Annotated in this window: 109 protein-coding genes and 1 riboswitch (2 of these 110 running past the window's edge); of the genes, 45 read left to right on the forward strand and 64 right to left on the reverse strand. The window is 65.5% G+C overall.

What is annotated here, in order from left to right:
- Both Q9316_RS17440 and Q9316_RS17445 read right to left on the reverse strand, forming a co-directional pair.
- Positions 1-2,088, reverse strand: the 5' portion of a protein-coding gene (locus Q9316_RS17440) for a primosomal protein N' (protein ID WP_306032828.1). 117 nt of this gene lie to the left of the window's left edge; the window shows 2,088 of its 2,205 coding nt (coding positions 1-2,088); its start codon is at positions 2,086-2,088; its stop codon lies beyond the left edge, outside the window.
- A 58-nt stretch (positions 2,089-2,146) separates the two neighbouring features.
- Entirely contained in the window at positions 2,147-3,283 is a 1,137-nt protein-coding gene (locus Q9316_RS17445) for an AAA family ATPase (protein ID WP_306032829.1), read from the reverse strand.
- A 120-nt stretch (positions 3,284-3,403) separates the two neighbouring features.
- On the opposite strand from Q9316_RS17445, the gene Q9316_RS17450 reads away from it, so the two are divergent.
- Both Q9316_RS17450 and Q9316_RS17455 read left to right on the forward strand, forming a co-directional pair.
- The gene (locus Q9316_RS17450; RefSeq protein WP_306032830.1) at positions 3,404-4,339 is read left to right on the forward strand and encodes a tyrosine recombinase XerC; all 936 of its coding nucleotides are present in this window, start codon (positions 3,404-3,406) and stop codon (positions 4,337-4,339) included.
- An 88-nt stretch (positions 4,340-4,427) separates the two neighbouring features.
- Entirely contained in the window at positions 4,428-5,510 is a 1,083-nt protein-coding gene (locus tag Q9316_RS17455) for a TraB/GumN family protein (protein WP_306032831.1), read from the forward strand.
- Here the strand turns inward: Q9316_RS17455 and Q9316_RS17460 are convergent.
- The 18 genes from Q9316_RS17460 to sdhC form a co-directional block, all read right to left on the reverse strand.
- Positions 5,494-5,988 carry a DUF2867 domain-containing protein gene (locus Q9316_RS17460; protein ID WP_306032832.1) on the reverse strand — a complete coding sequence of 165 codons (495 nt, stop codon included), beginning with the start codon at positions 5,986-5,988 and terminating at the stop codon, positions 5,494-5,496. The genes Q9316_RS17455 and Q9316_RS17460 overlap by 17 nt on opposite strands.
- Positions 5,989-6,070: 82 nt before the next feature.
- The gene (gene lpdA / locus Q9316_RS17465; RefSeq protein WP_306032833.1) at positions 6,071-7,477 is read right to left on the reverse strand and encodes a dihydrolipoyl dehydrogenase; all 1,407 of its coding nucleotides are present in this window, start codon (positions 7,475-7,477) and stop codon (positions 6,071-6,073) included.
- A 23-nt stretch (positions 7,478-7,500) separates the two neighbouring features.
- Positions 7,501-8,253 (reverse strand): SDR family oxidoreductase, encoded by a 753-nt coding sequence (locus Q9316_RS17470; protein ID WP_306032834.1) that lies wholly within the window; start codon positions 8,251-8,253, stop codon positions 7,501-7,503.
- Positions 8,250-8,735, reverse strand: a complete 486-nt coding sequence (locus tag Q9316_RS17475; protein ID WP_306032835.1) for a hypothetical protein — start codon at positions 8,733-8,735, stop codon at positions 8,250-8,252. The genes Q9316_RS17470 and Q9316_RS17475 overlap by 4 nt, the downstream gene beginning before the upstream one ends.
- 3 nt (positions 8,736-8,738) lie before the next feature.
- Positions 8,739-9,383, reverse strand: a complete 645-nt coding sequence (locus Q9316_RS17480) for a LysE family translocator (RefSeq protein ID WP_306032836.1) — start codon at positions 9,381-9,383, stop codon at positions 8,739-8,741.
- On the reverse strand, positions 9,380-9,802 hold the full coding sequence (locus tag Q9316_RS17485) for a VOC family protein (protein ID WP_306032837.1): 423 nt from the start codon (positions 9,800-9,802) through the stop codon (positions 9,380-9,382). Before Q9316_RS17485 ends, Q9316_RS17480 begins: the two co-directional genes overlap by 4 nt.
- 9 nt (positions 9,803-9,811) lie before the next feature.
- The gene (locus Q9316_RS17490; RefSeq protein WP_306032838.1) at positions 9,812-10,225 is read right to left on the reverse strand and encodes an MAPEG family protein; all 414 of its coding nucleotides are present in this window, start codon (positions 10,223-10,225) and stop codon (positions 9,812-9,814) included.
- An 11-nt stretch (positions 10,226-10,236) separates the two neighbouring features.
- A complete protein-coding gene (odhB, locus tag Q9316_RS17495) occupies positions 10,237-11,475 on the reverse strand; it encodes a 2-oxoglutarate dehydrogenase complex dihydrolipoyllysine-residue succinyltransferase (RefSeq protein ID WP_306032839.1) in 1,239 nt (412 codons plus the stop codon).
- 54 nt (positions 11,476-11,529) lie between these two features.
- The gene (locus tag Q9316_RS17500; RefSeq protein WP_306032840.1) at positions 11,530-14,526 is read right to left on the reverse strand and encodes a 2-oxoglutarate dehydrogenase E1 component; all 2,997 of its coding nucleotides are present in this window, start codon (positions 14,524-14,526) and stop codon (positions 11,530-11,532) included.
- A 120-nt stretch (positions 14,527-14,646) separates the two neighbouring features.
- Positions 14,647-15,549: a succinate--CoA ligase subunit alpha gene (sucD, locus tag Q9316_RS17505; RefSeq protein ID WP_306032841.1), complete on the reverse strand. Its 903-nt coding sequence runs from the start codon at positions 15,547-15,549 to the stop codon at positions 14,647-14,649.
- 17 nt (positions 15,550-15,566) lie between these two features.
- Positions 15,567-16,760: an ADP-forming succinate--CoA ligase subunit beta gene (gene sucC, locus Q9316_RS17510; RefSeq protein ID WP_306032842.1), complete on the reverse strand. Its 1,194-nt coding sequence runs from the start codon at positions 16,758-16,760 to the stop codon at positions 15,567-15,569.
- Positions 16,761-16,787: 27 nt separating this feature from the next.
- Positions 16,788-17,750, reverse strand: coding sequence for a malate dehydrogenase (gene mdh / locus Q9316_RS17515; RefSeq protein WP_306032843.1), 963 nt, complete (start codon positions 17,748-17,750; stop codon positions 16,788-16,790).
- A gap of 177 nt (positions 17,751-17,927) precedes the next feature.
- The gene (gene zapE, locus Q9316_RS17520; RefSeq protein WP_306032844.1) at positions 17,928-19,109 is read right to left on the reverse strand and encodes a cell division protein ZapE; all 1,182 of its coding nucleotides are present in this window, start codon (positions 19,107-19,109) and stop codon (positions 17,928-17,930) included.
- Between the two features lie 37 nt (positions 19,110-19,146).
- Entirely contained in the window at positions 19,147-19,689 is a 543-nt protein-coding gene (locus Q9316_RS17525; protein WP_306032845.1) for a protease inhibitor Inh/omp19 family protein, read from the reverse strand.
- Between the two features lie 144 nt (positions 19,690-19,833).
- Positions 19,834-20,613, reverse strand: coding sequence for a succinate dehydrogenase iron-sulfur subunit (locus Q9316_RS17530; protein ID WP_306032847.1), 780 nt, complete (start codon positions 20,611-20,613; stop codon positions 19,834-19,836).
- 18 nt (positions 20,614-20,631) lie between these two features.
- Positions 20,632-22,473, reverse strand: a complete 1,842-nt coding sequence (gene sdhA, locus Q9316_RS17535) for a succinate dehydrogenase flavoprotein subunit (protein WP_306032848.1) — start codon at positions 22,471-22,473, stop codon at positions 20,632-20,634.
- A 6-nt stretch (positions 22,474-22,479) separates the two neighbouring features.
- A complete protein-coding gene (gene sdhD / locus Q9316_RS17540; RefSeq protein WP_306032849.1) occupies positions 22,480-22,860 on the reverse strand; it encodes a succinate dehydrogenase, hydrophobic membrane anchor protein in 381 nt (126 codons plus the stop codon).
- A 10-nt stretch (positions 22,861-22,870) separates the two neighbouring features.
- On the reverse strand, positions 22,871-23,263 hold the full coding sequence (sdhC, locus tag Q9316_RS17545; RefSeq protein WP_306032850.1) for a succinate dehydrogenase, cytochrome b556 subunit: 393 nt from the start codon (positions 23,261-23,263) through the stop codon (positions 22,871-22,873).
- A gap of 300 nt (positions 23,264-23,563) precedes the next feature.
- Between sdhC and Q9316_RS17550 the strand changes: the two genes are divergently transcribed.
- On the forward strand, positions 23,564-23,998 hold the full coding sequence (locus Q9316_RS17550; RefSeq protein ID WP_306032851.1) for a hypothetical protein: 435 nt from the start codon (positions 23,564-23,566) through the stop codon (positions 23,996-23,998).
- Between the two features lie 15 nt (positions 23,999-24,013).
- Here the strand turns inward: Q9316_RS17550 and Q9316_RS17555 are convergent, their stop codons facing one another.
- The 5 genes from Q9316_RS17555 to tsaD are packed head-to-tail and all read right to left on the reverse strand — an operon-like array spanning position 24,014 to position 27,555.
- Positions 24,014-24,667: a class I SAM-dependent methyltransferase gene (locus tag Q9316_RS17555; RefSeq protein WP_306032852.1), complete on the reverse strand. Its 654-nt coding sequence runs from the start codon at positions 24,665-24,667 to the stop codon at positions 24,014-24,016.
- 40 nt (positions 24,668-24,707) lie between these two features.
- Positions 24,708-25,139 (reverse strand): EVE domain-containing protein, encoded by a 432-nt coding sequence (locus tag Q9316_RS17560; protein WP_306032853.1) that lies wholly within the window; start codon positions 25,137-25,139, stop codon positions 24,708-24,710.
- A gap of 6 nt (positions 25,140-25,145) precedes the next feature.
- A complete protein-coding gene (locus tag Q9316_RS17565; RefSeq protein WP_306032854.1) occupies positions 25,146-25,439 on the reverse strand; it encodes a YciI-like protein in 294 nt (97 codons plus the stop codon).
- Between the two features lie 38 nt (positions 25,440-25,477).
- Complete coding sequence (locus Q9316_RS17570) at positions 25,478-26,458, reverse strand: NAD(P)H-dependent glycerol-3-phosphate dehydrogenase (RefSeq protein ID WP_306035347.1); 981 nt, start codon at positions 26,456-26,458, stop codon at positions 25,478-25,480.
- 2 nt (positions 26,459-26,460) lie between these two features.
- A complete protein-coding gene (tsaD, locus tag Q9316_RS17575) occupies positions 26,461-27,555 on the reverse strand; it encodes a tRNA (adenosine(37)-N6)-threonylcarbamoyltransferase complex transferase subunit TsaD (RefSeq protein WP_306032855.1) in 1,095 nt (364 codons plus the stop codon).
- Between the two features lie 73 nt (positions 27,556-27,628).
- Here tsaD and hemC point away from each other — a divergent pair, with 73 nt between their 5' ends.
- The 7 genes from hemC to Q9316_RS17610 all read left to right on the forward strand — a co-directional run bounded on the left by hemC (position 27,629) and on the right by Q9316_RS17610 (position 33,889).
- A complete protein-coding gene (hemC, locus tag Q9316_RS17580) occupies positions 27,629-28,558 on the forward strand; it encodes a hydroxymethylbilane synthase (protein ID WP_306032856.1) in 930 nt (309 codons plus the stop codon).
- Between the two features lie 3 nt (positions 28,559-28,561).
- Complete coding sequence (locus Q9316_RS17585; RefSeq protein WP_306032857.1) at positions 28,562-29,287, forward strand: uroporphyrinogen-III synthase; 726 nt, start codon at positions 28,562-28,564, stop codon at positions 29,285-29,287.
- A gap of 98 nt (positions 29,288-29,385) precedes the next feature.
- Entirely contained in the window at positions 29,386-30,639 is a 1,254-nt protein-coding gene (locus Q9316_RS17590) for a COG4223 family protein (protein WP_306032858.1), read from the forward strand.
- A gap of 13 nt (positions 30,640-30,652) precedes the next feature.
- Positions 30,653-32,260 carry a heme biosynthesis protein HemY gene (locus Q9316_RS17595; protein WP_306032859.1) on the forward strand — a complete coding sequence of 536 codons (1,608 nt, stop codon included), beginning with the start codon at positions 30,653-30,655 and terminating at the stop codon, positions 32,258-32,260.
- 26 nt (positions 32,261-32,286) lie between these two features.
- Positions 32,287-32,772, forward strand: coding sequence for a tellurite resistance TerB family protein (locus tag Q9316_RS17600; protein WP_306032860.1), 486 nt, complete (start codon positions 32,287-32,289; stop codon positions 32,770-32,772).
- A gap of 3 nt (positions 32,773-32,775) precedes the next feature.
- Positions 32,776-33,492: a glutamine amidotransferase gene (locus tag Q9316_RS17605; RefSeq protein WP_306032861.1), complete on the forward strand. Its 717-nt coding sequence runs from the start codon at positions 32,776-32,778 to the stop codon at positions 33,490-33,492.
- A gap of 100 nt (positions 33,493-33,592) precedes the next feature.
- Entirely contained in the window at positions 33,593-33,889 is a 297-nt protein-coding gene (locus Q9316_RS17610) for a YggT family protein (protein WP_133034532.1), read from the forward strand.
- Between the two features lie 106 nt (positions 33,890-33,995).
- Here Q9316_RS17610 and ppa read toward each other — a convergent pair whose 3' ends face one another.
- Positions 33,996-34,529, reverse strand: a complete 534-nt coding sequence (gene ppa, locus Q9316_RS17615) for an inorganic diphosphatase (protein ID WP_306032862.1) — start codon at positions 34,527-34,529, stop codon at positions 33,996-33,998.
- A gap of 135 nt (positions 34,530-34,664) precedes the next feature.
- Here ppa and Q9316_RS17620 point away from each other — a divergent pair, with 135 nt between their 5' ends.
- The gene (locus tag Q9316_RS17620; protein ID WP_306032863.1) at positions 34,665-35,279 is read left to right on the forward strand and encodes a hypothetical protein; all 615 of its coding nucleotides are present in this window, start codon (positions 34,665-34,667) and stop codon (positions 35,277-35,279) included.
- A gap of 55 nt (positions 35,280-35,334) precedes the next feature.
- Here the strand turns inward: Q9316_RS17620 and Q9316_RS17625 are convergent, their stop codons facing one another.
- From Q9316_RS17625 to Q9316_RS17640, 4 genes are all read right to left on the reverse strand, one after another.
- Positions 35,335-35,841 (reverse strand): GNAT family N-acetyltransferase, encoded by a 507-nt coding sequence (locus Q9316_RS17625; protein WP_306032864.1) that lies wholly within the window; start codon positions 35,839-35,841, stop codon positions 35,335-35,337.
- A 204-nt stretch (positions 35,842-36,045) separates the two neighbouring features.
- Complete coding sequence (gene typA / locus Q9316_RS17630; RefSeq protein WP_306032865.1) at positions 36,046-37,875, reverse strand: translational GTPase TypA; 1,830 nt, start codon at positions 37,873-37,875, stop codon at positions 36,046-36,048.
- A 136-nt stretch (positions 37,876-38,011) separates the two neighbouring features.
- Complete coding sequence (locus Q9316_RS17635; protein ID WP_306032866.1) at positions 38,012-39,574, reverse strand: alkaline phosphatase D family protein; 1,563 nt, start codon at positions 39,572-39,574, stop codon at positions 38,012-38,014.
- Between the two features lie 149 nt (positions 39,575-39,723).
- The gene (locus Q9316_RS17640; RefSeq protein ID WP_306032867.1) at positions 39,724-41,784 is read right to left on the reverse strand and encodes a M3 family metallopeptidase; all 2,061 of its coding nucleotides are present in this window, start codon (positions 41,782-41,784) and stop codon (positions 39,724-39,726) included.
- Between the two features lie 386 nt (positions 41,785-42,170).
- Here Q9316_RS17640 and Q9316_RS17645 point away from each other — a divergent pair, with 386 nt between their 5' ends.
- Positions 42,171-43,289, forward strand: coding sequence for a DUF475 domain-containing protein (locus tag Q9316_RS17645; protein ID WP_306032868.1), 1,119 nt, complete (start codon positions 42,171-42,173; stop codon positions 43,287-43,289).
- Positions 43,290-43,406: 117 nt separating this feature from the next.
- On the opposite strand, the gene Q9316_RS17650 is transcribed toward Q9316_RS17645, so the two are convergent.
- The 5 genes from Q9316_RS17650 to Q9316_RS17670 all read right to left on the reverse strand — a co-directional run bounded on the left by Q9316_RS17650 (position 43,407) and on the right by Q9316_RS17670 (position 47,974).
- Positions 43,407-43,571, reverse strand: coding sequence for a hypothetical protein (locus Q9316_RS17650; protein WP_171902425.1), 165 nt, complete (start codon positions 43,569-43,571; stop codon positions 43,407-43,409).
- A 150-nt stretch (positions 43,572-43,721) separates the two neighbouring features.
- A complete protein-coding gene (locus Q9316_RS17655) occupies positions 43,722-45,239 on the reverse strand; it encodes a tripartite tricarboxylate transporter permease (protein ID WP_306032869.1) in 1,518 nt (505 codons plus the stop codon).
- A gap of 11 nt (positions 45,240-45,250) precedes the next feature.
- The gene (locus tag Q9316_RS17660) at positions 45,251-45,739 is read right to left on the reverse strand and encodes a tripartite tricarboxylate transporter TctB family protein (protein WP_306032870.1); all 489 of its coding nucleotides are present in this window, start codon (positions 45,737-45,739) and stop codon (positions 45,251-45,253) included.
- Positions 45,736-46,680, reverse strand: a complete 945-nt coding sequence (locus tag Q9316_RS17665; RefSeq protein ID WP_306032871.1) for a Bug family tripartite tricarboxylate transporter substrate binding protein — start codon at positions 46,678-46,680, stop codon at positions 45,736-45,738. Before Q9316_RS17665 ends, Q9316_RS17660 begins: the two co-directional genes overlap by 4 nt.
- 226 nt (positions 46,681-46,906) lie before the next feature.
- Positions 46,907-47,974 carry an ABC transporter substrate-binding protein gene (locus Q9316_RS17670; RefSeq protein ID WP_306035348.1) on the reverse strand — a complete coding sequence of 356 codons (1,068 nt, stop codon included), beginning with the start codon at positions 47,972-47,974 and terminating at the stop codon, positions 46,907-46,909.
- Positions 47,975-48,053: 79 nt separating this feature from the next.
- Here Q9316_RS17670 and Q9316_RS17675 point away from each other — a divergent pair, with 79 nt between their 5' ends.
- Together Q9316_RS17675 and Q9316_RS17680 are read left to right on the forward strand one after the other, a co-directional pair.
- The gene (locus Q9316_RS17675) at positions 48,054-48,728 is read left to right on the forward strand and encodes a response regulator (protein WP_306032872.1); all 675 of its coding nucleotides are present in this window, start codon (positions 48,054-48,056) and stop codon (positions 48,726-48,728) included.
- Positions 48,725-50,110: a sensor histidine kinase gene (locus tag Q9316_RS17680; RefSeq protein ID WP_306032873.1), complete on the forward strand. Its 1,386-nt coding sequence runs from the start codon at positions 48,725-48,727 to the stop codon at positions 50,108-50,110. Before Q9316_RS17675 ends, Q9316_RS17680 begins: the two co-directional genes overlap by 4 nt.
- On the opposite strand, the gene Q9316_RS17685 is transcribed toward Q9316_RS17680, so the two are convergent.
- Entirely contained in the window at positions 50,107-50,748 is a 642-nt protein-coding gene (locus Q9316_RS17685; RefSeq protein ID WP_306032874.1) for a LysE family translocator, read from the reverse strand. The genes Q9316_RS17680 and Q9316_RS17685 overlap by 4 nt on opposite strands.
- Before the next feature lie 174 nt (positions 50,749-50,922).
- Between Q9316_RS17685 and Q9316_RS17690 the strand changes: the two genes are divergently transcribed.
- Positions 50,923-51,408, forward strand: a complete 486-nt coding sequence (locus tag Q9316_RS17690; RefSeq protein WP_306032875.1) for a MarR family winged helix-turn-helix transcriptional regulator — start codon at positions 50,923-50,925, stop codon at positions 51,406-51,408.
- Positions 51,405-52,622 carry a multidrug effflux MFS transporter gene (locus Q9316_RS17695; RefSeq protein ID WP_306032876.1) on the forward strand — a complete coding sequence of 406 codons (1,218 nt, stop codon included), beginning with the start codon at positions 51,405-51,407 and terminating at the stop codon, positions 52,620-52,622. The genes Q9316_RS17690 and Q9316_RS17695 overlap by 4 nt, the downstream gene beginning before the upstream one ends.
- Positions 52,623-52,679: 57 nt before the next feature.
- Here Q9316_RS17695 and Q9316_RS17700 read toward each other — a convergent pair whose 3' ends face one another.
- Positions 52,680-53,903 carry an argininosuccinate synthase gene (locus Q9316_RS17700; protein ID WP_306032877.1) on the reverse strand — a complete coding sequence of 408 codons (1,224 nt, stop codon included), beginning with the start codon at positions 53,901-53,903 and terminating at the stop codon, positions 52,680-52,682.
- Positions 53,904-54,086: 183 nt separating this feature from the next.
- Here Q9316_RS17700 and Q9316_RS17705 point away from each other — a divergent pair, with 183 nt between their 5' ends.
- Both Q9316_RS17705 and Q9316_RS17710 read left to right on the forward strand, forming a co-directional pair.
- Positions 54,087-54,938 carry an SDR family NAD(P)-dependent oxidoreductase gene (locus Q9316_RS17705; RefSeq protein ID WP_306032878.1) on the forward strand — a complete coding sequence of 284 codons (852 nt, stop codon included), beginning with the start codon at positions 54,087-54,089 and terminating at the stop codon, positions 54,936-54,938.
- A gap of 85 nt (positions 54,939-55,023) precedes the next feature.
- Positions 55,024-55,665 carry a LysE family translocator gene (locus tag Q9316_RS17710; RefSeq protein WP_306032879.1) on the forward strand — a complete coding sequence of 214 codons (642 nt, stop codon included), beginning with the start codon at positions 55,024-55,026 and terminating at the stop codon, positions 55,663-55,665.
- 5 nt (positions 55,666-55,670) lie between these two features.
- Here the strand turns inward: Q9316_RS17710 and Q9316_RS17715 are convergent, their stop codons facing one another.
- From Q9316_RS17715 to Q9316_RS17740, 6 genes are all read right to left on the reverse strand, one after another.
- Positions 55,671-56,174 (reverse strand): DUF1287 domain-containing protein, encoded by a 504-nt coding sequence (locus Q9316_RS17715; RefSeq protein WP_306032880.1) that lies wholly within the window; start codon positions 56,172-56,174, stop codon positions 55,671-55,673.
- Positions 56,175-56,295: 121 nt separating this feature from the next.
- Positions 56,296-57,090, reverse strand: a complete 795-nt coding sequence (locus tag Q9316_RS17720) for an ABC transporter ATP-binding protein (protein ID WP_306032881.1) — start codon at positions 57,088-57,090, stop codon at positions 56,296-56,298.
- Positions 57,090-57,968 (reverse strand): ABC transporter permease, encoded by an 879-nt coding sequence (locus tag Q9316_RS17725; RefSeq protein WP_306032882.1) that lies wholly within the window; start codon positions 57,966-57,968, stop codon positions 57,090-57,092. Before Q9316_RS17725 ends, Q9316_RS17720 begins: the two co-directional genes overlap by 1 nt.
- A 129-nt stretch (positions 57,969-58,097) precedes the next feature.
- On the reverse strand, positions 58,098-59,051 hold the full coding sequence (locus Q9316_RS17730; RefSeq protein WP_306032883.1) for an ABC transporter substrate-binding protein: 954 nt from the start codon (positions 59,049-59,051) through the stop codon (positions 58,098-58,100).
- A gap of 121 nt (positions 59,052-59,172) precedes the next feature.
- On the reverse strand, positions 59,173-60,402 hold the full coding sequence (rlmN, locus tag Q9316_RS17735; RefSeq protein WP_371878012.1) for a 23S rRNA (adenine(2503)-C(2))-methyltransferase RlmN: 1,230 nt from the start codon (positions 60,400-60,402) through the stop codon (positions 59,173-59,175).
- A 137-nt stretch (positions 60,403-60,539) separates the two neighbouring features.
- A complete protein-coding gene (locus tag Q9316_RS17740) occupies positions 60,540-61,460 on the reverse strand; it encodes a LysR family transcriptional regulator (RefSeq protein ID WP_306032885.1) in 921 nt (306 codons plus the stop codon).
- A gap of 130 nt (positions 61,461-61,590) precedes the next feature.
- Between Q9316_RS17740 and Q9316_RS17745 the strand changes: the two genes are divergently transcribed.
- On the forward strand, positions 61,591-62,991 hold the full coding sequence (locus Q9316_RS17745; protein ID WP_306032886.1) for an MFS transporter: 1,401 nt from the start codon (positions 61,591-61,593) through the stop codon (positions 62,989-62,991).
- Between the two features lie 140 nt (positions 62,992-63,131).
- On the opposite strand, the gene Q9316_RS17750 is transcribed toward Q9316_RS17745, so the two are convergent.
- Positions 63,132-64,232 (reverse strand): saccharopine dehydrogenase family protein, encoded by a 1,101-nt coding sequence (locus Q9316_RS17750; RefSeq protein ID WP_306032887.1) that lies wholly within the window; start codon positions 64,230-64,232, stop codon positions 63,132-63,134.
- Positions 64,233-64,344: 112 nt separating this feature from the next.
- Between Q9316_RS17750 and Q9316_RS17755 the strand changes: the two genes are divergently transcribed.
- The gene (locus Q9316_RS17755; protein WP_306032888.1) at positions 64,345-64,785 is read left to right on the forward strand and encodes an Lrp/AsnC family transcriptional regulator; all 441 of its coding nucleotides are present in this window, start codon (positions 64,345-64,347) and stop codon (positions 64,783-64,785) included.
- Here Q9316_RS17755 and Q9316_RS17760 read toward each other — a convergent pair.
- Both Q9316_RS17760 and Q9316_RS17765 read right to left on the reverse strand, forming a co-directional pair.
- Positions 64,775-66,028: an NAD(P)/FAD-dependent oxidoreductase gene (locus Q9316_RS17760; protein WP_306032889.1), complete on the reverse strand. Its 1,254-nt coding sequence runs from the start codon at positions 66,026-66,028 to the stop codon at positions 64,775-64,777. The two genes, Q9316_RS17755 and Q9316_RS17760, sit on opposite strands and share 11 nt — an antisense overlap.
- A gap of 87 nt (positions 66,029-66,115) precedes the next feature.
- Positions 66,116-66,811 carry a GntR family transcriptional regulator gene (locus Q9316_RS17765; RefSeq protein WP_371877934.1) on the reverse strand — a complete coding sequence of 232 codons (696 nt, stop codon included), beginning with the start codon at positions 66,809-66,811 and terminating at the stop codon, positions 66,116-66,118.
- Between the two features lie 142 nt (positions 66,812-66,953).
- Between Q9316_RS17765 and Q9316_RS17770 the strand changes: the two genes are divergently transcribed.
- Together Q9316_RS17770 and Q9316_RS17775 are read left to right on the forward strand one after the other, a co-directional pair.
- Positions 66,954-68,297 (forward strand): glutamine synthetase family protein, encoded by a 1,344-nt coding sequence (locus tag Q9316_RS17770; RefSeq protein ID WP_306032890.1) that lies wholly within the window; start codon positions 66,954-66,956, stop codon positions 68,295-68,297.
- Positions 68,297-69,601, forward strand: a complete 1,305-nt coding sequence (locus tag Q9316_RS17775) for an NAD(P)/FAD-dependent oxidoreductase (RefSeq protein ID WP_306032891.1) — start codon at positions 68,297-68,299, stop codon at positions 69,599-69,601. The genes Q9316_RS17770 and Q9316_RS17775 overlap by 1 nt, the downstream gene beginning before the upstream one ends.
- A 77-nt stretch (positions 69,602-69,678) precedes the next feature.
- On the opposite strand, the gene Q9316_RS17780 is transcribed toward Q9316_RS17775, so the two are convergent.
- Entirely contained in the window at positions 69,679-69,855 is a 177-nt protein-coding gene (locus Q9316_RS17780) for a hypothetical protein (RefSeq protein ID WP_306032892.1), read from the reverse strand.
- A 132-nt stretch (positions 69,856-69,987) separates the two neighbouring features.
- A riboswitch (TPP riboswitch) is annotated at positions 69,988-70,101 on the forward strand.
- A 39-nt stretch (positions 70,102-70,140) separates the two neighbouring features.
- Here Q9316_RS17780 and thiB point away from each other — a divergent pair.
- The 4 genes from thiB to Q9316_RS17800 all read left to right on the forward strand — a co-directional run bounded on the left by thiB (position 70,141) and on the right by Q9316_RS17800 (position 75,168).
- Complete coding sequence (gene thiB, locus Q9316_RS17785; protein ID WP_306032893.1) at positions 70,141-71,148, forward strand: thiamine ABC transporter substrate binding subunit; 1,008 nt, start codon at positions 70,141-70,143, stop codon at positions 71,146-71,148.
- A 16-nt stretch (positions 71,149-71,164) separates the two neighbouring features.
- A complete protein-coding gene (thiP, locus tag Q9316_RS17790) occupies positions 71,165-72,787 on the forward strand; it encodes a thiamine/thiamine pyrophosphate ABC transporter permease (RefSeq protein WP_371878014.1) in 1,623 nt (540 codons plus the stop codon).
- Positions 72,780-73,499, forward strand: a complete 720-nt coding sequence (thiQ, locus tag Q9316_RS17795) for a thiamine ABC transporter ATP-binding protein (protein WP_306032895.1) — start codon at positions 72,780-72,782, stop codon at positions 73,497-73,499. Before thiP ends, thiQ begins: the two co-directional genes overlap by 8 nt.
- A gap of 232 nt (positions 73,500-73,731) precedes the next feature.
- Positions 73,732-75,168, forward strand: a complete 1,437-nt coding sequence (locus tag Q9316_RS17800) for a M48 family metalloprotease (RefSeq protein ID WP_306035350.1) — start codon at positions 73,732-73,734, stop codon at positions 75,166-75,168.
- 59 nt (positions 75,169-75,227) lie between these two features.
- On the opposite strand, the gene Q9316_RS17805 is transcribed toward Q9316_RS17800, so the two are convergent.
- The 5 genes from Q9316_RS17805 to Q9316_RS17825 all read right to left on the reverse strand — a co-directional run bounded on the left by Q9316_RS17805 (position 75,228) and on the right by Q9316_RS17825 (position 81,304).
- Positions 75,228-76,088 carry an RNA polymerase factor sigma-32 gene (locus tag Q9316_RS17805; RefSeq protein ID WP_306032896.1) on the reverse strand — a complete coding sequence of 287 codons (861 nt, stop codon included), beginning with the start codon at positions 76,086-76,088 and terminating at the stop codon, positions 75,228-75,230.
- Positions 76,089-76,339: 251 nt separating this feature from the next.
- Positions 76,340-76,909, reverse strand: coding sequence for a CarD family transcriptional regulator (locus Q9316_RS17810; RefSeq protein WP_306032897.1), 570 nt, complete (start codon positions 76,907-76,909; stop codon positions 76,340-76,342).
- Between the two features lie 366 nt (positions 76,910-77,275).
- Positions 77,276-77,614 (reverse strand): ferredoxin FdxA, encoded by a 339-nt coding sequence (gene fdxA / locus Q9316_RS17815; RefSeq protein WP_306032898.1) that lies wholly within the window; start codon positions 77,612-77,614, stop codon positions 77,276-77,278.
- A 194-nt stretch (positions 77,615-77,808) separates the two neighbouring features.
- Entirely contained in the window at positions 77,809-78,228 is a 420-nt protein-coding gene (locus tag Q9316_RS17820; RefSeq protein WP_306032899.1) for an RNA-binding S4 domain-containing protein, read from the reverse strand.
- A 4-nt stretch (positions 78,229-78,232) separates the two neighbouring features.
- Positions 78,233-81,304, reverse strand: coding sequence for a helicase-related protein (locus Q9316_RS17825; protein WP_306032900.1), 3,072 nt, complete (start codon positions 81,302-81,304; stop codon positions 78,233-78,235).
- Between the two features lie 483 nt (positions 81,305-81,787).
- Here Q9316_RS17825 and Q9316_RS17830 point away from each other — a divergent pair, with 483 nt between their 5' ends.
- The gene (locus Q9316_RS17830) at positions 81,788-82,513 is read left to right on the forward strand and encodes a glyoxalase superfamily protein (protein ID WP_306032901.1); all 726 of its coding nucleotides are present in this window, start codon (positions 81,788-81,790) and stop codon (positions 82,511-82,513) included.
- 83 nt (positions 82,514-82,596) lie between these two features.
- On the opposite strand, the gene thpR is transcribed toward Q9316_RS17830, so the two are convergent.
- Both thpR and Q9316_RS17840 read right to left on the reverse strand, forming a co-directional pair.
- Positions 82,597-83,178 carry an RNA 2',3'-cyclic phosphodiesterase gene (thpR, locus tag Q9316_RS17835; protein ID WP_306032902.1) on the reverse strand — a complete coding sequence of 194 codons (582 nt, stop codon included), beginning with the start codon at positions 83,176-83,178 and terminating at the stop codon, positions 82,597-82,599.
- Positions 83,179-83,260: 82 nt separating this feature from the next.
- Positions 83,261-83,905 carry an arylesterase gene (locus Q9316_RS17840; protein WP_306032903.1) on the reverse strand — a complete coding sequence of 215 codons (645 nt, stop codon included), beginning with the start codon at positions 83,903-83,905 and terminating at the stop codon, positions 83,261-83,263.
- A gap of 59 nt (positions 83,906-83,964) precedes the next feature.
- Between Q9316_RS17840 and Q9316_RS17845 the strand changes: the two genes are divergently transcribed.
- The 6 genes from Q9316_RS17845 to ispG all read left to right on the forward strand — a co-directional run bounded on the left by Q9316_RS17845 (position 83,965) and on the right by ispG (position 91,711).
- Positions 83,965-84,678 carry an ABC transporter ATP-binding protein gene (locus Q9316_RS17845; RefSeq protein WP_306032904.1) on the forward strand — a complete coding sequence of 238 codons (714 nt, stop codon included), beginning with the start codon at positions 83,965-83,967 and terminating at the stop codon, positions 84,676-84,678.
- Entirely contained in the window at positions 84,675-87,227 is a 2,553-nt protein-coding gene (locus Q9316_RS17850) for an ABC transporter permease (RefSeq protein ID WP_306032905.1), read from the forward strand. The genes Q9316_RS17845 and Q9316_RS17850 overlap by 4 nt, the downstream gene beginning before the upstream one ends.
- Before the next feature lie 188 nt (positions 87,228-87,415).
- On the forward strand, positions 87,416-88,159 hold the full coding sequence (locus tag Q9316_RS17855; protein ID WP_306032906.1) for a Bax inhibitor-1/YccA family protein: 744 nt from the start codon (positions 87,416-87,418) through the stop codon (positions 88,157-88,159).
- A gap of 161 nt (positions 88,160-88,320) precedes the next feature.
- Complete coding sequence (locus tag Q9316_RS17860) at positions 88,321-89,088, forward strand: DeoR/GlpR family DNA-binding transcription regulator (protein WP_371878015.1); 768 nt, start codon at positions 88,321-88,323, stop codon at positions 89,086-89,088.
- A gap of 36 nt (positions 89,089-89,124) precedes the next feature.
- Positions 89,125-90,318 (forward strand): MFS transporter, encoded by a 1,194-nt coding sequence (locus Q9316_RS17865; protein WP_306032908.1) that lies wholly within the window; start codon positions 89,125-89,127, stop codon positions 90,316-90,318.
- Positions 90,319-90,457: 139 nt separating this feature from the next.
- On the forward strand, positions 90,458-91,711 hold the full coding sequence (ispG, locus tag Q9316_RS17870) for a flavodoxin-dependent (E)-4-hydroxy-3-methylbut-2-enyl-diphosphate synthase (RefSeq protein WP_306032909.1): 1,254 nt from the start codon (positions 90,458-90,460) through the stop codon (positions 91,709-91,711).
- On the opposite strand, the gene Q9316_RS17875 is transcribed toward ispG, so the two are convergent.
- The 3 genes from Q9316_RS17875 to Q9316_RS17885 form a co-directional block, all read right to left on the reverse strand.
- Complete coding sequence (locus tag Q9316_RS17875; RefSeq protein ID WP_306032910.1) at positions 91,712-92,356, reverse strand: LysE family translocator; 645 nt, start codon at positions 92,354-92,356, stop codon at positions 91,712-91,714.
- 134 nt (positions 92,357-92,490) lie between these two features.
- On the reverse strand, positions 92,491-93,546 hold the full coding sequence (gene hisC, locus Q9316_RS17880; protein ID WP_306032911.1) for a histidinol-phosphate transaminase: 1,056 nt from the start codon (positions 93,544-93,546) through the stop codon (positions 92,491-92,493).
- Between the two features lie 4 nt (positions 93,547-93,550).
- Positions 93,551-94,468 (reverse strand): polyprenyl synthetase family protein, encoded by a 918-nt coding sequence (locus tag Q9316_RS17885; protein WP_306032912.1) that lies wholly within the window; start codon positions 94,466-94,468, stop codon positions 93,551-93,553.
- A gap of 166 nt (positions 94,469-94,634) precedes the next feature.
- Between Q9316_RS17885 and mtgA the strand changes: the two genes are divergently transcribed.
- The 4 genes from mtgA to Q9316_RS17905 all read left to right on the forward strand — a co-directional run bounded on the left by mtgA (position 94,635) and on the right by Q9316_RS17905 (position 96,969).
- Entirely contained in the window at positions 94,635-95,351 is a 717-nt protein-coding gene (gene mtgA, locus Q9316_RS17890) for a monofunctional biosynthetic peptidoglycan transglycosylase (RefSeq protein WP_306032913.1), read from the forward strand.
- Positions 95,352-95,419: 68 nt separating this feature from the next.
- Positions 95,420-96,067 (forward strand): glutathione S-transferase family protein, encoded by a 648-nt coding sequence (locus Q9316_RS17895; protein ID WP_306032914.1) that lies wholly within the window; start codon positions 95,420-95,422, stop codon positions 96,065-96,067.
- Between the two features lie 147 nt (positions 96,068-96,214).
- Entirely contained in the window at positions 96,215-96,400 is a 186-nt protein-coding gene (gene rpmF, locus Q9316_RS17900; RefSeq protein ID WP_069060722.1) for a 50S ribosomal protein L32, read from the forward strand.
- Between the two features lie 161 nt (positions 96,401-96,561).
- On the forward strand, positions 96,562-96,969 hold the full coding sequence (locus tag Q9316_RS17905; RefSeq protein WP_306032915.1) for a hypothetical protein: 408 nt from the start codon (positions 96,562-96,564) through the stop codon (positions 96,967-96,969).
- A gap of 32 nt (positions 96,970-97,001) precedes the next feature.
- On the opposite strand, the gene phaR is transcribed toward Q9316_RS17905, so the two are convergent.
- Complete coding sequence (gene phaR, locus Q9316_RS17910; RefSeq protein WP_306032916.1) at positions 97,002-97,580, reverse strand: polyhydroxyalkanoate synthesis repressor PhaR; 579 nt, start codon at positions 97,578-97,580, stop codon at positions 97,002-97,004.
- 292 nt (positions 97,581-97,872) lie between these two features.
- Between phaR and Q9316_RS17915 the strand changes: the two genes are divergently transcribed.
- The 5 genes from Q9316_RS17915 to Q9316_RS17935 all read left to right on the forward strand — a co-directional run bounded on the left by Q9316_RS17915 (position 97,873) and on the right by Q9316_RS17935 (position 101,537).
- Positions 97,873-99,054 carry an acetyl-CoA C-acetyltransferase gene (locus tag Q9316_RS17915; RefSeq protein WP_306032917.1) on the forward strand — a complete coding sequence of 394 codons (1,182 nt, stop codon included), beginning with the start codon at positions 97,873-97,875 and terminating at the stop codon, positions 99,052-99,054.
- Positions 99,055-99,138: 84 nt separating this feature from the next.
- Positions 99,139-99,864 carry a beta-ketoacyl-ACP reductase gene (locus Q9316_RS17920; protein ID WP_306032918.1) on the forward strand — a complete coding sequence of 242 codons (726 nt, stop codon included), beginning with the start codon at positions 99,139-99,141 and terminating at the stop codon, positions 99,862-99,864.
- Between the two features lie 79 nt (positions 99,865-99,943).
- The gene (locus Q9316_RS17925) at positions 99,944-100,252 is read left to right on the forward strand and encodes a 4a-hydroxytetrahydrobiopterin dehydratase (protein ID WP_306032919.1); all 309 of its coding nucleotides are present in this window, start codon (positions 99,944-99,946) and stop codon (positions 100,250-100,252) included.
- Positions 100,253-100,325: 73 nt separating this feature from the next.
- The gene (locus Q9316_RS17930) at positions 100,326-100,715 is read left to right on the forward strand and encodes a YkvA family protein (RefSeq protein WP_306032920.1); all 390 of its coding nucleotides are present in this window, start codon (positions 100,326-100,328) and stop codon (positions 100,713-100,715) included.
- Between the two features lie 318 nt (positions 100,716-101,033).
- Positions 101,034-101,537 (forward strand): invasion associated locus B family protein, encoded by a 504-nt coding sequence (locus Q9316_RS17935; RefSeq protein WP_306032921.1) that lies wholly within the window; start codon positions 101,034-101,036, stop codon positions 101,535-101,537.
- Positions 101,538-101,589: 52 nt separating this feature from the next.
- Here Q9316_RS17935 and Q9316_RS17940 read toward each other — a convergent pair whose 3' ends face one another.
- The 5 genes from Q9316_RS17940 to hglS all read right to left on the reverse strand — a co-directional run bounded on the left by Q9316_RS17940 (position 101,590) and on the right by hglS (position 108,287).
- Positions 101,590-102,558 (reverse strand): MerR family transcriptional regulator, encoded by a 969-nt coding sequence (locus Q9316_RS17940; RefSeq protein WP_306032922.1) that lies wholly within the window; start codon positions 102,556-102,558, stop codon positions 101,590-101,592.
- A gap of 118 nt (positions 102,559-102,676) precedes the next feature.
- Entirely contained in the window at positions 102,677-103,909 is a 1,233-nt protein-coding gene (locus Q9316_RS17945; RefSeq protein ID WP_306032923.1) for a pyridoxal phosphate-dependent aminotransferase, read from the reverse strand.
- A 6-nt stretch (positions 103,910-103,915) separates the two neighbouring features.
- Positions 103,916-105,439 (reverse strand): L-piperidine-6-carboxylate dehydrogenase, encoded by a 1,524-nt coding sequence (amaB, locus tag Q9316_RS17950; RefSeq protein WP_306032924.1) that lies wholly within the window; start codon positions 105,437-105,439, stop codon positions 103,916-103,918.
- A 21-nt stretch (positions 105,440-105,460) separates the two neighbouring features.
- A complete protein-coding gene (locus Q9316_RS17955; protein WP_306032925.1) occupies positions 105,461-106,879 on the reverse strand; it encodes an FAD-binding oxidoreductase in 1,419 nt (472 codons plus the stop codon).
- A 10-nt stretch (positions 106,880-106,889) separates the two neighbouring features.
- On the reverse strand, positions 106,890-108,287 hold the full coding sequence (hglS, locus tag Q9316_RS17960) for a 2-oxoadipate dioxygenase/decarboxylase HglS (protein WP_306032926.1): 1,398 nt from the start codon (positions 108,285-108,287) through the stop codon (positions 106,890-106,892).
- A gap of 115 nt (positions 108,288-108,402) precedes the next feature.
- Between hglS and Q9316_RS17965 the strand changes: the two genes are divergently transcribed.
- Positions 108,403-109,296 carry a LysR family transcriptional regulator gene (locus tag Q9316_RS17965; protein WP_306032927.1) on the forward strand — a complete coding sequence of 298 codons (894 nt, stop codon included), beginning with the start codon at positions 108,403-108,405 and terminating at the stop codon, positions 109,294-109,296.
- A 121-nt stretch (positions 109,297-109,417) separates the two neighbouring features.
- Positions 109,418-110,701: an NAD(P)/FAD-dependent oxidoreductase gene (locus Q9316_RS17970; RefSeq protein ID WP_306032928.1), complete on the forward strand. Its 1,284-nt coding sequence runs from the start codon at positions 109,418-109,420 to the stop codon at positions 110,699-110,701.
- A gap of 47 nt (positions 110,702-110,748) precedes the next feature.
- Here Q9316_RS17970 and Q9316_RS17975 read toward each other — a convergent pair whose 3' ends face one another.
- Positions 110,749-111,948, reverse strand: coding sequence for an MFS transporter (locus Q9316_RS17975; protein WP_306032929.1), 1,200 nt, complete (start codon positions 111,946-111,948; stop codon positions 110,749-110,751).
- 110 nt (positions 111,949-112,058) lie between these two features.
- Between Q9316_RS17975 and Q9316_RS17980 the strand changes: the two genes are divergently transcribed.
- Positions 112,059-112,401 carry the 5' portion of an AraC family transcriptional regulator gene (locus tag Q9316_RS17980; RefSeq protein WP_306032930.1) on the forward strand. The gene runs 479 nt beyond the window's last position, so only the first 343 of its 822 coding nucleotides appear in the window; its start codon is at positions 112,059-112,061; the stop codon falls past the right edge of the window.

A 112,401-nucleotide genomic window follows, 5' to 3' on the forward strand; every position in this document is an offset into this window, starting at 1 on the left:
CACCAGCAGGCGAAAACGATGGCGGCCGCGCACGAGCGCCAGCGGTGCCTCGGCGGGGCCGAGGATCGAGATGCCGTCGACATGCGGCGCCGCCTGGCGCAGGCCCCGCGCATGCGCCTCCGCCTCGCCGCGGCTGTCGGCCGAGACGATGACCGAGGCGAGCCGGCCGAACGGCGGCAGCAGCGCCTTCTCGCGCTCGCCGATCTCGCGGTCGTAGAAGGCCTCCGCATCGCCGGACACGATGGCCTGCATGACGGGATGGGTCGGCTGGTAGGTCTGGATGAGGCCGTGGCTCTTGAGGCCGGAGCGCCCGGCGCGGCCCGTCACCTGGGAGAGAAGCTGGAAGGTCCGCTCGGCCGCGCGCGGATCGCCGTTGGAAAGGCCGAGATCGGCATCCACCACGCCGACCAGCGACATCAGCGGGAAATTGTGCCCCTTGGCGACGAGCTGCGTGCCGATGACGATATCCGCCTCGCCGCGCGCGATGGCCTCCAGCTCCAGGCGCAGGCGCTTCACGCCCATGAGGTCGGAGGAAAGCACGATGGTCCGCGCCTCCGGGAAATGCCGCTCCACCTCCTCCGCGATGCGCTCGACGCCGGGGCCGCAGGCGGCGAGATGATCGAACGTGCCGCATTCCGGGCAGGCCTCCGGCGTGCGCTCGGCATAGCCGCAATGATGGCACTGGATCTGCCCGCGGAACCGGTGCTCGACCAGCCAGCTCGAACATTGCGGGCACTGGAAGCGATGGCCGCAGACCCGGCACAGCGTCAGCGGCGCATAGCCGCGGCGGTTGAGGAAGAGCAGCGCCTGCTCCTCCTTCTCGATGGTGCGGGCGATGCCGCGTAGGAGGATTGGTGAAAGGAAGCCGCCGCGCGCCGGCGGATGCCGCCGCATGTCGACGAGGTGCAGGTCCGGCAGCGCCGCATCGCCATAGCGCGTCGGCAGATGCAGCTTGCGGTAGCGCCCGACATCGCTGTTGACCCGGCTTTCGACCGAGGGCGTCGCCGAGACGAGCACGGCCGGAAAATCGCCGATGCGCGCGCGCACCACCGCCATGTCGCGCGCATTGTAGAAGACGCGGTCCTCCTGCTTGTAGGCCGGGTCGTGCTCCTCGTCGACGATGACGAGGCCTAGATTCTCGAAGGGCAGGAACAGCGCCGAGCGCGCGCCGGCGACCACCCGCACATCCCCCGTCGTCACCTGCCGCCAGACCTTTTCGCGGGTGCGCGGTGCTAGATCGGAATGCCATTCGGCCGGCTTGGCGCCGAAGCGGTCGTGGAAGCGCTCCAAAAAACTCGCTGTCAGCGCGATCTCCGGCAGCAGGATGAGCACCTGCTTGCCCTGCCGCAGCGTTTCGGCGATCGCCTCGAAATAGACCTCCGTCTTGCCGGAGCCGGTGATGCCGTCGATCAGCGAGACGGAAAAGGCTCCCTTCCTCACGCTCTCGACCAGTTCTGCCGCACTCTCCGTCTGCGGTCCTTCCAGCCTTGGCGCGACATAGTCGGGATCGGGCGCGGCGACGACGGGCGGCGGCGGCAGGAAGACCGTCTCGAAACTGCCCTGCTTCACCAATCCGTCGACGACGCTCGTCGAGGTGCCCGAGGCATGGGCAAGGCCGGAGCGCGTCCAGGGAATGCCGTCCTCGACCAGTTCCAGCACCCGCTCGCGTGCGCTCGTCAGCCGCTCAGGCCGGTGGCCGGTGAAGCGCAGGCCCTCGATCATCGGTTCGGGATCGAAGGCTGCCGGCGCGCGCAGCGCCATGCGGGCGACGAGCCCCGGCGGCGTCACGGTATAGGCCGAGACCCAGTCGAGGAAATCGCGCATCTCCTTGGAAAGCGGCGGGCAGTCGAAGACCTTCTCGATGGGGCGCAGCTTCTTCGGATCGACCCTGCCGTCATCGCCGCCATCCCAGACCACGCCGGGGACCAGCCGGGGGCCAAGCGGTACCTGCACGATGGAGCCCGGCTGGACCGCCATGTCCCCCGGCACGGTATAGGAATAGGGCACGGGCGTCGGCACCGGCACCAGCACGGGCACGGTGCGCGGAAAGAGTTTCTCCCCGAAAAGGTTGGTCGAATCGCTGCTCATCGCCCGCGAAGATGCCCCCGCGACCGCGGGAAGAAAACCGCAAAGATCGCCGGCCCCTTCATTCGTCGTCGTCTTCCATCGCGCCGGTCAGCCGCATACCGTCGATCCACGTCGCGCCGTCATTGCGGATCACCCGTTTCGCCCGCACGCCGCAGCGCGTCTCGACCTCCTGCGCCAGCCGCTCGGAATGGGTCACGATCCAGAGCTGGCTCGATTGCGCGGCCCGCGCGATCATCTCGGCCAGCGGCGGCAGCATGTCCGGGTGGAGGCTCGCCTCCGGCTCGTTGAGCGCGATCAGCGGCGGCGTGCGATAGGAGAGCAGCGCGGCAGCAAGCGCCAGAAAGCGGATCTGCCCATCGGAAAGCTCGCGCGGCTGGAAGACGCGCTGCGGAAACTGCGGAAAGATGAGGCCATAGGAGGCGAATTCCTCCGGCTCCGGCACGAACAGTCTTGCGCCGCCGAAGGCGTCCGCCACGGCGCGGTCGAGATCGAGTGTATCCTCCCGCGTCCAGGTCAACGTGGCGAACACCGCCGCCATGTTGGCGCCGTCCTGGTCGAGCAGCGGCGCGGTCACCGCAAGGCAGGGCTGGCGGAGCGCCGAATCGCGATCCGAGCGGAAGCCGTGGAAGAAGCGCCATTGCGAGACCGCCCGGCGGAAGGTGCCGATTTCCGGATAGTGGCCGGCATCGCCGAGAAGCGCGATAGATGTTTCCGAGGTCAGCGCCTGTTCGGGATATTCCACCATGCGGCCGGTCTCGTCGCGCACCATGATACCCGGCCCGGCGCGCTTCATCACGGTCACCGGCCGGCGTCCGGTCTCGATGGAAAGCTCCTCTGCCTTGACCTGCGGCTCGAAGGCGAAGCCCGCCGCCGCCTTCGGCGGCCTCAGCCCCGCCTCGACGCGGTAGCGGAAGGTGATCGCGCGTTCCTCGTCCAGAAGCTCGGTTTCGAGCCGGATGCGCACCGGTTCGTTCGCCCGCCGCTTGCCCGTCCACAGCGCCGAGGCCATGCCGCCCTCCGCCGCGATCTCGTGGGCGAAGCTGCCGCGCACCGCCGCCTGCACAAGCTGCAGCGAGCGATAGAGGTTCGACTTGCCCGCCCCGTTCTCGCCGACGAACAGGTTCACCCGCCCGAGATCCATGCGGATCGAGCGCAGCGAGCGGTAGTTTTCGGCGGACATGGAACGCAGCAGCATGAACGGATCCGGATTCGATCGGAGCCCGTTATAGCCGGCCGCCACGCGGAGCGTTAGCGAATCCCTAACGCAATTCACCGATCCTGCCACGAACGACAAGGCTACCGCCAAGAGCAGGACATGACCGAACTTCTCATCATCGCCGATCCGGCGCTCATGGCCGAGCGGCAGGGCTGGCTTGCGGCCCTTGCCGAGGAGCGCCGCCTCTCGGACAACACGCTGGAAGCCTATGAGCGCGACACGCGCCAGTTCCTCGCGTTCCTCACCGGGCATCTCGCAGCCCCGGCCCGCCTCAAGGACATCGGCGACCTGCGCCCGGCGGACCTGCGCGGCTTCCTGGCCGCACGGCGCCGCGACGGCGCGGGCGCCCGCACGCTCGGCCGCGGCCTTGCGGGCCTTCGCTCGTTCCTGCGCCACCTGGAGCGCAAGGGCCTTGCCAATGCGGCGGGCGCGGCGGCCGTACGCTCGCCGAAACAGCCCAAATCCCTGCCGAAGCCACTCTCCGACCGGCAGGCCATCGCCGTCGTCGATGCGCACGAACAGTTGGCCGAGGAACCTTGGATCCGCGCGCGCAACGCCGCGGTCCTCACGCTTCTCTACGGCTGCGGCCTGCGCATTTCCGAAGCGCTGTCGCTGACACCGGCCGATTTCGCCGGCAGCCCCACCTCGCTGCGCATCAACGGTAAGGGCGGCAAGACGCGCATCGTGCCGCTGATCGCGCCGGCCCGCTCGGGCGTCGAGGATTACATCAAGCTCTGCCCAATTCCGCTTGCCGATGACAAGCCGCTCTTTCGCGGTGCGCGCGGCGGGCCGCTGCAGCCGGCCATCATCCAGCGTGAAATGCAGAAGCTGCGCGGCGCGCTCGGCCTGCCGGACAGCGCAACGCCCCATGCGCTGCGCCATTCCTTCGCCACCCATCTTCTGGCCGGCGGCGGGGACCTGCGCACCATCCAGGAACTTCTCGGCCATGCCAGCCTTTCCACCACGCAGGTCTATACCGGCGTCGATTCGGCCCGGCTGCTGGAAATCTACGACCGCGCCCATCCCCGCGCCTGACCGTATTAGGGCCTGCGTTAAGGGCCCGTGTTAATGGATTATGAGGGAGAGAAGGCTAGGGTCCGCCCAAAATGCAGGGAGTTCGACCATGATAGTCCTTCTTCAGAAGAGCCGCCTGGCGCTTGCCGACCGGCTGGCCGATGCCGGCCTCTGGCTCCTGGCCGCCATCCATGTGCTCGTCGCCCTCTCCTTCCTCGCCGTACTCGCGACGCTTTCGCCCGCCCATGCCCAGGAGCCGCCGGTCTGCGGCGGCGAAGACCTCCTTGCGAAATACGAGAAGGACGATCCGGCGGGCTTTGCCAGACTGCGCGCCGAGGCGGATGCCGTGCCGAACGGCAAGGGCATCTTCTGGAAGATCGAGAAGGACGGCCAGCCGGCTTCCTGGCTGCTCGGCACCATGCACGTGACCGACCCGCGCGTGCTCGCCATGCCGGAAGCCGCCCGCACGGCCTATGCCGGGGCTGCGACGGTCATCGTCGAATCCGACGAGATCGCCGACGAGAAGAAGGCCGGCGCCGCGATCATGGCCCGCCCGGACCTCACCATGTTCACCGACGGCAAGTCCATCACCGACTTCCTCGACAAGGAAGACACCGAGAAGCTGACGGAAGGCCTGAAGAGCCGGGGCCTGTCGCTCGCAGCGGTGGGGCGCATGAAGCCGTGGATGATCGCCAGCTTCGTGGCGCTTCCCGCCTGCGAGATCGCCCGCAAGGCCGCTGGCGCCGCCTTTCTCGACCAGCGCCTCGCCAGGGACGCGCTTGCCGGCGGCAAGACGCTGAAGGGTCTCGAAACGCTTATCGAGCAGATTTCCGCCCTCGATTCCCTTCCCGTGGAGCCGCAGATCCAGGGACTGGTGCAGACCGTGGAGCTCGGCGATACGCTGAAGGACGTCATCGAAACGATGAGCCTGCTCTACCTCTCGGGCGAAACCGGCATGATCATGCCGATGATGCGCGCGGCAGCGCCGGAGACGGACGAGGACGCCGCGGCCTATGCCGATTTCGAGCAACGCATCATCGTCGATCGCAACCACATCATGGCGGAGCGCGCCGCGCCGATCCTTGCGGGCGGCAATGTCTTCATGGCGGTCGGCGCGCTGCACCTGCCCGGCCCGGAAGGCGTCGTCGAACTCCTGCGCAAGCAGGGCTTTACGGTCACGGCCGCGAATTGACGACCCGTTCGCCGATGCCCGACAGCATCGTACGCACGATCAGCTTGTGGAACGGCATGACGGCGGCAAGATAGAGCCGTCCCAGCAGGTTGTTGCGGTGGACGAGCGTCATCACGCTCAGGGTCTGGCCGCTTGGCCGGTCCTGCCGCACGTCGATGACGATGCGGAAATCGAGATGCCGGTCGTTGAAGCCGAGCACCACGCGGTCGTCGCTGACGCTCACCACCGGAAAGCCGCCGATCTCGGTATCCGACGTCCTCACCTCCGCCGCCGCCCCCTTGAGGCCGAACGGCGCGACCAGCGCGTTGCGCAGCACCATGAGCCTGCGCACCCAGCCCGGCGGATGTTCGAGCGCCAGCCGCGCCGCCTCCCGCGCCGTCAGGTTGTCGACAGGCAGGCCGAGCGTGAAACGGTCCGCCCAGTCGGCAGCGGGGAGAAGCGGGTGGGGAAGCGAAACGGGTCTCGACACGGGCGACATGAAGGCCTCCTTGCAGGCCTCCATACTGCCCTTCATCGCAGGCGGAAGACAGGCGGCCGGTTGTCGCGGCCGCCTGACCAGATCACATATGGATCGGCTTGGCGAAAGTCGCGAGCGCGGCTTCCTTGACGGCTTCCGACATCGTGGGATGCGCGTGGCAGGTGCGGCCGAGGTCTTCGGAGGAGCCGCCGAATTCCATCAGCACGGCGGCCTCGTGGATCATCTCGCCGGCGCCGAAGCCGACGATGTGAACGCCGAGCACGCGGTCGGTCTCCTTGTCGGCGAGCACCTTCACGAAGCCGTCCGTCGCCAGCATGGCGCGGGCGCGGCCGTTAGCGGTGAAGGGGAACTTGCCGGCCTTGTAAGCGATGCCCGCGGCCTTCAGTTCCTCCTCCGTCTTGCCGACGGAGGCGACTTCCGGCTGGGTGTAGACGACGCCGGGGATGACGTCATAGTTCACGTGGCCGGCCTGACCGGCGAGGATCTCGGCGACGGCGACGCCCTCGTCTTCCGCCTTGTGGGCGAGCATCGGGCCGCGCACCACGTCGCCAATGGCGTAGATGCCGGGAACGTTGGTCTGGAAATGCTTGTCGATCTCGACGCGGCCGCGGTTGTCGAGGGCGACGCCGGCTTCTGCAAGGCCGAGGCCTTCGGTATAGGGCTTGCGGCCCGTCGCGATGAGCACGACGTCGGCGTCGATCGTGGTGGCCTCGCCGCCCTTGACGGGCTCGAAGGTCACCTTGGCGCCGGAACCGGCCTTCTCGACGCCCGTCACCTTGGCGCCGAGCTTGAAGTCCATGCCCTGCTTGGCGAGCATGCGCTGGAACTGCTTGGAAACGTCGCCATCCATGCCGCCGAGGATCGTATCGAGATATTCGACGACCGTGACCGTGGCGCCGAGGCGTGCCCAGACGGAGCCGAGCTCGAGGCCGATCACACCGCCGCCGACGACGATGAGATGGCCCGGCACCTTGTCGAGCGCGATGCCGCCCGTCGAGGAGACGATGACCTTCTCGTCGATATCGACCGGAACGCCCGGAATGCCGGCGACGTCGGAACCCGTGGCGATCACGATGTTCTTCGTCTCCAGCACCTGCTCCTCGCCCTTGTCGCCGGTGACGGAGACCTTGCCGGCGCCCAGCACCTTGCCGGTGCCCTGGATGCCGTCGATCTTGTTCTTCTTGAAGAGGAAGGCGACGCCGTCGACATTCGACTTCACCGTCGCATCCTTGTGCGCCATCATCTTCGACAGGTTGAGCGTCGGCTTGACGCCCTCGATGCCGAGCGCGTCCATGCCGTGGGCGGCGTGGCTATAGGTCTCGGAGGCGTGCAGCAGCGCCTTGGACGGGATGCAGCCGACATTGAGGCAGGTGCCGCCATAGGTCGCGCGCTTCTCGACGACCGCGACCTTCAGGCCGAGCTGGGCCGCCTTGATGGCGCAGACATAGCCGCCGGGACCGGAACCGATAACGATGAGATCATATGCCATGACAAGTCCTTCCTGCGCGGGGCCTAGCGGCCGCCGCTGACGTTGAGGGCGGCACCCGTCACATAGGATGCCGCGTCGGAGAGAAGATAGAGAATGGAATGGGCGACTTCGTCGGCCGTGCCCGGCCGCTGCATCGGGATAAGCGATGCCATGTCGCGCGCACGATCCGGCAGCCCGCCGGACGCGTGGATTTCGGTGTCGATGATGCCGGGGCGCACGAGGTTTACCCGCACGCCCTCCGCCGCCACCTCGCGGGCAAGGCCGATGGTGAAGCTTTCGATCGCGCCCTTGCTGGCGGCGTAGTCGACATATTGCCCGGCCGCGCCGAGCTGCGCCGCGACGGAGGAGAGGTTGACGATCGAGCCGCCCTTCCCGCCATGGCGCGTCGACATGCGGCGCACGGCCTCCTGGGCTGAGCGTATCGAGCCCATGACATTGACGGCGAACATGCGCTCCAGCCGCTCGGCGGACATCTCGTCGACGCGCTGCGGCAAGGCGACGATGCCGGCATTGTTGACCAGCCCGTCGAGCCGGCCGAAGGTGCCGTCGATGGTCGAGAAGATCGAGGCGAGGCCAAGCTCGCTGCCGACGTCGCCCTGAACCGGGATCGCCGAACCGCCGGCATCGCGGATATCGGCCACCACGGCCTCGGCCGCTTCGAGATTGGAGACATAGTTCACCGCGACCTGCCAGCCGGCCGCACCCGCCAGGCGGCAGACGCTCGCGCCGATGCCGCGGCTGCCGCCGGTGACGAGAAGAACGGGAGCCTCGCTCATGCGGCGCATCCCTTTTTCTTCAGGACGTCCCACGGCACGACGCTCGCCTTGCCTTCCTCCCACAGGGTGGAATAGCGCAGCGACGCACCGAAACCCGCGAGAAGCAGGCTTTTCGCCGCCTTGCCGCCCTCGTCGGGCAGGAGCGCCGCATCGCCGCCGTCGAGTGCGTAGATCACGCCTTCCCAGACGGTGCAGGCGGCGATCTCCTCGCCCGTCACGTCTCCCTCGCGGCAATTGTGCATGACCATGCCGTTGGAGCGCTCGGGATCGCCCGGCATGACGATGCCGTCGAGCACCAGGCCGCTGGCCAGTATCTTCAGCTTGAAATGATGGCTCGTCGCGGCGGCCTTCGATCCGACCGGCTCGAAGGTCAGCTCATAGCCCCCGTCGCGATCCGCATAGATCGCGCGGTCCTGCCGGCACTCCGCCGCAGGGGCGGCGGTTGCGGCGAGCAATCCGGCAAGGACGAGGACGGCGCGCATCGCTCAGTGCGCCTTTTCCGTGGCGAGCTTGATGCCGAGCGCGATGAAGACGAGGCCGCTCGCCCGGTCGATCCACTGGCTCATGCGGCCGAAGGCGGCGCGCATCTTCGGCGTCGTCATGAACAGCGAGACACCGACGAACCAGGCGATGAGGCAGGACGCCATGACGAGGCCGTAGCCGAACTTGACGGCGATGGGCGTATGGGCGCTGACGACCGTCGAGAAAATCGACAGGAAAAAGAAGACGGGCTTCGGGTTCAACGCATTGGCGAGGAAGCCGAGACCGAAGGCGCGAAGCATCGACTGGCCGCCTTTGCCCTCTTCGCCACTCTTCACCGCCTCGACGGAAAGATCGGCCTTGCCGGCACGCAGCGCCTTTATGCCGATATAGACGAGGTAGGCGACGCCGCACCACTTCACGATGTTGAAGAGATAGATGGACTGGGAAATGATGAGACCGAGGCCGAGGATCGTATAGGTGACGTGGAACATCAGCGACGTGCCGATGCCGAAGGACGTGACGATCGCCGCGCGCCGTCCATGCACGATCGACTGGCGCATGACCATGGCAAGGTCTGCGCCGGGGGAAACGATGGCGAAGGCGAAGATCGCCATCAGCGAGGCGAGTTCCAGAAGGTAGGTACTCATTTCTGCTCCAGCGGCGCGTTGAAGGCCCAGACATGGCCGAAGGGATCGGTGATGCGGGCATAGCGCGCGCCCCAGAACACGTCCGCGGGCGGCATCAGGCCATGCGCGCCGGCCTCCACCGCCTTGGCATAGGCGGCATCGACGGCCCCCGAATCCGACAGGTTGATGCTGATGGCGACCGACGCGCCGCCGAGTGTCGTCGGCGCGCTGACGGACATGTCAAATTCCGGGAACTCGTCATGCAGCATCACCTCGCCGCCATAAATGGCGAGATTGGCATGCATGACGCGCCGGCCGTCCTCGGCAAGCTGGTGGAACGTATTTTCAGCGCCGAGCGCCCGTTCATAGAAGGCGATCGCCTCCTGGCCACCCTTCACGCAGATATGCGGCTGGAGCGGGGGAACATTGGTGAATGCCATGCCTGCCTCCTAGACGATGAGAACGCCCGCCATCACCGCAAGCCCCGCCAGCGCGACGAGCCAGACGAGCGAGCGGATATAGGGAACGCCTGCCAGATAGAGCGGGATATAGACGAGGCGGGCGACAAACCACCACCACGCGCCGATCAGCCCCCAGCCCGTCGGATCGCCCGCGACGGCGAGCGCCAGCGCGAGGGCGACGAAGGCGGGATAGGTTTCCCGGTAGTTTGCGGACGCGCGGGCGGCGCGTCCGGCAAGTTTGCCCGCCGGCTCCCGCGCATCGTCGCGCGGACCCGCGTTCCAGGCGGAGCCAAGCTCCCGCGTGGCGAGCATGCCCTGGAGCCCGATATGGAAGACGAGCAGCGCCACGCTCAGTGCCACAAGCACGAGGATGGGCGAAGACGCCGCTGCTGCCGCCTCCATCGGAACCTCCCTTAGAGATCGAGAACGAGACGTTCCGGATTTTCCAGGCTGTCCTTGACGCGCACGAGGAAGGTCACGGCCTCCTTGCCGTCGACCATGCGGTGGTCATAGGACAGCGCCAGATACATCATCGGACGGATGACAATCTGGCCCCCGACGACGACCGGACGCTCCTGGATCTTGTGCATGCCGAGGATGCCGGACTGCGGGGCGTTGAGGATCGGCGAGGACATCAGCGAGCCGTAGACGCCGCCGTTCGAGATGGTGAACGTGCCGCCCTGCATGTCGGCCATGGAGAGCGCGCCGTCACGGGCGAGCTTGCCGAGGCGGCCGATATCCTTTTCGATTTCGGCGATCGACATCTGGTCGGCATCGCGCACGACCGGGACCACGAGGCCCTTGTCCGTGCCGACGGCGACGCCGATGTGGCAGTAGTTCTTGTAGATGATGTCGGTGCCGTCGATCTCGGCATTGACGGCCGGCAGTTCCTTCAGCGCGTGCGTGACGGCCTTGGTGAAGAAGCCCATGAAGCCGAGCTTCACGCCGTGCTTCTTCTCGAAGAGGTCCTTGTAGCGGTTGCGCAGGTCCATGACGGCCGACATGTCCACCTCGTTGTAGGTGGTCAGCATGGCCGCCGTGTTCTGCGCATCCTTGAGGCGCTTGGCGATGGTCTGGCGCAGGCGCGTCATCTTCACGCGCTCTTCGCGCGGCGCATCGGCTTCGGAGGACGGCGCGCGGGCGGCGACCTTGACCGGCTCGGCGGCAGCAGCCGGCGTTGCCGTGATGCCCTTGGCGACGGCGGCGATGACATCGCCCTTCAGCACCTGGCCGCGCTTGCCGGAACCGTCGACCTGATCGGCCGAGAGGTTGTTCTCGGCGAGCAGCTTGGCCGCGGACGGTGCGGCCGGCATGGCGGAGGAGGCGGCAGCCGGCTTGGCTTCGGCGGCCGGCGCTGCGGCTGCAACCTTTTCGACCTTCTCGGCAGCGGCCGGGGCGGCCGCACCGGCGGAAGCGCCTTCCGAGATCTGGCCGAGCAGGCCGCCCGGCTCCACAGTGTCGCCGGCATTGGCGGTGATTTCGGAGAGAACGCCGGAGGCCGGTGCCGGCACTTCGATCGTCACCTTGTCGGTTTCCAGCTCACAGAGCGGCTCGTCCGCCTTCACGGTGTCGCCGACCTTCTTGAACCAGGTGCCGACGGTCGCTTCGCTGACGGATTCGCCCAAAGTCGGGACGCGGATTTCGGTAGCCATGAGTAAAGTTCCGTTCGTTTTGTCTTTGTCGCGGTTACGGGAAAACTGGGCGGATCAACCGCCCAGCGCGTCCTCGAGGAAGGCAGCGAGCTGCGCGAGATGCTTGGACATCAGACCCGTCGCCGGCGAGGCCGCGGCCGGGCGGCCGGTATAGCGCACGCGCTGGTACTTGGCGTCGATATGGGCAAGAACCCATTCGAGGTAGGGGTCGATGAAGGCCCAGCCGCCCATGTTCTTGGGCTCTTCCTGGCACCAGACCATCTCGGCATTGCGGAAGCGGCTGAGCTCGTTGATCAGCGCCTTGGCCGGGAACGGGTAGAGCTGTTCCAGGCGCAAGAGGTAGACGTCGTCGATGCCGCGCTTCTCGCGCTCTTCCAGAAGGTCGTAATAGACCTTGCCCGAGCACATCACGACGCGGCGGATCTTGGCGTCCTTCTGAAGCTTGATCGGGCCGTCCTTGATGACCTCGGCGTCGTCCCACAGCAGGCGGTGGAACGAGCTTTCGCCCGCCATCTCCGACAGCGAGGAGACCGCGCGCTTGTGGCGCAGCAGGGACTTCGGCGTCATCATGATCAGCGGCTTGCGGAAGTCGCGCTTCACCTGGCGGCGCAGGATGTGGAAGTAGTTCGCCGGCGTCGTGACGTTGGCGACCTGCATGTTGTCCTCGGCGCACATCTGCAGCCAGCGTTCGAGGCGGGCGGAGGAGTGCTCCGGACCCTGGCCCTCATAGCCGTGCGGCAGCAGGCAGACGAGGCCGGACATGCGCAGCCACTTGCGTTCGCCCGACGAGATGAACTGGTCGAAGACGACCTGCGCGCCGTTTGCGAAGTCGCCGAACTGGGCTTCCCACAGCGTCAGCGCGTTCGGGCGGGCGAGCGAATAGCCGTATTCGAAGCCGAGAACCGCTTCTTCCGAGAGCATCGAGTTGATGACCTCGTAGCGGGCCTGCGTCGGCGAAAGGTTGGCGAGCGGGATGTAGCGGTCTTCGGTCTCCTGATCGTAGAGGACCGTGTGGCGCTGCGAGAAGGTGCCGCGCTCGCAATCCTGGCCGGACAGGCGGATCTTCGTGCCCTCGACGCAGAGCGTGCCGAAGGCAAGCGCTTCCGCCATCGCCCAGTCGATGCCCTCGCCCGTCTCGATCATCTGCGCGCGGTTGTCCATGAAGCGCTGAATGGTCTTGTGGGCCTTGAAGCCTTCCGGAATGGTCGAGATCTTGCGGCCGATTTCCTTCAGCTGCTTCATCGGCACGGAGGTCTTGCCGCGGCGCTGTTCGTCCTGGTTGTCGGCCGAGCGCAGGCCCGACCAGGCGCCGTCCAGCCAGTCGGCCTTGTTCGGCTTGTAGGACTGGCCGGCCTCGAATTCCTGCTCGAGATTGGCGCGCCAATCGGCCTTCATCTTCTCGAATTCGCCCTCGCTGATCACGCCCTCGGCAATGAGGCGCGAACCGTAGAGGTTGACGACCGTCTTGTGGGCGCGGATCGCCTTGTACATCTTCGGCTGCGTGAACGCGGGCTCGTCGCCTTCGTTATGGCCGAAGCGGCGATAGCAGAACATGTCCAGCACGACCGGCTTGTGGAACTTCATGCGGAATTCGGTCGCGATCTTGGCGGCATAGGTCACCGCTTCCGGATCGTCGCCGTTCACATGGAAGATCGGCGCCTCGATCATCTTCGCGACATCCGACGGATAGGGCGAGGAGCGCGAGAAGGCCGGGTTCGTGGTGAAACCGATCTGGTTGTTGATGATGACGTGGACCGTGCCGGCGACGCGATGGCCGCGCAGGCCCGACAAGCCGAGGATTTCGGCCGTCACGCCCTGGCCGGCAAAGGCCGCGTCGCCATGCAGAAGCAGCGGCATGACCTGTGCCCGCTCGAACAGCGGAATGATGTCGCCCTCGAAGACCTTCGCCATCTGGTCCTGCTTGGCGCGGGCCTTGCCCATGACGACAGGGTTGACGATTTCGAGGTGCGAAGGGTTGGCGGTCAGCGACAGGTGCACCTTGTTGCCGTCGAACTCGCGGTCCGAGGAAGCGCCGAGGTGGTACTTCACGTCGCCCGAACCTTCCACCTCGTCCGGCGCGTAGGAGCCGCCCTTGAACTCGTGGAAGACGGCACGGTGAGGCTTGGCCATCACGTTGGTCAGAACGTTGAGACGGCCGCGATGGGCCATGCCGAGCACGATTTCCTTGAGGCCGAGCTGGCCGCCGCGCTTGATGATCTGCTCCAGCGCCGGGATCAGCGATTCGCCGCCGTCGAGGCCGAAGCGCTTGGTGCCCTTGTACTTGACGTCGATGAACTGCTCGAAGCCTTCCGCCTCGATCAGCTTCTGCAGGATCGCCTTTTTGCCCTCGGGCGTGAAGTCGACGCCCTTGTCCGGGCCTTCGATGCGCTCCTGGATCCAGCCCTTCTCTTCCGGGTTGGAGATATGCATGAACTCGACGCCGATCGTCGAGCAGTAGGTGCGCTCGAGGATTTCGACCATCTCGCGCACGGTCGCGTATTCGAGGCCGAGCACGTTGTCGATGAAGATCTTGCGGTCGAGATCCTTGTCCTCGAAACCGTAGTTCGAGGGCGAAAGCTCATGGTAGTCCTCGACCGGGGCGGCGATGCCCAGCGGGTCGAGCTTGGCGTGCAGGTGGCCGCGGGCGCGGTAGGCGCGGATCATCATGATGGCGCGCACGCTGTCGCGCGTCGCCTGGTTGACGTCGGCCTGGTTGACGGGCGCGCCGGTCTGGGCGGCGACGGCCTCGGCCTTCGCCTGTACCTTCTTCTCGAGAACCTTCTCGACGACGCCCCAGTTGCCGTCGAGCGCCGAGACGAGTTCGCCATTGGCGACGATCGGCCAGTTCGCGCGCTTCCAGGAGGCGCCCTTGGCCGCCTTCACGATGTCGGAGGGCTGGTCTTCGAGGGCCCTGAAGAAGGCCTGCCATTCCTCGCCGACAGAGGCGGGGTCCGCCTCGTACCGGGCATAGAGCTGTTCGATATAGGCTGCGTTCGCCCCGTCGAGGAAGGACGTGGCCAGAAATTGTTCGTTGGCGTCTTGCCGTGCCATGGTGTTTTTGCGGGCGTGCGGCCCGCCTCCCGAACGATCGTGTTGTTGCCACCCGGCGAGCCTCACCGGGAAGAGACGGTCCGGCCGGCAATTTTCAGCCGGCCGGACCTCTTTTGTTTCTCAGCCCTTGAGGACTTCGACCAGGGTCTTGCCGAGACGTGCCGGCGAGGGCGAGACGCGGATGCCTGCGGCTTCCATCGCCGCGATCTTGGATTCAGCATCGCCCTTGCCGCCGGAAACGACCGCGCCGGCATGGCCCATGGTGCGGCCCTTCGGCGCGGTGCGGCCCGCGATGAAGCCGGCCATCGGCTTCTTGCGGCCCTTCTTGGCCTCGTCGATGAGGAACTGCGCCGCATCTTCTTCCGCCGAGCCGCCGATTTCGCCGATCATGATGATCGAGGTCGTGGCGTCGTCGGCAAGGAACATCTCAAGCACGTCGATGAACTCGGTGCCCTTGACCGGGTCGCCGCCGATGCCGACGGCCGTCGTCTGGCCGAGGCCCTCGTTGGAGGTCTGGAAAACGGCTTCATAGGTCAGCGTGCCGGAGCGCGAGACGATGCCGACCGAACCCTTGCGGAAGATCGAGCCCGGCATGATGCCGATCTTGCATTCTTCCGGCGTCAGGATGCCGGGGCAGTTGGGCCCAAGCAGGCGCGAGGAGGAGCGGTCGAGGCGGGCCTTGACGCGCACCATGTCGGCCACCGGGATGCCTTCGGTGATGCAGGTGATGAACGGGATCTCGGCGTCGATCGCCTCGATGATCGCGTCCGCGGCGCCGGCCGGCGGAACGTAGATCACGGATGCGTCGGCACCGGTCTTTTCGCGGCCTTCGGCGACGGAGGCGAAGATCGGCAGGCTTTCGCCCTTCGAGCCGGTCCAGGTTTCGCCGCCCTTCTTCGGGTGGATGCCGCCGACCATCTGCGTGCCGTAATAGGCGAGCGCCTGTTCGGTATGGAAGGTGCCGGTCTTGCCGGTCAGGCCCTGAACGAGGACCTTGGTGTTCTTGTTGACGAGAATCGACATTAGGTCAGGTCCTTCAGTTAGCCGTTGATCGCGGCGACGATCTTCTTGGCGGCGTCGTCCAGATCATCGGCGGCGGTGATCGCCAGGCCCGATTCGTTCAGGATCTTCTTGCCAAGCTCGACATTCGTGCCTTCGAGGCGAACGACCAGCGGAACCTTGAGGCCGACTTCCTGCACGGCTGCGACCACGCCTTCGGCGATGACGTCGCACTTCATGATGCCGCCGAAGATGTTGACGAGGATGCCCTCGACCTTCGGGTCGGCCGTGATGATCTTGAAGGCCGCCGCGACCTTCTCCTTGCCGGCACCGCCGCCGACGTCGCAGAAGTTCGCCGGCTCCTTGCCGTAGAGCTTGATGATGTCCATCGTCGCCATGGCAAGGCCCGCGCCGTTGACCATGCAGCCGATATTGCCGTCGAGCGCCACGTAGGCGAGATCCCACTTGGAGGCCTCGATTTCCTTGGCGTCCTCTTCGGTCTCGTCGCGCAGCGCCTTGATGTCGTCGTGGCGGAACAGCGCGTTGCCGTCGAACGAGACCTTGGCGTCGAGAACGCGCATGCGGCCGTCCTTCATGACGATCAGCGGGTTGATCTCGAGCAGGCTCATGTCCTTCTCGACGAAGGCCTTGTAGAGGATCGGGAAGAGTTTTTCCGCGTCCGCCTTGGCTTCGCCGTCGAGCTTCAGGGCCGAGGTGAGTTCGGCGAGATCGGCCGCGGTGACGCCGGCTTCCGGGTTGATCGCGACGTTGACGATCTTTTCCGGCGTGTCATGCGCGACGGCCTCGATGTCCATGCCGCCTTCCGTCGAGACGACGAAGGCAACCTGGCCGACCGAGCGGTCGACGAGCAGCGAGAGGTAGAGTTCGCGGTCGATGTCCGCGCCGTCCTCGATATAGAGGCGGTTCACCTGCTTGCCGGCGGGGCCGGTCTGCGCGGTGACGAGCGTGTTGCCGAGCATTTCCTTGGCATGGGCCTTGGCTTCATCGATCGAGAAGGCGAGGCGAACGCCGCCCTTGGCGTCGGGCGAGAGTTCCTTGAACTTGCCCTTGCCGCGGCCGCCGGCATGGATCTGGCTCTTGACCACGTAGAGCGGGCCGGGGAGCGACTTCGCAGCCGCTTCAGCCTCGTCGGCGGAGAAGATAGCGACGCCCTCGGCGACCGGCGCGCCGAAGCTCTTGAGCAGAGCCTTGGCCTGATATTCATGAATGTTCATGGGGATGATCCTGTCTGGATTCCGGGATTACTTCAGCGCGGGCGCGATGTTGATGCAGGCTTCGCAGAGGCCGGCGACTGCACCGACCGACTTGTCGAACGCTTCCTGCTCGGCCTTGTTGAGGTCGATCTCGACGATGCGCTCGACGCCGCCGGCGCCGATGACGGTGGGCACGCCGACATACATGTCCTTCACGCCGTACTGGCCGGAGAGGTAGGCCGCGCAGGGCAGGACGCGCTTCTTGTCTTTGAGGTAGGATTCGGCCATCTCGATGGCGGAGGCGGCCGGGGCGTAGTAGGCCGAGCCGGTCTTCAGCAGGCCGACGATCTCGGCACCGCCGTCACGGGTGCGCTGGATGATTTCTTCCAGGCGCTCCTTGGTGACCCAGCCCATCTTGATGAGGTCGGTCAGCGGAATGCCGGCAACGGTCGAGTAACGGGCGAGCGGCACCATCGTGTCGCCATGGCCGCCGAGAACGAAGGCGGTGACGTCCTGGACGGAGACCTTGAATTCTTCGGAGAGGAAGAGGCGGAAGCGGGCCGAGTCCAGCACGCCGGCCATGCCGACGACCATGTTCTTCGGCAGGCCGGAGAACTTCTGCAGCGCCCAGACCATCGCGTCGAGCGGGTTGGTGATGCAGATGACGAAGGCGTTCGGGGCATATTTCTTGATGCCGGCGCCGACCTGTTCCATGACCTTGAGGTTGATGCCGAGCAGGTCGTCGCGGCTCATGCCCGGCTTGCGGGCGACGCCGGCGGTGACGATGCAGACATCGGCGCCTTCGATGGCGGCGTAGTCGCTGGCACCCGTCAGCGAGGCATTGAAGCCCTCGACCGGCGAGGACTGGGCAATATCGAGGCCCTTGCCCTGCGGAATGCCATCGGCGATGTCGAAGAGGACGATGTCGCCCAGCTCCTTCAGGCCGGCCAGATGCGCCAGCGTGCCACCGATCATTCCAGAACCAATAAGTGCGATCTTCTTGCGGGCCATGAAAGCTTCCTCTTGCTCCGATCAACAGGCCCCGAATGTCGCAATTGCAGGACCTTTCGGCGCAAGGGCTTACGCTTCCTGGGTTAAAAATTCAACACATACTTTTGGACTGAAATATTTCAATCGGTTAGATGACAAAATTCTTACGTAAACGTAAGTATTTCCGTCACGCTTCCGTCACGTTTCACCATACCGTGCCTCGTGGTCGTCGAGATACTCCGTGCTGCGGATCTCGATGAGGCGCGAAACCGTGCGGTCGAACTCGAAGCCTTCCGTGCCCTTGCGGGTGACGAGCAGGTTCTCCGGCGCCGCGGCTGCGGAGGCGAAAAGGCGCGCCCGGTGGTCATAGATCGTATCGACGAGATTGATGAAACGCTTGGTCTCGTTGCGCTTTTCCGCACCGAGAAGGGGCACGTGGTCTATGAAGAGCGTGTCGTAATGCGCGAGGATTTCGAGATAGTCGGCAGCGCCCAGCGGCCGCTCGCAAAGGTCGGCAAAGGAAAAGCGCGCTACGCGCCCCGCCGCCCGCGGCACCGCGATCCTGCGCCCGCGGAAGGAGATCGTCTGCGCGGTCACGGCCTTGCCCGCCGTCTCGCGCCGCCAGGCCGCATCCATCGCCATGTCGGCTTCATCGCCGAGCGGATGGCGGAAGACCGGCAGGCCGCTGTCCTTCTCCAGGCGATAGTCCGTCAGGGAATCGAGCGGCATGATCTCGACATGCTGCTTCAGCAGATCGACGAAGGGCAGGAAGAGGCCGCGATTGAGGCCGTCCTTGTAGAGATTATCCGGCTCGACGTTCGACGTCGCCACGAGAATGCAGCCGCGCTGGAACAGCTCACCGAAAAGCCGCGACAGGATCATCGCATCGGCAATGTCCGTCACGGAAAACTCGTCGAAGCAGAGAAGCCGCGCCTCTTCGATCAGGCTTGCCGCCACCGGCGGCACGGGATCGGCCTGCTTCGTCTCCCCCGCCTTCAGCTTCTGCCGGTGCTTGTGGATGCGGTCATGCACATCCGCCATGAATTCATGGAAATGCGCCCGGCGCTTGCGCTTGATGGGCGAAAGCTCGAAGAACATGTCCATGAGCATGGTCTTGCCGCGCCCGACGCCGCCATGGATGTAGAGGCCCTTCGGAGCACCTGCGGTCTCGGGCTTGCGGGAAGCGAAGAGCCAGCCGAGCGCGCTGGACTTGCGCGCCGGCCGCTGGGCATGGACCGCGCCGAGCAGCCGGTCGAACCGCGCCGCCATCGCCTTCTGGGCCGGGTCGGGTTGTAGCGCGCCGCTGGCGACGAGGTCCGCCAGCCTATCCGAAACGCCACGGTCCGGATGTGTCGAGACCCTGTCCCAGTCCTTGGCCATGGGAGGAAATTATCCGTGTCTTTTCAGGAAGGCGGGATCAGCGCGAGAGGCTGACGGGCTGGCCGGAATTGGTCGAGCCGTCGAAGCGGGAATCGGCCGTCTTGTAGAGGCGCGCGATCGGATTGCCGCCACGGTCCTTCAGCACGACCTGCTTGCCGGCGACTTCCCAGGAGCCCATCGCGGTCAGTTCGCCCGCGCAGCCACGCGTGCCGCCGCGCGAACCGCTGCCGAGATTGGTGAGCGTCAGGAACATGTCGCAGGAGGATGGGCCGCTCGCCACGCGCCAGTTGCCGACCATGGCTTCCTTCTTGACGTCGAGCGCGCTTGCCGCCGCAGCCGTGTCCGTTCCAGTGCCGGTTCCCGTCGCCATCGCCGTGTCGGTCGCCGGCTTTTCCGGGAACTGGCCGCTGGTATCGGTCGTCGGGTCGGGAAGCTGGCTCGAGGAGACAGTACCGATCGGCTGGGCTTCGAGCGGCGTGATGTTCTGCTGCGTATTGACGCTGCCCATCGACCCGGTCCGCTGGCAACCGGCCAGAGCAAGCGCCATCATCAGTCCGCCCGCTACCTGTACAATCCGCATGTCGATACTCCCGATATCTGCCCAGACACTGCTGCCGTGCAGCAATTCACGCCGAATTAACGTGAATCGCCCGCGCGAATCAAGATGAAACGGCCCGATTGTCCAGACCACTTCCTCACGTTTCGTAAACGCCGCTTATCTAGGTCAGAGACGGCGCTCGACCATCATCTTCTTGATTTCGCCGATCGCCTTGGCCGGGTTGAGGCCCTTCGGGCAGGCCTGGGCGCAGTTCATGATCGTGTGGCAGCGATAGAGGCGGAAGGGATCTTCCAGATTGTCGAGGCGTTCCCCGGTCGCTTCGTCACGGCTGTCGATGAGCCAGCGGTAGGCCTGGAGCAGGACGGCGGGACCGAGGTACCGATCGCCGTTCCACCAGTAGCTCGGACAGGAGGTCGAGCAGCAGGCGCACAGGATGCACTCGTAGAGGCCGTCGAGCTTCAGGCGGTCCTCGTGGCTCTGCTTCCATTCCTTGGCCGGCGTCGGCGACACGGTTTTCAGCCACGGCTCGATGGAGCGGTGCTGGGCGTAGAAGTTGGTCAGATCCGGAACGAGGTCCTTCACGACGGGCATATGCGGCAGCGGGTAGACCTTCACGGTGCCATTCACCTCGTCCAGGCCCTTGGTGCAGGCGAGCGTGTTGGTGCCGTCGATGTTCATGGCGCAGGAGCCGCAGATGCCTTCGCGGCAGGAGCGGCGCAGCGTCAGCGTCGGGTCGATGTTGTTCTTGATGTAGAGGAGCGCGTCCAGAACCATCGGGCCGCAATCGTCGACGTCGATGTAGAACGTGTCGATCGACGGGTTCTTCCCGTCGTCGGGATTCCAGCGGTAGATGCGCAGCTCGCGGGTGTTGGTGGCCCCGGCCGGCTTCGGCCAGACCTTGCCCTCGGTCATCTGCGAGTTCTTCGGGAGAGCGAGTTCAACCATGTCCTGTTCTCCTCGGGATCAGTAGACGCGAGCCTTGGGCTCGATCTTCTTGGGATCGATCCCGTCAGCGATGAGGTCGGTGTGCACCGGGCGATAGTCGAGCTTCACGTCGCCCGCCTCGTTCACCCAGGCCAGTGTGTGCTTGCGCCAGTTGACGTCGTCGCGGCCGGCAAAGGGGCCGTCGACATAGTCTTCGCGGGCATGCGAGCCGCGGCTTTCCTTGCGAGCCTCGGCGCCGTAGACCGTGGTGATGGCGTTGGCCATCAGGTTTTCCAGCTCCAGCGTCTCGACGAGGTCGGAGTTCCAGATCATCGAGCGGTCGGTGACCTTGATGTCGGGCATTTCCTGCCAGATGGCGGTCATGCGCCTGCAGCCGCTTTCCAGCGATTCCTGCGTGCGGAACACCGCCGCGTCTTCCTGCATGGTGCGCTGCATCTTGTCGCGCAGGATCGCCGTCGGCGTGCCGCCGTTGGCGTTCCGGAGGCGATCGAAGCGGTCCATGATCTTGTCGCAGGCGGCGATGTCGAGCGCCGGGATCGGGCCGGCGCGGTCGATCACCTGGCCGGCGCGGATCGCGGCCGCGCGACCGAAGACAACGAGGTCGATCAGCGAGTTGGAGCCGAGGCGGTTCGCGCCGTGCACCGAGGCGCAGCCGGCTTCGCCGACCGCCATCAGGCCGGGCGCGATGCGCTCCGGGTTCTGGCTGTCGGCGTTCAGCACCTCGCCCCAGTAGTTCGTGGGAACGCCGCCCATATTGTAGTGAACGGTCGGCAGGACCGGGATCGGCTCGCGCGTCACGTCGACGCCGGCGAAGATCTTCGCGCTCTCGGAAATGCCCGGCAGGCGCTCGTGCAGGACGCCCGGATCGAGATGGTCGAGGTGCAGGAAGATGTGGTCCTTGTTCTTGCCGACGCCGCGGCCTTCGCGGATTTCCATCGTCATGCAGCGCGAGACGACGTCGCGCGAAGCAAGGTCCTTGGCCGACGGCGCATAGCGCTCCATGAAGCGCTCGCCTTCGGAGTTGACGAGATAGCCGCCTTCGCCGCGTGCGCCTTCGGTGATGAGGCAGCCGGCGCCGTAGATGCCGGTCGGGTGGAACTGCACGAATTCCATGTCCTGCAGCGGCAGGCCGGCGCGGGCGATCATGCCGCCGCCGTCACCCGTGCAGGTATGCGCCGAGGTGGCGGAGAAATAGGCGCGGCCGTAGCCGCCGGTCGCCAGCACCACCATCTTGGCGGCGAAGCGATGAATCGTGCCGTCGTCGAGGTTCCAGGCGACGACGCCGGTGCATCGGCCGTCGGCCGACATGATCAGGTCGAGCGCGAAATATTCGATGAAGAATTCCGCATTGTTGCGCAGCGACTGGCCGTAGAGCGTATGCAGGATGGCGTGGCCGGTACGGTCGGCCGCAGCGCAGGTCCGTTGCACCGGCGGGCCTTCGCCGTAGTTCTGCATGTGGCCGCCGAACGGGCGCTGGTAGATCTTGCCTTCCTCGTTGCGCGAGAAGGGCACGCCGTAGTGCTCGAGTTCATAGACCGCCTTCGGCGCTTCCATGGCGAGATACTGCATGGCGTCGACGTCGCCGAGCCAGTCGGAACCCTTGACGGTGTCGTAGAGGTGCCACTGCCAACTGTCCGGCGTCATGTTCTGCAGCGAGGCCGCGATGCCGCCCTGGGCGGCGACGGTGTGCGAACGCGTCGGGAAGACCTTCGTGATGCAGGCCGTCTTGAGGCCCTGCTCGGCCATGCCGAGCGTGGCGCGCAGGCCCGCGCCGCCGGCGCCGACGACGATCACGTCGAAGGAATGGTCCACATAGGTATAGGCCTTGCCGTTGGCCGCCGGGGAGGAGATCGCTGCCATGATGGATTATCCTGCGAAAGCGATTTTGAGGACGGCGAAAAGACAGAGCCCGCCGACCAGGATCGCGAAGAAGGTGTTGAGCATGAGGAGGCCGATCTTCACGCCTTCCGCGTGCACGTAGTCCTCGATGATGACCTGCATGCCGAGCTTCATGTGGATGAGGCCGGACACGACGACGAGGCCCATGAGGACGGCGACGATCGGGTTCGACAGGGCGGCCGTCACTTCCGCGAAGGAAGCGCCATTGTAGCAGATGAGGAAGCCGACGAAGAAGATGAGGAGCGGCACGTTGGCGACGGCCGTCAGGCGCTGGCGCCAGAAATGCTCCGTGCCGTCTTTTGCCGAGCCGAGACCACGAACCTTGCCGAGGGGAGTGCGCATGTCCATGGGGCTCTCCTCAGCGGGCCAGGTAGCCGGCAACCCAGACCAGCACCGTCAGGGCGACGGCGACGACCGGAGTTGCGAGCGCGAGTTTGGTGGAAAAGTGCTTCTCGTAGCCGTGGCCCATGTCCCACATGAAATGGCGAAGGCCCCCGAGCATGTGCTGCATCAGCGCCCAGGTATAGCCGAACAGCACGAGACGACCGATCAGCGTGCCGAAGAACCAGTTGACCCAGTCGAAATAGGCCTCGCCGGACGCAGCTGCGATCAGCCACCAGGCGACCAGGATGGTGCCGAAGTAGAGCGCTGCGCCGGTGATGCGGTGTACGATGGACATGACCATCGTCGGGATCGGTTTGTAGACCTGGAGATGCGGCGAGAGCGGCCGGCTTCGAGTGACATTCGCCATCTGAACCTCACGGAACCCCGGAGAGCCAAAACTGGACAAATTTTCTCCGGAATTGCAGTATGTTGTGCACAATGCAGTGATTGCGACGTTTAATCACCGGAAAGCGGAACCACAAGCCTCATTGCAGTGCAAAATGAATTTAATCGATTAGACGGCGTGCCCTGATCTGCACCGTTCCGGCACGCTCCGCCGGCGTTAACCACAGTCTCGAATTTCATAAGCAAATCCGTGACTTTCGCTGCAGCCTGCCCCATCTTGCCGTTAAGGATTTGTTAAGCGTAATCCGGAAGGCAGGACAGAATGACTCTGTTATCAGCGCTGCGTGCGACCAAAGTCTTAGGGCTCTCGGTCGTGCTTGTCGCAGGCGGCATGACGGCCGCCGACGCCCGTGACGGCTGGCACCCCCGCCATCATCACGGCCACCATTCCCGGTTCAAGAAGCTCCCGACGCTTGAGCAGGACAGCCACGGCGGCCAATTGGGTACCGAGCTTCGATACGACCGAAGCGACCGGCAGTTCGGGCATAGGACCCGCGATTTCTACAGCGGCGCGATCTCCGCCTATCGCGACTACGGCAACGGCACCTATTTCTATGTCGACAACGGCAGCGTGATCGAGTGGAACGGCCGACCGGAAAAGCGCCATAGGAGCCGGTCGAAGGTCATCGCCGTGACGCCGGGCCTGAGCGGTTGCTCATGGGAAGCCGGCGTCTGCGTGATCCGCCCCGGCCTCTAACGCCGAAGCAGCGCCTTACGGGATTGTCTTGAACCGCCAGACCGTCGTCTTCTTGACTTCGCTGTCCTCAAGCGCGCGCGTCACCGGCACCGCGTAGGTGGCGAGCGCTTCCATGCGCCCGCGCGGGCAATAGGCCCGGCCGGGATCGCCGACCAGCACGGTCGCGCCGCGCGCGGCCAGCGTCGAGAACCAGGGAATGAGGACATCGGCGAAGGCACGATCGTAGAAGACGTCGCCGGCCAGCACCACGTCCCAGCCCGCATCGCGCCCGACAAGGTTGTCGGCGGTGTAGCCGAGCACCACATCATTGAGCGCGGCATTCAGCCTTATCGCGGTTTCGCTCCAGGGATCGATATCGGCCGCCAGCACCGCGGCTGCGCCGGCCTTGTGCGCAGCAATACCGACGAGGCCGGAGCCGCTGGCGAAATCCAGCACCGATTTTCCGGCGACCAGACCCGGATGGTCGAGCACATGGCGGGCAAGCCCCTGCCCGCCCGCCCAGGCGAAGGCCCAGAAGGGCGGCGGAAGGCCGATCTCCTCCAGCTCCTCCTCGGTCTTCAACCAAAGGTCATGCGCCTCGGTGGCCAGCCGCAGCCTCACCTCCGGCACATGCGGCGGCGCCAGCACGTCCGTGTTGTCGCGGATGAAGATCTCGGGATCCGTCTTCACGGCAGCGCCGCTGCGCAAGCGATGCGGAGGAGCAAAGCCATCAGCGCGGCGGGTCGTCGAGGCCGCCCATGCGGCAAACCTCGATCCACTCTTCCTCCGTCACCGGCTGCACCGAGAGGCGCATGGAGGTGACGAGCGACATGTTGGCGAGCTTCGGATTGGCCTTGATGTCCTTCAGCGACACGGGCTTCGGCATGTCGCGCACGGCGCGGATGTCGACGCAGTCCCAGCGCGGGTCCTCGCCGGCCGTCGAATCGGGATGCGACAGCGCGCAGACCTCCGTGATGCCGACAACCTCCAGCCCCTCGTTGGAGTGGTAGAAGAAGCCCTTGTCGCCGATCTTCATGGCCCGCATGTTGTTGCGCGCCTGGTAGTTGCGCACGCCGGTCCATTCCTCGCCGGCCTTGCCGACATCCTTCTGCATCTGCCAGGACCATTTGAAGGGTTCGGACTTGTAGAGCCAGTATGCCATTGGGTCTTACGCCTCCGGATTGTTGAAGACCCAGTTCCAGGCCTTCACCTCGACCTCGGCGAAGAGCCCGGCCTTGGCGTAGGGATCGTTGTCGGCGATCTGCCGCGCCTCTTCGATCGTCTCGGCCTTGACCACGACGAGGCTGCCGGTCGGCTTGCCGTCATCACCGAGGAAGGGACCGGCGAAACCGAGCTTGCCGTCCGCTTTCAGCGCGTTGAGGTAGGCAAGGTGATCCGGGCGCGTGTCGAGGCGGATCTGAAGTGCGCCGGGCTTGTCCTTGCAGAGGAATGCAAAATGCATGAAGCGGTCCTTCCGTTGAGTGCCTTTTGGGCCTTCCATTATTCCTGGGTGATCGGGCGCGTCATGAGCTGCCCGATGGCGGTCTTCACGTCGAGCGTGCCGTCGATGATGCGCGCGACCGCGTCGGTGATCGGCATGTCGATGCCCTTGTCGGCAGCGACCCCCGAGGCAACCGAGGCGGCAAAGGCGCCCTCCACGAGGTCGCCCGACCAGCCGCTCGCATTGCCGTGCCGGCCGAGCGCGATGCCGAAGCGCAGGTTGCGCGACTGATGGCTGGTGCCCGTCAGCACAAGATCGCCGAGACCCGACAGCCCCGTCACAGTAATGCCTTCCCCGCCATGCGCCTCGACGAAACGCGAGAGTTCCGCGAGCCCGCGCGAGATCAGCGCCGCCCGGGCCGAATCGCCGAGCTGGGCGCCCTCGATGATGCCGCAGGCAATGGCCAGCACATTCTTCAAGGCGCCGCCGAGTTGCACGCCGATGCGGTCGGTGGAGGGATAGAGCCGGAAGGTGGGGCCGGAAAGCGCCTGCGCCAATGCCGCGCCGATGTCGCCGGTCCGTGCTGCGACCACCATCGCCGTCGGCAGACCCTTCGCTATATCGGCGGCAAAGCCGGGGCCGGACAGCACGGCGATCTCGCGGCCAGGCAGTTCCTCCTCCAGCACGTCCGTCAGGAGCCGGCCGGTGCCCTTTTCCATGCCCTTGGCGCAGATGACGACCGCCGTGCCCGGCGCCAGCAGCGGCGCGAGGGATCGCGCCGCCTCGCGCTGCGCCTGCGATGGCATCGCGAAAAGCACGATGCCGGCCCCGCGCACCGCTTCCGCATCGGCGCTGTAGGCGAGCGCCGCCGGCAGGTCGATGCCCGGCAGCGCCTTTTCGTTGCGGCGCGAGGCACGCATCGTGTCGACGGAAACGGTATCGCGGCCGATCAGCGTGACGTCGCCGCCGCTTGCCGCGGCCACGCTCGCCAGCGCCGTTCCGAAGGCGCCCGCGCCGACGACGGCGATCCTCGAGGAAATCGTCATGCCTTGGCTCCCCGCTTGCCGGATCCGAGAACCGTCGCCGCCGCCCGGTCGAGCGGCCAGCGCGAACGCGGCGCGACCGCAAGATCGTCCGGCGCAAAGCCCGCCGCCATGCGCTCCAGCCCCGCCCAGGCGATCATCGAGGCATTGTCGGTGCAAAGCGCCAGCGGCGGCGCGATGAAGCGGAACCGGTTCTTGTCGCACAGCGCCTGCAATGTCGAGCGCAGCTCCGCATTCGCCGCCACGCCGCCGGCAACGACGAGCGCCGGGGCCTCGGTATCCGGATAGAGCGTGCGGAACCGTTCTAGGCCGCGGCCGATGCGATCCTGCAGGGTGCGCGAGACGGCGCGCTGGAAGGAGGCACAGATATCGGCGATGTCCTGGTCCGTCACCGGCTCGATCGACTGGGCCGCCTGGCGCACGGCCGTCTTGAGGCCGGAGAAGGAAAAATCGAGCCGCGCCTCGCCGACGAGCGGGCGCGGGAAGGTGAAGCGCTTCGCATCGCCGTTCTTCGCCACGCGCTCCACCGCCGGCCCGCCGGGATAGGGCAGGCCGAGTAGCTTGGCCGTCTTGTCGAAGGCCTCGCCGAGCGCGTCGTCGATGGTGGTACCCCAGCGCTCGTAATCGTCGACGCCACGTACCAGCACGAGCTGGGTATGACCGCCGGAGACGAGCAGCATGAGATAGGGGAAGGAGAGCCCGTCCGTCAGCCGCGCCGTCAGCGCGTGGCCTTCCAGATGGTTGACCGCATAGAGCGGCTTGCCGGTCGCCCGCGCGATCGCCTTGCCGGTCATCAGCCCGACGATGAGACCGCCAATCAGCCCCGGCCCGCTGGTCGCAGCAATGGCATCGACATCCTCAAGGGAACGGTTCGCGCGCAAAAGTGCCTCGGAAATCAGGCTGTCCAGCGCCTCGACATGGGCGCGCGCCGCGATCTCCGGCACCACGCCGCCATAGGCGCTGTGCTCTTCGAGCTGGCTCAGCACGACCTCGCCGAGGATCTCGCCCCTGCCATGCGCATCGCGCGCGACGACCGCCGCGGCGGTCTCGTCGCAGCTCGTTTCGATGCCGAGAATGGTGAGAATGGACGACATGTAGCACTAGGATTGATTGCGAGAGGCCGGAAAGCCGGTTACGAGACATCCCGGTAACAATGGATCAGGACGGATGCAAACAAAACCTTTCAGGATCGGCACCCGTGGCAGCCCGCTGGCGCTCGCCCAGGCCCACGAGACCCGCACGCGCCTGATGGTGGCGCACGGCCTGCCGGAAGCGATGTTCGAGATCGTCGTGCTCTCGACGAAGGGCGACCGCATCACCGACCGCTCGCTGGCGTTGATCGGCGGCAAGGGGCTGTTCACGGAAGAGATCGAGGCGCAGCTCTCCTCCGGCGAACTCGATTTCGCCGTGCACTCCTCCAAGGACATGCCGACCAAGCTGCCGGAGGGCCTGCACCTCTCCGCCTTCCTGCCGCGCGAGGATATCCGCGATGCCTTCATCGGCCGCACCGCAAAGCGCCTCCTCGACCTGCCGCAGGGCGCGACGGTCGGCTCCGCGTCGCTGCGCCGCCAGGCGCTGATCCGCCGCCTTCGCCCCGACCTCGACGTCATCGTCTTCCGCGGCCAGGTCGATACCCGTCTCGGCAAGCTGGCCAGCGGCGAGGCCGATGCGACGCTGCTCGCCTATGCCGGTCTGAAGCGCCTCGGCAAGCTCGACGTGGCGACGGAGATCCTCGATCCCGTCTCCTTCCCCCCGGCCCCGGCACAGGGCGCGATCTGCATCGAGAGCCGTATCGGTGATGAACGCATCGACGGCCTGCTCTCCGCCATCGACGACCGGCCGACCCGCGCCGCCGTTTCCTGCGAGCGCGGCTTCCTCGCCACGCTTGACGGCTCCTGTCGCACGCCGATCGCCGGTTATGCCGAGGTGGACGGCGAACACCTGCGGTTCCGCGGCATGATCCTGACGCCTGACGGCAGCCAATTCCACGAAATCGAAACGAGCGGCGCCATTTCAAACGCCGGCCGGCTCGGCGAGGAGGCCGGCGAAACGATCCGCGCCAGGGCGGGAGCCGATTTCTTCGCAAGCTGGGGCTGATCCATGCGCGTCCTCGTCCTTCGCCCGGAGCCCGCGGCATCCCGCACCGCCGGCAGGCTCGCGGCGCTCGGACATGAGGCGGTGCTGTTGCCGCTGACGAAGGCCGAGCACGATGTCGATGCGGTGAGGACGGCGCTTGCGGCAGCCCATTCGTGCATCGCCGTCACGAGCGCGGAAGTGGCGCGCCTTCTGGGAAAACTTCGCGAAGACCTCGCCCCTCACCGCTCAACGACCGTCTTCGCCGTCGGGCAAGCGTCCGCAGACGCGATGCGGGATATCGGCTTTTCCTCCGTCTTCAGCGCGAACGGTTATGGCGAAGACCTCGCAAGACTGATCGCCGCACACACGCGGGATAGCGGCGATGCAGCCGGCTCCATCCTCTATCTCGCCGGCAATCCGCGCGCACCCGGCTTCGAGAATAGGCTTCAGGAAGCCGGCATTGCGTTCCGCACGGTCGAGAGCTACCGCATGGTACCGCTCGCCCTGTCGCAGGCCGAGACGGCGGCAGCCCTCCTGCAGCCGGTCCCGGATGCCGTGCTGCTCTATTCGCGGGAAAGCGCCCGGGCCTTTTTCGGTCTCGCGCCGCTCGCCGAAACGCCGGAGCAGTTCAATGACCTGCGTATCCTCTGCATGAGCACCAATGTCGCGGCCGCCGTGCCGGCGAATTTTGCCGCACAAGCCCTGATTGCAGGCGCGCCCAACGAGGAAAGCCTGCTCGCGCTCCTCTGAACGCAACCGACAGCAGACGAAATTGCCGCAAGGGTCTTTCCCTGCCCGCCATCCCTGTCTACGTTTAGTGCAATGCACATGAACGCGTGGAGGTCGCCATGGAACCGGAAACCCCGTCCCGTCGAAAGAAGGCCGGCGAAGAGCCCGTGACGATCGATCTCGAAGCGGCTCCCGCCGCCAGCGACGAGACCAGCCCGGCCGGGGAAACGGCCGAGGCCGAGGCGACAACAGCGGAAGCGGCGGTCTCGGAAAACGCCGCGGCGGAGACACCCGGCGAAACTGTCGAGGAAAAACAAGAACCGATCGAACCTGCGCGCGCGACTTACGAGGAGCCCGCGAAGGAACCCTTGCGCGCCGAAACGCCCCCGCCGCCGCAGCGTGGCAATGCCGGCCCGCTTGCCGCCGGCATCCTCGGCGGCCTCATCGCGCTTATCGGCGCCGGCAGCCTGCAATATGGCGGCTACCTGCCGACCCTCGGACCGGACCGGACGGGCGACACCGGCGCCGTCGCGAACCTTTCCAACGAGGTCGAGGCGCTCAAGGCCCGCCTTTCGGAAACTCCAGCTGCAAGCGCGGTCGATCTCCAGCCGATCGAGACGCGCCTTTCTGCGCTCGAGACATCGGCGGGCGAGAATACGGGCGCGGCAGGCGCCAATCCTGAGAGCGTGACCAAGCTGGAAGGCGACGTCACGCGGCTGACGACGGAACTGGCAACGCTGCGCGATGCCATCGCCCGCACCACCGAGGCGGTCCGCACCACGGAAGGCCAGCTGGTGGAACGCATCGCCGCCGCCGAGCAGAAGCTCGACGAGCCGCGCAACGACATCGAGATGGCCCGGGCGGTCGCCGCAAGCGCGCTGAAGACCGCGATCGACCGCGGCGGCTCCTACCTCGCCGAGCTTGAGGCCTTCGCCAGCGTCGCGCCGGACGATCCGTCCGTGGCGGGCCTGCGCGAACGTGCCGCCGTCGGTGTGGCGTCCCGCGCCGATCTCGTGCGCGACTTCCAGCCGACGGCCGACGCCATTCTCGACGCGATACACCAGCCGGAAGGCGACCAGGGCATCTTCAATCGCCTGATGTCGAGCGCCGCCTCGGCGATCCGCGTGCGTCCGGTTGGTAGCGTCGAAGGCGACAGCCCGGAAGCCATCGTCGCCCGCATCGAGACCAAGCTGCAGAACGGCGACTTCAAGGGCGCCCAGATCGAATGGCAGACCCTGCCGGAAAAGGGCCAGGCCGCGGCGGCGGACTACAAGCGCAAGCTCGACGAGCGCGTCGCCGTCGAAGAGCTGATCGGCACCGTCGTCTCCGGCGCCCTGAACGGCCCGGCAACCGGCACCGCCAACCAGGGCTGAGGAGAACGGCTTCATGATTCGCATTCTGGTCTTCGCCCTCTTCGTCCTCGCGCTTGCCGCCGGTTTTGCCTGGCTTGCCGACCGTCCCGGCGAACTCTCCATCATCTGGCAGGGCCAGCGCGCCGACATGAGCCTTATGGTCGCTGCAACGCTCGTCGTCTCGCTGGTCGCCGCCATCATGTTCTGTTGGTGGCTGGTGCGTGTGGTCTGGACGTCGCCGCACTCGATTCAGCGCTATTTCCGCGCTCGCAAGCGCGATCGCGGCTACCAGGCGCTCTCGACCGGCCTGATCGCGGCCGGGGCCGGCGATGCCGCGAACGCGCGCAAGATGCTGACCCGCACCAAAGGCCTCATCAGCGCCGACCAGGAACCGCTCGTCCACCTGCTCGAAGCACAGGCCGCGATGATCGAGGGCCGCTACGACGACGCGCGGAAAAAGTTCGAGCTGATGGCGGACGATCCGGAAACCCGCGAGCTCGGCTTGCGCGGCCTCTATCTCGAAGCTCGCCGCCTCGGCGCCAACGAGGCCGCCCGGCAATATGCCGAGCGCGCCGCCGAAAAGGCGCCGCAGCTTCCCTGGGCGACGGAGGCGGCGCTGGAATACCGCTCGCAGGCCGGCGACTGGGACGAGGCGCTGAAATTGCTCGGCGACGGCCGCTCCGGCTCGCCCGAGGACAAGAAGGCCTATGCCCGCCGCAAGGCCGTGCTGCTGACGGCCCGCGCATCCGCAAAACTCGATGCCGATCCGAGAGGCGCGCGCGAGGATGCGCACCAGGCCCTGAAGCTCGACGAGAATTTCGTGCCGGCCGGCCTCGTCGAGGCGAGGGCGTATCTGCGTGAAGACAATCTGCGCAAGGCCGCCTCGATCCTCGAAAAACTCTGGAAGGCGACGGCGCATGGCGATGTCGCAAAACTCTATGTCCGTGCCCGCAGCGGCGATTCCGCCGCCGACCGGCTGAAACGGGCGGAAAAGCTGGAAGCTATACGGCCGAACAATGCCGAAGCGCTCTTTGCCGTCGCCGAAGCGGCGCTCGAGGCGCGCGACTTCGCCCTTGCCCGCACCAAGGCCGAAGCCGCTGCCCGCCTTTCGCCGCGCGAAAGCGCCTTCCTGCTGCTCGCCGATATCGAGGATGCCGAAACCGGCGACCAGGGCCGCATCCGCCATTGGATGAACCAGGCGCTGAAGGCCCCGCGCGATCCGGCCTGGACGGCCGACGGCATCACCGCGCCCGAATGGCGTGCCGTCTCGCCCGTCACCGGCCGCCTCGACGCCTTCGAATGGAAGACGCCGGTCAGCCCGCTGGAAGGCCCGATCGAGGAAGGCTCGCCCGATGCCGTCGACGAGGCCATCCGCACCCTGCCCCCGCTTGCCATCGAGGAGAAGCCGGCCGTGAAGATCGCGGAGGTGGTGGAGATCGAGAAGGCGGAAACGGAAAAGCCTGTCATCGTGGCCGCGGTCGTCGACCCCGTTCCGGTGAAGACCGTCACGCCGGAAAAGGCGCCGGTGGAGGCCGTGGAAGAGAAAGAGGAACGCCCGTTCTACGGCCTGCCGGATGATCCCGGCGTCAAGGAAGGCGCCGCCGCCAAACGCGACGGCACGAGCGGTTTCCGGTTGTTCTGAGTTTGAGGGTACGGGGCCAGACATCGATGTTCGAACGCTTGCAGCACTTTCTCGCGAGCCTTTCCGGCGGCGACAAGCCGGTCTTTGCCGCCGATGACCCGCGGGTCGCCGTCATGGCGCTCTGCATCCAGGTGATGGAGGCGGATGGAAAGGTGCTGGAGGTCGAGAAGAAGGCGCTGCGCGCCCGCTTCAAGGATTTCTACGGGGTGGACGAGGCCGAGCTCGACGCCCTCGTCGCCGCCGGCACGGATGCCGAAAGCGAGGCGATCGATTTCTTCCGCTTCACCTCCGAGCTGAAACGCCAGTTGTCGGAGGAGCAGCGCGTCGCGCTGATCGGCCTTCTCTGGGAGGTCGTCTATGCGGACGGCGAGCGCAGCGAGATGGAGGACCACGCCATCTGGCGCATCGCCGACCTGATGGGCGTTTCGGGCCGCGAGCGCATCATGAAGCGCCAGGAAGTGGCCGGAAGGGTCGGCGCCGCGGTGGGCGAGGAGGAGGCGGACGAAGGCTGAGCCATGCTGGATTTTCCCCGCAAAGCCCGCGCCAGGCGCCCCGTCCTCATCGTCCTGCACCAGGAGACCTCCAGCCCCGGCCGCGTCGGCCAGATCCTGCATCAGATGGGCCATGCGCTCGACATCCGACGCCCGGTGCTGGGCGATCCGCTGCCGACGACACTCGATCGCCATGCCGGCGCCGTCGTCTTCGGCGGGCCGATGAGCGCCAATGACGACGAACCCTATCTGCGTGACGAGATCGACTGGCTTTCGGTGCCGCTTGCGGAGAACCGGCCGTTCCTCGGCATCTGCCTCGGCGCGCAGATGCTGGTGAAGAACCTTGGCGGCACGGTTTTCGGCCATGCGGAGGGCTGGGCGGAGATCGGCTGGTATCCCCTGCAGGCGACCGAGGCCGGCACCGCGCTCATGCCCTGGCCGGACATGGTCTACCAGTTCCACCGCGAAGGTTTCGACCTGCCGGCCGGCGCGACGCTGCTCGCCACCGGCCACCATTACGAGAACCAGGCCTTCCGCTATGGCGACAATGCCTGGGGCATCCAGTTCCATGGCGAGCTGACGCTTGCCATGATGCACCGTTGGGTCGTACGCGGCGCGCACCGCTTCGAATTGCCCGGCGCGCAGGTCGGCCGCGCCCATCTCGACGGCCGGCTGCTGCACGATGCCGCCCTGCGCCTCTGGATGACGTCCTTCCTCGACCGCATCTTCCACGAGGGTTGAGCGGCCCGCATTAAACATGTTGCCGCACCGCGCAGGGGCTGGCCTTGCTGGCAGGGCCCGCAATGGCTACATGTCAGCACGAAACCAATTGGAGACGTCAATGATAGCGGTCATCAATACCCTATTGTTCATCATCAGCATCGCCTGGTTCCTGGTGATCGCCTCGGCGATCTTTTCCTGGCTCTACGCGTTCAATGTCATCAACGCGAACAATCAGGTGATCGCGACCATCGGCCGCTCGCTCTACCAGCTGACCGAACCGATCTACCGCCCGATCCGCCGCGTCCTGCCGAATTTCGGCGGCGTCGATCTTTCGCCGCTCGTCGTGCTCGTCATCCTGTTCTTCCTGGAACAGGTGATCCGCAGCGTCCTCGCGCCTGCGCTACTGGCTCCGTGACACCGGCGCTGTAGCGGCGGTACCCAGAGAAAGAAAATCCTCCGGATCGATGGCGACCCGGAGGATGCAACGTCAAGGCTCGAAAGCGCCGTAGCGTGCCGAGCGCTTACTTCTGCGCGTTGTAGCGGTCGACCGCTTCCAGGATCATCTTCTTGGCGGTGCCGACATCCTGCCAGCCGGCGATCTTCACCCACTTGCCGGGCTCCAGGTCCTTGTAGTGCGTGAAGAAGTGCTCGATCTGCTTCAGCGTGATTTCCGGCAGGTCCGTGTAGTTCTCGACCTTGTCGTAGCGGCGCGTCAGCTTCGGCACCGGCACGGCGATGATCTTTTCGTCCTTGCCGCCGTCGTCTTCCATGACCAGCACGCCGATCGGGCGCACATTGATGACGCAGCCGGGAACGAGCGGGCGCGTGTTGGCGATCAGAACGTCGATCGGGTCGCCGTCTTCCGACAGCGTGTGCGGCACGAAGCCGTAATTGCCCGGATAGGTCATCGGCGTGTAGAGGAAGCGATCGACGATGAGCGCGCCGGCTTCCTTGTCCATCTCGTACTTGATCGGGTGGCCGCCGACCGGCACCTCGACAATAACGTTCACGTCGTCCGGCGGGTTCTTGCCAACGGAAATCGCATCGATGCGCATGGAGGGGCTCCCTGATTGCTGCGGATGATGGCCGGCTTCCTAATGCGAATCCCGTTGCAGCGCAACATGACTTTCGCCGAAGCCGAATAGACCGCCCGCATGCGCCGTCTCCCTGAAGACCGGAGGAATGACCCCATGCGCCCGATTCCCATCCTTCTCGCCGCCGCCGTTGCGGCCTGTTCGGCCGCAGCCGCAAAGGCCAACGAGAGCGTTTACACGGAACGCAATCTCGATGCCTGCAAGACGCTGTCCCAGCAGGACGAAGGTCCGAGCGTCACCCTGCAATGCGACGGCTACAAGGATTTCGCGGTCTATTTCAAGGAAGGCGACCTGCGGCAGAGCCAGGCCTACGGCCCGGTCAGCAAGGCCTATATCGACGAGGCCTTCGAGAGCTTCGGGCCGTTCAACCACAGCAATGCCCGCATCGAATGGCGCCTCGACGCGGACAAGAGGCCGGTCGCGACGATCCTGCGCTGGTTCGTCTCCGATCCGGAAACGACCAGCGACACCGAGACGCGCTACGGCCAGGTCCTCGTCGTCGCGACGGTCGCCACCCCGGACGATCCGACGAGCTGCGTCGTCGGCTATGTCGATGCGCTGGAAAACGAGGATGCCAACACGCTTGCCCGCAAGATCGCGGACGAGGAAGCGCCCGGCTTCACCTGCGGCACATCCGAGCCGCAATGGCATGGGCAAAGGGGCAAACTGGCAGGCGAGCCGATGCGCTACCTGCCGGAGAAGGCTGAATAGAGTATTTCCACGAAGTTTGAGGGTTCTCAGCCCGGAAGCGGAAAGGCTCCAGGCGTCAGGACCAGACGAAGCCGATCTTCTTCAATTCCTTGTCGCCGAAATTCTCCATGCCCTCGGCAATGTCGCTGCCGCCGGCGGACCGGAAGAAATTGTGGGCGTGATCGCTGTCCTCCAGGCACCAGACGATCAGCCCTTTGCAGCCGAGCGACTTCAAAAGCCGCCGCGCCTCTCCGAAGAGAAGCCGGCCAAGGCCGATGCCCTGGTATTCCGGGCGCAGGTAGATTTCGTAGATCTCGCCTTCCTGCGGCAGCGCCCGGGCGCGGTTGAGGCCGAGCGTGGCATAGCCCGCCACCGTGCCGGCAACGTCCAGTACCAGGAGCGTGGCCGGACCGCGTGTCGCCTTGCGCCACCAGGCCTCGTCCCGCCGGTCGACCATCTGGTTGAGCGGCTTGTGCGGAATGAGGCCGCCATAGGCCTGCAGCCACGATATCCGATGCGTCTCGGATATCGCGCGCGCGTCCAGCGGCTCGGCGCGCCGTACATCGATCGACAGTGTTTTCATAACACGACTCTTATTCCCGCACCGATGCTGCCGGAATCCCGCACCAGACGGAGATTCTTCTTGCCCACAGGCGAGTTGGCGGCGGCAACGCGAAAAGTTAACGCTTTTTTAACAAACGTCACAAGTCGTAAAAAGATGGCACACACATGAAAAACCCCGGCGCGGGGGCCGGGGTCGTTCTTGTCCCGTTTTGGGAGTGTCCGATTATGCGGCGCCGGCCGAACGCTGCTTTTCGAATCGCTTGCGGTCGTTCGGGTCGAGGTGGAGCTTGCGCAGGCGAATGGACTTCGGCGTCACCTCGACGAGTTCGTCGTCCTGGATCCAGGAAAGCGCACGCTCCAGCGTCATCTTGATCGGCGGCGTCAGGCGGACGGCCTCGTCCTTGCCGGCGGCGCGGATGTTGGTGAGCTTCTTGCCCTTGAGCACGTTGACCTCGAGGTCGTTGTCGCGCGTGTGGATGCCGACGATCATGCCCATATAGACCTTCTCGCCCGCATCGATGACCATCGGGCCGCGGTCTTCGAGGTTGAAGAGCGCGTAGGCGACAGCTTCGCCGGATTCGTTGGACAGCAGCACGCCGTTGACGCGCCCGCCGATCTCGCCCTTGTAGGGCTGGTAGTCGTGGAACAGGCGGTTCATGATCGCCGTGCCGCGCGTGTCGGTCAGAAGTTCCGACTGGTAGCCGATGAGGCCGCGGGTCGGCGCGAAGAAGACCAGGCGGACACGGTTGCCGCCCGACGGACGCAGTTCGACCATCTCGGCCTTGCGCTCGGACATCTTCTGCACCACGACGCCGGAATGCTCCTCGTCGACGTCGATGACGACTTCCTCGATCGGCTCGAGCATCTGGCCGGTCGCCTCGTCCTTGTGCATGACGACGCGCGGACGCGACACGGCAAGCTCGAAGCCTTCGCGGCGCATGGTCTCGATGAGGACGGCGAGCTGGAGTTCGCCGCGGCCCGAAACGAAGAACGAATCCTTGTCGCCGGACTCTTCGATCTTGAGCGCGACGTTGCCTTCGGCCTCCTTGAACAGGCGGTCACGGATGACGCGGCTCGTGACCTTGTCGCCCTCGGTGCCGGCGAGCGGCGAGTCGTTGACGATGAAGGACATGGTGACGGTCGGCGGGTCGATCGGCTGGGCCTTCATGGCTTCGGTGACCGAGGGATCGCAGAACGTGTCGGCGACGGTGCCCTTGGTCAGGCCCGCGATGGCGACGATGTCGCCGGCATGGGCTTCCTCGATCGCCGTGCGCTCGATGCCGCGGAAGGCGAGGATCTTCGAGATACGGCCGTTTTCGATGAGCTTGCCGTCCTGGCCGAGCACCTTGACCGTCTGGTTCGGCTTGATCGAGCCGGAATGGATGCGGCCGGTGATGATGCGGCCGAGGAAGGGATTGGCTTCGAGGATCGTGCCGATCATGCGGAACGGGCCTTCGGCGACCTTCGGCTCCGGCACGTGCTTGAGCACGAGGTCGAGCAGCGGCGCCATGCCTTCGTCCTTCGGACCTTCCGGGTTGACGTTCATCCAGCCGTTGCGGCCCGAACCGTAGAGGATCGGGAAGTCGAGCTGCTCGTCGGTGGCGTCGAGATTGGCGAACAGGTCGAAGACCTCGTTCAGCACTTCCTCGTGACGGCCGTCCGGACGGTCGATCTTGTTGATCGCGACGATCGGCTTGAGACCAACTTTGAGCGCCTTGCCGACGACGAACTTGGTCTGCGGCATGGGGCCTTCGGAACTGTCGACGAGAACGATCGCGCCGTCCACCATCGAGAGGATGCGCTCCACTTCGCCGCCGAAGTCGGCGTGGCCGGGCGTATCGACGATGTTGATGCGCGTGCCCTTCCATTCGACCGAGGTTGCCTTGGCGAGAATGGTGATGCCGCGTTCCTTTTCGATGTCGTTCGAGTCCATCACGCGTTCGGCGACGCGCTGGTTTTCACGGAACGAGCCGGACTGCTTCAGAAGTTCGTCGACGAGCGTGGTCTTGCCATGGTCGACGTGCGCGATGATCGCGATATTGCGGATGGACATAGGTCGTAATCTCTGAGGTTCGGGGCGCGCGAAACGAAAGGGCGCCGTCTTCAATGGCCGGGCTCTTACATGTTTTTCCGCAAATGCGAAAGAGGCGGGCCGCAACTCTGTTGCCCGCCGGGCGCGCGGCTCCGTTTCACGACGAGCGCACCGGCGGCAGGGTGATACGCCAGAGTTCCTGGTCTTCCCGATCCATCAGGCGCACCGTCATCTCCTCGCTCGCGCCGTGGATATCGACAAGGCCGAAGAACTGCAGACCGGCGGAGGGCGGCAGGTTGCTGTCGATGCCGCCCTTGGACGACTTGATGAAACGCACCTCCGGCCCGAAGGTCATGTCGAGCGGTTTCGGCCCGTAGGTGCCGGAATGCAGCGGCCCCGAGACGAATTCCCAGAATGGGTTGAATTCCTGGAACTTCGCCCGCGACGGATCGTAATGGTGAGCGGCGGTGTAATGCACGTCCGCCGTCAGCCAGACGACATTGTGGATGGCATTGTCGCGCATGAAGGCGAGGAGGTCGGCGATCTCGCGCTCGCGCGCCGCCGGCGGACCGTTGAGGCCATCCGCCACGCCCTCGTAGCCGAGGCTGTTGGCGTGATCGTCCCAGATGACGAGGCCGAGCGGCATGTCGCAGGCGATCACCTTCCAGACGGCGCGCGAGGCGGCAAGCTCCCGGCGCAGCCAGTCCGCCTGCCGCCAGCCGAACAGGCCGTTTTCCGTGCCGCCCCGGTTGGGGCTGCGATAGGAGCGCAGATCGACGAAGAACACGTCGAGCAGCGGCCCGTAGGCGACCTTGCGGAAGATGCGGCCGGGCTCGGTGGGAAAATAGCGGATCGGCGTCATCTCGTGGAAGGCGCGCCGCGCGCGAGCCTCGTAGACGCCGATATCCTTGTCCGGATAGCGCCGGTCGCCGGTCAGGTCGCTCGATTCCGACCAGTTGTTCAGCACCTCATGGTCGTCCCACTGGAAGAAAGTGGGGCACTGGCTGTTGAAGGAAAGCAAGTGATCGTCGAGCAGATTGTATTTCCACTGGCCTCGGAATTCGGTGAGCGTGCGCGCCACGCTGCGCTTCTCGTCGGTGACGATGCGGTTCTTCCAGACCCCGCCGTCACGCAGCTTGATCTCGTCCGGGATCGGCCCGTCCGCATAGACCGTGTCGCCCGAATGGATGAAGAAATCCGGCTCGTGGCGCAGCATGGTCGAATAGGTCTTCATGCCGACATCGTCGATGCCCCAGCCCTGCCCCGCCGTATCGCCCGACCAGACGAAACGCACCGAGCGGTTGCGCATCGGCGCGGTACGGAAGCGGCCGACGACAGGCTCGGAAACGAGATGGCTCGAATAGGGATCGCTTGCCGTGAACCGGTAGAAGATGTCCTGATCCGGCAGGAGACCCTGCAGCATCGCCTTGACCGTATTGTCCGAGCCGCTGATCGCCTTCTGCAACGGCAGGCGCACGGCATCGACGAAACTCTCGGTGGTCGAGTAGTCCAGCGTCACCTCCGCCGGCCTGTCGACGCGCGCCCAGACCATGCCGGAGGAGCAATCGACGTCGCCGGATTGCACGCCATGGGAAAAGACCGGACTGCCGTGACGCCGCGCATAGTAGGGCACCGCCAGCGCCGAGGACGTGGCAAGGGCACCCGCCCCCGCCGTCAGAAGGAACGAGCGCCGCGTCAGCGTCTCGGGAACGATAACCATGCCACCTCCGGCCCAGCCCGCGAATCGACGGGCCGACCATCGGTCTGCGGCATGTCAGTCCGGTAACGGGACGATGACGGTTCACCCAAGGTTTGATGACGGGAGGATGACGGCCGGACGACCGTCATCGGTTCTGCGGGAGAGCTGGCCTAAGCCGCCAGCCCCTTCTTCTCCAGCATCGCTTCCGGGCTCGGCAGCTTGCCGCGGAAAGCCTTGTAGGCGTCTTCCGGATCGACCGAGCCGCCGACGGCGTAGATATAGGACTTCAGCCGCGCGGCCATGGCCGGGTTGAAGGCGTCGCCCGTTTCCGTGAAGGCGGCGAAGGCGTCGGCATCCAGCACTTCCGACCACATGTAGGAATAGTAGCCGGCCGAATAGCCGTCGCCGGCAAAGACGTGCTGGAAGTGCGGCGTCGCGTGGCGCATGACGATGGAGGCCGGCAGGCCGATCTTCTGCAGCACCTCCGCCTGCACCGCCATCGGATCCTCGACCGCGCCGCGCGTATGAAACGCCATGTCGACCAGCGCGGAAGAGGTGAATTCCACCGTCGCGAAGCCCGAATTGAAGGTGCGGGCGGCGAGCACCTTGTCGAGCAGCGCCTGCGGCATCACTTCGCCCGTCCGGTAATGCACCGCATAGCGCGTCAGCACTTCCGGCACCGTCAGCCAGTGCTCGTAGAGCTGCGAGGGCAGCTCGACGAAGTCGCGCGACACGCCCGTGCCCGAGACGGACGGATAGGTGACGTCGGACAGCATGCCGTGCAGCGCATGGCCGAATTCGTGGAAGAGCGTGCGGGCGTCATCCAGCGACAGCAGTGCCGGCTTGCCTTCCGCCGGCTTGGCGAAGTTGCAGACATTGTAGATGATCGGCAGCTCCCCGACCTGACCGTTCTTCAGCGGCAGGCGGTGCTGGCTCTGGTAGGAGCTCATCCACGCGCCGGAGCGCTTCGACGAGCGCGCGAAATAATCGCCGATGAACATCGCGACGAGCTTGTCGTCACGGTCGCGGATCTCGAAGACCCGCACGTCCGGGTGATAGACCGGCACGTCCTTCTTCTCGACTGCGTGGACATCGAAGAGCCGTTCGGCGACGTCGAAGCAGGCATCGATGATCTTTTCGAGCTGGAAATAGGGCTTCAGCTCGGCCTCGGAGAAGTTGAACTTCTTCGACCGCAGCTTTTCGGCGTAGTAGCGCCAGTCCCAGGGCATGACCTCGTGGTTGCGGCCCTCTTCGGCAACGAGCGCGGCAAGCTCCGCCTCCTCCTCGCGCGCCCGCGCCACGGCCTTTTCCCATACCTGCATCAGGAGATCGTTCACCGCCTCCGGCGTCTTCGCCATGGTGTTATCGAGCTTCAGCGCGGCGAAGCTGTCATAACCGAGCAGCCCGGCCTTTTCCGCGCGCAGCGCCAGCGTGTCCCGGACAATGCCGCGATTGTCCGTGTCACCCGCATTCTCGCCGCGCGCCGCCCAGGCACGGAAAGCCTGTTCGCGCAGGTCCCGGCGGGCGGAGAAGGTCAGGAACGGCTCGATGATCGAGCGCGACAGGGTGACAGCATAGCGTCCGTCATGTCCGCGCTCGCGCGCGGCGGCCGCCATCGCGTCCTTCAGGAAGTCCGGCAGTCCGTCGAGCGCATCGCCTTCGTCGAGATAGAGCACCCAGTTCTTCTCGTCGGCGAGCACGTTCTGGCCGAATTTCGCGCCGAGCCCGGCCAGCGTCTCGTTGATCGCCGAAAGCCGGTCCTGCTCGGGTTTTTCGAGCTTTGCGCCCGACTTGACGAACCCCTTCCAGTGCCGCTCCAACACACGCGTCTGTTCCAGCGAAAGGTTCAGCGCCTCGCGGCCCTCCCAAAGCGTATCGATGCGCTGGAAGAGCGCGGCATTCGTGCCGATCTTCGAATAATGCCGCGACATTTTCGGTGCGACGTCGCGCTCCAGCGCCTGGATCGTGTCGTTCGTGTTGGCGCCGGCACGGCTCCAGAACAGCGCCGAGACGCGCGAAAGCTCGTCGCCCGCGATTTCCAGCGCGACGATCGTGTTCTCGAAGGTCGCGGGCTCGGGATTGTTCGCGATCGCGTCGATCTCCGCCTCGTGCGCCGCCAGCGCCGCATCGAAGCTCGCCGCAAAGGCCTCGTCCTTCACCAGATCGAACCGCGGCAGGCCGTTGAGGCCGGTCCATTCGATGAGGGCGGGATCGATGCGCGTTTCCGTCATGGGGTCTTCCTCTCTGGCAAATCACCGTGCGGCGAATATAGGAACGGTCGGGGTGTCTGGTACAGGCCATCGGCAGAAAATACGGGAACCGACGCCGCGCCGCCACGTTAGAGGCGTGCGGCACCTTGCCTCTTGACGCGGACGCAAACTTCGGTGAAAACACCGATGATCCGCGGCCTTTGACATCGGTTGCCGCGGTGAACCCTGGTGCCGGGCCCCTCTGGCGAGAGTTTTTACGGCGCTCTCGTGATGTCGGTACCGCCAGCAATTAGCCGGCGGATTCAAACGCACATGAACATCCTGACCATGCCTTACCCGCATGCCCGTCGTGGTATGCGCATTCTCAATTCCCGTATCTCCATGGCTTCCCGCATGGAGGCGCTGTCATGATCGGCAACGGCGAAGGCAAATCCACCCTCTCCTATCTAAAATGGGCCTTCATCTCCACCGCCATCGGCCTTGCGCTCGGCGCCTGGCTGGGCTGGCAGACGGAAGGCACGCTTGCCGGCATGGCGACCGTCTTCTTCATCTGCGCCGTGCTCGCGGTGCTGGAGATTTCGCTCTCCTTCGACAACGCCATCGTGAATGCCAACAAGCTCAAGGACATGACGCCTGTCTGGCAACACCGGTTCCTGACCTGGGGCATCGTGATCGCCGTCTTCGGCATGCGCATCGTCTTCCCGCTGCTGATCGTCGTGATCGCCGCCGGCATTGGGCCCATCGAGGCGCTCGTCCTCGCAGCGCGCGAGCCGCAGGAATATGCCCGCATCATGAACGAGGCGCACCTGCCCATCGCCGCTTTCGGCGGCACCTTCCTGATGATGGTCGGCCTCACCTACTTCTTCAACCATGAGAAGGACGTGCACTGGATCGGCTTCATCGAGAAGCACATGGCCCGTTCGGCGACCGTCAAGGGCATCGAGATCGCCTTCGTTCTCGCGCTGATCCTCGTCTTCTCGAACCTTCTCGAGGGCGAGGCCGCCAACACCTTCGTGCACGCCGCGATCTACGGCCTCCTCACCTTCCTTGCGGTGGAGGTGGTCGGTGGCCTGCTCGACGCTTCGCAGAAGGCGATGTCGGAAGCGGCCAAGGGTGGCCTCGGCGCCTTCATCTACCTCGAAGTGCTCGACGCCAGCTTCTCCTTCGACGGCGTCATCGGCGCCTTCGCGCTGACGCAGAACCTCTTCGTCATCGCCATCGGCCTCGGCATCGGCGCCATGTATGTGCGCTCGATGACGATCATGCTGGTGGAGAAGGGCACGCTGGCCGAATACCGCTACCTGGAGCACGGCGCGTTCTACGCGATCCTCATCCTCTCGGTGGTCATGTATTGCCAGACGCTGGTGCACATCCCCGAGGTCATCACCGGCCTTGGCGGCGCGGCGCTGATCGGCATCTCGCTCTGGTCCTCGATCCGCTACAACAGGCGCGAACGGGAACTCGAGCACCACGAGGTGCCGCATGGCTCCGACCGCGTGGCGGCTCAGCTCGGCAAGAACGCCTGAGGCTATGGCCGGCCGTTTCGACGGCCGGCTTTTCCTGCACGGAACCTAAAAATACAGAAGGCCCGCTGGTCTTGCGACCAGCGGGCCTTTTCCATTCAGGGAATTCTCTATGCCGCGTTAGACGCGCGGGAAGTCGGCGGGGTTGATGCCGAGCGTCTTCAGGTCGCGCTCCTTCGGGCGGCGGTGCCCTTCGACAGCCGCGGCGGCCGCGTTGGCAGCGCTCAGTACGGCGAAGGCCCGGCCGAAGAAGCCCTGGGCGAAGGAATTGCGGAGGGTGGTCATTGGATTGCTCGCTTTCTGTTTTAGCTTACGAGCAGAAGATGATGCTTCGGGCGCCGAAGTACAAGCAACGGAATCTCAGCCCAGCCATGCAACGAATGCAGGCCGGAAACGGGTTTCCGGCCTGCATTGTTTTCAATCGTCAAGGAAACGTCAGTCTTCGTTCGCGGCGAACTGCGAGAGGACTTCGCCCTTGCCGCGCGCACGCAGGATGAGCGGCACGACGACAGCGAGGAAGGCAAGGCCGAACAGCACCGCCGCAATCGGCGACATGAACAGCGATGTCACGTCGCCCTGGCTGATGGCGAGCGCCCGGCGCAGCTGCTGCTCTGCCATCGGCCCGAGGATGAGGCCGACGACAACAGGCGCGATCGGATAGCCGAAGAGGCGCATGGCAAAGCCGAGCAGGCCGAAGGTGAGCAGCATGCCGAGTTCGAAGACCGACGGATTGGCCCCGATGGTGCCAAGCGTCGCGAACAGCAGGATGCCGGCATAGAGCCAGGGCTTGGGGATCGTCAGCAGCTTCACCCAGAGGCCGATCAGCGGCAGGTTCAGCACCAGCAGCATGAAGTTGGCGATGAGGAGGCTGGCGATCAGGCCCCAGACGAGCTGCGGATTGGTCGCAAACAGCAGCGGCCCCGGCTGGAGGCCGTATTGCTGGAAGCCGGCGAGCATGATCGCGGCGGTCGCCGTCGTCGGCAGGCCGAGCGAGAGCAGCGGTACCAGCGTGCCGGCGGCCGACGCGTTGTTCGCCGCTTCGGGACCGGCGACACCCTCGATGGCGCCCTTGCCGAACTCCTCCTTATGCCTGGAGAACTGCTTTTCCGTCGAATAGGACAGGAAGCTTGCGATATCCGCACCACCGGCCGGCATGGCGCCGATCGGGAAACCGATGAACGTGCCGCGCAGCCAGGGCTTCCACGAACGCGCCCAATCCTGCCTGCTCATCCAGACCGAGCCCTTGACCGCCTCCACCTTGTCGGGGATGCGGTCGCCCTGACAGGCGACGTAGAGCGTCTCGCCGATGGCGAACATGGCGACGGCAAGCGTCGTCACCTCGATGCCGTCGAGCAGGTCCGGAATGCCGAAGGAAAGCCGCGCCTGGCCGGTCTGCTGGTCGATGCCGATGATGGCAAGGCCGAGGCCGACGAAGAGGGCGGTGAGACCGCGCAGCGTCGAATCGCCGAAGGCGGCCGAGACCGTCACGAAGGCGAGCACCATCAGCGCGAAATATTCGCGCGGGCCGAAGGAAAGCGCGAACTTCACGACGAAGGGTGCGATGAAGGCAAGGCCGATCGTGGCGATGAGCCCGGCGACGAAGGAGCCGATCGCCGCGGTCGCGAGCGCAGGCCCGCCACGCCCGGCGCGGGCCATCTTGTTGCCTTCGAGGGCAGTGACCACAGAGGCGCTCTCGCCCGGCGTGTTGAGCAGGATCGAGGTCGTCGAGCCGCCATACATGCCGCCATAGTAGATGCCGGCGAACATGATCAGCGAACCGGCGGGATCGAGCTTGTAGGTAACGGGCAGCAGCAGCGCCACGGTGAGCGCCGGGCCGATGCCGGGCAGCACGCCGACGGCGGTGCCGAGCGTCACGCCGATCAGCGCATAGAGCAGGTTCATCGGCTGGGCGGCAATGGCGATGCCCTGCAACAGGAATTCGAAAGTACCCATCGGTCAGGCCCTCAGAAGAACAGGTGCTCGAGCGGCCCGGCGGGCAGCGAGAGTTGCAGGAAGCGGCCGAAGATGATGAAGACGACGAAGCTGAGCGCGATGCCGATCGGCAGCGAGATCCAGAGCTTGCGCCGGCCGAAGCCGAAGGCCGTCAGCGCGAAGAGCACGCCCGTCGCGATCGAGAAGCCCGCGGTCTTGAGCAGCAGCATCTGCCCGGCAAGGCCGGCGACGATGAAGACGATCGGCTGCATCTCGATTGGCTCACGCTCGGGAAAATCGCCGCGCCATGCCTCGAAGCCCGTCCAGACGGCGAGCAATGCCAGGCCGATGGCGACGACATGCGGCACGGTGGCGGGGCCGATGCGGGAATAGTTGCTCATTTCGGCAAGGCGGCCGGCATCCCACCAGATCACGGCCGCAAGGACGAAGAGAACCGGTGCGATGACCAGCGCCGCCCTGTCGGGGCGGCGCTTTTCGTGAGAGGACGGAACCTCGCTCATTTGACGAGCCCGATATCCTTGAGGATGCTTTCGGTCGCCGCGATATCCTTGTCGAGCTGTTCCTTGAAGGCGTCACCGGCGAGGTAGGTGTTCTGCCAGCCCTTGGTCTTCAGGATACCCTTCCAGGCTTCGGAGTTCACGGCCTTCTCGATGTCGGCATTGATCGCACTGACCTGCTCGGCCGAAAGGCCGGGCGCCGCAGCGACCATGCGCCAGTTTTCGACGACGACGTCGAGCCCGCCTTCCTTGATGGTCGGGGCGTCGATGCCCTCGATACGCTCGGCGCTGGAGATGGCGATCAAACGCAGCGCGCCGGCCTTCACCTGGGCTTCGAATTCGCCGTAGCCGGAAATGCCGGCGGTTACCTGGTTGCCGAGGATCGCGGCCAGCGCCTCGCCGCCGCCCGCATAGGCGACATAGTTGATCTTGGTCGGATCGACGCCGGCCGCCTTGGCGATCAGGCCGACCGCGATGTGGTCGGTGCCGCCGGCCGAGCCGCCAGCCCAGGAAACCGCACCCGGATCCGCCTTCAGCGCCTTGACGAGATCATCCATGTTCTGGATCGGCGAAGCGGCCGGAACAACGATCGCTTCATATTCGCCAGTCAGGCGCGCGATCGGCGTCACGTCCTTGAGCGTCACCGGCGACTGGTTGGTGAGGATCGCGCCGACCATGACGTAGCCGCCGACGATGAGTGCGTTCGGGTTGCCGGAATTCTGGCTGGCGAACTGGGCAAGGCCGATCGTGCCGCCGGCGCCCGGAACGTTCACCACCTGCACGCTGCCCGAAATCTTCTCATCCTGCAGGACGGTCTGCAGCGAACGGGCGGTCTGGTCCCAGCCGCCGCCCGGGCCGGCCGGGGCGATGATCGAATAATCCGCGGCAAAGGCCGGAAGCGCCATGGCGCCGGCGATGAGGGATGCCAGGAAGAAATGTTTCAAGAGTGTATCCTCCGTCAGGCGCGGTTTTCGCGCGTTGTTGATTGTGACGAGAGGATAGGCGGCCGTGGCGGCGCGAACGACGGTTCGCGGGCGCGGTTTCGGCAGAAGTCTCCTCCCGGTCTTCCGTCCGCCTCCACGGACTATGAAGACCCCTAAGCCAGCACAAGAAGCTGACATCTACCTGACATGGTAGCGCACCTGCCCCCGTTGTCGAGCGCAGAACGCGCTACTGGGTGCGCAGGACCTCGTTCCAGCGGGCGATCAGCCGGGCGCGCTTGACCTGGTCGAGATAGACCATCAGGCCGGGACTGACCGGCACCGGTTTCAACTGCGCGCCCAGCAGCGCGTTCATCGTGCGCGCCGTGTTCGAGCCGGACACATCGGGGCTGACGGCGGCGATCTGCAATTCGCGCGACAGAATCTCCTGCCCTTCCTTCGACATGAAGAAGGCGAGGTAGCGCCGGCCGAGATCCGGCGAGGCCGCCGCCTGCGGCACGAGCCCGATGCGCGACATGACGACCGTATAATCCTTCGGCAGCACGATGCCGACATCGGGATGGCGCGAGGCCCAGTCTGCCGCATAGGAGCCGAGAATGTTGTAGCCGAGCACGAAACGCCCGTCCGCCACGCGCTCGAGGATCGCCGAACTCGTCGAATAGAGTTTTACGCCGGCCGCGCCCATCGCCTGGATCACCGTCCAGATATCGCCGAACTGCTCCTGGTCGCGCGCCATGAAGAGGAAGCCGACGCCCGAACGCTCGATGTCGTAAGTGCCGATACGGCCGTAGACCTTCTCGCCCTGCCGCTTGAGGTAATCGACGAATTCGGCGCGGGAGGCCGGCGGTTTCCCGTCCTTGAAGCTCGGCTTGTGATAGACGAAGACGGCGGGCTCGAAGGTCAGCGCATAGGCCGTGTTGCGCCAGTTGGCCCAGCTCGGCCAGCGCTCGCTCATCGGCAGGTCGCTGCGCTGGGCGTAGCCGTCGTTGCTGAGCTTGACCTGCAGGTCCATCGCAGAAGAAAAGGCGAAGTCGGCGGTCTTCTGGCCGGCATCGGTCTCGCGCACGATTCGGTCGTGCACCTCGCCCGTCAGCATCTCGTCATAGCGCACCGCGACATCGGGATTGGCCGCCTGGAACCCCTTGATCATCGGCCGGGCGAGCGGCTCGTCGAGCGAGGAATAGACGACGAGCACCGGCGCATCGGCATTGCCGTCGCGCGCCGGAAAGAAGGTCGGCTCGGCAAGTGCGGAAAGCGGCGCGCAAAGAAGCGTAAGAAGGCTGAGGACAAGACGCATGGCGCGACCTTGCCAAAGCGCGAGGCCGTTCACAAGTGCGCCGCCCATCGCTAAGCTCCTTGTGGGAGGACGAAACGACGTGCGCATTCTACTGGTCGAGGACAACGAAGCCCTGGCGGACGGCCTGTCCGCCATTCTCAAGGGCACCGGCCATGCGGTGGACCTGGTGCGCGACGGCGCCTCCGCCGATGCCGCCATCGCATCGGAGAACTTCGACCTCGTCATCCTCGACCTCACCCTGCCGGAAATGGACGGGCTCGACGTGCTGCGCGCCATGCGGGCCCGCAAGAGCAAGGCGGCCGTCCTGATCCTGACGGCCCGCGGCGCACCGGAGGAGCGGGTGCGCGGCCTCGATCTCGGGGCCGACGATTACATGATAAAACCCTTCGACATCTCCGAATTCGAGGCGCGCGTGCGCATGCTGCTGCGTCGGCAGGCGGGCCTGCGCTCGTCCGCCGTCACCTTCGGCGGTGTCGCGCTCGATCTCAATTCGCGCACCTTTTCCGCCGAGGGCGCGCCGCTCGACATCCCTGCCCGCGAACTCGGCCTCCTCGAAATCCTCTTCATGCGCGCCGGCAAGGTGGTCGCCAAGGAGGCGATCATGCAATCGCTCGCCGCCTTCGACGACGACCTCTCGGCCAACGCCATCGAACAATATGTAAGCCGGCTAAGGAAACGGCTGGCGCCGCACGGCCTGACGGTCCGCACCGCCCGCGGCATCGGCTATTACCTCGACAAGGCGAGCGCCGCTTGACCCTCCTTCCGGCCTCCTCGCTCCGCCGGCGCCTCCTCCTCTGGCTGCTCGTCTCGACGGCGGTAATCGGCATCGTCGCCCTTGTCGACACCTATAACGAAGCCGTGAAGACCGCCAACAACGTCTCCGACCGAGTGCTCGCCGGCTCGGCGCTCGCCATCGCAGAACGCGTCGTGGTGACGGAGAACGGCCTGCTCGAGGTCGACATCCCCTATGTCGCGCTGGAAATGCTGACCTCGGCCGCGCAGGACCGGGTCTTCTACCGGGTAGACGGGCCGCCCGGCCAGTTCATCACCGGCTACCAGACCCTACCCACCATTGCGGATGGGGGTGGCCAGCCCATCGGCTTTGCGGACGCCACCTTCCGCGGCGAGCCGATTCGCATCGCCGTGCTGCAGCGCTCGGCCTCCACCGGCATCAATTCCGTGCCCTTCGCCGTGACCGTCGCCGAGACCACCATCGCCCGTCGCCAGTTGACGCAGACGATCCTGCTGCGCTCGGCACTGCGCCTTGCCATGATGATCGCCGGCGCCGCCATCATCGTCTGGATCGCCGTCACCGTGTCGCTCCGTCCGCTCTACCGGCTCAGCGACGCCATTGCCGAGCGCAACCCGAGCGACCTGCACCCGATCGAGCAGCGCGTGCCCAGCGAAGTGCAGGGCCTCGTCGACACCGTCAACTCCTTCATGGTGCGCCTGCAATCGGCGCTCGATGCGCTGCGCCACTTTTCCGGCAATGCCAGCCACCAGCTACGCACGCCGCTCGCCATCATCCGCACGCAGCTCGCGCTCGCCAGCCGCGCGGGCACGCTGGCGGAGGCCCAGGAGGCCGCCCGCAAGGGCGATGCCGCCGTCGCCCATGCCGAGCGCATCCTCGCCCAGCTTCTCCTGATGGCGAAGATCGACGCCGCCGGCTCCAACGAGCCGCAGAAACCGGCGCCGGTCGACATCGCCGCGCTCGCCCAGCAGCTTACCGCCGACCGCGTGCCCGCCGCCGCCGAGGCCGGCATCGACCTCGGCTACGAGGGCGAAGGTCCGGCGCTCGCCCGCGCAGAGCCGCTGCTCTTCGGCGAACTCCTGCGCAACCTCGTGGAAAATGCCCTCGCCTATGCCGGAAACGGCGCGGAAGTGACCGTGCGGGTGCAGGAGCTTGCCGCTGCCGTGCTGCTCACCGTCGAGGACAACGGCCCCGGCATTCCTCCCGAGCGCCGCGGCCTCGTGCGCCAGCGCTTTTCGCGCGGCGAACATCGCGACGCACCGGGCATGGGCCTCGGCCTGCCGATCGTCGAGGAGATCGCCGCCCTGTTCGACGCGACGATGGTGCTGGAGAGCGGTGCGGACGGACGCGGCCTGCGCGTCACGATCCGCTTTCCCGCAGTCTAGGCTTTGCGCCAGCCGAGCAGGCCGGGCGCGGCATGCCAGACCGCCTGCACGGCAAAGCCCATGAAGAGCAGGCCCGACATGCGCACGATCGCCAGTTCATGGCGGCGATAGAACCGGCGCACCAGACCAGCGCCGATAATCGTCACCAGAACGACGTCCGCCACCAGGAAGCCAAGGAGGGAAACACCGAGCAGCGTCGGCAGCGCCTGGAAGTCCAGCGCGTTCGACGAACTGGCGAGCAGCGCCGTGAAGGTTGCGAGCGCCACCGGATAGCCCTTCGGATTGGTGAGGCCGAAGACCAGGCCGCGGCGCAGAGGGCGCTCGACCGCCATCATCGCGCTGCCATCCACGCGCTTCTTCGCCCGAAGCGCCGACCAGCCGATCCATGCAAGGTAGAAGCCGCAGAAAAGGCCGAGCACATCGAAGACCATCGTGCCGATCGTCTTGGCCCCGACGATCGCGACGAGCGCAAGCGTCGACCAGACGAGGTCGCCGGCAAGGTGCCCGCCGAGGAAAAGCGCACCCGCCTTGCGCCCCTGCCCGGCCCCGATGCCGAGCAAAGCGAGGAAGGCCGGGCCCGGGATAAGCACGTAGAGCAGGGCAGCCATGAAAGCGCCGAATAGCATCGAACCGGTCATCGAGAATCCCCTTGAATCTCAAGGCATTCCAGTCCGCGGCGCGGGTTTCGTCAAGGTGGATCCACGGGCATTTTTGCGTTTCGCAGGGCAGCCATGCATTGCCGCCGCAGCTTGACGGTTGTCCATTCCGGCGGCGCATAGTAAGCTACGCTTACCATAACCCAGAAAGCCATCATGCCCCTTCGCCCCGATCCCGACGCCCTCGGTTTCGTCCTTATCGACGTTGCCCGCATGCTGCGTAGCGCCTTCGAGCGCCGCATCGCCACCGCCGGCCTAGGCCTTACGCCGGGGGAGGCGCGCACGCTCGTGCGCATCGCCACGCTGGAAGGCAGCCGCCAGCTCGAAATCGCCCAGCGCATGGGCATCGAGCCGATGACGCTCTCCACCTATCTAGACCGCCTCCAGAGCCTCGGCTTCATCGAGCGCCGTCCCGACCCGGCCGATCGGCGCGCCAAGCTGATCTACACGACACCGTCTGCCGGCGAGCTGATCGCCAACATCCGCACCGAGCAGATCGAACTGATGCAGCATGTGACGAGCGGCATCGGCGAGGCGGAGCTGGACCTGATTCGCAGCCAGATGAAACGGCTGCGCGCCAATCTCTGCGCCATCGAGGAGGACGGCTCCGCCCTTTCGCTCGTCCAGGAGGTCGGCCGATGACGCGGGCGCGCATGAGCGAGCGCCGCACCAGCATCATCAGCGCTTTCCTCGTCGCGCTCGGCCCGGTCTCCATGGCGCTCTATACGCCCGCCATGCCCGAGCTGGTGCATGCCTTCGGTTCCACGGAATCGGCGATCAAGCTGACACTCTCGCTTTATTTCGCGGGCTTTGCCCTCGCCCAGCTCGTTTCCGGCACCATGTCGGACGTGCTCGGCCGCCGCAAGACGACGCTGATCTTCATGGCGGTCTATCTCGCCGGCAGCCTGATGGCGGCCTTCGCGCCCACGGTCGGCGTGCTGCTTGCCGGCCGCCTGGTGCAGGGCATCGGCGCCTCCGTCGGCATGACCGTCTCGCGCGCCATCGTCCGCGATCAGTTCATCGGCACCGAGGCGGCCCGCATCATGAACATGGTCGGCATGATGCTCGCCATCGGCCCGGCCGTCTCGCCGACGCTCGGCGGCTTCGCGCTCGGCCTGTTCGGCTGGCAATCGATCTTCTTCCTGATGGTCGGCTTCGCGCTTGCGGCCTGCGGCGCGGTCTATTTCTGCATGGCGGAAACCACCACGCCGGATCGGACCAAGGGCCATATCGGCCCGATCCTTCGCGGCTACGGCGAGCTTGCCACCAGCAGCCGCTTCGTCTCCGCCACGCTCGTCATGGCGGGCGCCGTCGGCGCGCTCTACGGTCAGGCGACCATGCTGCCCTTCGTGCTGATCGACCGGGTCGGCCTGACGCCCACCCAGTTCGGCGTCGGCATGCTCATGCAGTCCGGCTTCTTCTTCGCCGGAACCGTCGTCGTGCGGCTCCTGATGCGCAAGATGACGCCGGCCCGCATCGTCTTTCCCGGCCTGTGCTTCATCGGCATCGGCAGCATCCTGATCGCGCTCGCTTCGCACATGATGGAGCCGACCTTCCTCAGCGTCATGGGCCCGGTCGGCATCTACGCCTTCGGCATCGCCTTCGTCATGCCCTACATGATGACGGCCGCCATGGAGCCCTTCCCGCACATTGCGGGCTCCGCTTCCGCCGCCATGGGCTTCATCCAGATGGGGTCCGGCTTTATCGCCGGCCTTATCGCCGCCGCCATCGGCCTGCCCCTCTTCGCCTTCGGCACCATCATCCCTGCGATGGGCCTGATGGCGATCCTCTCCTATGCCTGGTATCGCGCGATCTGCACGCGCGACGCGCAACTGGCGACGGAGCCGGCCGAATAAAAAACCCGCCGCCGTTTCCGGCAGCGGGCTTTTCCATTTCATGTCACGTCGGGCCGGTCAGCCGCGCTTGTTGCGGGCGGCGAGCGTGCGCAGCCGCAGGGCATTCAGCTTGATGAAGCCGGCAGCGTCCTTCTGGTCGTAGGCGCCCTGGTCGTCCTCGAAGGTGACGAGCTTGTCGGAATAGAGCGACTTCGGCGATTCCCGGCCGGTGACCATGACATTGCCCTTGTAGAGCTTCAGCGTCACTTCGCCCTCGACATGTTCCTGGCTGCGGTCGATCGCCGCCTGCAGCATCTCGCGCTCCGGCGAGAACCAGAAGCCGTAATAGATGAGCTCGGCATAGCGCGGCATCAGCTCATCCTTGAGATGGGCCGCGCCGCGATCGAGCGTGATGCTCTCGATGGCACGGTGCGCGGCGAGCAGGATCGTGCCGCCGGGCGTCTCATAGACGCCGCGCGACTTCATGCCGACGAAACGGTTTTCCACGAGGTCGAGGCGGCCGATGCCGTTGTCGCGGCCGTAATTGTTGAGTGTCGCCAGCAGCGTCGCGGGCGACATGCGCACGCCGTTGATCGACACCGCATCGCCGCGCTCGAAGCCGACCTTGATGACGGTCGCCTTGTCGGGCGCGCTCTCCGGCGAGATGGTGCGCATGTGCACGTATTCCGGAGCCTCGACGGCCGGGTCTTCCAGCACCTTGCCCTCGGAGGAGGAGTGCAGCAGGTTCGCGTCGACCGAGAACGGCGCTTCGCCCTTTTTGTCCTTGGCGACCGGGATCTGGTGCTGCTCGGCGAATTCGAGCAGGTGTGTGCGGCTCTTGAACGACCAGTCGCGCCATGGCGCGATGATCTTGATATCGGGGTTCAGCGCATAGGCGGAAAGCTCGAAGCGGACCTGGTCGTTGCCCTTGCCCGTCGCGCCGTGCGCGATGGCGTCGGCGCCGGTCTTGGCGGCGATCTCGATCAGGTGCTTGGAGATCAGCGGGCGGGCGATCGACGTGCCGAGCAGGTAGACGCCTTCATAGACCGCGTTGGCGCGGAACATCGGGAAGACGAAATCGCGCACGAATTCCTCGCGCACGTCCTCGATGAAGATCTCCTTGATGCCGAGCATCTCGGCCTTCTTGCGCGCCGGCTCCAGCTCCTCGCCCTGGCCTAGATCGGCCGTGAAGGTTACGACCTCAGCGCCGAGTTCGGTCTGGAGCCATTTCAGGATGATCGAGGTGTCGAGGCCGCCGGAATAGGCGAGAACGACTTTCTTCACGTCTTTATGTGATGCCATGATGATGAGGTCCGTTGCATGAAGGGACGCGGCAAGCCCGCGAAAGCCCGGTGTCGCGGCACTTTTAGCGAGATTGGCGCGTGACGCAAGGGCGAGGCTCAACGCGTCGTGACACAAGCCGGGTTTGACGGGAAGGGATGACACCCCATATTCGGCTGAGTGGACCATTGAAGAGGTGATCCCATGATCAGCATCAAGGACATCATCAAGCCGGACAATGTCGCCGTCGTCACCGGCGGCGCCTCCGGCATCGGCCTTGCCGCCGCAAGACGCTTCGCCGAGGCCGGCATGTGCGTCGCCATCGCCGACCGCAACGCCGACCAGCTCGGCGAGGCGCGCGCCGAACTCGAGGCGATCGCCGGCGAGGCGAATGTCATGGCCATGGAGACGGACGTCGCCCACCGGCACGAGATGGAAGCGCTGGAACGCGCCGTTCTCCAGCGTTTCGGCCGGGTACATTTGCTGATGAACAATGCGGGCATCCAGCCGGATACCTCCATCTTCAGCGCCGAGGCCAATTGGGATCATATCCTCGCCGTCAACCTGATGGGCGTCATCCACGGCACCCAGGTCTTCGGACCGAACATGCTGGCGCATGGCGAGCCCGGCCTCATCGTCAATACCGGCTCCAAGCAGGGCATCACCACGCCGCCCGGCAACCCGGCCTACAATGTCTCCAAGGCCGGCGTGAAAGTCTTCACCGAGGCGCTCCAGCACGAGCTGCGCAACACCGCGGGCGCGAGGCTCTCCGCGCATCTCCTCATTCCCGGCTTCGTTTTCACGGCACTGACGAAGGGCGAGCGCACCGAAAAGCCCGATGCCGCCTGGACGGCGGCCCAGACCGTCGATTTAATGCTCGAAAGCCTGGAACGCGGCGATTTCTACATCCTCTGCCCGGACAACGACGTCCCCCGCGCGCTCGACGAACGGCGCATGGCCTGGGCGATCGGCGATGTCATCGAGAACCGCCCGCCGCTCTCGCGCTGGCACAAGGACTATGCCGAAAAATTCCGGGCATTCGTGGAGGAGACGTAACAGCCGATCATAGACTTTGATTGGCAGTTCCCGGAAAGCCCGGTAAGAGTGCCCTTATCTTCCCCGGCTTTCGAGACCCATCGCCATGGACTTCCTGCCCGCGCTCCCGACGCTTCTTGCCTTCACCGCCGCGAGCCTGCTTCTCGCAATGACACCCGGCCCGGACATGACCCTCTCGATCAGCCGCGCGCTCTCGCAGGGACGCGGCTCGGCGCTCCAGGTGGTCATAGGCACCAGCCTCGGCATCGTCGTGCACACGCTGCTCGTCGCCTTCGGCATCTCGGCGCTCATCACCGCCTCGCCGATGGCCTTCACGGTGCTGAAGACCGGCGGCGCGGCCTACCTGCTCTGGCTTGCCGTCCAGGCGATCCGCTACGGCTCGAACATCTCCGTCAAGGCCGCAACCGGCCCGCGCGGCACGGCGCTGGCAAACATTTCGACCGGTTTCTGGGTGAACCTGCTCAACCCCAAGGTCATCATCTTCTTCATGACCTTCCTGCCGCAATTCATCAGCGCGGGCGATCCCGACGTCACCGGCAAGCTGATCTTCCTCGGCATCTTCTTCATCGTCGTCGGCATACCGGTGAACATCGTCGTGATCCTTGCGGCCGACAGGCTTTCCGGCTGGCTCCAGCGCAACCCGAAGGTTCTGCGCGGCATCGACTATACATTTGCCGGCGTGTTCTCCCTTTTCGCGATGAAGATCTTCTTCACGCAGGCGCGTTAAGGCGATCACACCCGATAGCGGTAGTGGCCGGTGATCGAGTAGGCAAAGAGCACGTCCTCAAGCCGCGCGCCGGCCCCGATATTGTGCACCACGAGCGGCCTTGCGCCGTCGGCGCTGCGCTCATCCGCAACGATGCCGATATGCGGCAGGTTGCCGGGCAGCATCTGCGAGACGATGTCGCCGGGCCGGTAGTCTCCACCGTTGTCGCTGATCGCCAGCGCGGCACCGGCACGCTTGAAGAAAGCCTGCAGGTTCGGCACCCGACGATGATCGATGTTCCGATCGGTCTTGTTGAGCCCCCAGAGCGGGGGATAGGCCGAAAAGGCGCGCCGCATGTCCTCGTGCACCAGCACCTGCAGGTCGAGGTTCAGCCCGTCGCGGTAGGCCCGCACGATGACATCGGTGCAGACGCCGCGCTCGCGCGGCACGTCGCCGCCGGGATAGTCTAGCCGGGAGTAGGCGGCATCATAGGTCAGCGTGACGCCGACCTGCCGGCGGGCGGCGGCCACGAGCTTTTGCGCGGCACCCTCACCTTGCTCCGCCCGCAAGAAAACCGCGACGCAACAGCATGCGCACCCCCAATATCCGATCGCGAGAAGCTGCGGGCGGATTCGGGCGCTTTGTTGGCCGTCAGCCGATCAGGAGGGCATCGTCGTCCAGCGTCTGGCCGCGCATCTTGCGGAACATGGCGATGAGGTCCTCGACTTCCAGAGTCTTGCGGCTGTCGCCGGCCACATCGAGCACGATCTCCCCGCCATGCAGCATCACCGTTCGGTGGCCGTAATCGAGCGCCTGTCGCATCGAATGCGTCACCATCAGCGTCGTCAGCTTGCGCTCGGAGACGATCTTCTGGGTGAGGGTCATGATGAATTCCGCCATACCCGGATCGAGCGCCGCCGTATGTTCGTCGAGCAGCAGCACGTCGGAACCGGCGAGCGTCGCCATGACGAGCGAGACGGCCTGCCGCTGACCGCCGGAGAGGAGGTCCATGCGGTCGCGCATGCGGTTCTCGAGGCCGAGATTGAGCTCGGCGATGCGCTCGCGGAAATGCGCGCGGCGCTGCGGCCCGAGGGCCGAGGCGAGGCCGCGCCGTTCGCCGCGGCGGGCGGCGAGCGCCAGGTTCTCCTCGATGGAGAGCGCGCCGCAGCTGCCCGTCAGCGGATCCTGGAAGACGCGCGCGACGCGGCCTGCCCGCGCGGCCGTGCCCTGGCGCGTCACGTCCGTCGTGCCGATCTTCACCTGACCCTCGGTTGCGATCACGTCGCCGGCGAGAACACCGAGCAGCGTCGACTTGCCGGCGCCGTTCGAGCCGATGACCGTGACGAACTGGCCTTCCTCGATTGTGAGGCTGACGCCGTTCAGCGCCTGCTTCTGCAACGGCGTGCCCTTGCCGAAGGTGACCTTGATATCGGAAACGGAGATCATCAGGCGGCTCCCCCGCGGCGAAGGCGCGGCAGAACGAGCGCCACGGTGACAAGCAGCGCCGTCACGAAATTGAGATCGGAAGCCTGGAGGCCGAGCACATCGGAAGACAAGGCAAGCTGGATGGCGATGCGGTAGAGAATCGAGCCGAGCACGCAACCAATCAACGCCATGAGGATGCCGCGGGCGCCGAACAGCGTCTCGCCGATGATGACGGCGGCAAGGCCGACGACAATGGTGCCGACGCCAGAGGTGACGTCGGCAAAGCCGTTCGTCTGGGCAAAGAGCGCGCCGCCGAGGGCGACCAGCGCGTTGGAGAGCGCGATGCCGAGATAGATCTGGCGGTTGGTGTCGACGCCCTGCGCGCGGGCCATGCGGGCATTCGCCCCGGTCGCGCGCATCGAAAGGCCGGCGTCGCTTTCCAGGAACCGCCAGACGACGATGACGGCGACGACCACCAGGATACCGACGAAGAGCGGGCGGACGTAGAAGTCGCGCAGGCCGAGGCCGAAAAACGGGCTGATCATCGTCTCGGCATTGATCAGCGCGACGTTCGGCTTGCCCATGACGCGCAGGTTCACCGAGAAGAGCGCGATCATCGTCAGGATCGAGGCGAGCAGGTTGAGGATGCGGAAGCGCACGTTCAGCGTCGCCGTGACAAGGCCCGCGATGGCGCCGGCCACCATGGCGGCGGCCGCGGCGAGCCAGGGGTTCACGCCCGCGATGATCAGCACGGCCGCAACGGCCGCGCCGAGCGGAAAGGACCCGTCCACGGTCAGGTCCGGAAAGTCCAGCACGCGGAAGGAAAGATAAACGCCGATCGCGACGAAGGCAAAGACCAGCCCCAGTTCGACGGCACCCCAGAAGGCAATCAGGCTCACGGCTCTTACGCTTTCTCTTGTTCACCCGTTCCGCGGCGCTCGCGGGAGGGGCCTTTCTAACAGATCAACCGCTGCCGGGCGATCCGGCAGCGGTTGATTCCGATTTCACTTGTCCAGCGGTACGGCTGGTTATTCGATGACGCGGGTCGCGCGGCCGACGACGGCTTCCGGCAGGGTGACGCCCATCTTGGCGGCCGCACCCTTGTTGACGACCAGGTCCGTGCCGGCGGCAACCTTCACGGCGATGTCGCCCGGGTTTTCACCCTTGAGGATGCGCACGACGATCTCGCCCGTCTGCTTGCCGACGTCCTTGTAGTTGAAGCCGAGGGCCGCGATGGCGCCGCGCGAGACGGAATCCGTGTCGGCGGTGAAGAGCGGGAGCTTGGCTTCCTCGGCAACGGCGACCGCGCCTTCGAGCGCGGAGATGATCGTGTTGTCCGTCGGAATATAGATCGCATCGGCGCGGCCGACCAGCGCACGGGCGGCGCCCTGTACTTCAGCGGACTTCGTGGCAGCGGATTCGACGACAGTCAGGCCGGCCTTTTCCGCTTCGGCCTTCAGCACGGCGAGCAGCGAGACGGAGTTCGCCTCGCCGGAATTGTAGAGGTAGCCGATGGTTTTGGCTTCGGGCAGGATTTCCTTGATCAGCGCCAGATGCTCGGCGACCGGCGACAGGTCGGAAAGGCCGGTGACATTGCCGCCGGGCTTGTCCATGTCGGTCACGAGCTGCGCGCCGAGCGGATCGGACACGGCCGTGAAGACGATCGGAATATCCTTCGTCGCGGAGACGACGGCCTGCGCCGACGGCGTGGAGATCGGCACGATGACATCGGGGCCTTCGCCGGCGAACTGGCGGGCGATCTGCGCGGCCGTCGCGGGGTTGCCCTGCGCGGATTCGTAGAGGAACTTGAGGTTCTCGCCTTCCTTGTAGCCGGCCGCCGCCAGCGCTTCCTTGACGCCGTCGCGGGCGGCGTCGAGCGCCGGGTGTTCGACGATGGCGGTCACGGCAACCGTGACGTCCTCGGCCTTTGCAGGCATCGAAATCGCGAGCGTGGCCGCGACGGCAAGCAGAAGATGGCGCATGGATGGGTCTCCCTAGAATGATTTTAGGCCGGTTCTAGGCAAAACCGCCGTTCAAATCAATTCTCGCAAACCGCTGTTCCAATCACAATTTCTGATAGGAGGGGTGCGGCAGAACGCCCCCTCAGTCGTCCTCGCCGTGTCCGACGATCATCATGGCCTCGAAAGCCATGCGATCGACCTTGCGCATGCGTTCGGATTCCGACTTGAGCTGGCCGCAGGCGGCAAGGATGTCGCGGCCGCGCGGGGTGCGGATCGGCGAGGCGTAGCCGGCCTGGTTGATGAAATCGGCGAAGCGCTCGATCTGCTCCCAGTCCGAACACTGGTAGTTGGTGCCCGGCCAGGGATTGAAGGGGATGAGATTGATCTTCGCCGGAATGCCCTTCAAGAGTTGCACGAGCAGCTTGGCATCCTCCAGCGTATCGTTGACGTCCTTCAGCATCACATATTCGAAGGTGATGCGGCGGGCGTTCGACAGGCTCGGATAGGCGCGGCAGGCGTCGAGCAGTTCCTTCAGCGGATATTTCTTGTTGATCGGCACCAGCATGTCGCGCAGGTCGTCGCGCACCGCATGCAGCGAGATCGCCAGCATGACGCCGATCTCCGAACCGGTGCGGTAGATTTCCGGCACGATGCCCGAGGTCGACAGCGTCACGCGGCGCTTGGAGAGCGACAGGCCGTCGCCGTCGGTGGCAATCAGGAGTGCGGTCTTCACGCTCTCGAAATTGTAGAGCGGTTCGCCCATGCCCATCATGACGATGTTGGAGACCTTGCGGCCGTCGGCGGGCACGATGGCGCCGGCCGGCGTGTCGCGGTCCGGGAAGTCGCCGAGGCGGTCGCGCGCAAGCAGCAGCTGCGCAAGGATTTCCTCGGCCGTCAGGTTGCGCACCAGCTTCTGCGTGCCGGTGTGACAGAAGGAGCAGGTCAGCGTGCAGCCGACCTGGCTGGAAATGCACAGCGTGCCGCGGCCTTCTTCGGGGATGTAGACGGTCTCGATCTCGACCGGCCGGCCGGCGCCGCGCGGCGGGAAACGCAAGAGCCACTTGCGCGTGCCGTCGCTGGACACCTGCTCCTCGACGATCTCCGGACGGGCGATGGCGAAATGCGTCTTCAGCATCTCGCGCATGTCCTTGGAGACATTCGTCATGTCGTCGAAATCGGAGACGCCGCGCACGTAGAGCCAGTGCCAGAGCTGGCTGACGCGCATCTTCACCTGCCGTTCCGCCACGCCCTTTTCAACGAGCGCACGGCCCATGTCCTCGCGGGAAAGGCCGATCAGCGACGGCTTCTCGGCGGCCGGAATGTTGCGGACGACCGGTGCCTTGACCGGCTCGGCCGTGTTGAGAAAATCCATGCTTGCCATCGGGTCATCCTCAAGAACAGGAAGCGCCTGCGCAGGCTCGTGCGCCGCTAGCGGTCCTTGCTCGACTGAAGTTCATCGCGGGCCTGTCACTGCCGACAGATGCGGCTTACGGCCCAGTTGCCGGCCCTTTAGCATTGTTTCGGCGCAAAGTCACCTGCCTTGCCGGTACAGACCTCACGCAGGCACGTCCTCAGCCAGCGATGCGCCGGATCGGCATCCATGCGCGGATGCCAGAGCATGGAGATGGTGAAGGCGGGCAGCGCGAGCGGGAGAGCGAAACTCGCCACGCCGTCGCGAAGCGATATGGTCGAAACATCAGATACGTCGGCGATTAGGTCGGAATTGCGGGCCAGCGTCACCGCCTTGGAAAAACTGGCGACGGTGACGGCTATTGTGCGCTTCAACCCCATCTGCGCCAGCGCCTCGTCGATCGGCCCACGCGCGCGTCTTCCCCGGGAAACGAAGATATGCTTGCCCTCTGCGTAGCGCTCGGCGGTGATGGGCCCGTCCAGCAGCGGATGGCCCTTGCGGACGATGCCGATGAAGCGGTCGCGAAACAACGCCTGCGCCCGCACTTCCGGCCCTGTCGTATCGCCGATCACGCCCGTTTCGAGATCGACCGCCCCGTCGCGCAGCGGCACGCTCTCCTTGTCCGGCTTCGGCACGAAGCTGATCCTGATGCGCGGCGCCTCCTGCGCGATGCGCGCCAGCAGCGCCGGCCCGAACGTATCGACGAAGCCCTCACGGTTGCGCAGGGTGAATGTCCGCTCCAGCGCCCCGAGGTCGAGGAGCTTGGCCGGCCGCAGAAGCGCTTCCGCCTCCTCGACGACGCGGCCGACGTCCTGCCGCAGTTCCAGCGCCCGCGGAGTGGGAACGAGCCCTCGCCCGGCGCGCACCAGCAGCGGATCGCCGGTCACCTGCCTGAGGCGGGCGAGCGCGCGGCTCATCGCCGAGGGACTGAGCCGCAGCCGCTGAGCGGCACGCGCGACATTGCCCTCGGCAAGCAGCACGTCGAGCGTAACGAGGAGATTGAGATCGGGTCTGGCCATGCACGATCCTAGCATGCCTACCGGAAGATGACATGGCGTTTGATGCATGTATTGAATGCAAATGATGCGTCTTCCGCCATGTCATCCTGCGGCGCATATCTGCTCCGAAGAGGCCGCGAAGGAGCATGCCATGGATCAAGCACAAACCATTGAAACGAAAGCAGGGAGGGCGGGAGCGCTTGCCGGCCTCTCGCTCTCCATCCTGCTTTCCTCGCTCGGCACCAGCATCGCCAATGTCGCCCTGCCGACCCTCGGCGAGGCCTTTTCGGCCACGTTCCAGCAGGTCCAGTGGGTGGTGCTTGCCTATCTTCTGGCGAGCACCGTGCTGATCGCCGGCATCGGGCGGCTTGGAGATCTCTTCGGCCGCCGCCGACTGCTTCTGGCGGGGCTCGCGCTCTTCTCGCTCGCCTCGCTGCTTTGCGGCCTGTCATCGTCACTGCCGGTGCTCATTGCCGCCCGTGCCGTCCAGGGGGCGGGGGCGGCCGCCATGATGGCGCTCGCCATGGCCTTCGTCAGTGAAACCGTTCCGAAGGAGCGGATCGGCAGCGTCATGGGCCTCTTCGGCACGACTTCCGCGGTGGGCACCGCCCTCGGACCCTCGCTGGGCGGGCTGCTGATCACCGGCTTCGGCTGGCCGGCGGTCTTCCTCGTCGCCGTCCCGTTCGGCCTTCTGACCTTCGCACTCGTCTGGCGCTCCCTGCCCGCAGACCGCACTCCTGCGACACAAGCCCGCTTCGATCTTGCCGGAGCAGGCCTGCTCGCCGCAGCGCTGACAGCCTATGCGCTGGCAATGACGATCGGCAAGGGCCGGCTTGGCCTTTTGAACGTGACCCTCATCGCGCTGTCGCTTGCCGGCGCCGCGCTCTTCGTCCTGCGGCAGAAGACGGCCGCCTCCCCGCTGATCCGGCCCGCCGCCTTCCGCCGCCAAAGCTTTCCCGCCAGCCTTGCGGCCAACCTGCTCGTGGCGACGGTGATCATGGTGACGCTGGTCGTCGGGCCGTTCTATCTGTCGCGCACGCTCGGCCTCGGCCCCGCCGCAGTCGGCTTCGTGCTGGCGACAGGCCCCCTCGTCTCCGTTTTCAGCGGCGTCCTCGCCGGCCGGCTGGTAGATCGCTTCGGGGCCGCGCCGATGGTGCTTGCTGGGCTTGCGACGATGGCGGCGGGCGCGGCGGGGCTGCCGGTATTCTCGGCCCTCTTCGGCCTCCCCGGCTATATCGCGGCGATCGCCGTCCTGACGCCGGGCTACCAATTGTTCCAGGCCGCCAACAATGCCGGCGTCATGATGGGCGTTCCACCGGATGAAAGAGGCATCACTTCGGGCCTGCTCAACCTGTCGCGCAATCTCGGCCTGATCACCGGCGCCTCGCTGATGGGCGCGGTCTTCACCGCGGCCGTCGGAACGGCGGATGTGGCGAGCGCGAACGGCACAGCCGTCGCCTCGGGCATGCATGTCACCTTCACGGTTGCCGCCCTGCTGATCCTGTCGGCCCTCGCTCTGATGACCGCCGGTTCGAGACGCCGAGCCGCGTGAAAACCACGCAAAGAAAAGGGCCCCGGAGAGGCCCTATTTTTATTGGTTCGCGCCTTTGTGGCGTTCTTTTCTTCCCCGCGGCTGGGCCACGATGCGAAAACGCCCCGGAGCTGGCCGGGGCGTTGAAGGGTTGACGAAAATCAGGCGGCGCGGGCGCCGTGGTTTTCCTGGGCGTAGTAGTGGCCGAAGCGGTTGGCGAGGAAGGCGTCGAGGGCGATTTCTTCCTGGCGGACGAAGCCTTCCGCACGCAGCGAACCGTCGGCGAGCATGTCGAGCACGGCGCAGATCGAGCCGGCCGTCGTGATCTGGATGGCGGAATGCAGGGCGCCGGCGACCGGGGCGCTGTAGACCTTGTTGGCGTAGGTTTCCTGGATAAGGCGGCCGCCCTTGCGGCCCGAGACGGTCACGAAGATGATGACGACGTCCTGCGTGGTGGTCGGCAGGGCGTTTTCGAAGATGTCCTTCAGCACTTCGCGGCGATGACGCAGGCCGAGATCGTTGAGCAGCGCCTTCATGATGGCGGCGTGGCCCGGATAGCGGATCGTGCGGTAGTTCAGCGTGCGCACCTTGCCCTTCAGCGTCTCGCAGAGCGTGCCGAGGCCGCCGGACGTGTTGAAGGCCTCATAGGTGACGCCGTCGAGCGAGAATTCCTCGCGCTCTTCCAGCGCCGGGACCTCGATCAGCGCGCCTTCGACGATGGCTTCGCAGGGCTCGATATATTCGTTGATGACGCCGTCGGTGCTCCAGGTGAGGTTGTAGTTGAGCGCGTTGGACGGGTACTGCGGCAGGGCGCCGACGCGCATGCGCACGCTTTCGAGCGAATCGAAGCGGCTGGCGAGGTCGTTGGCGACGATGGAGATGAAGCCAGGTGCGAGACCGCACTGCGGAATGAACGCCGTCTTGGCATTCTCGGCGATGCGCTTGACCTGGCGGGTGGATTCGACGTCTTCCGTGAGGTCGAGATAGTGCACGCCGGCAGCAGCGGCGGCTTCCGCGATGGCGACCGTCAGGTGGTAGGGCGCGGCGGAGAGAACGGCGAACTTGCCGGTGAGGAGCGCCTTCATGGCCGCAGCGTCGGCGATATCGACGACCGCGGTCGAAACGGCATCGTGGCGCTCGATAGCGGCGAGCTGCTCGTCCGAACGGTCGGCGACGGTGACGCGGTAGTCCCCGCTGTGAGCCAGCATGCGGGCGATGGTCGAGCCGATCTTGCCTGCGCCGATGACGACGATGTCTTTCATGTGATTTCCCTCCGGCATGAATTGATGCTCTTATTTTGAGGGCAGGAGGTGTCGATTTAAAGCGCCGTATCTGACATAATGCGCAATCAGTATCGGCAGAACGACGGTAAAAATGAGCATTTCGACGCTAGGCGCCAAAGACCGCGAACTCCTCTCCATTCTCAGCGAGAACGCCCGCGAGCAGACGGCGACCATTGCCCGCAGGCTCGGGCTTTCGCGCACCACCGTGCAGGCGAAGATCGACCGGCTGGAGCGCGACGGGGTGATCGCCGGCTATGGCGTCAAGCTGTCCGACGCCTATGAGAGCGGCATGGTGAAGGCGCATGTGCTGATCACCATCGCGCCGAAGACGCTGGCGCGCATCACGACGGACCTGCATGCCATCTCGGCGGTACGCACGCTGCATTCGGTGAGCGGCAGCTTCGACCTCATCGCCATCGTAGAGGCAACGTCGATCGCCGAACTCGACCACCTGATCGACCGGATCGGCGCGATCGACGGCGTGGAGCGCACGCTGTCGTCGATCATCCTGTCGACGCGGATCAGGCGATAAACCGCTCGGGCCGGTACGGCCCGATGTTGATCACGGTGCGTTCGCCCAGCATCTTCTCCGCCAGCACGCGGCCGGTGATGGGGCCGAGCGTCATGCCGTGGTGCGCGTGGCCGAAGGCGAACCAGAGGCCGGCATGGCGCGGCGCCTTGCCGATGACCGGCATCATGTCCGGCGTGCAGGGGCGCGCGCCCATCCACGGCTCCTCGTCGCGGCGCTCGGCGAGCGGAAAGAATTCACGCGCCACCTTTTCGGCGCGGCGCAGCTGGACGGGTGTCTTGCGCGTATCGCGCCGGGCGAATTCGGCGCCGGTGGTCAGACGTATGCCGCGCAGCATCGGCGCGAGGAAATAGCCGCGCTCGGCGTCGAGCACCCAGTTGTTGAGCGTCGCGCCTTCCTCGGCCCCGTAATGCATGTGGTAGCCGCGCTTGACGGCGAGCGGGAAGCGGTAGCCGAGCCGGCGCGTCACCGTATCGGCCCAGGGGCCGAGCGCCACGACGACGTCCTTCGCTTCCAGCGGCCCCTCGGGTGTGGCGATGCGCCAGCCCTCACCTTCCAGCACATGCTCGATGGTGGCGGCATCGCCCGATTTCAGCTCGCCGCCGAGCGACTGGAGATAGGCGAGGTAGCGCTTCAGCAGGCTCTGCGGATCGCGGATCGACCAGGGATCGGTCCAGCGCAGGCCGCCCGTCAGCTCGGCGCGGATATGCGGCTCGGCCGCGGCCACTTCGGCCGTCGTCAGCTTCTGGTGGTTGACGCCGAAATTCGCCGAGAGCTTTTCGGCCTCCGCATAGGCCGCATCGCGCGCCTTTTCCGAACGGAACACCTTCATCCAGCCGTCCTTGCGGATGAGGTCATCCGCACCGGAAGCGGCGATCAGGTCGGCATGCTCGCTGATCGAATGCTCGATGAGCGGGGCATAGAGATGGGCGATGCTCTGGTGCTGGCGGAAGCCCGAATGCCACCAGTAGCGCGCAAGGAAGGGAATGATGCCGGGGATCGCCGAGGGGTGGTAATGCGCGTCGATCGTGTTGTTCAGCGCATAGCGGAACAGCGCGCCGAAATCGTGCGGGAAACCATAGGGGAAGACGCCTTCGCGCTGGATGAGGCCGGCATTGCCGTAGGAAGTTTCCTCCGCCGCGCCGCGCCGGTCGACGAGCACCACCGACTTGCCGCGCCGCGCAAGATGGATCGCCGCCGAAATGCCGACCACGCCCGCGCCGAGAACAATGACATCCGTCTTCATCTGCCTGCCCCAAAGGAAAATCCCATTGGCGCATCAATGCATGGGCGCTCTCGGCAAGGCAACACCGGCCGGCACGCGCCGGTGGCCTTATTGCCCCGCAAGCCGCAGAAGATTCTCGATCGCCGATCGCTCGAAACCGCCGATGCCCTCGGAAATATCGGCCTTGATCGCAGCCGCCACCGCGTTCTCGTCGCGCTTGCGCAATGCCTCGATCGCCTCCTGATGGCGATCGACGAAATAGAGCTGGGCGACATGCTCCATGGCGATGCCGAGGAAGGGGCCGAGCTGGAGCCAGACGCTTTCCACCATCGGCATGATCACCTGCTCGGGATTGGCGGTATAGAGCGTGCGATGGAATTCCTGGTTCAGCAGCAGTGCGGTCGCGTTGTCCTTGCGTAAGATCGCCTCGTCCTGCGCCCTGTCGATTTCCTCGAGCCTGTCGATGCGGCGCTCGGTGATGTGGGGCACGGCGCGGCGGGCGGCGTGCTGCTCCAGCACGGAGCGCAGCGAGACGAGTTCGCTGAAGCGGTCCGCCGTCATGCGCGGCACCATGATCCGCCTGTTGTCGAGCACGCGCAGCGCACCCTCGGAGGATAGCCGCCGCAGCGCCTCGCGCACCGGCGTCGGGCTGCTCTCCATCGCTTCGGCGATGCCGCGGATGGTCAGCGATTCGCCGGGGCGGATCGATCCCACCATGATCGCCTGGCGCAGGCGCCGATGCGCATATTCATGCGTCGTCATGCCTTCCGGCCGGTCCAGCGGTTCCAGCGCCAAATTGCCCAATGCATCTCTCCTGTGCGAGGCTGCCGGGTGCTACCCTATCCTCTGGAACAGGTTCTAGCAGCTTGACCCACGACAAGAAAGTGTGCATATCTTGAAAATGTGATCACAAAAAGAATTATGTGATACGGAAGGGGACCATGCGGTGAACGACGATTCCAACTGGCTGATCAATGCGGATGGCGTGGAGAGCATCCAGGCCGTCGTCTGCGACCTGAACGGCATCCTGCGCGGCAAGCGCGTGCCCGTCGGGCAGGCGGAAAAGGTTTTGAAGGGCGGCATCCGCATGCCGCTTTCCATCGTCGGCGTCGACGTCTGGGGAGAGGACATCGTCGGCTCCAGCCACGTCTTCGCCAGCGGCGATACGGACGGCATCTGCGCGGCCACCGGCCGCGGCGCGCTGCCCGTGAGCTGGACGCTGAAGCCCTCCGCCGTCGTGCCGCTCTGGCTGTTCAAGGAGAGCGGCGAGCCCTTCCTGGCCGATCCGCGCCAGGCGCTCGCCAATATCGTGCGGCAGTATCATGAACTCGGCCTGCGCCCGGTCGTCGCCTCCGAGATGGAATTCTACCTGATCGATGCCGAGCCCGACCATGCCGAGCCGCCGATCTCGCCCTATACCGGCAAGCGCCTGGATTCTGACGCCATCCTCTCCATCGACGAACTCGACGATTTCGGCCAGTTCTTCTCCGACGTCTATGCGGAATGCGAGCGGCAGAACGTGCCCGCCGATTCCGCCGTCGCGGAAAACGGCATCGGCCAGTTCGAGATCAACCTGATCCATTCCGACGATCCGTTGAAGGCCGCCGACGACGCGCTGTTCTTCAAGCGCATCATCAAGGGCATCGCGCGCAAGCACGGCTTTGCCGCCACCTTCATGGCCAAGCCCTACGGCATGCGCTCGGGCAGCGGCATGCACATGCATTTCAGCGTGATCGACGAGGACGGCAACAATGTCTTCGACGACGGCACTGCCGAGGGGTCGGCCATCATGAAGCATGCCGTCGCCGGCCTGACACGCGGCATGGCGGAATCGACCCTTCTTTTCGCCCCGCACTACAATTCCTATCGCCGCCTTCGCCCCGATACGCACGCGCCGACCTCGATTTCCTGGGGCTACGAGAACCGCACCGCCGCCATCCGCATTCCCGGCGGCAACCACAAGGCACGACGCATCGAGCATCGCGTTGCCGGCGCCGACGCCAATCCGTACCTCGTCATGGCCGGCATCCTGGGCGCCGCCCTCGTCGGCATCCGCAACAAGTGGGAGCCGCCGGCGCCGGTCTCGGGCCGCGCCTACCTCTCGCAACTGCCGCGCATCCCCTCGGAATGGGGCTCGGCCGTCACCGCCTTCGAGAACGGCTCGATCGTCTCGGAAATCTTCGATGCGGATCTCCGCTCCATGCTGATCGCCTGCAAGCGGCAGGAAATCGCCGGTTTCGCCGAACAGGTGACCGACTTCGAGTTCAGCGCCTACCTGGAAATCGTCTGATGGCCAACAACCAGTCCTATGCCGGCAACGGCGCCTATCCCGACAGCTACTACGCCGCCTCCCGCAACATCATCCGCACGCCGAAGGTGCTGGAAGGCGCGGTCACGGCCGATATCGCCGTGCTCGGCGCCGGCTATTCGGGCCTTTCGACCGCCATCCACCTTGCCGAGAAGGGCTACAAGGTGGTGATGGTCGAAGGCGCCGGCATCGGCTGGGGCGCGTCCGGTCGCAACGGTGGCCAGGTCGTCAACGGCCTCAATGCCAGCCTCGACACGATCAAGCGCCGCTACGGCGATCAGGCCGGCGCTTTCGTCGGCGGCCTCGTGCAGGAAGGCGGCAAGATCATCCGCCGCCTCGTCTCCCAGTACCAGATCGACTGCGACCTGAAGGACGGCAACATCTACGCCGCCTATACGCCGGCCCACATGAAGGAGCTGGAGCACAAGAAGGCGCTGTGGAAGAGCTACGGTATGGACGACCACCAGATGCTGGACAAGGCGGCGATCCAGAAGCTGGTGAAGACCGACGCCTATATCGGCGGCATGCTGGACACGACCGGCGGCCACATGCACCCGCTCAACCTTACCCTCGGCGAGGCCAAAGCGCTGGAATCGCTCGGCGGCGTGATCTACGAGCAGTCGCCCGTCCTCCGCGTCGAGCACGAGGCGGAAAAGCCCGTCATCCATACGGCGAAGGGCAGCGTGACCGCGAACACCGCCGTGCTCTGCGGCAATGCCTATCTCGGCCATGTCGTGCCGAAGCTCGTCTCGCGCGTCATGCCCGTCTCGACCCAGATGGTGGCCACCGAGCCGCTCGGCGAGCGCGCCGATGCGCTCATCCCGAGCGACATGTGCGTGGAGGACGTGCGCTACATCCTCGACTATTTCCGCCTGTCGGCCGACAAGCGCATGATCTTCGGCGGCGGCACCGTCTATGGCGGCACCGACCCGGCGGATGTCAGGGCAAAGATCCGCCCGAACCTCGAAAAGGTCTTCCCGTCGCTGAAGGGCGTGAAGATCGACTATGCCTGGAGCGGCAATTTCGCGCTTTCCTTCTCGCGCGTGCCGCAGATGGGCAAGATCGGCAGGAACACCTATTTCGCCCACGGCTACAGCGGCCACGGCGTCACCGGCTCGCATCTCTTCGGCAAGATCCTGAGCGAGGCGATCCACGGCGACCTGTCGCGCTTCAGCCAGTTCGAGAAGCTGCCCTGGATCCCCTTCCCGGGCGGGCGCATGTTCCGCGCGCAATACTCCACCATCGGTTCCTGGTGGTACCAGTTCAAGGACGCCTTCGGCCTCTGAGACCGGCCGGACCGTCGCACACCAAAAAGCCCGGATGTGAAGAACATCCGGGCTTTTTCGGGTCGGTCATTCAATGCTTAGCGGCAGACCTTGATGCGCTTGACGAAGACATTGCCGTAATAGTCGTAGGACTTGATCTTCTTGACGAAGCAGTGCGGCTGGTAGCCGTAGCTGTAGTAACCGGCCTGCGAGGGGGCGGCGAAGGAAACGGCGGCGACGATGGCGACGGTGGCGGAAACGATGAACTTGCGCATGGGGTCTCTCCTGATCTCTTGAAGGACGAGCCTCTCTCGTCCGGTGATCAGAAGGTCTCACATCGCCCGTCTGCCCGCTGTCTCGCGGGGAACAGCCCCTTGCGCGCCGCGCAAAGCGGCATTATGCCTTGTCCTGCTCTAACGGGGTGCTCCGCGGGTTCCGATCCGCAGGCTGAGAGGCTTTTCTGCCAACCCGAAGAACCTGATCCGGTTAGCACCGGCGGAGGGATTAGACGGCACATTCCAGCGCCCTATTCCCGTTTGTGACCAGACAAGGAGGCGCTGATGCGCACGGCATTTCTTTCTTCCATCGCGGCGCTCGCCGTATCCTTCGCCCTTCCCGCCCTCGCGCAGGAAAAGACGCTGACCGTCTACACCTATGAAAGCTTCGTCGCCGAATGGGGCCCGGGGCCGAAGGTCAAGGAAGAATTCGAGAAGACCTGCGGCTGCAAGGTCGAATGGGTCGGCGTCGCCGACGGCGTCGAGCTTCTGACGCGCCTCAAGCTCGAAGGCGAAGGCACCAAGGCCGACCTGGTGCTCGGCCTCGACACCAACCTCATCACCGAAGCCAAGGCGACCGGCCTCTTCGAGCCCCACGGCCTCTCGCCGGAAGGCCTGACGGTGCCGGGCGGTTTTTCCGACGACACGTTCCTGCCCTATGACTACGGCCATTTCGCCGTCGTCTATGACAGCGAGACGCTGAAGACCCCACCGGCGAGCCTCAAGGAACTGGTCGAGGGCGATGCATCCCAGAAGATCGTCATCGAGGACCCGCGCACCTCGACGCCGGGCCTCGGCCTGCTGCTCTGGGTCAAGTCGGTCTATGGCGACAAGTCCGCGGAAGCATGGGAAAAGCTCAAGGATCGCGTACTGACCGTCACCCCCGGCTGGTCGGAAGCCTACGGCCTCTTCACCAAGGGTGAGGCGCCGATGGTGCTCTCCTACACCACCTCGCCGGCCTATCACGTCATCGCGGAGAAATCCGAGCGCTACAAGGCGGCGGCCTTCTCCGAGGGACACTATATCCAGATCGAGGTCGCCGGCCTGACGCGCACCTCCGACGACAAGGATCTCGCCCGCCAGTTCCTCACCTTCATGACGGGGCCGGATTTCCAGTCGATCATCCCGGAAACCAACTGGATGATGCCGGCCGCCAAGACCCGCGATCCGTTGCCCGCCGCCTTCGGCGCGCTGGTGAAGCCGGAAAAGACCTTCCTGATGTCGTCGGACGAGGTCGCGGCGAACCGCAAGGCCTGGATCGACGAATGGCTCGGCGCGATGAGCGCCAAGTAACAGGGCAGGCAAGGTGATCTTCGCCCGCGCCGAACGACGGACGCTGCGCATCGCCGGGGGCCTTGCCCTCGGCGGCGTGCTCGCCTTCGTCGGCGCGGCGACCATCGTCCTGCTCGGCCATGCGGGCGGCGGCAGCGGCGCACCGCTGTTCGACACCTATATCGGGCGCGTCGCGCAATTCACGCTGATGCAGGCGGCACTTTCGACGCTCCTCTCCATCGTGCTTGCCATTCCCGTCGCGCGGGCACTCGCCCGCCAGCGCAGCTTCCGGGGCCGCGTCTGGATCATCCGGCTTTCCGTCGTGCCGCTCGGCCTGCCGGCGCTGGTGGCGGCGCTCGGCGTCATCGAGATCTGGGGGCGGCAGGGCGTCGTCAACGATCTCCTGCGCCTCGCCGGACTGCAGAATCCGGTCAGCGTCTATGGTCTCGCCGGCATCCTGATCGCCCACGTCTTCTTCAACCTGCCGCTCGCCGCGCGCTTCCTGCTCGCCGCGCTCGACCGCATCCCGCCGGAATACTGGCTCTCCTCCGCCAATCTCGGCATGCGGAGCGGGGCGGTCTTCCGGCTCATCGAGTGGCCGGTCATCCGCCGCGTCCTGCCCGGCATCGCCGGCCTCGTCTTCATGCTCTGCGTGACGAGCTTCACCATCGCCCTGACGCTCGGCGGCGGGCCGGCGGCAAGCACCATCGAGGTCGCCATCTACCAGGCGCTGCGCTTCGATTTCGATCCCGCGCGCGCCGTGCTGCTCGCCTTCCTGCAGATCGCCGTCACGGCGATCCTGCTCTGGCTGATCTCGCTGCTTGCCCATCCGCCGGAAGAGGGCATGACGGCCGGCCGTGCCATCCGCCGCTTCGACGGCCGCCGCCACCGCCTTGCCGACGGGCTCGTCCTCGTCGCCTTCACCCTGTTCACCGCCGCGCCGCTCGCCGCGACCCTCGCCTCGGGCCTTGCCGCCGATTTCGGCCGGCTGGCGCTCGACCCGCTGCTGCACCGGGCGCTTCTCACCAGCCTAGCCATTTCACTTGCCTCGGCGGGACTCAGCCTCGCCATCGCGCTGCCGGTCGTGCTGGTGCCACGGGTTGCCGAGGCGGGCGCTGCCGGCCTTGCGACCCGGCTGATGGGCCGTGCGCTGCCGGCGGTCGGCTCGCTGATCCTGCTGGTACCGCCTGTCGTCGTGGCGACCGGCTGGTTCCTGATGCTGCGCATCTTCGGCGAGACGGGCCGGTTCGCGCCTGCCGTCGTCACCGTGCTCAACGCGCTGATGGCGCTGCCCTTCGTCGTGCGCGTGCTGGAGCCCGCCTACCGCACCCACCTTTCCCGCACCGCGCGCCTCGCGCTTAGCCTCGGCGTCACCGGCTGGCAGCGCTTTTCCTGGATCGACTGGCCGGCGCTGAAAAAGCCTTTCCTCACCGCCTTCGCCTTCGCCATGGCGCTGTCGCTCGGCGATCTCGGCGCCGTCGCCATCTTCGGCGCGGAAGGCTTCGTCACCCTGCCCTGGCTGCTGTTTTCCCGCATGGCGAGCTACCGGACCGCGGATGCCGCCGGCATCGCGCTGATCCTCGGCGTGCTATGCCTGCTGCTCACGCTGCCGTCGACGACGTCGGAGCGCCCAACCGAAAGACCCGGCTCCGATGCCTGACATTGCCGTTCGCCTTGCCGACGTCACCGTGCGCTTTTCGCAAAAGCAGCTTTCCTTCGACTGTGCCATCCCGACCGGCGCGGCCGTCGCCGTCGCCGGCCCCTCGGGCGCGGGCAAGTCCACGCTCTTCAACGTCATCACCGGTTTCGAGAAGCCGGCAAGCGGCAGCGTCACCCTGCTCGGGCAGGACATGGCCGGTCGCGATCCGGCGGAACGGCCGGTCTCGATCGTCTTCCAGGACAACAACCTTTTCGCCCACCTTTCCATCGCCGACAATGTCGGCCTCGGCATCGATCCCGGGCTGAAGCTCGATTCCGCCGCGCGTCAGAGCGTTTTCGCCGCGCTGGCGCGGGTCGGCCTCGGCGGCTACGAGCGGCGCCTGCCGGGCTCGCTTTCCGGCGGCGAGCGGCAGCGGGTGGCGCTCGCCCGCGCGCTGGTGCGCCGCCGGCCGATCCTGCTTCTGGACGAGCCCTTCGCCGCGCTCGATCCGGCCATGCGGGCGGAAATGGCAAGCCTGTTGCACGAGCTTCACGCCGAGACGAAAAGCACCATGCTCTTCATCACCCACCAGCCGGAAGATATCCGGCGGCTTGCCGAGCGGGTACTGTTCCTCGAGGCCGGCGCGATCGTCGCCGACGATCCGATAGCGGCTTTCCTGGCGCGCCGGGATCCACCGGCCGTTGCAAAATTCCTCGGCCATACCGCGCCTTAGCCGAAGACGGGGCGGTTTGGCCGGCCGCCGCGCCACAATTTGGACGCCCCCCTGTGTCACCGGAGCCACATGGGAGCCGTTTGTCGAATCGGGAGTTGCCGGCCGGGTATGGCGCGTCTATCTCATCGGTTCGAGAACCCGGTCAGGGCTATGGGCAAGAGAGATGGCGAAAGAAACGCAGGTAGCTGCAACAGTATCCGGACGTGGGGTCTTGAGGCCCGTCGCGGCCTTGATGCTTGCCGGCACGCTGCTGGCCGGCTGCCAGTCGATCATCGAGCAGACCTATGAGCCGACGATCTCGCCCTCGTCCAATCCGCAGATCGTCGACGAGGTGCAGAAGAACGACCCGCGCGCCCAGATGGGCGCCCGCGAGCATCCGCGCATCGTGGCGAGCTACGGCGGCGAATACAAGGACGCCAAGACCGAACGGCTCGTCGCGCGCATCACCGGCGCGCTGACGGCGGTGTCGGAAAACCCGAACCAGTCCTACCGCATCACCATCCTCAATTCGCCCGCCATCAACGCCTTCGCGCTGCCGGGCGGCTATCTCTACGTCACGCGCGGCCTGCTGGCGCTTGCCAACGACGCCTCGGAAGTCGCGGCCGTGCTGTCGCACGAAATGGCGCACGTCACCGCCAACCACGGCATCGAGCGGCAGAAGAAGGAAGAGGCGGAAGTCATCGCGAGCCGCGTGGTGGCCGAAGTGCTTTCCAGCAACATCGCCGGCAAGCAGGCGCTGGCGCGCGGCAAGCTGCGCCTCGCCGCCTTCTCGCGCAACCAGGAACTCCAGGCCGACGTTATCGGCGTGCGCATGCTGGGCGAAGCGGGCTACGACCCCTACGCCGCCGCGCGCTTCCTGGATTCCATGGCCGCCTACGCCCGCTTCACCGCGGTCGATCCCGATTCCGACCAGAGCCTGGACTTCCTGTCGAGCCATCCGAACGCGCCGCAGCGCGTGGAACTGGCGCGCCTGCATGCCCGCGCCTTCGGCGCGGAGGGCACGATCGGGGAAAGCGGCCGCGACTACTATCTTGCCGGCATCGACGGCCTGCTCTACGGCGACGCGCCGGAAGAGGGCTATGTGCGCGGCCAGACCTTCCTGCACGGCAAGCTCGGCATCCGCTTCGACGTACCGGCCGGCTTCCAGATCGACAACAAGGCCGAGGCGGTGCTGGCGACGGGCCCCGGCGATGTGGCGATCCGCTTCGACGGCGTTGCCGACAGCCGCGGCCAGGACCTCGTCAACTACATTTCGAGCGGCTGGGTGACGGGTCTGCGGCCCGAGACGATCCGGCCGGTCACGATCAACGGCCTGCCCGCGGCAACCGCCAAGGCCGCCGCCGACCGTTGGGAATTCGACGTCACGGTCGTGCGCATCGACAACCAGATTTACCGCTTCCTGACGGCCGTTCCGGCCGGCTCGAAGGCGCTGGAGCCGACGGCGGCGATCCTTCGAAGCTCGTTCCGCAAGCTGACGACAGCGGAGGTCGCCTCGCTGAAGCCGCTGCGGGTGCGCGTCATCACCGCGCGCGCCGGAGATACCGTCGCCTCGCTCGCCGGGCGCATGATGGGCACGGACCGCAAGCTGGATCTGTTCCGCCTGATCAACGCCATGACCGCGACGAGCACGGTGCGGCCGGGCGGGAAATTCAAAATCATCAGCGAGTAAACGAAAGCCGGCACACGTCGGGATGTGCGCCGGCTAATGACATGCTCTATCGCATTGTCTCAGGCGTAGGCGAAATCCGTCGTCTTGCTGATCAGCACGGCCTTCAGCTTTTCCAGCGCCCGGTTCTCGATCTGGCGGACGCGTTCCTTGGAGATGCCGAGCACGGCGCCGAGCTCTTCGAGCGTTGCGCCGTCCTCCGCCAGCCGCCGGGCGCGGATGATCTTCATCTCGCGCTCGTTGAGCTGGCCGAGAGCGGACTGCAGCCAGGAACGGCGGCGTTCGCCATCGATGCTGCCCTCCGCCTGCTCGTCAGGTAGAGGCTCGTCGCTAGTGAGAAAATCGAGACGGTTCGAGCCTTCGCCTTCGCCAGCCGAGATCGGCGCCTGTAACGAGACGTCGGAGGCGGAGAGACGGGCATCCATCGTGCGCACATCCGCGGTCGAAACGCCGATCGCGGCGGCGATCTCCTGATGCATGGCCTCGCTGGTCAGATAGGTGTCGCCGCGAGCGAGCCGGGCACGCAGGCGCCTGAGATTGAAGAACAGCGCCTTCTGGGCGGAACTGGTGCCGCCGCGCACGATCGACCAGTTGCGCAGAACGTAATCCTGGATCGAGGCACGGATCCACCAGCTGGCATAGGTGGAGAAGCGCACCTGCCGCTCCGGCTCGAAGCGGGCGGCCGCCTCCAGGAGGCCGATGTAGCCTTCCTGAACGAGATCGCTCAGCGGCAGGCCGAAGTTGCGGAACTTGCCGGCCATCGAAACGACGAGGCGCATATGGGCCATGGCTATGCGGTTGCGGGCTTCCTGATCCTTGTCGTCCTTCCAGGCGTGGGCCAGCGCCTGCTCCTCGGCGCGCTCAAGATAGGGGGCGGACATTGCGAGCTTGATCATGCGGCGGTCTGCGGTCGTCGTAGCCATGGCGGGTCTCTCCACGTGAACCGAACCGGGGCAAGGAAATGAGCCTTGCGCCCTGCTTGATGATGACGTTTCAAAGCGGCCGATGGTTCGTTCGAAAGCGGTTTTTCGAAACGATGAAGTGGTTGCGCCACGCCCTCGGCCGCCCGAAGCCGGTCGTCCTCGGGCTCAACAACGGTTGCAGCGCAAAAATGTTCCAATAAAAAACCCGGCTGTCGCCAGCCGGGCTTTAAATTCCGAAGAGGTGCCCTAGATCAGGCCGCTTCGTCCTGCGAGTCGTCCTCGTCGATGGTCTTGCCGCGCTTGGGACCCTTGGCAAGGTTGGTCTCGACGAGACGGACAGCCTCGGTTTCCGACATCTTGTTGACGGCGGCGATTTCGCGCGCCATGCGGTCGAGAGCGGCCTCATAGAGCTGACGCTCGGAATAGGACTGCTCCGGCTGGTTCTCGGCGCGGAAGAGGTCGCGGACCACTTCGGCGATCGAGATCAGGTCGCCCGAATTGATCTTGGCATCGTATTCCTGCGCGCGGCGCGACCACATCGTGCGCTTCACGCGGGCCTTGCCCTGGACAACCTTCAGCGCGCGGTCGACGAAATCGGTCTCCGACAGTTTGCGCATGCCGATGGAAACGGCCTTGGCAACCGGCACCTTGAGACGCATCTTGTCCTTTTCGAAATCGATGACAAAAAGCTCGAGCTTCATGCCGGCGACTTCCTGCTCCTCGATGGCCACGATCTGGCCGACACCGTGAGCGGGATAGACGATCGACTCGCCGGTCTTGAAGCCCTGGCGCGTGGAAGATTTCTTCTGCTGGGTCGTCATTCTGTTCAAATACTCCCTGTTACGCTCCGGCCGGGGCCGGTGGGTCGGGGACCCGGGAAAGACGGGGGCACCTTGCGGTGTCACCACTCTGGTCCGTCCGCGATGCGCAAAAAGGTCCGCTCCGACGCGTTCACATTTGAGCAACCGGAGTTGCCTATGGGAGGTGAGCGACGTTGAGGGATCGTTTGCTTTCGTGGTGGTGTTCGGGCATGCGAAAATGCCGCGATTTGGATCAGTATCGTGACCCTATCACAAAAAAGTGCCGAAATCAATAATTTGCTTCGCATGGGTCATCAAGCCTGCCCTATCGCCTTTCGGCGCAAGCAAGCCTTTTTCCCCAGGATCGGTCGCCGCCCCGTGGCGGGATCAGTCGCCCTGGCCGGGATTGGGCGAGAAGTACTGTTCGTACTTGCCTTCCACGCCGTCCATTTCCTTGGCCTCCGGCATCGCGTCACGCTTGACCGTGATGTTGGGCCAGATCGAGGCGAATTCCGAATTCACCTTCAGCCACTTGTCGAGGCCCGGTTCGGTGTCCGGCTTGATCGCCTCGGCGGGACATTCCGGTTCGCACACGCCACAGTCGATGCATTCGTCGGGGTGGATGACCAGGAAGTTCTCGCCCTCGTAGAAGCAGTCGACGGGGCATACTTCCACACAATCCGTGTACTTGCAGCGGATGCAGTTGTCGGTCACGACATACGTCATGAGTCACTCCAGAATCGTCACGAAGCGGCTGGAAAGCGGGCCATCCATCACCGCAAGTCCCGTCACGCGATCGGCTTGCCGGGGAGGAAAAGAGCCACGTTCGCGCGGGGCTGTCAGGTGGCTGAGGTAAAGGCTTTGCGGACGCTTTGCAAGCGCAATACATGCGTGTTCAGGCGCAGGCGAGGTATAGAATTCTAATCGTCGCCATCGCCGGGAAAACCGTGCAGCCGGTCTGTTTCCCGGCGCTCGCGTTTTGTCGGCCGGCCGGTGCCCCGTTCGCGCGTTGCCTGCTCGAAGAGCGAACGCTCCTCGCGCGGCGGCGGGGGCGGCGTCATGTCGCTGTAGAGAAGCCGGGCTTCCTCGTAGGGACCGCGGCGCTCGCCGGGTTGGAGGACCTTGACGGTCATGTCGTGCCGGTCGAGCGAGAGCACGACGACATCGCCGGGGCGCACGCCGTGCGAAGGCTGGCGGATAGGCACGCCGTTGATCCGGACGTCACCCGCCTCGACGGATTTTGCCGCCAGCGAGCGGGATTTGCGCAACCGCGCGAAGAACAGCCACTTGTCGATGCGCTGTCGCGCCTGACCTGCCGGCTGTTCCTCGTCGCGTGCCATGGGCTTACTTCTTCATCTGCTCCTTGAGCGCTGCGAGCTTGGCGAAGGGCGAATCCGGGTCGATCGGCTTTTCCTTGCGGGGCGGCCTTGCCTCGAATTTCGCCTGCTGCGGTTTTCCGCCGCGCTCGTTGCGCTCGCCGCGGTCCGGGCGATTGCCACCCTGCGGCTTTCCGTCGCGGCCCTTGCCCTGGTGAGGGCCCTGGTTGGGGCGGCCGCCCTCGCGGCGCTCGCCGCGTTCACCGGCCGGCTGGCCACGCTGGCGGTCACCGCCGCGACGCTCGCCCTGACCCTGACGATCGCCCTGGCGGTCGCCACTGCGCTCGCCGCCATGACGGTGGCCCTGGCGCTGGTTGTCGTGGCGCGAACCCGGACGCCAGAGCAGGACGGGCTTGGCCTCGACCGGCTCGCCATCGGCTGCAGCTTCCGCAGCAGCCGGCGCTTCGGCCTCTGCGACCGGGGCCTCGACCGCGGCGGGAGCCTCGGCGGTTTCCGTGACCGGAGCCTGTTCGGCGGCTGCGACCGGCGTTTCGCTTTCGGCATCCGCCGCGTCGGCGTCGTGCTCGTCGGCGGTTTCCGCATTGGCTTCCGCCGGAGCGGCAGCGGCGGCATCGGCGGGCGCCTGGGCGGCGAGGAAGGCTGCGGCCTCTTCCGCCTTCACGCTGTCGGCGCGGTAACCAAGGCCCTTGAGGATCTCTTCCATGTCGTCGGGCGTCGCGCCGAGGATGGAGAGCATGGCGGTCGTCGCGACGAAACGGCGGCCGTCATAGGCGCCGTCCGGGCGCGGCGTGCCGGGCTTCCACTGGAGCAGCGGGCGAATGAGATCGGCCAGGCGTTCCAGGATATCGATGCGCACGGCGCGCTTGCCGAGGAAACGGAAGCCGGCGAGCTTGTAGAAGGCGCGCTCATAGCTCGGATCGGTGACGACCGACGTGCGGCCAGCGGCGAGCACCGGAATGAGGTCGCCGTAGCCCGGCTTGTCGAGGCCGTCGTTCTTCAGCGCCCAGAGCAGGGTGATGAGCTCGGCCGGGGCCGGCTTCAGGAGCGCCGGCATGAAGATGTGGTAGGCGCCGAAGCGGATGCCGTGCTTGCGCATCGAAGCGCGCGCGTCCTGGTCGAGCGCCTTCACGTCGTCGGCGACGTCGCGGCGGAACAGCACGCCGAGATTTTCGACGAGCTGGAAGGCGAGGCCCTTGGCAAGGCCCTGCAGGTCTTCGGCGCGCGAAAGGTCGTCGAGCGGCTTCAGCACAGTGGCGATATGGTGGTTCACGAAACGCTCGATGCGGGCGGCGACGTGGTCGCGCGCATTGCCGGTCAGCTGCTCGTCGGAGAGCAGGATGACGCGCGGGCGCATGACGTGCTCGCTGGCGGTCAGGCGCGCGACGGGATCGCCGAGCCAGCGCACCGTACCGTCGGAGCTCAGGGCGAGATCGGCGTTGCCGGCGGCATGCAGGCGTGCGGCGCGGGCCTCGAATTCCAGCGCTAGCGCCTTCTGCGCAGCCGCCTGCACGGCCTTCGCATCCGGGCCTTCCGTTCCGGGCACGAGCGTGAACCGGAAACCGGCCAACTGCCCGACATGATGTCCTTCCACGAAGACATCACCATTCACACTGATTTCAGCTTCCAGCATCGCATTCTCTCTCAGGCGCTTCATGAGCACAGATGTCCTGCGATCAACAAAGCGTTTCGTCAACCGTTCATGTAGCGCATCGGACAATCGGTCTTCGATTTCCCGCGTCTTTTCCTGCCAGTGTGTCGGATCGGCAAGCCATCCGGGCCGATTCGACACATAGGTCCAAGTCCTTATCTGCGCGATTCGTGCCGAAAGCGTGTCGATTTCGCCATCGGTCCGATCGGCGCGGCGCACCTGGTCCGCCATGAAGTCTTCGTTAACCGTGCCGCGTTTTACGCGATCGGCATAGAGCGTCGAAATGAGGTCGGCGTGCTGGGCGGGCGTGATGCGGCGGTAGTCGGGCAGCGCGCAGACTTCCCAGAGCTTTTCGACGCGTTCCGGCGTGGTCGCGAGATCGCGGACGTCGGGGTAGCGCGAGAGATGTTCGAGCGCCTGCTGGTCGACGGCCGGCAGCGCGCGCGTCAGGCCGTTGATCGGCGGCGGGGCGTCGAGCGACTTGCGCAGGTTTGCAAGCGAGGAATAGTCGAAGCGCGGAGTGCGCCATTGCAGCACGCGGACGGGATCGAACTGATGGGTCTCGATGCGCTTGACCAGCTCGTCGTCGAACGGATCGACGCGGCCCGTCACGCCGAAGGTGCCGTCGCGCAGGTGCCGGCCGGCGCGGCCGGCGATCTGGGCAAGTTCGGCGGGGTTCAGGTTGCGGAACTGGTAGCCGTCGAACTTGCGGTCCTGCGCGAAGGCGACATGGTCGACGTCGAGGTTGAGGCCCATGCCGATCGCGTCGGTGGCGACGAGATATTCGACGTCACCCTCCTGGTAGAGCGCGACCTGGGCGTTGCGGGTGCGCGGCGAGAGCGCGCCGAGCACGACCGCCGCCCCGCCGCGCTGGCGGCGGATCAGCTCGGCGATGGCGTAGACCTCGTCGGCCGAGAAGGCGACGATGGCAGTGCGCTGCGGCAGGCGGGTGATCTTCTTGGAGCCGGCATAGAAGAGCTGGGAAAGGCGCGGCCGCTCGATGACATGGATGCCGGGCAAAAGCTGTTCGAGGATCGGCTTCATGGTGGCCGCGCCGAGCAGCAGCGTCTCGTCCCGGCCCCTCAGATGCAGCACCCGGTCGGTGAAGATGTGGCCGCGCTCGAGGTCGCCGGCGAGCTGCACCTCGTCGATGGCGACGAAGGCGGCGCGCGTCTCGCGCGGCATCGCCTCGACGGTGCAGACCGAATAGCGCGCCATATGCGGCGTGATCTTCTCCTCGCCGGTGACGAGCGCGACATTGTGCTGGCCGACCTTCTCGACAAGACGCGCATAGACCTCGCGCGCAAGCAGGCGCAGAGGCAGGCCGATAACGCCCGTCTCATGTGCCACCATGCGTTCGATTGCGTAGTGGGTCTTGCCCGTATTGGTCGGGCCGAGCACCGCGGTGACCCCGCGGCCGCTCAAGATCATGGGTGCTTGCGACAAGTCACGCCCCGGCAGGTTTCAATTTCGGCCGGAAGCACTTCCGGCAGGCCACAGATGCCCATCAGGGCGCCCGATGGCAAGGGGGGAGGCGAAATGGGCTGCTTTTCCCGGGTCTTTCGCCGGCTCAGGGAACAGGAACGGAACGAAACGGCGACGAATCGCTGACTCGCGGCGATTCAGGGTTTGTTCACTGCAAGGGGTTGAAGGAATTTTCGCCGGTGCCACGAAATGTTGAATCCTATTAAGGACTAAGCTTCGCCGACAATGGAAACCCGCCATGCTGCTTCAAGTTGCCTTGACGCATCGATTGAGGCTGCTACGCTTCGAATCAGGCTTATGCGGCCTGCCGCTCGCTCCCGTCGTGGAATGGTGAACGCATAACCGAAATCATGGTTTGACCCGCCCTGGCGATTCATCAGCAATGCGAGCACTGACCTCTTTCCGAGTCGCCCGGGTAGGGATGAACCGATGAAAAGCTTTCTGGAATCGAAAGCCATGGCAAAAGCGCTGCGCCAGTCTCTGGCGGAGCGGAATATCGACATGTCCCATGGTGAATGCCTCGAACTGATCGCGCGGCAATTCGGGCTTGCCGACTGGAACATTCTTTCGGCACAGATCGAATCGGCCAAGTCAAAGCTCCAGCCGCTGCCTCTCCCCTCTGGTTGGTTCCCGACCGGCTTTACGGACACCCAGCGATATCGGATCGGCCTCGATCTCACGTCGCCCGGCTGTGCACTTATCGAGTGCCTCGTGGGTAAGGAGACCGACCTCGGAAACGAGCGCTTTGCATGCCTGATGCAGAGTATAGACGCCGACAGCTACCGCGGTACTGTCAGCCTGACGGCCAGCATCAGGGCCGAGGCAGCGAATGTCGGAACCATCTGGATGCGTGTCGACGGAGAGCCAGGTTCGACCCTGCGCTTCGACAACATGCTTCAGCGCGAGGAGAACGGGGCGATCTACGGCACATCCGGCTGGATCGAGCGTTCGGTCGTTCTGGATGTACCCGTGGAAGCTTCCAGCATCCATTTCGGCTTCTTCCTGAAGGGCTATGGGAAGGTGTGGGCACGAAACTTCCGTCTCGAGACCGTCGCGCATGGCACCCGGACGACCGAGATGGCGCCACAGGCCCCGGAGCGGAAAACTTTGCCCAAGCAACCGGCTAATCTGGATTTCACCGGGATATCCGGCTGACGGCCATTATCCTGCCCATGACAGGATCGGGAAAACTCGGAGGCCCGGTGCCGAGCCGGCATCGGGCCGATCGACATCGTCCGTCAAACCGGATGATCGTGCAGGTCCGCGCCCTCCCAGCCGCCGCCGGCCTCGTAGAGCGGGAAGACCTCTTCGGTGAGGTACGGCCCGCCGCCGACGGATTCCTTGGAGGACATCAGCACGAAGCGGTTCACCGTGAAGGGCGCGGTATAGAAATTGCCGCGGCCGGTGAGGTAGTGCGCGACATCCTCGGGGCGGGCGTTACGCAGGCGGGCGAGGGTGACGTGCGGGGTGAACTTGCGCGGATCGGCGGGAAGGCCGAGGCGCTGGCAGATGCGCTCGATTTCCGCCTGGAGCGCATACATTTCTGGCGCCTGCGTGACGCCGGCATAGACCGAATGGGGCTTCTTCGAGCCGAAGGAGCCGATGCCGGACAGGGCGAGCTGGAATTCGGGGCGCTCGATGCGGTCGAGCCTGTCGACAACCTCGTCGGCGGTGCGCCCGTCGATGTCGCCGATGAAGCGCAAGGTAATATGGAAGTTCTCGACATCGATCCAGCGGGCTCCGGGAAGTCCGCCTCTCAGCAACGAGAGGCTCATCGCCGCATTCCGCGGCACTTCGAGGGCAACGAAAAGTCTCGGCATGGCGACTTCTCCCTACTGGAATGTAACGTCAGCGAATCACGCAAAGGACTTTCGCGCAACCCTTATTTCGCACCCGCGATAACTACTCCCCTGCCGATATCGACTTGAGGAAGGCTTCCGCCGTCGGGAGGATCGACTGGACCATGACGTCCACGCCCTCCGGGTTGGGATGCATGCCGTCCTCGATCTGGAGGTTCGCCTTGGTGACGACGCCTTCGAGGAAGAACGGATAGAGCGGTACGCCGTGCTTTTCCGAAAGGCGCTGGTAGATGCCGTTGAAGCGCGCGGCATAGTCCGCACCCATGTTGGGCGGGGCCAGCATGCCGGCAAGCAGGACCGGGATGCCCCGCTCCTTGAGCCGGGCCAGCATGGCGTCGAGGTTCTTCTCGGTCTCCTCCGGGGCGATGCCGCGCAGGGCGTCGTTGGCGCCGAGTTCGAGGATTACGCCCTGCGTTCCGTCCGGGATCGACCAGTCGAGCCGGGCAAGGCCGCCGGACGTCGTATCGCCGGAAACGCCCGCATTCGCGATCTCGACCTCGTAGCCTTTGGCGCGCAGCGCAGCCTCCAGCTTGACCGGAAAGGCATCGGCGGCGGGAAGCTGGTAGCCGGCCATCAGGCTGTCGCCGAAGCCGACGAGCTTGACGGGCGCAGCCTGTGCGATGCCGGCGGATAACAAAGCTGTGATCGCAAGTGAGGCGAAAAATCCGACGGCCGCTTTAAACGACATGGAGCTATTCCTAGATTGCTGGCATTCCAGTGTTTCCGATACATATAGGGCAGAATTCCTTGGCCAAAACCATCATCGATCTGAAAAAAGCCGATCTCACCCTCGGCCAGGCGGCCGCGTCCGTTCATGTGCTGAAGGGGATCGACCTTGCGATCGATGCGGGCGAATCGGTCGGGATCGTCGGCCCGTCGGGCTCCGGCAAGTCGACGCTGCTGATGGTGCTCGCCGGCCTCGAGCGGCTGGACAGCGGCGAGATCCATATCGACGGCGCGGGCCTGCACGGAATGAACGAGGATCAGGTGGCGGATTTCCGCGGCCGCAACATCGGCATCGTCTTCCAGTCCTTCCACCTCATTCCCAACATGACGGCGCTGGAAAACGTCGCGGTGCCGCTGGAACTCGCCAATGTGCGCGACGCCTTCGAGATCGCGCGGCGCGAGCTGACGGCCGTGGGGCTCGGCGAGCGCCTGTCGCACTATCCCGGCCAGCTTTCCGGCGGCGAGCAGCAGCGCGTGGCGATCGCCCGGGCACTGGCCCCTTCGCCGAAGCTGCTGATCGCCGACGAGCCGACCGGCAATCTTGACACCGAGACCGGCCAGCAGATCGCCGATCTCCTCTTCTCCAAGCAGGCCGAGCGCGGCACGACGCTGGTACTGGTGACGCATGATCCCGCGCTTGCCGCCCGCTGCGGCCGGCAGGTCGCCATGCGCTCCGGCGAGATCGTTTCGGGCGCGGCGCCCGTCCGGGCTCCCGTCCAAGCGGTGCCGGCATGAGGATCGGCACGGTCCTCCGCCAGTTTCCGCTGGCCTTGCGCCTGGCGCTGCGCGAAATGCGCGGCGGCCTGAAAGGCTTCTACATCTTCCTCGCCTGCATCGCGCTCGGCACGGCAGCGATCGCAGGCGTCAATTCGGTATCGAGCGCCATCACCCAGGCGATCGCCTCGCAGGGGCAGACGCTGCTGGCCGGCGACGTGCGCTTCGAGTTCAGGAACCGTTTCGCGACGCCGGAGGAGCTGAAACATTTCCAGAGCCTCGGCGACGTGTCGCTGTCGACAGGCCTGCGCTCCATGGTGCGCCTGCCTGACGGCTCCGACCAGACGCTGGTCGAGGCCAAGGGCGTCGACGGCGCCTATCCGCTCTACGGCGCGCTGGAGGCCGAGCCGAACAGGCCTGCCTCGACGCTTTTCGCTAGAGAGGGTGACGCCTACGGTGTCGTGGTCGCGCCGCTGCTGCTCGACCGGCTCGGCATCGCCGTCGGCGACGAGATCCTGCTCGGCACGGCAAAGCTGAAGATTGCGGCGACGCTCACGCGCGAGCCGGATGCCGTTTCCGAAGGGTTCGGCTTCGCGCCGCGGCTGATGCTGTCGGAAGAGGCCCTGCAGGCAAGCGGGCTCGTGCAGACCGGCAGCCTTGTGGAGAATGCCTATCGTATCCGCCTCGCCGATCCCGCAACATCCCTCGAAACGCTCAGGGCGGAGGCCAACAAGGCCTTCCCGACAGCCGGCTGGTCGATCCGCACGTCCGACAGCGCGGCGCCGTCGCTGACGGCCAATATCACCCGTTTCTCGCAGTTCCTGACGCTCGTCGGCCTGACGGCGCTGATCGTCGGGGGCGTGGGCGTGGCGAATGCCGTGCGCGCCTATCTCGATTCCAAGCGCTCGGTTATCGCGACCTTCAAATGCCTCGGCGCGCCCGCCTCGCTGGTCGCGCTGGTCTATCTGACGCAGATCGCACTGATCGCATCGATCGGCATCGTCATCGGCCTTGTCGTCGGCGCGCTGATGCCGCCGGTGGCCATGCAGTTCCTCGGCGGCGTGCTGCCGGTGCCGGCCGAGACGGCGCTCTATCCCTCCGCCCTGCTGCTGGCGGCGGTCTTCGGGCTCCTGACGGCGCTCGCCTTCGCGGTCCTGCCGCTTGGCCATGCCCGTGAGGTGCCGGCGACGGCGCTGTTCCGCGAACAGGGGTTCGATGCCGGCCGGCTGCCGAGCTGGCCCTATGTGCTGGGCGCTGCCGCCTTCCTCGCGGCTCTGGCGGGGCTGGCGATCTTCACGGCCTATGACCGTTACATCGCCGTCGTCTTCCTCGGCGCAATCGCCTTCGCCTTCGTCGTGCTGCGCGCCGTCGCCATGCTGATCACGGCGCTGGCGAAACGCAGCCCGCGGGTCAATTCGCCGGCACTGCGGCTCGCCGTCGGCAATATCCACCGGCCGGGGGCGCTGACCTCCTCCGTCGTTCTCTCGCTCGGCCTTGGCCTTGCGCTGCTGGTCACGCTGACGCTGATCGACGGGAACCTGCGCCGCGAGCTTACCGGCAACCTGCCGGAGCGTGCGCCGAATTTCTTCTTCGTCGATATCCAGAGCAGCGAAGTAGAAGGCTTTCGCGACGTGCTGAAGGCGAACATGCCGGAAGGCAAGATCATCGAGGTGCCGATGCTGCGCGGCCGGGTGATGGAGCTCAACGGCGTGGACGTCGCCAAGGTCACGGTGCCGCCGGAGGGACAATGGGTGCTGCGCGGCGACCGCGGCATCACCTATGCCAAGCGCGTGCCGGAAAACTCGACCCTGTCCGAAGGCGAATGGTGGCCGGAGGACTATTCCGGCGAGCCGCTCGTCTCCTTCTCGGCGGAAGAAGGCCGCGAACTCGGCCTCAAGCTCGGCGATACCGTGACCGTCAACGTGCTCGGCCGCAACATCACGGCGCGCATCGCCAATTTCCGCAATGTCGAGTGGGAATCGCTGTCGATCAACTTCGTCATGGTCTTCTCGCCGAACACCTTTGCCGGCGCGCCGCATGCCTGGCTCGCCACCGTCATCGACCCGTCGGCGACGGCGGTCGAGGAGGCCACAGCGCTGAAGGCCATCACCAACGCCTATCCGACCGTCACGAGCGTACGCGTCAAGGATGCGCTCGATGTCGTCAACGAGCTGGTCGGCCAGCTCGCGACGGCGATCCGCGCGGCGGCGGCCGTCGCACTCATCGCCTCGGTCCTCGTGCTGGCCGGCGCGCTTGCCGCAGGCAACCGGGCGCGCGTGCACGATGCCGTCGTCCTGAAGACGCTCGGCGCGACGCGGGCGATGCTCATCCGGGCGTTCAGCTACGAATACCTGATGCTGGGGCTGGCGACGGCGGTCTTCGCGCTCTTCGCCGGCGGGGTGGCCGCGTGGTTCGTGGTCAGCCGCATAATGACGCTGCCCTCCAGCTTCCTGCCCGACGTCGCCGTCGTCACCGTGGCGATCGCCCTTGTCCTGACCGTGGGCATGGGCCTTGCCGGCACCTGGCGCATTCTGGGGCAGAAGGCCGCCCCCGTCCTGCGCGAGCTATGAAATCGGCAGGACCCGCGGCGCTGCCGCGGTTGCGGGTCTTGTGCGAGACACAATTCATGCGCATATTCATGGGCAGGCAAGCTGGAGCCCCGCAGCGGCTGCCTGGACCCGCAAGTGCTTCGATCGAACGGAGCGGACAGGCGGGCGCCCGACACCGTACACGACAGGGGGCTTTACGAGAGGATAACATGGCTGATCTCCGCAATTACCAGACCCGAACGGCCAATGCCGGCGCTCAGGCCGGCGCGGTCATCGATGAGGGCCTGCGCGCCTATATGCTCCGGGTCTACAACCTGATGGCCCTTGGCCTCGCGATTACGGGCGTCGTGGCTTACTTCGCCTCGCAGGCAGCCTTCGCCGACGGTCAGCTGACCGCCTTCGGCCAGGCGATCTATGTGAGCCCGCTGAAGTGGGTCGTCATGCTCGCCCCGCTCGCGCTGGTCTTTTTCCTGAGCTTCCGCATCCATACGATGAGCGTCGGTGCCGCGCAGGCGACCTTCTGGGTCTATGCCGGCCTGATGGGCCTGTCGCTGTCGTCGATCTTCCTGATCTACACGGGCGCCAGCATCGCGCAGACCTTCTTCGTCTCCGCCGCGGCCTTCGGCGCGCTGTCGCTGTTCGGCTACACGACGAAGCGGGACCTCTCCGCGATGGGCTCGTTCCTGATCATGGGCCTCTTCGGCCTGATCATCGCCTCGCTCGTCAACCTGTTCCTGCAGTCCTCGGCGCTCGACTTCGCGATCTCCGCGATCGGCGTTCTGGTCTTCGCAGGTCTGACGGCCTGGGATACGCAGAAGATCAAGGAAATGTACTTCGATGCGGACGACGCCGCCGTGGCCGGCCGAAAGGCCATCATGGGCGCGCTGACGCTCTACCTCGACTTCATCAACCTCTTCCTGTTCCTGCTGCGCTTCCTCGGCAACCGCGAGTAACGCAGGCAGCAGCCGGATGGCTGATCGCAAGGACCCCGCCGGAGACGGCGGGGTTTTTGTTTGCCCGGCGTCACCAAACGTGAATTCCCCGATCGTTGACGGTTATGCCTGTTTGTGCGCATTGTCATCCAATCATGCATGATTTGGCGTAGGCGATGTCGATACAGGATCTTCTTCTCGGGGAACGGCAGGATCTCATCCGCACACGGCTCGACCTTTCGGGGCGGGTGATCGCGGCGGAACTGGCGCAGGAACTCGGCGTGTCGGAGGACACGATCCGGCGGGACCTGCGCGAGATGGCGGCGTCCGGCCTCTGCCGCCGCGTCTATGGCGGCGCGTTGCGCGTGTCCCACGCGGCGGCGCGCACGATGAACGAGCGCATGGCGGTCGGCGGCGAACGCAAGGCGGCGCTTGCGCGCGCGGCGGCAGCGCTCATTCCGGCCGGTGCCACCGTCTTCCTCGATGCCGGCAGCACCAACCTGGCCCTCGCCCGCGCGTTACCGGCCGGCAGCGACCTCACCGTCATCACCAATGCGCCGGCCATTGCCGCGGCGCTCCTCGAGCGCGATATCACGACGATCCAGCTCGGCGGGCTGATCGATCCCGATGTCGGCGGGGCCATCGGCGCCAAGGCGATGCGCGATGCCGAGGCCTTCCGCCCCGACATTCTCGTGCTCGGCGTATGCGGTATCGACGTAGAGGCGGGCGTGACGGCCTACACGTTCGAGGACGCGGAATTCAAGCGCTTCCTGGCCTCACGCACGAAGACCGTGCTGGTCGCGATCACCAACGACAAGCTTTCCACCGCCGCCCCCTATTCGGTCGTGCCGCTTTCCCGCGTGGCACGCGCCGTCATCGAGGCGGATGCGGACGAAACGGAGGCCGCCGCTCTGACGGCGGCCGGCATCGAAACCCTGCGCGCCGGCTGAGCGCGCGGCACCGACCTTCCCAGAAATGGAACGAACATGACGACGCCCGAAAACGCCCTTGCCGGCAAATCCTTCGCCAGGTCCTATTTCCCGCCAACGCGGATCGCGATCTCCGGCCTCTTCCTGCTCAACGGCATTTTCGCCGGCGCCTGGGCGCCGAAGATCCCGGAATTCGCAAGCCGCCTGGGGCTCACCGAAGCCGGGCTCGGGCTGATGATCATGTGCTTCGGCATCGGCTCGCTGATCCTGATGCCGATCGCCGGCATCCTGATCGCCCATTACGGCACGACGCGCACGCTGAAGGGCGCGACGGTTCTGTTTCTTTCGACCATGCTGCTCCTGTCGCTTGCGACGACCATTCCCTTCGGCGCCGTCGCCATCTTCTGCTTCGGCGGGCTGATGGGGGCGATGGACGTCGCGATGAACGGCAATGCCGTGGAGGTGGAGAAGTCGATGCGGCGGGCGATCATGTCGTCCTGCCATGCCTTCTGGAGCCTCGGCGCCTTCATCGGCGCGACGACCGGCGGCTTCCTCATGGCGGCGCTCGGCGTGATGGGCCATGCCGCGCTGCTGACCGTCGTCGGGGCGGTAATGCTCCTCGTCCTCTGGCCGCGCATCCTGCACGATGCGCCCCATCCGAGCGAGGAACACCGCAAGGTGCGCCTGCCGATGACGCCGCTGCCCTGGCTGATCGGCCTCATGGCACTGTTCTGCATGGTGCCGGAAGGCGCGATCCTCGATTGGGGTGCGCTCTACATGCGCGACGAACTCGGCGCGTCGCTGGCGCTTTCCGGTTTCGCCTTCGGCACCTTCTCCCTGACCATGGCCGTGATGCGCTTTGCCGGCGATCATGTGCGCGACCGCTTCGGTGCCGTGAGGACGCTGCGCTTCTGCACGGTGACGGCCATCGTCGGCATGGTGATCGCCGGCACGGCGCCCAACGCCTATGTGGCGATGGTGGGCTTTGCGCTCTGCGGCGTCGGCATTTCCAACATGGTGCCGATCGCTTTCTCCGCCGCGGGCAACCTGCCGGGCTTCGCGCAGGGCGTGGCGCTTTCGGTGACGACAGCGATGGGCTATTCCGGCTCGCTGTTCGCGCCGTCCGTCATCGGCTTCATCGCCGAGCATACCGGCTTTGCGCTCATCTTCGCGCTCCTGCCGCTGCTCTTCATCGTCGTGCTCCTGCTCTCGCACCATGCGGTGCATGCGGATGTGCGCGATCACCACTGAGCCCGACGGCACGCTCGGCGATCAAATCCTCGCGCGTGCCGTTGCTTGCGGTTGACAAGCCACATTTCCTGATCCACCTGAGGGCAAAGGCCGCGCGCGCCAAGCGGCGCGTGGCCGCTTTTCGAGCAAGAGGCTCCACATGTCCTTTTCCTTCGATTTTGAACCGAAGCCGCGGCGCCGGTCCGTCGGTGTCGATGTCGGCGGCGTGCTCGTCGGCGGCGGCGCGCCGGTCGTCGTGCAGTCGATGACCAATACGGACACGGCCGATATCGATGGAACGGTCGCCCAGGTGGCCGCGCTGCATCGCGCGGGCTCGGAAATCGTGCGCATCACGGTCGACCGCGACGAGAGCGCGGCGGCGGTGCCGAAGATCCGCGAGCGCCTTCTCCGCCTCGGCCTCGACGTGCCGCTGGTCGGCGACTTCCATTATATCGGCCACAAGCTGCTGGCCGATCATCCGGCCTGCGCCGAGGCGCTGGCGAAGTATCGCATCAATCCCGGCAATGTCGGCTTCAAGGACAAGAAGGACAAGCAGTTCGCGGCGATCGTCGAGACGGCGATCCGCCACGACAAGCCGGTGCGCATCGGCGTCAACTGGGGCTCGCTCGACCAGGAGCTTCTGACGCGGCTGATGGACGAGAACCAGGACAAGGGTTTCCCGCTGACCGCCCAGCAGGTGATGCGCGAGGCGATCTGCCAGTCGGCGCTGCTGTCCGCCGAACTCGCGGAAGAGATCGGCCTTGCGCGCGATCACATCATCCTCTCGGCCAAGGTCTCCAACGTGCAGAACCTCATCGCGGTCTATGCGATGCTGTCGGCGCGCTCCGACCATGCGCTGCATCTCGGCCTCACGGAAGCCGGCATGGGCACCAAGGGCGTCGTCGCCTCCTCCGCCGCGCTCGGCATCCTCATGCAGCAGGGTATCGGCGACACGATCCGCATTTCGCTGACGCCGGAGCCCGGCGGCGACCGCACCCGCGAGGTGCAGGTGGCGCAAGAGCTGCTGCAGGTCATGGGCTTCCGCCAGTTCATCCCCGTCGTTGCCGCCTGTCCGGGTTGCGGGCGCACGACCTCGACGGTCTTCCAGGAGCTGGCCCAGAAGATCCAGGACGACATCCGCAAGAACATGCCGGTCTGGCGCGAGAAATATCCGGGCGTGGAAGGCCTCAAGGTCGCCGTCATGGGCTGCATCGTCAACGGACCGGGCGAGAGCAAGCATGCCGATATCGGCATCTCGCTGCCGGGCACCGGGGAACTCCCCATCGCGCCTGTTTATGTCGACGGCAAGAAGGCGATGACGCTGCGCGGCACCAACATCGCCGGCGAATTCGAGGCGCTGGTCAACGACTATATCGAGAAGCGCTACGGCGCGGGGCAGGCGGCGGCCGAATGATCAGAGCCGCGTCGTCAGCAGCTTGACGCCGGCAAAGGCGAAGAAGGCGGCCATGACGCCTTCGATGGCACGGCGCGCCTTCAGATTGGCGCGGTGCACGGGGCCGAGCGAGAAGACCAGCGCGAAGCCGAGGAAGACGCAGACCCCCATCACCATGCAGCCGGCGATGAAGGTCGCCATGACGCCGCCGGGCGCGCCGGGCGGCATGCCGAGCGATGTGAGCATGATCCAGTTGAAGATCGCCTTTGGGTTGGTGATGTGGATGCCGAGGCCCTTCAGATATTGCCGGCGCGGGGAGAGCGGCGGCAGGGCGGACATCTGGGCGCGATAGGTTTCCTCGCTCTTGCGCGCCGCCCGATAGGCATTCCAGGCAAGCCAGAGCAGGTAGCAGCCGCCGATGATCTTCAGCACGACGATCGCCTCGCCATAGGTGCGAATGAGGGCGGAAAGGCCTGATGCCGTGAGGATCGCCCAGATATACGAGCCCGTCAGCACGCCGGAGGCGAGCGCAAGCCCGGCGCGGCGGCCCTGGCTGATCGAGGTAGCGATGATGGCGATGATCGCCGGCCCCGGCGAGGCGGTGGCGATGAAATAAGCCGTCCAGGCGACAGCGAGCTGTGGCAGGTAGGGCGTAAGGTCGGTCATGCGGCACCGAGTGAATATCCCACAACGATACCCAATCATCTCCGACCCGCCAAGCGGGAGAATTGCACCACATGTCCCTCTCCCCGCGGCCGGAGATCGGATTACGGGAAGGGGATTATTGATAGGGTTCGGGCTTAGACGATCTCTTCGATCGCCGAAATCAGCCGATCGCATTCCTCCGGCGTGCCGATGGTGATGCGCAGGAAATCCGAGATACGGGGCTTGGCGAAATGGCGCACCAGCACGGCGCGCTCGCGCAGGCCCTTGGCCAATGCTTCGCCGCCGTGATCGGGGTGACGGGCGAATACGAAATTGGCCTGTGAGGGCAGGACCTCGAAGCCACGCTGGCGCAGCGCCCCGGTGACGCGCTCACGCGTCTCGATGACCTTGCCGCGCGTCTCGTCGAACCAGGCGCGGTCGTCGATGGCGGCGGCTGCGCCGGCCTGCGCCACGCGGTCGAGCGGGTAGGAATTGAAGCTGTCCTTGACGCGCTCCAGCGCATCGATCAGCGGACGCTGGCCGATGGCGTAGCCGACACGCAGGCCCGCAAGCGAGCGAGATTTGGACAGCGTGTGGATGACCAGCAGGTTGTCGTACTTCTTCGTCAGCGGGATCGCACTCTCGCCGCCGAAATCGATATAGGCCTCGTCGACCACCACCGGCTGGTCCGGATGCCCGGCAACGAGCGCCTCGACGGCGGCCAGCGGCAGGCCGATGCCAGTCGGGGCGTTCGGGTTCGGCAGGATGATCGCGCCGGCGGGGCGATCGTAGTCCGCAAGATCGACGGTGAAATCGTCCTTCAGCGGGATTTCCAACGCCTCGATGCCGAACAGGCGACAATAGGTCGGATAGAAGCTGTAGGTGATGTCAGGGTAGAGCAGCGGCTTGTCGTGCTTGAGCAGCGCCACGAAGGCGTGCGCCAGCACCTCGTCCGACCCGTTGCCGACGAAGACCTCGTCGGCATCGACACCGTGGAAGCGGGCGATGGACTGGCGCAGCGCGAGCGCGCCCGGATCGGGATAGAGCTTCAGGCTGTCGGCGACGGCCTCCTGCATGGCGGCGACCGCTTTCGGCGAGGGGCCGTAGGGGTTTTCGTTGGTGTTGAGCTTGATGAGGTTGGCTATGCGCGGCTGCTCGCCTGCGACATAGGGCTTGAGCGTGGCGACGATCGGCGACCAGAATTTGCTCATGACGTCAGTTCCTGCGATTTGCAATGAAATGGGCGGTTTCTATGAGAATGCCGGCCCGATGGCTGAACGGCGCAAGCAGCGCCTCGGCCTCCGTGACGAGTTCCTTCAGTCGCTGTTCGGCCCAGGCCTGGCCGCGGCGGGAAACGAGCGTCGCCTTGCCGCGCCCGGCGTCCTTGCCGGTCGCCTTGCCCATGGTGGCCGCGTCGGCGGTGAGATCGAGCAGGTCGTCGGCGATCTGGAAGGCGAGGCCGATGGTTTCGCCATAGCGGCGCAGCGCGCGGCGGTCTTCATCCGAAGCCCCGGCGATGATGGCGCCGGCCTCGCAGGCAAAACGCAGGAGCGCGCCCGTCTTCATGGCCTGGAGCGTGACGATGCCGCCCTCGTCCGGTGTGTGCCTCTCCGCCGCAAGGTCGAGCGCCTGGCCGCCGGCCATGCCGCCGATGCCGGCGGCGCGGGCCAGCGCCAGCACCAGCGCCGTCTTGGTGGCGTCGGGCAGGTGCGTCTCGGGCGCAGCGACGATGTCGAAGGCGAGCGTCAGCAACGTATCGCCGGCCAGGATGGCGGCGGCCTCGTCGAAGGCGATGTGCACCGTCGGCTGGCCGCGGCGAAGATCGTCGTCGTCCATGGCCGGCAGGTCGTCATGGACGAGGGAATAGCAGTGGATGCATTCCAGCGCGGCGCCGATGCGCAAGGCCGTCCGGCGTTCCACGTTGGGGAAGAGCGCGGCGGATTCGATGACGAGGAAGGGCCGCAGCCGCTTGCCGCCGTTCAGCACGCCATGGCGCATGGCGGCAAGCAGGCGCTCGGGCCGCGCGATCTCGTCCCCCTGCATATCGGCCGACAGAAGGGCGGCGAGCAGCGCCTCTACCGCTTCGGCATTGGTCCTCAGGAGGGACAGGAATTCCTGGTAACGTTCGCTCATGGCCGCTGTTTGGCATGGGCCATCGGGTGAAGCAACGGGAATGGTCTGGACTGCTTCAAAGAATCGCGCCGCAGACTGGTTTTTGAAGAGCCGGGACGGTATGAAGGCGCAACGACGGAAGGACGGACGCCGGCTCTTGGACATCGTACCGGAAACACGGGCAGACATGGAGGTTGGAACCGGTGAGAGGGACGGCTGGATGAGCCGGCTTCGCCGGAACTGGCGACGCGTCCTGCTTGCCGTGCTCGCTTTCATCGCGCTGCCCTATGTGCTGATCCTGCTCTATACGGTGGAGTTCGTCCGCCCGGTATCCACACTCATGCTGCGCGATCTGGCGCTTCTGCGCGGCTATGACCGGCAATGGGTCGAGTTCGACGAGATTTCCCCCCATCTCGTGCAGGCGGTCATGATGTCCGAGGACGGGCAGTTCTGCCGTCATGCCGGCGTCGACTGGGGCGAGATGCGCGCCGTGGTGAACGAGGCGCTGGCCGGCGAACAGACGCGCGGCGCGAGCACCATCCCCATGCAGACGGCAAAGAACCTCTTCCTGTGGAACGGGCGATCCTTCCTGCGCAAGGTGATGGAACTGCCGCTGGCGGTGGTGGCGGATTTCGTCTGGAGCAAGCGGCGGCTGATGGAAATCTACCTCAACATCGCCGAATGGGGGCCGGGCATCTACGGCATCGAGGCGGCCGCCCAGCACCATTTCAACGTGCCGGCCGCCAAGCTCTCGCGTCGGCAGGCCGCCCTTCTCGCCGTCTCGCTGCCCAATCCCTACGAGCGCAATGCCGGCAAACCCGGGCGCGGCCTGCAGCGCCTTGCCCGCCTCATCGAGCGGCGGGCAACCCGGTCCGGCGAATATATCAAGTGTCTTTATGAGTGAGTTCATGGGTTTTCATTGGTGCTGCCGCCGGTGAACGCCTACGGTCCGATCCGCACAAGGAGCCAGAAATGTCGGACCTCATCCTCTATGTCGGCAACAAGAACTATTCCTCCTGGTCGTTCCGGCCATGGATCGCGCTGGAAGCGGCGGGCGTGCCCTTTACGGACCATGTGATCCCCTTCGACTTTCCCGCCGGCAATCCGCAGTTCCGCAAGATCTCGCCGACGGGCAAGGTGCCGGTGCTGCACCATGGCGCGGTGCGGGTATGGGAATCGCTCGCCATCATCGAATATGCCGCCGAACTCTTCCCCGAAGCCGGCATCTGGCCGAAGGACCGCGCGGCGCGCGCCGAGGCGCGGGCGATCTCGATGGAAATGCTCTCGGGCTTTCGTGCCCTGCGCAATGCCTGTCCGATGAACATCCGCCGCAAGCCGGGTGCGATCGACCTGCCCGAAGGCGTGACGGACGACGTGGCGCGGATCGAAACGCTCTGGAAGGACGCGCTGGTGCGCTCCGGCGGGCCGTTCCTGTTCGGCGCCTTTTCGGCCGCCGACGCCATGTATGCGCCGGTCGTCAATCGGCTGGAGGCCTATTGCCTGACGCGGGACGAAACCGTATTGGCCTATATGGCGCGCATGAAGGCACATCCGGCCTGGCAGAAATGGCAGGCGGCGGCTCTTGCCGAACCGTGGATCGTGCCGGAAGACGAGGCCTGAGCCGGGAATTCGAAAAAATCCGGCCGGGGACTGGTCAAGCGGGGTTTTGCCATGTATAAGCCCGCCAAATTTCCGAGATAAAGACATGTCTTTGTCGGCCATTCGGTGGCCTTCGGATGTGTTTGCCCGATAAGTGGAGTTAGTGAAATGGCTGTACCGAAAAGAAAAACGAGCCCGTCCAAGCGCGGTATGCGCCGTTCCGCAGACGCTCTGAAGGGTTCGACCTACATCGAAGACAAGAACTCGGGCGAACTGCGCCGTCCGCACCACATCGACCTGAAGACCGGCATGTACCGCGGTCGCCAGGTCCTGACGCCGAAGGAAAGCGCGTAATCCGCGCTTTCGGCATCAGTCGAGATCAGGGGCCGGCTCGTCCGGCCCTTTTCTTTTGGGCATTTGCCCGTTCTGATCGCCGCGACATTTTATTGTGCCGATTCTTCGGCTAAGAGGGCCGGAACGCCGCCGTTCGAGAGCGGTTCCAGGGAGCCTTGCCCATGCTTTTGGCCATACCGCTGCTGATCATCCCCTTCGCCCTCTACAATCTCGCCATGACCGGTCTGTTCGGTGACGGCGGGGCCGCCGTGCTCGACAGCGAGGTGATGGCGGTCAACATGCTGTCCGGCACGACCTGGACGATGGCCTTTGGGGACCTCCTCATCCTGATCGCGCTCGTGCTGCTCTTCGTGGAAATCCTGAAGGCCACGCGACCGGGCTCTCGCGCCCTGCTCGATCACATGCTGTCGATGGTGCTGTTCGTGGTGTTCCTGGTCGAATTCCTGCTGGTGCAAGGCGCAGCGACGCAGATCTTCTTCATCCTGATGACGATCACCTTCATCGATGTCATCGCGGGATTTGCGGTCTCGATCCGCACGGCGAGCCGGGATCTTTCGATCGGGCTATGAACGGCGCGGGCTGCCCCGCGCCATCCGTTCCTTCAGCTCAGGTTGTCGAGCTTCGTCTGGAGCGCACGAAGCTGTTCCTTCAGCTCGTCGAGGTCCTTTGCCTCGGCCTTGCGGGTCTCCTTGGGCGGCGCGGCGTTGGCGAAGGGCGAGAACATCTTCATCGCCTGCTGGAACATTTCCGTATTGCGCCGCACCGTCTCCTCGACCATCTGCATCGGCACCTGCAGGTTCTTGCCGATCGGCGTGTCGCCGAAGGTCTTGTTGATCTGCTCGCGCATCTGCGTCTGCTGCTCGGTGAAGGCCTGCATGGAGTGCTCGAGATAGCTCGGCACCACCATCTGCATCTGGTCGCCGTAATAGGAGATCAGCTGGCGCAGGAACGAGATCGGCAGCAGCGTGTTGCCTGTCTTGGATTCCTGCTCGAAGATGATCTGCGTCAGCACCGAATGGGTGATGTCGTCGCCGGACTTGGCGTCCTGCACGGTGAAGTCCTCGCCCTTCTTCACCATGACCGCGAGATCGTCGAGCGTCACATAGGTGCTCGTGCCGGTGTTGTAGAGTCGTCGGTTGGCGTATTTCTTGATGACGATCTGACCGTCGTTCCTGGCCATTAGGGTTTCCTCGTCCCGGTATTCCTGTTTCTTTTTTGGTTCGTTCAAGTATCGGCAAAAAGACGCGCGCTGACAATCGAATTGTGCGATGCGGCGAGGAATGCTGCGCAACATGGAATTTCATGCTGCACGCCGCGTCGATGAAATTTTAGCGGCATTGGATATCCCGTTTGACTCTCCCCTTCCGCTTTGCCAGTTTTGATTTCGGGAGAACCGCCGGGCTCGCGCCTTTCGCGCGTCGGACCCGGTTCCAAGGCCGCCCGCAAGGCCGTCAGAACTGAGGAAGCACACCATGAGCACCCCATCCATCGTCATCGCCAGCGCCGCCCGCACCGCGGTCGGGTCCTTCAACGGAGCCTTCGCCAACACGCCCGCCCACGAACTCGGGGCGACGGTCATTTCGGCGGTTCTGGAACGCGCGGGCGTCGCGGCGGGCGAGGTGAACGAGGTGATCCTCGGCCAGGTGCTGCCGGCCGGCGAAGGGCAGAACCCGGCCCGCCAGGCCGCCATGAAGGCCGGCCTGCCGCAGGAGGCGACCGCCTGGGGCATGAACCAGCTTTGCGGCTCGGGCCTCAGGGCCGTGGCGCTCGGCATGCAGCAGATCGCCACCGGAGATGCCGGCATCATCGTCGCCGGCGGCATGGAATCCATGTCCATGGCGCCGCATTGCGCGCATCTGCGCGGCGGCGTGAAGATGGGCGATTTCAAGATGATCGATACGATGATCAAGGACGGCCTGACCGACGCCTTCTACGGCTACCACATGGGCATCACCGCCGAGAACGTCGCCAAGCAGTGGCAGCTTTCGCGCGACGAGCAGGACACCTTCGCCGTCGCCTCGCAGAACAAGGCCGAGGCCGCCCAGAAGGAAGGCCGCTTCAAGGACGAGATCGTTCCCTTCATCGTCAAGGGCCGCAAGGGCGACATCTCTGTCGATGCCGACGAATATATCCGCCATGGCGCGACGCTCGATTCGATGGCCAAGCTCAGGCCCGCCTTCGACAAGGAAGGCACGGTGACGGCCGCCAACGCGTCCGGCCTCAACGACGGGGCCGCCGCGGCGCTCCTGATGAGCGAGGCGGAAGCCTCCCGTCGCGGCATCCAGCCGCTCGCCCGCATCGTCTCCTGGGCGACGGCCGGCGTCGACCCGAAGATCATGGGCACCGGCCCGATCCCGGCTTCCCGCAAGGCGCTGGAACGCGCCGGCTGGAAGATCGGCGACCTCGATCTCGTCGAGGCCAACGAGGCCTTCGCCGCGCAGGCCTGCGCGGTCAACAAGGACCTCGGTTGGGATCCATCCATCGTCAACGTCAACGGCGGCGCCATTGCCATCGGTCATCCGATCGGTGCATCCGGCGCCCGCATCCTCAACACGCTCCTCTTCGAAATGAAGCGCCGCGGCGCCCGCAAGGGCCTCGCCACGCTCTGCATCGGCGGCGGCATGGGCGTGGCGATGTGCGTTGAGAGCATGTAAGCATCAGCTTACAAACTGCTTTGCCATGACCTGCCGCCGGCAGGGCGACGGGTCGACTCAAAAACAGCCAGGGGAGTGAGCCACATGAGCAGGGTAGCATTGGTAACGGGGGGATCGCGGGGCATCGGCGCAGCCATTTCGGTTGCGCTGAAAGCGGCCGGATACAAGGTGGCTGCCAGCTATGCCGGCAATGACGAGGCCGCCAACGCCTTCAAGGCGGAAACCGGCATCGCCGTCTACAAATGGGACGTGTCGAGCTATGAGGCCTGCGTCGGGGGAATAGCCAAGGTGGAAGCCGATCTCGGCCCGGTGGACATTCTCGTCAACAATGCGGGCATCACCAAGGACGCGATGTTCCACAAGATGACGCCCGACCAGTGGGGCGCGGTCATCAACACCAACCTCACCGGCCTCTTCAACATGACCCATCCGGTCTGGTCCGGCATGCGTGACCGCAGCTTCGGTCGCGTCATCAACATTTCCTCGATCAACGGCCAGAAGGGCCAGATGGGCCAGGCGAACTATTCCGCCGCCAAGGCCGGCGATCTCGGCTTCACCAAGGCGCTCGCCCAGGAGGGTGCCGCCAAGGGCATCACGGTCAACGCCATCTGCCCCGGCTATATCGGCACGGAAATGGTGCGCGCCATCCCGGAAAAGGTGCTGAACGAGCGGATCATCCCGCAGATCCCGGTCGGTCGCCTCGGCGAGCCGGACGAGATTGCCCGCATCGTCGTCTTCCTCGCCTCCGACGATGCCGGTTTCATCACCGGCTCGACGATTTCGGCGAACGGCGGCCAGTTCTTCGTGTGAGGCGAAGACAAGACAAACGGAACACGGCGCCTTCGGGCGCCGTTTTCATGTGATATGATCTTCGAGAGGGGAGAATGCCATGAAACAGGAAAAGCTCGATGAAGCCGCGATCTCCGAGGCGCTCGCCGCGCTTGACGGCTGGAACCGGTCGGATGACGGCATCGCCATCGAGAAGCGCTACAAGTTCAAGACGTTCCGCGAGGCCTTCGGCTTCATGACGGAAGGCGCGCTTGCGGCGGAGAAGTTCAATCACCATCCCGAATGGTTCAACGTCTACAACCGCGTCGACGTGCGGCTGACCAACCACGATGCCGGCGGCCTCACCGAACTCGACTTCAAGCTGGCGGGGGCAATGGAGAAGGCGGCGGCCCTGCGCACGAAGAGTTGAAGCGACGTGAACCCGTCCCCATATGTTTCCCCGCCGGGCTTTTCCGGCGCTGCCACCCGAGGGAGGCCCCCGCATGGATGATGTGAAGATCGGCGAGATTCTGCTGCCGGGAGACGAGAAGGAGCAGGAGCGCCAGAGCCAGCGCGTGAAGAAGCGTTTCTGGCCGGTGCTGAAGCGCGCCATGCGGCAGGTTCCCTTCGGCCGCGACCTCATTGCATCCTACTATTGCGCGCTCGATCCCCGCACGCCGACCAAGGTGCGCGGTATCCTGCTTGCGGCGCTCGTCTATTTCGTGCTGCCGCTCGACGGCATCCCTGATTTCTTCGCACTTGTCGGTTTTTCCGACGACATCGCCGTGCTGACGGCGGCCTTCGCCGCGATCCGCGGCCATGTCCGCGACGACCACTATGTGGCGGCGGACAAGGCGCTTGCGGACGAGCCGGACATGCAACCGGCCCGTTAGGCCGGGCAGCCGTGGACCCGCGCGAATGCGGGTCAAATTCTTGCCCTATTCCTTGTGCCTTTAGGCATCTCGACGGGTTCTATCTCACCAACTGGGGACTGGGCACGCCCGCCTTTCATTTCAAAGGCAGCGGCGGTTTTCGACGCAAATTTGTCCCGGTGCGGCGCGGAAAGACCTTTGTAAAATGCGTGCATGTTGACGGTTTGGTAACCTGAATTAAGTCAAAATAAATCAAATCGTCATCATGCGTGGCCGACACCGGCATCGAAGGCGCGCCCTTCGGCTGGAAATCATTGGCAAGACAACCGGCAGGAAAACATGTTCGTAAGAAAGCTCGCAACCGCACTCGCCCTCGTCCTGACGACCGCAGGCGTTGCCTCGGCCCAGACGCCGACGCGCATTCAGCAGTTCAATGCCTGGGGCGCCTACTCCTACCAGGCGAACGGCGGCAAGGTCTGCTACGTGCTCTCCGTCCCCAAGGAGAAGAACCCGGCGGGTGTCGACCACGGCGACGTCTTCTTCCTCGTCTCACAGCGCCCGGGCCAGAACATCAGCTACGAGCCCCAGGCGATGATGGGCTATCCGCTGCAGGAAAACTCCAAGGTCAACGTCGTCATCGACGGCCGCAGCTTCGTGATGTTCACCAAGGGCAATTCGGCCTGGGTGGAGAACGCCGCGGAAGAACCGGCGCTCGTGGCGGCCATGAAGAACGGCAAGGACATGCAGGTGCAAGCGAAGTCGCGCCGCGGCACCGGCACGGCCTATTCCTATTCGCTCTCCGGCATTTCGGCGGCACTGAAGCAGATCGAAGGCTGCCGCTGAGGCATCGACCCGACACGTTAAAAAGGCCGGCATCAAGCCGGCCTTTTTTGGATCAGGCCGCGCTCGGCCGAGAGGCGATCACGCCCTCGGTTCGCGACCGGACGGCGGGCGTCGCCAGACACATGGCGACCGCTTCATATCCCCGCGCACCCTTCCGGGGTACTACAGCCATCGGCACATCGTGGTTGGCGGGGCAGTAGAGGATGCTTTCCCCCACCCTGATATCGGCAAGGTCGAGGATCGACGAGGAGCGTGTCAGCAGGAAGAGCGGCCGGTCGCCAAACGGCCGCAAACGCAGATAATGCCGCAGCACCTGCTGCGTGGCCTGGTCCAGTCCCTGCTCCACCATATCGACGACAAGGACGGCCGCCGCCGAGCGTTCCATGGCGGCAACCAGCGCCGTCAGCGCGGGTGACGGGTCTGCACCTTGCGCGGCAAGCATCCGGAGGTGCGCATCACTCCGCGCATCGGTCTCCACGGCGCCGCCATCGTCCAGCCGCTCCAGCCCGATAAAGGCGGCATTCGGAACGGTTTGCGCGATCGCGCGCGCCAGCCGCGTCTTGCCGCTGCCGAGGGGACCGGTAATGTAGGTGATGGGCGCCAGGGCGGGCAATTCGAACCGCTCACCGCCCCACGGCCAGGGCAATGCCAGCGAAACCACCTCGGTCGCATTCGCCGTCGCCGTCAGATTGTCCCGCACCGCCTCGACGGATTGAACAGTCTCGGCGATCCGGTCGAGCTGGCGTTTGAGGCCCGCCTGATGCCGTGCGAGCGCCGCCTTGAGGTCTTCTGCGCCACTCGAAAAAACGTGCTTGATCTGCGAAAGGCCCATATCCAGCCGGCGCAGGGCGACGATGTCCCTGGCGCGCGCCATCTCGCTCGGACCGTAGATCCTCCAGCCGGCGGCGGTGCGCAGCGGCGCCAGCAGGCCGTGGCGCTCGTAAAGCCGTAGAGCCTTTGCCGAAATGCCGAGTTCCCTTGCCGCCTCGGCGGCGGTCAGATGAAGGCCAGACTTGCGCACGAATCACCTCCCTGTCGTTCACCGCCGCTTTATGAGGCCGGCCCCAGGGGCCGGGTCAACGAAAAAGCCCGCCGCAGGCTGGCTGCAGCGGGCTCAAGAGGGTCGAAGGCGGGCGGGCTCAGGAAAGCTGCGCGCAGGCCGCCGCGATGCGCTTCAGCGCTTCCGTCAGTTCCGCTTCCGAGGTGGCATAGGAGATGCGGAAATAGGGCGAGAGGCCGAAAGCCGAGCCGGGTACGACGGCGACATGGGCGTCTTCGAGGAGGTAATCCGTAAAGTCGCTGTCCGCCTCGATGAGTTTGCCCTTGGGCGTCACCTTGCCGATCACCCCGGCGCAGCCGGAGAAGGTGTAGAACGCACCCTCAGGCGTGCGGCAGGCGAGACCCGGAATGGCGTTCAGCGCCGAGACGACGAGATCGCGGCGATGCTTGAAGCTCGCCTGGCGCTCCTTCAGGAAGTCCTGCGGGCCGTTGAGCGCTTCGACCGACGCGGCCTGGCTGACGGAGGACGGGCAGGACGTCGCCTGGCTCTGGATCACCGCCATGGCCTTGATCAGCGCCTTCGGGCCGCCGGCATAGCCGATGCGCCAGCCGGTCATGGCATAGGCCTTCGAGACACCGTTGATCGTCAGCGCGCGGCTCTTCAGGCGCGGCTCGATGGCAACAGGGGTCACGAACTTGAAGCCGTCATAGACGATGTGCTCGTACATGTCGTCGACCATCAGCCAGACATGCGGATGGCGCAGCAAAACGTCGAGCAGCGGACGATAATCGGCCTCACTGTAGGCGGCGCCCGAGGGGTTGGACGGCGAATTGAAAAGCACCCAGCGGGTCTTCGGCGTGATCGCCTTTTCGAGCTGCTCGGCCTTCAGGCGGAAACCGGCCTCCGCGTCGCAGGGGATCAGCACCGGCACGCCGCCGCAGATTTCCACGATGTCGGAATAGGACGTCCAGTAGGGCGTCGGGATGATCACCTCGTCGCCCGGATTGACCGTCGCCATGAAGGCGTTGAACAGGATCTGCTTGGCGCCCGTCGCGACGGTGACTTCGTCGACCGCATAATCGATGCCGTTCTCGCGGTGGAATTTTTCGCAGATCGCCTTCTTCAGCTCCGGCGTGCCGTCGAGCGCGGTGTATTTGGTGTCGCCGCGGTCGATGGCGGCCTTTGCAGCCGCCTTGACGTTGTCGGGCGTATCGAAATCAGGTTCGCCGGCGCCGAGGATGATGACCGGCAGGCCTTCCTTCTTCATGGCAGAGGCGCGGGCGCCGATCTGCAGGATTTTGGAAACGCCGATGGCGGCGATGCGCGAGGCGGGTACAAAACCCGCCTCCTCGATCTTGGTCTGGCTGTTCATCTCGGCTTACTCGATATCGAAGGAGACGCCCTGGGCGAGCGGCAGGGCCTTCGAGTAGTTCACCGTGTTGGTGGCGCGGCGCATATAGGCCTTCCAGGCGTCGGAGCCGGATTCGCGGCCGCCGCCGGTTTCCTTCTCGCCGCCGAACGCGCCGCCGATCTCGGCGCCGGACGTGCCGATGTTGACGTTGGCAATGCCGCAGTCCGAACCGTCAGCCGACAGGAAGCGCTCGGCCTCCTGGACGTTGAGTGTGAAGATCGACGAGGAGAGGCCGGCAGCAACGGCATTGTGGTCATCCAGAACGGCATCGAAGTCGGAATACTTCATGACGTAGAGGATCGGCGCGAAGGTCTCTTCGAGGACCGGGCCGGCCTGCTTCGGCATTTCGACGATGGCGGGCTTCACGTAGTAGGCCGTGTCCTTGCCGGCTTCCGTGACACGCTCGCCGCCGGTGACGGAACCGCCTTCGGCCTTGGCCGCCGCCAGTGCCTTCTGCATGCCGTCGAAGGCTTGCTTGTCGACGAGCGGGCCGACGAGGGCGGAGGTTTCCAGCGGGTTGCCCACGGATACGCTCGTATAGGCCTTCTTAAGGCGCGGCACGAGCTGGTCGTAGACGCTGTCATGCACGAAGAGGCGGCGCAGCGTCGTGCAGCGCTGGCCGGCGGTGCCCATCGCGCCGAAGGCGATGGCGCGCAGCGCCATGTCGAGATCGGCCGAGGGGCAGACGATGCCGGCATTGTTGCCGCCGAGCTCGAGGATCGAGCGGGCGAAGCGCTTGGCGAGGCGCGGGCCGACTTCCTTGCCCATGCGGGTGGAGCCGGTGGCCGAGACGAGCGCGACCTTGTGGTTGTCGACGAGGGCTTCGCCGATGGCGCGGTCACCGATGAGGACCTGGCTGAGGTTTGCCGGGGCATCGCCGAAGCGGGCGATGGCGCGATCGAGGATCGCCTGGCAGGCGAGACCGGTCAGCGGGGTCTTTTCAGAGGGCTTCCAGACGATGGAATTGCCGGCAACCAGCGCCAGAGCCGCATTCCACGACCAGACGGCGACGGGGAAGTTGAAGGCCGAGATGATGCCGACGACGCCGAGCGGATGCCAGGTTTCCATCATGCGGTGGCCAGGACGCTCGGTGGCGATGGTGAGGCCGTAGAGCTGGCGGGAAAGGCCGACGGCGAAATCGCAGATGTCGATCATTTCCTGCACTTCGCCGAGGCCTTCGGAGGTGATCTTGCCGGCTTCGATGGAAACGAGGCGGCCGAGATCGGCCTTGGAGGTGCGTAGCTCCTCGCCGAGCAGGCGCACGAGTTCGCCGCGCTTCGGCGCGGGCACGAGACGCCATGCCTTGAAGGCTTCGTGCGCGGCATCGATAGCACTGTCGGTCTCGGCGGCGGAAATCGTCTTCAGCTTGCCGATCTCCTCGCCGCTGACCGGGCTGTAGGAGGCCATGTCACCACCCTGCCAGGTGCTGCGTGCAACGCCCAGCTTGTCGAGAAGGGCTTCCGTTTCCTTTTTCACGTCGATGGTCGTCATGGGTATCTCCCTGTTGTCCTGTCAAAATGTCATGGCGCCGAGCGGGCCCGGCGAGGTGATGGTCTTCAACCCGGATGCCAGCTTGCGAAGCTCGTCCGGGGTGTATTTGTCGTAGAAGGCTTGGTTCTTGCGGCCGATGGCATGCTCTGCGCTGAAGCTGCCGTCGAACTGCTCGACCGCGACGGTGAAGACCCAGGCGCGCAGGTCCGTCTCGAAATCGGGATCGGCAAGGCGCGGGTCGTCTTTCGCGACGACGAGATTGAAGTGCACGCCGCCATCGCCGATATGGCCGAAATCGCAGATCGTCACATCCTCGAAATGATCGGGCATGGCCGCCTTCATATGGGCGAGGAAGGGCATGATGTCACCCCGGCGGAAGGAGAGATCGAAGGCGATCAACCGACCGCTATGCTTCACGCCCTCCGACAGCGCATGACGCAGCGCCCAGATCTCGTGCGGCGGGCCGACGAAGGCGTCCGCAAGCGGCGCGTCCTCCCGCTCCCAGACCGCCGCCAGCACCTCCTCCAGCACCGCATCGAGCGGCTGCTCGCCCTCGCGTGGAAGGCTGGAGCGGGAGATTTCCGCGAGGATCACGAAATCCGGCACCACGCCACCCTGGAAGGGATTACGCAGCGAAGGCACATGGTCAAGCGCGGCGCGCACCGCATTGCCGGACATGCCCTCGAAGGCCGAGAGGTAGCTGCCGAGCGCATCTTCCATGGCAACGAGCAGCGTCGCGACCTGTTCGGGCGAGGACGGCACGAGCAGCGCCGCCGCGGACTGTTTGGGCGCGGGCTCGAGGTTCAGCACGCATTCGGTGACGATGCCGAAGGCGCCCGAGGTGCCGATGAAGAGCTGCTTCCAGTCGATGCCGGTATTGTTCTTGCGAAGGCCCGACGAAAGGTCGAGCACGGTGCCGGCCTCGTCGGCGAGAACGACGGTGAGGCCGAGCGTGTTGCGGCGCACGTCCCCGTAGCGCAGGAAGCGCGAGCCGCCGGTATTCGTCGCGATCATGCCGCCAAGGCGCGGATCGGCGCCGAGGTCGATCGGGAAGAACAGGCCGCTTTCCTCCAGCCTGCCGTTGAGATCGGACAGGCGCAGGCCCGCACCGGCCTTCACCGTACGGTTCACGCGATCCAGCTTGAAAGGCGCGGTCAGGCGGTCGAGGCTCAAGATGCCCTGGCGGCCGCTATCGTCCGGCGTCGAGCCGGAGACGAGGCCGGTATTGCCGGACTGCGGCACGAGCGCGATGCCGCTCTGCACGCAATAGGCGACGATGGCGGATACTTCGGCGGTCGAGGCCGGCCGGGCGACGAAGGCGGCGCGGCCCTTGTCGTAGCGCGCGCCCGTCTCATAGGCGGCCATGTCGGCAGGCTCGGTGAGAAGCCCCTTCTCACCGGCAAGGCCTTTCAGCGCTGCGATATGGCGTTCCTCGATCATTGCCTGTCCGTCACTCCGCGGCGGCAGCCATGTTGACGATGCCGAGGCACATTTCAAGCGAGGCGCGCTCGATACCGGCATAGTGGGCGAATTCGTCCAGCACGGCCGCGCCGAGATCGCGCTCGAACATCACCTGGTTGGGGCTCGCGACAAAATCCTGCGTCGCGTCGTCGCCGAGGTTGGACTGGAAGATACCCGCGGCGCTGACCGGCAGGAAATCCTCGTAGACGATCGGATCGAACTGGATGAGGCCGGCTTCGATCGCCGTTTCGAGATCGGCGCTACGGCCCGTGACGCGCTTGCCCTTCTCCGTCAGGGAGTAGCGGAAATAGCCGAGGCGCGCCTTGCGGATGCCGTCCCAATCATCCGGGAAGGCCTTGAAGACGTCGGCAAGCGCCGCTTCGTACGCGCCGGCATTCGAGCCGTCGGCAGCCGGGCGCACGCACGCGCGGGTCTCGGTGAGCAGCCTGTCGTAGAGCGCGCGCCCCTTCGGCGTCAGCGCCACGCCGCGCTGTTCGATCTCGCCGAAGCGGGCGGTGTGCGAGCCCTTCTGCGCGCTGCCGTCCTCCGCGATGAAGGCGACGGCCTCTTCCAGCGCCTTGAAGGAGGTCTGGCGCAGGAGGATCGGGCAGGCGCGCGTCGGCGGCCCCTCGACCACGGCCTTGGGCGCGATGCCCTCCTGCGGCATGCGCGCCTGCACCTTGTCGATATCGAGTGTGCGGGGCGTCAGGTGGTTGATGTGCGGCCCCTTGAAGGAGACGACGTCGGCAATGAGGCGATGCGCGTCGTGCAGCCGCTTGTACATGTCGGCGCTGACGATGGCGTGGTCGTGCCAGCGGAAGGTTTCCAGCACTTCGCTCACGAAGCGGGCGGCATCCGACCGATCGAGGCCGCCGTCCCGCTCCGCCTTTTCGACCAGCGCGACCGCCGTGTTGGTGAAGATCTTGCGGCCGGCCAGCACCGTGGCGGCCTCCTCGCGCAGCGCCTCGTCGGCGATGAGATCGAGACGGAGCAGCGAGGTGAAGACGCGGAACGGATTGCGGCTGAGGCTTTCCGCACCGACCGGGCGGAAGGCGGTGGAATGCACCGGCACGCCGGCCGTGGAAAGATCGTAATAGCCGACCGGGAACATGCCCATCACCGCGAAGACGCGGCGCATCATGGACAGCTCTTCCGGCGTGCCGAGACGGATGGCGCCGTGGCGCTCTTGCGAAATGCGCTCGAGCGTATCGGTTGCTTCGAGCCGCGCCTTGAGGTGCGGGTCGGCGGACAGCGTCTCGTCGTTGACGTCGGCGACCAGCGACATCAGCGTGCCGTAGGCCGGCACCTCGTCGCGGTACATGGCCGACATGGCGGCGGAGAAATCCGAGCGGATCTTGTCTGCGGAAACGTACGAATTTGCTTTCATGGGAAGCGATCTCATCTTACAAGGTGGGAGGCCCTGATCATTCTCAAAACGGATCATACCGGATCGTTTCCTTGAGCGATCGCGACCGTTCTGACTATGTTGATGCGAGGAATGAATGAAGCTCAGTCGCAGGCTGATCCCCGACGTCACCACGCTGCAGGCGTTCGAATGCGCTGCCCGCCATGGCAGCTTCACCCAGGCGGCGCATGAGCTGAACCTCACCCAGAGCGCCGTCAGCCGACAGATCAAGGACCTGGAGGAACAACTCGGCGTGCTGCTCTTCGAGCGCGTGCGCCAGCGCGTCGTGCTATCCGACGACGGACGCCGCTTCCTGCCGGAAGTGCGCAAGCTGCTGCACCAGACGGAAGAGACCATGCTGCGCGCCATGGCCTCGGCCTCCTCCGAGCACAGCCTCGCCATCGCGACGCTGCCGACTTTCGGCAGCCGCTGGCTGACACCGCGCATTCCGGGCTTCCTTGCGGAAAACCCCGGCACGATCATCAACATCGCCTCGCGTTCCGCACCGTTCGATTTCGACGAGGAGAACTTCGACCTCGCGATCCATTACGGCCAGCCGGTCTGGGCGCGGGCGGCATGCTCCTACCTGTGCAGCGAGGTCATCCTGCCCGCCGCCAGCCCGGACCTTATCGCATCCTGGAACCTCACCGAACCGAAGGATCTCGAAAGGGCGCCGCTGCTTCATCTGGCGACACGCCCGAAACTCTGGGCGCAATGGTTCGAGCTGAACGGCGCTTCGGCGGACACCGCCTATCGCGGCCACCGCTTCGACCAGTTCGCCATGGTGATCGAGTCGGCCGTTGCCGGCCTCGGCTTCGCGCTCCTGCCGAAATATCTCATCGAGCAGGAGCTTGCGAGCGGGCGCCTCGCCGTCGTCTTCGACCGGCCGATGGAGACGGAGAACAGCTATTATCTCGTGGTACCGGAAGGAAAGCTCGAAAACCCGCTGAGCCAGGCCTTTCGCGCCTGGATCGCCAAGGAAGTTCCCTGAAGCAATCCCTTGCCGCCTCATGCAGTCGGGGCATGACCCCGTTCTGAATTTTTGCTTTCGTCATGGTGCCGCTTCGCCGATGGTGCGAGGATAGATTCTCCTTCCGAAAAGACAGACCACCATGCTCAACGACCCGCGCTCCCATGGCCTTTGGGAGATGACCGCCCCGCCCGCTCCCGAAACGGTCGCCTTTTCCGGCGCGGCGGAGGCGGATGTCGTGATCGTCGGTGGCGGCTACACCGGCTTTTCAACTGCGCTGCACCTTGCCGAGCGCGGCACGAAGGTCGTCCTGCTGGAAGGCGCCGAAATCGGTTACGGCGGTTCGGGCCGCAATGTCGGCCTCGTCAATGCCGGCATGTGGGTACTGCCGGACGAGCTGCCCGGCGTGCTCGGCGACCTCTATGGCAGCCGGCTGCTCGAACTGCTCGGCAACGCGCCGCGCCTCGTCTTCGATCTGGTCGAGAAGCACAAGATCGACTGCGAGATCAACCCGGCCGGCACGCTGCACTGCGCCGTCGGCCAGTCCGGCCTCGACGAACTCAAGCAGCGCGCCGAGCAATGGGCGCGCCGTGGCGCGCCAGTGCGGCTGCTCGATGCGGCAGAAACCGCGAAAAAGGTCGGCACGGAAGCCTATGCCGGGTCGCTGCTCGACATGCGCGCCGGCACGATCCAGCCGCTCGCCTATGCGCGCGGCCTAGCCCGCGCCGCGATCACCGCGGGCGCGCAGGTCTTCACCGGCAGCCCGGTGACAGGCGCCGAGCGGAACGGCAAGCGCTGGACGGTGAAGACGCCGCGCGGTTCGGTGACGGCGGATTGGGTGGTCGTGGCGACCAATGCCTATACGGTCGCACCGTGGAACGAGGTGCGTGCCGAGCTCGTGCACCTTCCCTATTTCAACTTCGCCACCGCGCCGCTTTCGGCCGAAATGCAGGCGAGGATCCTGCCCGAGCGCCAGGGCGCATGGGATACGCAGGAAGTGCTGTCCTCCTTCCGCTTCGACAAGCGCGGCCGGCTGGTCTTCGGCAGCGTCGGGGCGCTGCGCGGCACGGGCACCGGCATCCACAAGGCCTGGGCGCGGCGCGCGTTGAAAAAGCTCTTCCCCGATATCGGCGACGTCGCCTTCGAGGCCGAATGGTACGGCAAGATCGGCATGACCTCGGACAATCTTCCCCGCTTCCATCGCCTTGCGGAGAACGTCATCGGCTTTTCCGGCTATAACGGCCGCGGCATCGCGCCCGGCACCGTCTTTGGCAAGACGCTGGCCGCGCTGGTTTCCGGCGAGATCGCCGAGATGGACCTCCCCCTGCCGGTCACCGATCCGGAGGCCCCGTCCTTCCGCGCGGTGCGCGAGGGCTATTACGAACTCGGCGCCCAGATCGCCCATTTCGCGGGCGCCCGCTTCTAATGTCCCCTTGAAGCAAAACGCCCGGCTGAAGCCGGGCGTTTTCTCGTTCAGTGCTTTGCCGGCAGGCGCGGCAGGAAGATCGTCAGGATGCCGAGCAGCGGCATGTACGAGCAGATCTGGTAGACGTAGTCGATGCCATGGCGGTCGGCGACGCCGCCGAGCAGGGCCGCGCCAAGACCGCCGGCCCCGAAGGCGAAGCCGAAGAAGATGCCGGCGATCAGGCCGACGCGTCCCGGCACCAGCTCCTGCGCGAAGACGACGATGGCGGAGAAGGCCGAGGAGAAGATCAGGCCGATCAGCACCGTCAGCACACCGGTCCAGAACAGGTTCGCATAGGGCAGCATCAGCGCGAAGGGGATGACGCCGAGGATCGAGAACCAGATCACGAAGCGCGTGCCAAAGCGGTCGCCGATCGGCCCGCCCATGAACACGCCGACGGCCGAGGCGCCGAGGAAGAGGAACAACATGAGCTGCGCTTCCTGCACGCTGAGGCCGAAGCGGCCGATCGTGTAGAAGGTGAAATAGCTGGAAACGCTGGAGAGATAGGCGTTCTTCGTCGTCGTGAGCAGCACGAGCACGGCCAGCGCCCAGGCAACGCGGCCGCGCGGCAGAGGCAGTTCACGGCTGACGGGAGGACGGCCGGCGGCAAGGCGCCGTTCGCCGGCATACCAGTTGCCGACCCAGGTCAGGATGACCATGCCGACCAGGGCGACGGCCGAGAGCCAGGCGACGCTCGTCTGGCCGAAGGGCAGCACGATGAAAGCGGCGAGCAGCGGGCCGATCGCCGTGCCGGCATTGCCGCCGACCTGGAACATGGATTGGGCAAGGCCATGGCGCCCGCCGGAGGCAAGGCGCGCGACGCGTGAGGATTCCGGGTGGAAGATCGCCGAGCCGAGGCCGATCAGGCACGCGCCGAAGACCAGCATGGGGAAGGAATGCGCATAGGCGAGCAGGATGAGCCCGACAAAGGTGCTGCCCATGCCGACCGGCAGCGAGAAGGGCATCGGCCAGCGGTCCGTGACGACGCCGACGGCCGGCTGCAACAGCGACGCGGTGACCTGGAAGGCCATCGTCAGAAGGCCGATCTGCACGAAATCGAGCGAATAGTTTTCCTTCAGCAGCGGATAGAGCGACGTCAGCAGCGATTGCATGATGTCGTTCAGCATATGGCACGCGCTGACGGCAACGATGATGGAATAGGTTGTGGCGGCGGCGCTGCGCGGCGCCGTGGGAACGGCAGTCGACATGATGTCCTCGAGAATGATCCGCTTTAGTCCGGCGGTTTTTGCTCACATACAAGGATTGCCGGCGGCCTGCTTTTGTGCTGAGGTCCATTTCTTACGCGATTGGGCCAAAGATGGAAAAATTGACAGCGGCGCGCCTCAAGGCGCTGGATGCCGACCACCTGCGCAACCTTGCCCGCATGGAGCAGTCGAACGAGGATGTCCTCGTCCACAGTGCGGATATTCCGGGCGGCTATACCGTGCCGCCGCACCGGCATCGCCGCACGCAGTTCCTTTGCGTTTTCGCCGGCGTCGTGCTGGTGGCGACCGATCGCGGCCGCTGGATGATCCCGCCCGGCCATGCGCTGCTCATTCCGCGCGGCCTCGAACATTCCGTCGAGATGTACAGCGATGTCAGCATGCGCTCGGTCTATATCTATTCGCCCGAGGGACGGGCGGCGTCGCTGGAGCCGGCGG

The organism is Shinella zoogloeoides (assembly GCF_030733845.1).
Lineage (GTDB): Bacteria > Pseudomonadota > Alphaproteobacteria > Rhizobiales > Rhizobiaceae > Shinella > Shinella zoogloeoides_C.

Coding starts and splice junctions, on each gene's coding strand:
- Q9316_RS17695 (WP_306032876.1), top strand. CDS start 51,405: ATGACGCGGGCGCGCATGAGCGAGCGCCGCACCAGCATCATCAGCGCT.
- Q9316_RS17670 (WP_306035348.1), bottom strand. CDS start 47,974: ATGCGTCTTGTCCTCAGCCTTCTTACGCTTCTTTGCGCGCCGCTTTCC.
- ppa (WP_306032862.1), bottom strand. CDS start 34,529: ATGCGCATCGATGCGATTTCCGTTGGCAAGAACCCGCCGGACGACGTG.
- Q9316_RS17500 (WP_306032840.1), bottom strand. CDS start 14,526: ATGGCACGGCAAGACGCCAACGAACAATTTCTGGCCACGTCCTTCCTC.
- Q9316_RS17585 (WP_306032857.1), top strand. CDS start 28,562: ATGCGCGTCCTCGTCCTTCGCCCGGAGCCCGCGGCATCCCGCACCGCC.
- Q9316_RS17525 (WP_306032845.1), bottom strand. CDS start 19,689: ATGCGGATTGTACAGGTAGCGGGCGGACTGATGATGGCGCTTGCTCTG.
- Q9316_RS17445 (WP_306032829.1), bottom strand. CDS start 3,283: ATGCTGCTGCGTTCCATGTCCGCCGAAAACTACCGCTCGCTGCGCTCG.
- mtgA (WP_306032913.1), top strand. CDS start 94,635: ATGGAGGTTGGAACCGGTGAGAGGGACGGCTGGATGAGCCGGCTTCGC.
- Q9316_RS17565 (WP_306032854.1), bottom strand. CDS start 25,439: ATGCATTTTGCATTCCTCTGCAAGGACAAGCCCGGCGCACTTCAGATC.
- typA (WP_306032865.1), bottom strand. CDS start 37,875: ATGTCCATCCGCAATATCGCGATCATCGCGCACGTCGACCATGGCAAG.
- Q9316_RS17850 (WP_306032905.1), top strand. CDS start 84,675: ATGAGGATCGGCACGGTCCTCCGCCAGTTTCCGCTGGCCTTGCGCCTG.
- Q9316_RS17825 (WP_306032900.1), bottom strand. CDS start 81,304: ATGATCTTGAGCGGCCGCGGGGTCACCGCGGTGCTCGGCCCGACCAAT.
- sucD (WP_306032841.1), bottom strand. CDS start 15,549: ATGTCGATTCTCGTCAACAAGAACACCAAGGTCCTCGTTCAGGGCCTG.
- tsaD (WP_306032855.1), bottom strand. CDS start 27,555: ATGTCGTCCATTCTCACCATTCTCGGCATCGAAACGAGCTGCGACGAG.
- Q9316_RS17760 (WP_306032889.1), bottom strand. CDS start 66,028: ATGAAGACGGATGTCATTGTTCTCGGCGCGGGCGTGGTCGGCATTTCG.
- Q9316_RS17470 (WP_306032834.1), bottom strand. CDS start 8,253: ATGAGCGAGGCTCCCGTTCTTCTCGTCACCGGCGGCAGCCGCGGCATC.
- odhB (WP_306032839.1), bottom strand. CDS start 11,475: ATGGCTACCGAAATCCGCGTCCCGACTTTGGGCGAATCCGTCAGCGAA.
- Q9316_RS17650 (WP_171902425.1), bottom strand. CDS start 43,571: ATGACCACCCTCCGCAATTCCTTCGCCCAGGGCTTCTTCGGCCGGGCC.
- Q9316_RS17590 (WP_306032858.1), top strand. CDS start 29,386: ATGGAACCGGAAACCCCGTCCCGTCGAAAGAAGGCCGGCGAAGAGCCC.
- rpmF (WP_069060722.1), top strand. CDS start 96,215: ATGGCTGTACCGAAAAGAAAAACGAGCCCGTCCAAGCGCGGTATGCGC.
- Q9316_RS17645 (WP_306032868.1), top strand. CDS start 42,171: ATGATCGGCAACGGCGAAGGCAAATCCACCCTCTCCTATCTAAAATGG.
- Q9316_RS17450 (WP_306032830.1), top strand. CDS start 3,404: ATGACCGAACTTCTCATCATCGCCGATCCGGCGCTCATGGCCGAGCGG.
- Q9316_RS17925 (WP_306032919.1), top strand. CDS start 99,944: ATGAAACAGGAAAAGCTCGATGAAGCCGCGATCTCCGAGGCGCTCGCC.
- Q9316_RS17780 (WP_306032892.1), bottom strand. CDS start 69,855: ATGCGCAAGTTCATCGTTTCCGCCACCGTCGCCATCGTCGCCGCCGTT.
- Q9316_RS17830 (WP_306032901.1), top strand. CDS start 81,788: ATGAAAAGCTTTCTGGAATCGAAAGCCATGGCAAAAGCGCTGCGCCAG.
- Q9316_RS17755 (WP_306032888.1), top strand. CDS start 64,345: ATGAGCATTTCGACGCTAGGCGCCAAAGACCGCGAACTCCTCTCCATT.
- Q9316_RS17635 (WP_306032866.1), bottom strand. CDS start 39,574: ATGGTTATCGTTCCCGAGACGCTGACGCGGCGCTCGTTCCTTCTGACG.
- Q9316_RS17620 (WP_306032863.1), top strand. CDS start 34,665: ATGCGCCCGATTCCCATCCTTCTCGCCGCCGCCGTTGCGGCCTGTTCG.
- Q9316_RS17905 (WP_306032915.1), top strand. CDS start 96,562: ATGCTTTTGGCCATACCGCTGCTGATCATCCCCTTCGCCCTCTACAAT.
- Q9316_RS17595 (WP_306032859.1), top strand. CDS start 30,653: ATGATTCGCATTCTGGTCTTCGCCCTCTTCGTCCTCGCGCTTGCCGCC.
- Q9316_RS17965 (WP_306032927.1), top strand. CDS start 108,403: ATGAAGCTCAGTCGCAGGCTGATCCCCGACGTCACCACGCTGCAGGCG.
- Q9316_RS17490 (WP_306032838.1), bottom strand. CDS start 10,225: ATGGAGGCGGCAGCAGCGGCGTCTTCGCCCATCCTCGTGCTTGTGGCA.
- Q9316_RS17750 (WP_306032887.1), bottom strand. CDS start 64,232: ATGAAAGACATCGTCGTCATCGGCGCAGGCAAGATCGGCTCGACCATC.
- Q9316_RS17625 (WP_306032864.1), bottom strand. CDS start 35,841: ATGAAAACACTGTCGATCGATGTACGGCGCGCCGAGCCGCTGGACGCG.
- Q9316_RS17975 (WP_306032929.1), bottom strand. CDS start 111,948: ATGTCGACTGCCGTTCCCACGGCGCCGCGCAGCGCCGCCGCCACAACC.
- Q9316_RS17455 (WP_306032831.1), top strand. CDS start 4,428: ATGATAGTCCTTCTTCAGAAGAGCCGCCTGGCGCTTGCCGACCGGCTG.
- thpR (WP_306032902.1), bottom strand. CDS start 83,178: ATGCCGAGACTTTTCGTTGCCCTCGAAGTGCCGCGGAATGCGGCGATG.
- Q9316_RS17820 (WP_306032899.1), bottom strand. CDS start 78,228: ATGGCACGCGACGAGGAACAGCCGGCAGGTCAGGCGCGACAGCGCATC.
- Q9316_RS17655 (WP_306032869.1), bottom strand. CDS start 45,239: ATGGGTACTTTCGAATTCCTGTTGCAGGGCATCGCCATTGCCGCCCAG.
- Q9316_RS17775 (WP_306032891.1), top strand. CDS start 68,297: ATGGCCAACAACCAGTCCTATGCCGGCAACGGCGCCTATCCCGACAGC.
- Q9316_RS17720 (WP_306032881.1), bottom strand. CDS start 57,090: ATGATCTCCGTTTCCGATATCAAGGTCACCTTCGGCAAGGGCACGCCG.
- Q9316_RS17460 (WP_306032832.1), bottom strand. CDS start 5,988: ATGTCGCCCGTGTCGAGACCCGTTTCGCTTCCCCACCCGCTTCTCCCC.
- sdhD (WP_306032849.1), bottom strand. CDS start 22,860: ATGGACATGCGCACTCCCCTCGGCAAGGTTCGTGGTCTCGGCTCGGCA.
- amaB (WP_306032924.1), bottom strand. CDS start 105,439: ATGACGACCATCGACGTGAAAAAGGAAACGGAAGCCCTTCTCGACAAG.
- Q9316_RS17945 (WP_306032923.1), bottom strand. CDS start 103,909: ATGAACAGCCAGACCAAGATCGAGGAGGCGGGTTTTGTACCCGCCTCG.
- Q9316_RS17550 (WP_306032851.1), top strand. CDS start 23,564: ATGACTCTGTTATCAGCGCTGCGTGCGACCAAAGTCTTAGGGCTCTCG.
- Q9316_RS17935 (WP_306032921.1), top strand. CDS start 101,034: ATGTTCGTAAGAAAGCTCGCAACCGCACTCGCCCTCGTCCTGACGACC.
- Q9316_RS17705 (WP_306032878.1), top strand. CDS start 54,087: ATGATCAGCATCAAGGACATCATCAAGCCGGACAATGTCGCCGTCGTC.
- Q9316_RS17530 (WP_306032847.1), bottom strand. CDS start 20,613: ATGGTTGAACTCGCTCTCCCGAAGAACTCGCAGATGACCGAGGGCAAG.
- Q9316_RS17970 (WP_306032928.1), top strand. CDS start 109,418: ATGCTCAACGACCCGCGCTCCCATGGCCTTTGGGAGATGACCGCCCCG.
- sucC (WP_306032842.1), bottom strand. CDS start 16,760: ATGAACATTCATGAATATCAGGCCAAGGCTCTGCTCAAGAGCTTCGGC.
- rlmN (WP_371878012.1), bottom strand. CDS start 60,402: ATGGATTTTCTCAACACGGCCGAGCCGGTCAAGGCACCGGTCGTCCGC.
- Q9316_RS17745 (WP_306032886.1), top strand. CDS start 61,591: ATGGATCAAGCACAAACCATTGAAACGAAAGCAGGGAGGGCGGGAGCG.
- lpdA (WP_306032833.1), bottom strand. CDS start 7,477: ATGGCATATGATCTCATCGTTATCGGTTCCGGTCCCGGCGGCTATGTC.
- Q9316_RS17710 (WP_306032879.1), top strand. CDS start 55,024: ATGGACTTCCTGCCCGCGCTCCCGACGCTTCTTGCCTTCACCGCCGCG.
- Q9316_RS17930 (WP_306032920.1), top strand. CDS start 100,326: ATGGATGATGTGAAGATCGGCGAGATTCTGCTGCCGGGAGACGAGAAG.
- Q9316_RS17895 (WP_306032914.1), top strand. CDS start 95,420: ATGTCGGACCTCATCCTCTATGTCGGCAACAAGAACTATTCCTCCTGG.
- Q9316_RS17640 (WP_306032867.1), bottom strand. CDS start 41,784: ATGACGGAAACGCGCATCGATCCCGCCCTCATCGAATGGACCGGCCTC.
- hisC (WP_306032911.1), bottom strand. CDS start 93,546: ATGAGCAAATTCTGGTCGCCGATCGTCGCCACGCTCAAGCCCTATGTC.
- thiQ (WP_306032895.1), top strand. CDS start 72,780: ATGCCTGACATTGCCGTTCGCCTTGCCGACGTCACCGTGCGCTTTTCG.
- zapE (WP_306032844.1), bottom strand. CDS start 19,109: ATGGCCAAGGACTGGGACAGGGTCTCGACACATCCGGACCGTGGCGTT.
- Q9316_RS17875 (WP_306032910.1), bottom strand. CDS start 92,356: ATGACCGACCTTACGCCCTACCTGCCACAGCTCGCTGTCGCCTGGACG.
- Q9316_RS17690 (WP_306032875.1), top strand. CDS start 50,923: ATGCCCCTTCGCCCCGATCCCGACGCCCTCGGTTTCGTCCTTATCGAC.
- Q9316_RS17800 (WP_306035350.1), top strand. CDS start 73,732: ATGCTTGCCGGCACGCTGCTGGCCGGCTGCCAGTCGATCATCGAGCAG.
- hglS (WP_306032926.1), bottom strand. CDS start 108,287: ATGAAAGCAAATTCGTACGTTTCCGCAGACAAGATCCGCTCGGATTTC.
- Q9316_RS17920 (WP_306032918.1), top strand. CDS start 99,139: ATGAGCAGGGTAGCATTGGTAACGGGGGGATCGCGGGGCATCGGCGCA.
- Q9316_RS17685 (WP_306032874.1), bottom strand. CDS start 50,748: ATGACCGGTTCGATGCTATTCGGCGCTTTCATGGCTGCCCTGCTCTAC.
- Q9316_RS17660 (WP_306032870.1), bottom strand. CDS start 45,739: ATGAGCGAGGTTCCGTCCTCTCACGAAAAGCGCCGCCCCGACAGGGCG.
- Q9316_RS17480 (WP_306032836.1), bottom strand. CDS start 9,383: ATGAGTACCTACCTTCTGGAACTCGCCTCGCTGATGGCGATCTTCGCC.
- Q9316_RS17740 (WP_306032885.1), bottom strand. CDS start 61,460: ATGGCCAGACCCGATCTCAATCTCCTCGTTACGCTCGACGTGCTGCTT.
- Q9316_RS17605 (WP_306032861.1), top strand. CDS start 32,776: ATGCTGGATTTTCCCCGCAAAGCCCGCGCCAGGCGCCCCGTCCTCATC.
- fdxA (WP_306032898.1), bottom strand. CDS start 77,614: ATGACGTATGTCGTGACCGACAACTGCATCCGCTGCAAGTACACGGAT.
- Q9316_RS17915 (WP_306032917.1), top strand. CDS start 97,873: ATGAGCACCCCATCCATCGTCATCGCCAGCGCCGCCCGCACCGCGGTC.
- Q9316_RS17805 (WP_306032896.1), bottom strand. CDS start 76,088: ATGGCTACGACGACCGCAGACCGCCGCATGATCAAGCTCGCAATGTCC.
- Q9316_RS17865 (WP_306032908.1), top strand. CDS start 89,125: ATGACGACGCCCGAAAACGCCCTTGCCGGCAAATCCTTCGCCAGGTCC.
- Q9316_RS17475 (WP_306032835.1), bottom strand. CDS start 8,735: ATGCGCGCCGTCCTCGTCCTTGCCGGATTGCTCGCCGCAACCGCCGCC.
- Q9316_RS17730 (WP_306032883.1), bottom strand. CDS start 59,051: ATGCGCCATCTTCTGCTTGCCGTCGCGGCCACGCTCGCGATTTCGATG.
- Q9316_RS17700 (WP_306032877.1), bottom strand. CDS start 53,903: ATGGCATCACATAAAGACGTGAAGAAAGTCGTTCTCGCCTATTCCGGC.
- phaR (WP_306032916.1), bottom strand. CDS start 97,580: ATGGCCAGGAACGACGGTCAGATCGTCATCAAGAAATACGCCAACCGA.
- Q9316_RS17840 (WP_306032903.1), bottom strand. CDS start 83,905: ATGTCGTTTAAAGCGGCCGTCGGATTTTTCGCCTCACTTGCGATCACA.
- sdhC (WP_306032850.1), bottom strand. CDS start 23,263: ATGGCGAATGTCACTCGAAGCCGGCCGCTCTCGCCGCATCTCCAGGTC.
- sdhA (WP_306032848.1), bottom strand. CDS start 22,473: ATGGCAGCGATCTCCTCCCCGGCGGCCAACGGCAAGGCCTATACCTAT.
- Q9316_RS17955 (WP_306032925.1), bottom strand. CDS start 106,879: ATGATCGAGGAACGCCATATCGCAGCGCTGAAAGGCCTTGCCGGTGAG.
- thiB (WP_306032893.1), top strand. CDS start 70,141: ATGCGCACGGCATTTCTTTCTTCCATCGCGGCGCTCGCCGTATCCTTC.
- mdh (WP_306032843.1), bottom strand. CDS start 17,750: ATGGCCCGCAAGAAGATCGCACTTATTGGTTCTGGAATGATCGGTGGC.
- ispG (WP_306032909.1), top strand. CDS start 90,458: ATGTCCTTTTCCTTCGATTTTGAACCGAAGCCGCGGCGCCGGTCCGTC.
- Q9316_RS17600 (WP_306032860.1), top strand. CDS start 32,287: ATGTTCGAACGCTTGCAGCACTTTCTCGCGAGCCTTTCCGGCGGCGAC.
- Q9316_RS17485 (WP_306032837.1), bottom strand. CDS start 9,802: ATGGCATTCACCAATGTTCCCCCGCTCCAGCCGCATATCTGCGTGAAG.
- Q9316_RS17885 (WP_306032912.1), bottom strand. CDS start 94,468: ATGAGCGAACGTTACCAGGAATTCCTGTCCCTCCTGAGGACCAATGCC.
- Q9316_RS17810 (WP_306032897.1), bottom strand. CDS start 76,909: ATGACGACCCAGCAGAAGAAATCTTCCACGCGCCAGGGCTTCAAGACC.
- Q9316_RS17610 (WP_133034532.1), top strand. CDS start 33,593: ATGATAGCGGTCATCAATACCCTATTGTTCATCATCAGCATCGCCTGG.
- hemC (WP_306032856.1), top strand. CDS start 27,629: ATGCAAACAAAACCTTTCAGGATCGGCACCCGTGGCAGCCCGCTGGCG.
- Q9316_RS17855 (WP_306032906.1), top strand. CDS start 87,416: ATGGCTGATCTCCGCAATTACCAGACCCGAACGGCCAATGCCGGCGCT.
- Q9316_RS17560 (WP_306032853.1), bottom strand. CDS start 25,139: ATGGCATACTGGCTCTACAAGTCCGAACCCTTCAAATGGTCCTGGCAG.